General features: G+C 72.8%; 86 protein-coding genes (2 of these 86 cut by a window edge). 38 read left to right on the top strand and 48 right to left on the bottom strand.

Annotated elements, in window-relative coordinates:
- The 3 genes from WME85_RS18060 to WME85_RS18050 form a co-directional block, all read right to left on the bottom strand.
- On the bottom strand, positions 1 to 1,374 hold the 5' portion of the coding sequence (locus tag WME85_RS18060; RefSeq protein WP_437839811.1) for a tetratricopeptide repeat protein. It extends 138 nt beyond the left edge of the window; 1,374 of the gene's 1,512 nt are visible here — the first part of the coding sequence; it begins with the start codon at positions 1,372 to 1,374; its stop codon lies off the left edge, out of view.
- A 132-nt stretch (positions 1,375 to 1,506) separates the two neighbouring features.
- A complete protein-coding gene (locus WME85_RS18055; protein WP_437839809.1) occupies positions 1,507 to 3,690 on the bottom strand; it encodes a serine/threonine protein kinase in 2,184 nt (727 codons plus the stop codon).
- Between the two features lie 44 nt (positions 3,691 to 3,734).
- Positions 3,735 to 4,607, bottom strand: a complete 873-nt coding sequence (locus WME85_RS18050) for a hypothetical protein (protein ID WP_437839807.1) — start codon at positions 4,605 to 4,607, stop codon at positions 3,735 to 3,737.
- Here WME85_RS18050 and WME85_RS18045 point away from each other — a divergent pair.
- Complete coding sequence (locus WME85_RS18045; protein WP_437839805.1) at positions 4,543 to 5,763, top strand: lipin/Ned1/Smp2 family protein; 1,221 nt, start codon at positions 4,543 to 4,545, stop codon at positions 5,761 to 5,763. The two genes, WME85_RS18050 and WME85_RS18045, sit on opposite strands and share 65 nt — an antisense overlap.
- A 21-nt stretch (positions 5,764 to 5,784) precedes the next feature.
- On the opposite strand, the gene WME85_RS18040 is transcribed toward WME85_RS18045, so the two are convergent.
- Positions 5,785 to 6,603, bottom strand: coding sequence for a lysophospholipid acyltransferase family protein (locus WME85_RS18040; RefSeq protein ID WP_437839803.1), 819 nt, complete (start codon positions 6,601 to 6,603; stop codon positions 5,785 to 5,787).
- 72 nt (positions 6,604 to 6,675) lie between these two features.
- Positions 6,676 to 7,737 carry a hypothetical protein gene (locus WME85_RS18035; RefSeq protein ID WP_437839802.1) on the bottom strand — a complete coding sequence of 354 codons (1,062 nt, stop codon included), beginning with the start codon at positions 7,735 to 7,737 and terminating at the stop codon, positions 6,676 to 6,678.
- A 185-nt stretch (positions 7,738 to 7,922) separates the two neighbouring features.
- On the opposite strand from WME85_RS18035, the gene WME85_RS18030 reads away from it, so the two are divergent.
- Positions 7,923 to 8,360, top strand: a complete 438-nt coding sequence (locus WME85_RS18030; RefSeq protein ID WP_437839800.1) for an acyl-CoA thioesterase — start codon at positions 7,923 to 7,925, stop codon at positions 8,358 to 8,360.
- Between the two features lie 68 nt (positions 8,361 to 8,428).
- On the opposite strand, the gene WME85_RS18025 is transcribed toward WME85_RS18030, so the two are convergent.
- The 9 genes from WME85_RS18025 to WME85_RS17985 form a co-directional block, all read right to left on the bottom strand.
- Entirely contained in the window at positions 8,429 to 9,988 is a 1,560-nt protein-coding gene (locus WME85_RS18025) for an AMP-binding protein (RefSeq protein WP_437839799.1), read from the bottom strand.
- Positions 9,976 to 11,061 (bottom strand): mandelate racemase/muconate lactonizing enzyme family protein, encoded by a 1,086-nt coding sequence (locus WME85_RS18020; protein ID WP_437839798.1) that lies wholly within the window; start codon positions 11,059 to 11,061, stop codon positions 9,976 to 9,978. The genes WME85_RS18025 and WME85_RS18020 overlap by 13 nt, the downstream gene beginning before the upstream one ends.
- A 5-nt stretch (positions 11,062 to 11,066) precedes the next feature.
- Positions 11,067 to 12,002: a 1,4-dihydroxy-2-naphthoate polyprenyltransferase gene (locus tag WME85_RS18015; protein WP_437310572.1), complete on the bottom strand. Its 936-nt coding sequence runs from the start codon at positions 12,000 to 12,002 to the stop codon at positions 11,067 to 11,069.
- Between the two features lie 180 nt (positions 12,003 to 12,182).
- Entirely contained in the window at positions 12,183 to 14,024 is a 1,842-nt protein-coding gene (menD, locus tag WME85_RS18010) for a 2-succinyl-5-enolpyruvyl-6-hydroxy-3-cyclohexene-1-carboxylic-acid synthase (protein ID WP_437839797.1), read from the bottom strand.
- Positions 14,025 to 14,057: 33 nt separating this feature from the next.
- Positions 14,058 to 14,789 (bottom strand): bifunctional demethylmenaquinone methyltransferase/2-methoxy-6-polyprenyl-1,4-benzoquinol methylase UbiE, encoded by a 732-nt coding sequence (gene ubiE / locus WME85_RS18005; protein WP_437839796.1) that lies wholly within the window; start codon positions 14,787 to 14,789, stop codon positions 14,058 to 14,060.
- Positions 14,786 to 16,063, bottom strand: a complete 1,278-nt coding sequence (locus WME85_RS18000) for a hydroxymethylglutaryl-CoA reductase, degradative (protein ID WP_437839795.1) — start codon at positions 16,061 to 16,063, stop codon at positions 14,786 to 14,788. The genes ubiE and WME85_RS18000 overlap by 4 nt, the downstream gene beginning before the upstream one ends.
- A 101-nt stretch (positions 16,064 to 16,164) precedes the next feature.
- A complete protein-coding gene (locus WME85_RS17995) occupies positions 16,165 to 17,241 on the bottom strand; it encodes a polyprenyl synthetase family protein (RefSeq protein ID WP_437839794.1) in 1,077 nt (358 codons plus the stop codon).
- Positions 17,242 to 17,331: 90 nt separating this feature from the next.
- Positions 17,332 to 17,889: a GbsR/MarR family transcriptional regulator gene (locus WME85_RS17990; protein ID WP_437310567.1), complete on the bottom strand. Its 558-nt coding sequence runs from the start codon at positions 17,887 to 17,889 to the stop codon at positions 17,332 to 17,334.
- A gap of 224 nt (positions 17,890 to 18,113) precedes the next feature.
- Positions 18,114 to 19,862, bottom strand: a complete 1,749-nt coding sequence (locus WME85_RS17985; protein WP_437839792.1) for a phosphoenolpyruvate carboxykinase (GTP) — start codon at positions 19,860 to 19,862, stop codon at positions 18,114 to 18,116.
- 177 nt (positions 19,863 to 20,039) lie between these two features.
- Between WME85_RS17985 and WME85_RS17980 the strand changes: the two genes are divergently transcribed.
- On the top strand, positions 20,040 to 20,897 hold the full coding sequence (locus tag WME85_RS17980; protein WP_437839790.1) for a metallophosphoesterase: 858 nt from the start codon (positions 20,040 to 20,042) through the stop codon (positions 20,895 to 20,897).
- A 63-nt stretch (positions 20,898 to 20,960) separates the two neighbouring features.
- On the opposite strand, the gene WME85_RS17975 is transcribed toward WME85_RS17980, so the two are convergent.
- Positions 20,961 to 22,952 (bottom strand): FTR1 family protein, encoded by a 1,992-nt coding sequence (locus WME85_RS17975; protein WP_437839788.1) that lies wholly within the window; start codon positions 22,950 to 22,952, stop codon positions 20,961 to 20,963.
- 90 nt (positions 22,953 to 23,042) lie between these two features.
- Entirely contained in the window at positions 23,043 to 24,230 is a 1,188-nt protein-coding gene (locus WME85_RS17970; protein WP_437839787.1) for an aminotransferase class V-fold PLP-dependent enzyme, read from the bottom strand.
- A gap of 513 nt (positions 24,231 to 24,743) precedes the next feature.
- Between WME85_RS17970 and WME85_RS17965 the strand changes: the two genes are divergently transcribed.
- Complete coding sequence (locus tag WME85_RS17965; RefSeq protein WP_437839786.1) at positions 24,744 to 28,292, top strand: protein kinase domain-containing protein; 3,549 nt, start codon at positions 24,744 to 24,746, stop codon at positions 28,290 to 28,292.
- 227 nt (positions 28,293 to 28,519) lie between these two features.
- Positions 28,520 to 29,203: a DNA mismatch repair endonuclease MutH gene (gene mutH, locus WME85_RS17960; RefSeq protein WP_437839784.1), complete on the top strand. Its 684-nt coding sequence runs from the start codon at positions 28,520 to 28,522 to the stop codon at positions 29,201 to 29,203.
- A gap of 31 nt (positions 29,204 to 29,234) precedes the next feature.
- Here mutH and WME85_RS17955 read toward each other — a convergent pair whose 3' ends face one another.
- Together WME85_RS17955 and WME85_RS17950 are read right to left on the bottom strand one after the other, a co-directional pair.
- On the bottom strand, positions 29,235 to 30,944 hold the full coding sequence (locus WME85_RS17955; protein ID WP_437839782.1) for a serine/threonine protein kinase: 1,710 nt from the start codon (positions 30,942 to 30,944) through the stop codon (positions 29,235 to 29,237).
- Positions 30,945 to 31,235: 291 nt separating this feature from the next.
- The gene (locus WME85_RS17950) at positions 31,236 to 33,356 is read right to left on the bottom strand and encodes a hypothetical protein (RefSeq protein WP_437839781.1); all 2,121 of its coding nucleotides are present in this window, start codon (positions 33,354 to 33,356) and stop codon (positions 31,236 to 31,238) included.
- A 940-nt stretch (positions 33,357 to 34,296) separates the two neighbouring features.
- Here WME85_RS17950 and WME85_RS17945 point away from each other — a divergent pair.
- From WME85_RS17945 to WME85_RS17935, 3 genes are read left to right on the top strand one after another with little or no spacing between them, the layout of a single operon-like run.
- Positions 34,297 to 35,628 (top strand): HD domain-containing protein, encoded by a 1,332-nt coding sequence (locus tag WME85_RS17945; RefSeq protein WP_437839780.1) that lies wholly within the window; start codon positions 34,297 to 34,299, stop codon positions 35,626 to 35,628.
- Entirely contained in the window at positions 35,628 to 36,383 is a 756-nt protein-coding gene (locus tag WME85_RS17940; protein WP_437839779.1) for a hypothetical protein, read from the top strand. The genes WME85_RS17945 and WME85_RS17940 overlap by 1 nt, the downstream gene beginning before the upstream one ends.
- A complete protein-coding gene (locus tag WME85_RS17935; protein ID WP_437839778.1) occupies positions 36,380 to 37,675 on the top strand; it encodes a DUF4147 domain-containing protein in 1,296 nt (431 codons plus the stop codon). Before WME85_RS17940 ends, WME85_RS17935 begins: the two co-directional genes overlap by 4 nt.
- 49 nt (positions 37,676 to 37,724) lie before the next feature.
- Here the strand turns inward: WME85_RS17935 and WME85_RS17930 are convergent, their stop codons facing one another.
- The 4 genes from WME85_RS17930 to WME85_RS17915 all read right to left on the bottom strand — a co-directional run bounded on the left by WME85_RS17930 (position 37,725) and on the right by WME85_RS17915 (position 40,934).
- Complete coding sequence (locus WME85_RS17930) at positions 37,725 to 38,729, bottom strand: hypothetical protein (RefSeq protein ID WP_437839776.1); 1,005 nt, start codon at positions 38,727 to 38,729, stop codon at positions 37,725 to 37,727.
- Positions 38,730 to 38,920: 191 nt separating this feature from the next.
- On the bottom strand, positions 38,921 to 39,502 hold the full coding sequence (locus WME85_RS17925; RefSeq protein WP_437310554.1) for an ExbD/TolR family protein: 582 nt from the start codon (positions 39,500 to 39,502) through the stop codon (positions 38,921 to 38,923).
- Positions 39,503 to 39,517: 15 nt separating this feature from the next.
- Positions 39,518 to 40,087, bottom strand: coding sequence for an ExbD/TolR family protein (locus tag WME85_RS17920; RefSeq protein ID WP_437759263.1), 570 nt, complete (start codon positions 40,085 to 40,087; stop codon positions 39,518 to 39,520).
- Positions 40,088 to 40,313: 226 nt separating this feature from the next.
- Positions 40,314 to 40,934, bottom strand: a complete 621-nt coding sequence (locus WME85_RS17915; RefSeq protein ID WP_231864858.1) for a MotA/TolQ/ExbB proton channel family protein — start codon at positions 40,932 to 40,934, stop codon at positions 40,314 to 40,316.
- 985 nt (positions 40,935 to 41,919) lie between these two features.
- On the opposite strand from WME85_RS17915, the gene WME85_RS17910 reads away from it, so the two are divergent.
- From WME85_RS17910 to WME85_RS17900, 3 genes are read left to right on the top strand one after another with little or no spacing between them, the layout of a single operon-like run.
- Entirely contained in the window at positions 41,920 to 42,582 is a 663-nt protein-coding gene (locus WME85_RS17910) for a MotA/TolQ/ExbB proton channel family protein (RefSeq protein ID WP_434047396.1), read from the top strand.
- 3 nt (positions 42,583 to 42,585) lie between these two features.
- Positions 42,586 to 43,149: an ExbD/TolR family protein gene (locus WME85_RS17905; protein WP_437839774.1), complete on the top strand. Its 564-nt coding sequence runs from the start codon at positions 42,586 to 42,588 to the stop codon at positions 43,147 to 43,149.
- On the top strand, positions 43,146 to 43,754 hold the full coding sequence (locus WME85_RS17900; protein WP_437310552.1) for an ExbD/TolR family protein: 609 nt from the start codon (positions 43,146 to 43,148) through the stop codon (positions 43,752 to 43,754). The genes WME85_RS17905 and WME85_RS17900 overlap by 4 nt, the downstream gene beginning before the upstream one ends.
- A 263-nt stretch (positions 43,755 to 44,017) precedes the next feature.
- On the opposite strand, the gene WME85_RS17895 is transcribed toward WME85_RS17900, so the two are convergent.
- From WME85_RS17895 to WME85_RS17885, 3 genes are all read right to left on the bottom strand, one after another.
- Positions 44,018 to 47,350 carry an SNF2-related protein gene (locus WME85_RS17895; RefSeq protein WP_437839772.1) on the bottom strand — a complete coding sequence of 1,111 codons (3,333 nt, stop codon included), beginning with the start codon at positions 47,348 to 47,350 and terminating at the stop codon, positions 44,018 to 44,020.
- A gap of 94 nt (positions 47,351 to 47,444) precedes the next feature.
- Positions 47,445 to 49,661, bottom strand: a complete 2,217-nt coding sequence (locus WME85_RS17890; protein WP_437839770.1) for a sodium-translocating pyrophosphatase — start codon at positions 49,659 to 49,661, stop codon at positions 47,445 to 47,447.
- A 163-nt stretch (positions 49,662 to 49,824) separates the two neighbouring features.
- The gene (locus WME85_RS17885) at positions 49,825 to 51,444 is read right to left on the bottom strand and encodes a TolC family protein (protein ID WP_437839768.1); all 1,620 of its coding nucleotides are present in this window, start codon (positions 51,442 to 51,444) and stop codon (positions 49,825 to 49,827) included.
- Positions 51,445 to 51,973: 529 nt separating this feature from the next.
- On the opposite strand from WME85_RS17885, the gene WME85_RS17880 reads away from it, so the two are divergent.
- The 5 genes from WME85_RS17880 to WME85_RS17860 all read left to right on the top strand — a co-directional run bounded on the left by WME85_RS17880 (position 51,974) and on the right by WME85_RS17860 (position 59,281).
- Positions 51,974 to 53,752: a c-type cytochrome gene (locus WME85_RS17880; protein WP_437839767.1), complete on the top strand. Its 1,779-nt coding sequence runs from the start codon at positions 51,974 to 51,976 to the stop codon at positions 53,750 to 53,752.
- 113 nt (positions 53,753 to 53,865) lie between these two features.
- Positions 53,866 to 56,121 (top strand): hypothetical protein, encoded by a 2,256-nt coding sequence (locus WME85_RS17875; RefSeq protein ID WP_437839766.1) that lies wholly within the window; start codon positions 53,866 to 53,868, stop codon positions 56,119 to 56,121.
- 95 nt (positions 56,122 to 56,216) lie between these two features.
- A complete protein-coding gene (locus WME85_RS17870) occupies positions 56,217 to 57,833 on the top strand; it encodes an aldehyde dehydrogenase family protein (RefSeq protein ID WP_437839764.1) in 1,617 nt (538 codons plus the stop codon).
- Between the two features lie 25 nt (positions 57,834 to 57,858).
- Entirely contained in the window at positions 57,859 to 58,635 is a 777-nt protein-coding gene (gene surE / locus WME85_RS17865) for a 5'/3'-nucleotidase SurE (protein ID WP_437839762.1), read from the top strand.
- A 67-nt stretch (positions 58,636 to 58,702) separates the two neighbouring features.
- On the top strand, positions 58,703 to 59,281 hold the full coding sequence (locus WME85_RS17860; protein ID WP_437839761.1) for an adenine phosphoribosyltransferase: 579 nt from the start codon (positions 58,703 to 58,705) through the stop codon (positions 59,279 to 59,281).
- Positions 59,282 to 59,285: 4 nt separating this feature from the next.
- Here the strand turns inward: WME85_RS17860 and WME85_RS17855 are convergent, their stop codons facing one another.
- On the bottom strand, positions 59,286 to 60,491 hold the full coding sequence (locus tag WME85_RS17855; protein ID WP_437839759.1) for a hypothetical protein: 1,206 nt from the start codon (positions 60,489 to 60,491) through the stop codon (positions 59,286 to 59,288).
- A 143-nt stretch (positions 60,492 to 60,634) separates the two neighbouring features.
- On the opposite strand from WME85_RS17855, the gene WME85_RS17850 reads away from it, so the two are divergent.
- Together WME85_RS17850 and WME85_RS17845 are read left to right on the top strand one after the other, a co-directional pair.
- Positions 60,635 to 61,894 (top strand): esterase/lipase family protein, encoded by a 1,260-nt coding sequence (locus WME85_RS17850; RefSeq protein ID WP_437839758.1) that lies wholly within the window; start codon positions 60,635 to 60,637, stop codon positions 61,892 to 61,894.
- On the top strand, positions 61,891 to 62,658 hold the full coding sequence (locus WME85_RS17845) for a uracil-DNA glycosylase (RefSeq protein WP_437839757.1): 768 nt from the start codon (positions 61,891 to 61,893) through the stop codon (positions 62,656 to 62,658). Before WME85_RS17850 ends, WME85_RS17845 begins: the two co-directional genes overlap by 4 nt.
- A 97-nt stretch (positions 62,659 to 62,755) precedes the next feature.
- Here the strand turns inward: WME85_RS17845 and grxD are convergent, their stop codons facing one another.
- Together grxD and WME85_RS17835 are read right to left on the bottom strand one after the other, a co-directional pair.
- Positions 62,756 to 63,070, bottom strand: a complete 315-nt coding sequence (gene grxD, locus WME85_RS17840) for a Grx4 family monothiol glutaredoxin (protein ID WP_437839756.1) — start codon at positions 63,068 to 63,070, stop codon at positions 62,756 to 62,758.
- Positions 63,071 to 63,276: 206 nt separating this feature from the next.
- A complete protein-coding gene (locus tag WME85_RS17835; protein WP_437839755.1) occupies positions 63,277 to 63,633 on the bottom strand; it encodes a hypothetical protein in 357 nt (118 codons plus the stop codon).
- A gap of 112 nt (positions 63,634 to 63,745) precedes the next feature.
- On the opposite strand from WME85_RS17835, the gene WME85_RS17830 reads away from it, so the two are divergent.
- Both WME85_RS17830 and WME85_RS17825 read left to right on the top strand, forming a co-directional pair.
- Positions 63,746 to 64,420 carry a hypothetical protein gene (locus tag WME85_RS17830; RefSeq protein ID WP_436617615.1) on the top strand — a complete coding sequence of 225 codons (675 nt, stop codon included), beginning with the start codon at positions 63,746 to 63,748 and terminating at the stop codon, positions 64,418 to 64,420.
- Between the two features lie 267 nt (positions 64,421 to 64,687).
- Positions 64,688 to 66,271, top strand: coding sequence for a hypothetical protein (locus tag WME85_RS17825; protein ID WP_437839754.1), 1,584 nt, complete (start codon positions 64,688 to 64,690; stop codon positions 66,269 to 66,271).
- Positions 66,272 to 66,301: 30 nt separating this feature from the next.
- Here the strand turns inward: WME85_RS17825 and WME85_RS17820 are convergent, their stop codons facing one another.
- From WME85_RS17820 to WME85_RS17800, 5 genes are all read right to left on the bottom strand, one after another.
- On the bottom strand, positions 66,302 to 69,391 hold the full coding sequence (locus WME85_RS17820; protein WP_437839753.1) for a hypothetical protein: 3,090 nt from the start codon (positions 69,389 to 69,391) through the stop codon (positions 66,302 to 66,304).
- Between the two features lie 162 nt (positions 69,392 to 69,553).
- Positions 69,554 to 70,876, bottom strand: coding sequence for a zinc-ribbon domain-containing protein (locus tag WME85_RS17815; RefSeq protein ID WP_437839751.1), 1,323 nt, complete (start codon positions 70,874 to 70,876; stop codon positions 69,554 to 69,556).
- Between the two features lie 321 nt (positions 70,877 to 71,197).
- On the bottom strand, positions 71,198 to 72,949 hold the full coding sequence (locus WME85_RS17810; protein WP_437839750.1) for a sigma-54-dependent transcriptional regulator: 1,752 nt from the start codon (positions 72,947 to 72,949) through the stop codon (positions 71,198 to 71,200).
- A gap of 296 nt (positions 72,950 to 73,245) precedes the next feature.
- Positions 73,246 to 74,892, bottom strand: coding sequence for a GMC family oxidoreductase N-terminal domain-containing protein (locus WME85_RS17805; protein ID WP_437839749.1), 1,647 nt, complete (start codon positions 74,890 to 74,892; stop codon positions 73,246 to 73,248).
- On the bottom strand, positions 74,889 to 75,467 hold the full coding sequence (locus WME85_RS17800) for a gluconate 2-dehydrogenase subunit 3 family protein (protein ID WP_437839747.1): 579 nt from the start codon (positions 75,465 to 75,467) through the stop codon (positions 74,889 to 74,891). The genes WME85_RS17805 and WME85_RS17800 overlap by 4 nt, the downstream gene beginning before the upstream one ends.
- A gap of 266 nt (positions 75,468 to 75,733) precedes the next feature.
- On the opposite strand from WME85_RS17800, the gene WME85_RS17795 reads away from it, so the two are divergent.
- Entirely contained in the window at positions 75,734 to 76,012 is a 279-nt protein-coding gene (locus WME85_RS17795; protein ID WP_437839746.1) for a hypothetical protein, read from the top strand.
- Positions 76,013 to 76,059: 47 nt separating this feature from the next.
- Here WME85_RS17795 and WME85_RS17790 read toward each other — a convergent pair whose 3' ends face one another.
- The 4 genes from WME85_RS17790 to WME85_RS17775 form a co-directional block, all read right to left on the bottom strand.
- On the bottom strand, positions 76,060 to 78,159 hold the full coding sequence (locus WME85_RS17790) for an ATP-dependent DNA helicase (protein ID WP_437839745.1): 2,100 nt from the start codon (positions 78,157 to 78,159) through the stop codon (positions 76,060 to 76,062).
- 10 nt (positions 78,160 to 78,169) lie between these two features.
- Positions 78,170 to 78,484, bottom strand: a complete 315-nt coding sequence (locus WME85_RS17785) for a hypothetical protein (protein ID WP_437839744.1) — start codon at positions 78,482 to 78,484, stop codon at positions 78,170 to 78,172.
- 239 nt (positions 78,485 to 78,723) lie between these two features.
- Positions 78,724 to 79,071, bottom strand: a complete 348-nt coding sequence (locus WME85_RS17780) for a PilZ domain-containing protein (protein ID WP_437759241.1) — start codon at positions 79,069 to 79,071, stop codon at positions 78,724 to 78,726.
- 89 nt (positions 79,072 to 79,160) lie between these two features.
- Positions 79,161 to 79,670 (bottom strand): hypothetical protein, encoded by a 510-nt coding sequence (locus WME85_RS17775; protein WP_437839742.1) that lies wholly within the window; start codon positions 79,668 to 79,670, stop codon positions 79,161 to 79,163.
- Between the two features lie 129 nt (positions 79,671 to 79,799).
- Between WME85_RS17775 and WME85_RS17770 the strand changes: the two genes are divergently transcribed.
- From WME85_RS17770 to WME85_RS17750, 5 genes are all read left to right on the top strand, one after another.
- Positions 79,800 to 81,623 (top strand): peptidylprolyl isomerase, encoded by a 1,824-nt coding sequence (locus WME85_RS17770; protein ID WP_437839741.1) that lies wholly within the window; start codon positions 79,800 to 79,802, stop codon positions 81,621 to 81,623.
- Complete coding sequence (locus WME85_RS17765) at positions 81,620 to 82,915, top strand: M16 family metallopeptidase (RefSeq protein WP_437839740.1); 1,296 nt, start codon at positions 81,620 to 81,622, stop codon at positions 82,913 to 82,915. Before WME85_RS17770 ends, WME85_RS17765 begins: the two co-directional genes overlap by 4 nt.
- Positions 82,916 to 83,240: 325 nt before the next feature.
- A complete protein-coding gene (locus tag WME85_RS17760; protein WP_437839739.1) occupies positions 83,241 to 84,350 on the top strand; it encodes an ArsR/SmtB family transcription factor in 1,110 nt (369 codons plus the stop codon).
- Positions 84,347 to 85,663 carry an adenosylhomocysteinase gene (gene ahcY / locus WME85_RS17755; protein WP_437839738.1) on the top strand — a complete coding sequence of 439 codons (1,317 nt, stop codon included), beginning with the start codon at positions 84,347 to 84,349 and terminating at the stop codon, positions 85,661 to 85,663. The genes WME85_RS17760 and ahcY overlap by 4 nt, the downstream gene beginning before the upstream one ends.
- Positions 85,664 to 85,709: 46 nt before the next feature.
- Positions 85,710 to 87,782, top strand: coding sequence for a bifunctional aldolase/short-chain dehydrogenase (locus WME85_RS17750; RefSeq protein ID WP_437839737.1), 2,073 nt, complete (start codon positions 85,710 to 85,712; stop codon positions 87,780 to 87,782).
- Between the two features lie 10 nt (positions 87,783 to 87,792).
- On the opposite strand, the gene WME85_RS17745 is transcribed toward WME85_RS17750, so the two are convergent.
- Both WME85_RS17745 and WME85_RS17740 read right to left on the bottom strand, forming a co-directional pair.
- Positions 87,793 to 89,304, bottom strand: coding sequence for an MATE family efflux transporter (locus WME85_RS17745; RefSeq protein ID WP_437839736.1), 1,512 nt, complete (start codon positions 89,302 to 89,304; stop codon positions 87,793 to 87,795).
- 66 nt (positions 89,305 to 89,370) lie between these two features.
- The gene (locus WME85_RS17740; protein WP_437839735.1) at positions 89,371 to 92,268 is read right to left on the bottom strand and encodes a protein kinase domain-containing protein; all 2,898 of its coding nucleotides are present in this window, start codon (positions 92,266 to 92,268) and stop codon (positions 89,371 to 89,373) included.
- Positions 92,269 to 92,583: 315 nt separating this feature from the next.
- On the opposite strand from WME85_RS17740, the gene WME85_RS17735 reads away from it, so the two are divergent.
- Both WME85_RS17735 and WME85_RS17730 read left to right on the top strand, forming a co-directional pair.
- Positions 92,584 to 93,054 (top strand): hypothetical protein, encoded by a 471-nt coding sequence (locus tag WME85_RS17735; protein ID WP_437839734.1) that lies wholly within the window; start codon positions 92,584 to 92,586, stop codon positions 93,052 to 93,054.
- Positions 93,055 to 93,465: 411 nt separating this feature from the next.
- On the top strand, positions 93,466 to 95,508 hold the full coding sequence (locus WME85_RS17730) for a DsbA family protein (protein ID WP_437839733.1): 2,043 nt from the start codon (positions 93,466 to 93,468) through the stop codon (positions 95,506 to 95,508).
- Between the two features lie 284 nt (positions 95,509 to 95,792).
- On the opposite strand, the gene WME85_RS17725 is transcribed toward WME85_RS17730, so the two are convergent.
- Both WME85_RS17725 and WME85_RS17720 read right to left on the bottom strand, forming a co-directional pair.
- On the bottom strand, positions 95,793 to 99,866 hold the full coding sequence (locus tag WME85_RS17725) for a hypothetical protein (RefSeq protein ID WP_437839732.1): 4,074 nt from the start codon (positions 99,864 to 99,866) through the stop codon (positions 95,793 to 95,795).
- Between the two features lie 212 nt (positions 99,867 to 100,078).
- Positions 100,079 to 100,846: a sensor histidine kinase gene (locus tag WME85_RS17720; RefSeq protein WP_437839730.1), complete on the bottom strand. Its 768-nt coding sequence runs from the start codon at positions 100,844 to 100,846 to the stop codon at positions 100,079 to 100,081.
- A gap of 319 nt (positions 100,847 to 101,165) precedes the next feature.
- On the opposite strand from WME85_RS17720, the gene WME85_RS17715 reads away from it, so the two are divergent.
- From WME85_RS17715 to WME85_RS17705, 3 genes are all read left to right on the top strand, one after another.
- The gene (locus WME85_RS17715; RefSeq protein ID WP_437839729.1) at positions 101,166 to 101,639 is read left to right on the top strand and encodes a response regulator; all 474 of its coding nucleotides are present in this window, start codon (positions 101,166 to 101,168) and stop codon (positions 101,637 to 101,639) included.
- 212 nt (positions 101,640 to 101,851) lie between these two features.
- Complete coding sequence (locus WME85_RS17710) at positions 101,852 to 102,295, top strand: response regulator (RefSeq protein ID WP_437310517.1); 444 nt, start codon at positions 101,852 to 101,854, stop codon at positions 102,293 to 102,295.
- A gap of 397 nt (positions 102,296 to 102,692) precedes the next feature.
- The gene (locus WME85_RS17705; protein ID WP_437839727.1) at positions 102,693 to 103,514 is read left to right on the top strand and encodes a sensor histidine kinase; all 822 of its coding nucleotides are present in this window, start codon (positions 102,693 to 102,695) and stop codon (positions 103,512 to 103,514) included.
- Here the strand turns inward: WME85_RS17705 and dapE are convergent.
- Genes dapE through ndk form a run of 4 tightly spaced genes read right to left on the bottom strand, consistent with a single transcriptional unit; the run spans position 103,511 to position 106,835 of the window.
- Positions 103,511 to 104,614, bottom strand: coding sequence for a succinyl-diaminopimelate desuccinylase (gene dapE / locus WME85_RS17700; protein ID WP_437839725.1), 1,104 nt, complete (start codon positions 104,612 to 104,614; stop codon positions 103,511 to 103,513). The two genes, WME85_RS17705 and dapE, sit on opposite strands and share 4 nt — an antisense overlap.
- Positions 104,611 to 105,480, bottom strand: a complete 870-nt coding sequence (locus WME85_RS17695; RefSeq protein WP_437839723.1) for a 2,3,4,5-tetrahydropyridine-2,6-dicarboxylate N-succinyltransferase — start codon at positions 105,478 to 105,480, stop codon at positions 104,611 to 104,613. The genes dapE and WME85_RS17695 overlap by 4 nt, the downstream gene beginning before the upstream one ends.
- A 42-nt stretch (positions 105,481 to 105,522) precedes the next feature.
- On the bottom strand, positions 105,523 to 106,401 hold the full coding sequence (locus WME85_RS17690) for a hypothetical protein (protein ID WP_437310513.1): 879 nt from the start codon (positions 106,399 to 106,401) through the stop codon (positions 105,523 to 105,525).
- Positions 106,401 to 106,835 (bottom strand): nucleoside-diphosphate kinase, encoded by a 435-nt coding sequence (ndk, locus tag WME85_RS17685; protein ID WP_437839721.1) that lies wholly within the window; start codon positions 106,833 to 106,835, stop codon positions 106,401 to 106,403. Before ndk ends, WME85_RS17690 begins: the two co-directional genes overlap by 1 nt.
- A 357-nt stretch (positions 106,836 to 107,192) precedes the next feature.
- Here ndk and WME85_RS17680 point away from each other — a divergent pair, with 357 nt between their 5' ends.
- The 7 genes from WME85_RS17680 (at position 107,193) to phoU (ending at position 114,177) form a co-directional block, all read left to right on the top strand.
- Positions 107,193 to 107,888, top strand: a complete 696-nt coding sequence (locus WME85_RS17680; protein ID WP_437839720.1) for a response regulator — start codon at positions 107,193 to 107,195, stop codon at positions 107,886 to 107,888.
- Between the two features lie 7 nt (positions 107,889 to 107,895).
- Entirely contained in the window at positions 107,896 to 109,383 is a 1,488-nt protein-coding gene (locus WME85_RS17675; RefSeq protein WP_437839719.1) for an ATP-binding protein, read from the top strand.
- A gap of 86 nt (positions 109,384 to 109,469) precedes the next feature.
- Positions 109,470 to 110,579, top strand: coding sequence for a phosphate ABC transporter substrate-binding protein PstS (gene pstS, locus WME85_RS17670; protein ID WP_437839718.1), 1,110 nt, complete (start codon positions 109,470 to 109,472; stop codon positions 110,577 to 110,579).
- A gap of 101 nt (positions 110,580 to 110,680) precedes the next feature.
- The gene (pstC, locus tag WME85_RS17665) at positions 110,681 to 111,643 is read left to right on the top strand and encodes a phosphate ABC transporter permease subunit PstC (RefSeq protein ID WP_437839717.1); all 963 of its coding nucleotides are present in this window, start codon (positions 110,681 to 110,683) and stop codon (positions 111,641 to 111,643) included.
- Positions 111,640 to 112,551 (top strand): phosphate ABC transporter permease PstA, encoded by a 912-nt coding sequence (pstA, locus tag WME85_RS17660; protein ID WP_437310507.1) that lies wholly within the window; start codon positions 111,640 to 111,642, stop codon positions 112,549 to 112,551. Before pstC ends, pstA begins: the two co-directional genes overlap by 4 nt.
- A gap of 22 nt (positions 112,552 to 112,573) precedes the next feature.
- Positions 112,574 to 113,434 carry a phosphate ABC transporter ATP-binding protein PstB gene (gene pstB / locus WME85_RS17655; RefSeq protein ID WP_437839716.1) on the top strand — a complete coding sequence of 287 codons (861 nt, stop codon included), beginning with the start codon at positions 112,574 to 112,576 and terminating at the stop codon, positions 113,432 to 113,434.
- A gap of 17 nt (positions 113,435 to 113,451) precedes the next feature.
- The gene (phoU, locus tag WME85_RS17650) at positions 113,452 to 114,177 is read left to right on the top strand and encodes a phosphate signaling complex protein PhoU (RefSeq protein ID WP_437310505.1); all 726 of its coding nucleotides are present in this window, start codon (positions 113,452 to 113,454) and stop codon (positions 114,175 to 114,177) included.
- Here the strand turns inward: phoU and WME85_RS17645 are convergent.
- The 3 genes from WME85_RS17645 to WME85_RS17635 form a co-directional block, all read right to left on the bottom strand.
- A complete protein-coding gene (locus WME85_RS17645; RefSeq protein ID WP_437839714.1) occupies positions 114,174 to 114,674 on the bottom strand; it encodes a molybdenum cofactor biosynthesis protein MoaE in 501 nt (166 codons plus the stop codon). The two genes, phoU and WME85_RS17645, sit on opposite strands and share 4 nt — an antisense overlap.
- Positions 114,671 to 115,186: a cyclic pyranopterin monophosphate synthase MoaC gene (gene moaC / locus WME85_RS17640; protein WP_437310503.1), complete on the bottom strand. Its 516-nt coding sequence runs from the start codon at positions 115,184 to 115,186 to the stop codon at positions 114,671 to 114,673. The genes WME85_RS17645 and moaC overlap by 4 nt, the downstream gene beginning before the upstream one ends.
- 125 nt (positions 115,187 to 115,311) lie before the next feature.
- Positions 115,312 to 115,343: the end of a GTP 3',8-cyclase MoaA gene (locus WME85_RS17635; protein WP_437839713.1), read on the bottom strand. 1,081 nt of this gene lie beyond the right edge of the window; only the last 32 of its 1,113 coding nucleotides appear in the window; its start codon lies beyond the right edge, outside the window; its stop codon occupies positions 115,312 to 115,314.

Raw genomic sequence — 115,343 nt, 5'->3', positions numbered from 1 at the left:
GTAGGCCTCGGCCTCGTTCCACCGCAGCTTCCAGTCGCGCTTCGCCAGGTCCGAGAGCTTCGCGGCGTCGGCGATGATCTCCGGGTATCGCTGCTGCTTCCCGAGCTCGCTCCAGTACTCGGCCCTGAGGTCGTCGTCCTCGGGCGCGAGCGCGACGGCCGCCGCGAAGCCGGCGAGCGCGTCGTCGATGCGGCCCGCGACGAGCTCGGCGCGGGCGAGCGATCGGCGCGCTCCGGCGCTCTCGGGGTGCGCCGCGGCGAAGGCCGCGAGCGCGGGGATGGCCTCGTTGACCTTCTGGATGTCCGCCGGGTCGCTCGGCCAGAACCGGAGCGAGAGCGCGGTGAGGTCGCCCGGGTCGCGCTCCAGCGCGCTCTCGATCGCGGCGGGCGCCTCCTCGCCGCGGCCTGCCTGGGTGAGGCACTTCGCGAGCTCGACCCAGGCGCCCGACGAGGACGGCGCCTCCTTCACGAACGCCTGGGCCGCGGCGAGCGCCTCGTCGACGCGCCCGAGCGACCGGAGCGCGGCGATCCGCGCGAGCTGCGCGCGCTCGGCCCGCTCGCCGCCCTCGCCCGCGGCGGCGCCAGCGCCCGCGGCCGCAACCGCGCGCTCGGCGGCCGCCAGCGCGACGCCGTGGCGGAGCTCGCGCTCGTGGTACGCGAGCTGCTCGAGGTAGAAAGCGCTGTCGCGCGGCGCCGCGTCCCACTGGCCCGTCAGGTACTCGAGCACCGCGTCGGAGCGCACGTAGACGAGCGAGGCGGCGTCGCGCGGGTTCTCGTAGATGGGCACGAGGACCCCGAGCTGCACCATCGCGTCGAGCGCCGGCTGGCAGTCGGGCTTCGCCTCGAGCGCGAGCACCATCTCGTCGAGCGCGGCGTCCTTCTTCTGCATGGCCAGGTGCACCTGCCCGACCGCCACGTGGTAGTCGGCGTCGCCCTGGAACGTCTTCCGGATCGCCTGGAAGCTCTTCAGCGCCGCGGGGTGATCGCCCATGTTCGCCTGCGCCGAGGCGAGGTTCAGCCGCGCGGCGTGGTCGTCGGGGTCCATGGTGACGATGCGCTTGAGCGCCGAGATGGCCTTCTCGTAATCGCGCTCGCCGAACGCCTTCTGCGCGCGCTCCCAGACCGGCGCCTTGTCGAGGAAGGCCTCGAATTGCGAGACGAGCGCGCTGTTCTGCTTGCGCCAGACGCCGCTCTTGCCGGGCTCGGAGTTCGTGAGGAAATCTTTGATCCACTTGCGGGCAGCGTCGATGCTGAGCCCCTTGTCGGCCAACCCCTCGAACTCGCCCCGAGGCACCGGCATGCGCGCGGGGATCCCCTGCCGGCGCGCCGTGTTCTCGTCGAGGCCGATAAGCACCCAGTCGCCTTGCTCGCTCATGATCAAGGACGGTACCCGCCGTGCCCCGCCGGGATCAAGCGACGTCTCGGCGCGCGGCGCCCGCGCCCGCCCCCATGACGCGCGCGACAGCGGAGCTCGGGCTCCGAGGGCGGCGCGCCGCGCGGCGGCGCTTCAGGAGTAGAGCCAGGCCAGCAGGACGAACGCGGCGAACGCCGCCGCCGCGACGGTGAGGGCGAGCGCGCGCGGCACGCCGAGGAGCATCGGCCGGACGCTGGCCTGGAACGCGATCGACTCCACGGAGCTCGGCGGGCTGTTCGGCATGTCGACGCCGGAGGTGCCGCCCTGGATGATGAGCGGCGCGGCTGCGCCGCCGGCAGCGCAGCTCCTCGCGGGCGCCGCGGTCGCGCTCCGCGGGGCCGCGGAGGCGCCCCGGGCGGCCGGAGCGGGACCTTGCGGGGGCGCGCCGAGGTCCGGGGGACGCGGCGTCGCGGGCGACGCCAGGTGCTCGAGGCCGAGCTGGGTCAGGACGGCCTGCTGCTCGTTGCCCCACGCGACAGGGCCAGCGGCCGTCTCGGGCGCGAGCGTGAGCGGCGCGGACATCGCCTTGTGCATCGCCCGCTCGAGCGCGAGCGCCTCGTCGAGGCGGCGCGACGCGCGCTCCGCGCCGGAGCTCGCGGCGAGGCGCAGCGCCTCGGCGGCCATCGACGAGAGGTGGGCCGCCACCTTGGCCAGCGCCAGCTTGCGCTCCGCGTGCGCGACAGCGAAGCGCGCCTCCTCGCGGAACCGGAGCGCCTCGGTCGTGAGGCGGTCGACCTCCGCGTGGAGCTGCGTCTCGCCCTCCTGCGCGCCCGGCGACGTGGGCGTGGCGCCGTCGTCGCGATCCGCCGAGTACGCGACCGCGGCCGTCGTCGAGCGCGGCGGCTCCGCCTGCGGCGGCTCGCTCGCGGGCTGAAGGCGCGGCTCGGCGTCCTGCGCGGTGATCGAGCCGTACGATGGATGGCTGCGCCGCCGTCCGCCGCTCGAGCTGCCGGACGCGGGATCCCCGCGCCCGCGGCCGGCGCCCCCGACGACGACCGTCTTCTCGTCGGCCCCATCGGACGACAGCGGCCCGCGCCGGCGCAGGACGTCGTCCGCGTCTCGGGCCGTGGTGCTCAGCGGGAGCGGGGACGCCGTGCCGCTGCCGCCTCGCGCGTCGAGATCGGTCGGCTCCTCGTCCTGCGCGCGCGCCGCGCCGCTACCGCGGAGCCGGTCGGAGGCGCCCGCACCCCGGTCCCGCGCGGCGTGCGAGACGTGCGAAACGTGCGAGACGTCGATCGCGGGCCGGCGCGGGATCGCCGTCTGCGCCGACAGCGAGGGGCGCGGCGCCTTGGCGACGTCGGCGAAGCCGCCGGAGACCGCGCGCTCGAACCAGCGCATCTGCCTCATCGCGTTGCGCCGCACGAAGCGGCCGAGCGCCTCCTCGTTCCCCTCGAGGTACCCGTGGCTGCGCAGCCAGCCCTCGAGCCGCGCGAAGATCTCGTCCGCGCTCTGGAAGCGTGACGACGCTTCCTTCTCAAGACAGCGCGTCACGATCGCCACGAGCTCCTTGTCGATCTTCGGCCGGAGCTCCCGCAGGTCGGCCGCCGGCTGCGTCGTCAGGTTCCGGAGGAGCTCGTAGTCGCTCGACGAGGACCACGGGTGCTTGCCCGCGAAGAGCTCGAACAGCACGACGCCGAGCGAGAACAGGTCGGACCGCTTGTCGGCGGGGCCCCCGCGGGCCTGCTCCGGCGCCATGTAGGTCGTCACGCGCCGGCGCGCCCCGACGGCCGTGTTCATCACGCGGAGCGACGACTTGGCGAGCCCGAAGTCGGCTATCTTCACCTCGCCCTGGAAGCCGACGAGCACGTTGCCCGGCGTCAGATCGCGGTGCACCAGGTTGAGCAGCTCGCCGGCTGGCGAGCGCAGCTCGTGCGCCGCGGCGAGCCCACGGCAGAGCGTCGCGCCGATGTGGACGACGAGCCGCTCGGAGAAGACCTCGCCCGTGTCGAAGACGGTCTTCATGAGCCGCGCGAGGCTCACGCCCTGCACGAGCTCGACGGCGAAGTACGACCCCTGCTCGTCGGTGCCCCAGCCGGCGACCTCGACCACGTTCGGGTGCTTGAGCGCCGCTGTCGTGCGCACCTCGTCGAAGAACCGGGTGGAGACCGCCGGATCCTCGGCGTAGTGGGGGTGCAGCCGCTTGACGGCGAGCAGCTCCCCGGGCCGGTGCGGACCTACCGACCTGCAGAGATCAACGCGGGTGGTCGCTCCGGATGCGATCTCGGCGAGGAACTGGAGCGAGAGCGCAGCCGGCGCGGGCGCTGGGAGCCGAGACATGCACGCTGAAGTCTAGCGGGCGACAGCCCCCACCGGAAAGAGCCTCAGACGCCCGCGCGCGCCGCGGCGATCGCGGCGGCGACCCCGGAGGGGGTGGCCTTGAGGTGGACGTCCAGGTGGTCATCCTTGGTCTTCAGCGCACGAACACCGAGCACCGGCGCGCAGATGCGCAGCGCCCGGACGACCGTCGGATTCTGGCCGATCGCTGGAATCTTGAGCAGATCCAGGGTGATCCTGTCGTCTTTGGCGTCGATCAGCGCGGCCGGCCGCTTTGGCATGAACGACACGAAATTGCCCGGCTTGTTCAGGTCGATCGCTCCCGAGTTAATCAGCCCGGCGATCGGCGAGCCCTCGTCGCCCATGACGTGAAGCTTGAGGTCGGCGATCCGGAGGCCGACCTGGATGGCGTCCGCGCGCACGTCGAGCTCCTCGGCGTAGACGGCGAACGACGCCCGGATCGGGGCGCCCATGACCTTCACGGTGAGCGCGAGGCGCAGGCCCGGGGGCGCGGCCTCGATCACGATGTCCTTCGGCGCGCGCTTGCCGCCGCTGAGCTCCCTCGCGAGATAGCGCAGCGCATCGATCGGGACGCCGAAGCGCAGGCCGAGCGCGCCGCGCAGCGCCCTCCCGATCTCCTCGGGGTGAGCCTTGAGGTATTCACCGGCCTGACGGAGCAGCAACTTCGGGCTGGGCTTGGGCATCGTTGGGGCAGCTACGATTGCCCCGAGTCCGACCCGCGCGCAAGGGCCGAGCGCGATCGTCCGCGAGGTCACCGACGATCCGAAGGCGGTTGTTCGATCGGGGGCGACTCGGCCACACTCGGGCGCGATGCAGTTCAAGATTCTCCTTGTCATGGCCACGACTGCGCTCGCGATCGGCTGCGGCTCGGCCGACGCGACGCTCGGCGCGCCGAGCAACGAGCCGACAGGCGGCGGCTCATCGAGCCAGGGCGGCGGCGGCGACGGCGGCTCGACCGGCAGCGACGACGACGACCACAACGGCGGCAGCGGCGGCGACGCTTCGAGCGGCGCGGGCGGCGACGCTTCGAGCGGCGCGGGCGGTGACGCTTCGAGCGGCGCGGGCGGCGACGCTTCGAGCGGCGGCGGGGCGCCCGGCGCCCTCTGCGACCCCCCTCCCGCGTGCGACGCCGCGCCGCCGGATCCGGGCGAGGAGCTCGCGTGGAACCACCCGACGTCGTACCTCATCGCCGGCGCGGGGCGCCCCAGCCACCGCGGGCGCGATCTCTACCTGACCCCCGACGACCCGCAGTGGATCATCGGCAAGTTCGCCTATGGGATCACCGACAAGGACCTGAAGGGCGAGCGGGTCGACGTCTACCTGCTCCGCGGCTGTAGCGGCGCCTGGGAGCGCCTCGGCTCGGCGATGACGACGGAGGACGACGCCGCGCACCGCGAGATCGAGGGCGTCATCGACAGCGGCGGCCGTGTCTTCTTCGAGATCCCCGCAGCGCAGCGGCTCGGTCCGGGCAGGCACCGGGTCCACCTGGTCGTCCGCGGCGATCTGTCGAGCACCGACCTCTTCATCGAGGTCGTCCCCCGGGGCGCCCCGATGTTCGTGAGCGACGTCGACGGGACGCTGACCGGCACGGAGACGGAGGAGTTCACCGCCCTCCTCACCGGCTCGCTGCCCGACGCGCACCCGCGCGCCGCGGCGGCGTTCCATCGGCTCACGTCGAAGGGCTACCGCCCGATGTACCTGACCGCGCGGCCGGAGTGGCTCGTCCAGCGCACGCGCGACTTCCTCGACGCCTACGGCTTCCCGCCTGGCATCGTGCACACCACCCTCGACCTGACCGGCGCGCTCGGCCAGGCCGCCACGGACTACAAGCTCGCGGAGCTGCTGCAGCTCTTCAGCGGCGGCAGGGAGATCGTGCCCGCGTGGGCCTTCGGCAACACCGCGACCGACGCCGCGGCCTACGACAGCGCCGGCGTGATGCCCCTCACCCGGCGCGTGTTCTACCGGTTCGACGACGCGCTGTTCGGCGGCCGGCGCATCGACGACTACGCCGAGCTGCTCACCGAGATCGACGCGCTCCCGAGCCTCTGCGACTGATCTCGAGCGGCGCGGCGGCGCTCAGCCGGGCGCCTGATCCGCCTGGGCGCCGCTCGCCGGCGGCTCCGAGACGGACGCGTCGCTGGCCGGCACCTCCACGCTGCCGCCGATCGACCGGAGGAGGTCGCTCACCGCGGCGTGGGCGCGCTCGCGCAGATCGTTCACGCGCGCGCCCTCGCGGCCGTCGGGGCGTACGGAGAGCGGCGCGCCGACGCGGACGCGGACGCGCCGCATCGTGCCGTCGCCCGTGTCGAGGGCTCCCTTCTTCATGAGCAGGTGCGTGCCGTCGATCGCGACCGGCACCACGGGGACGCCCGCGCGGACGGCGGCATAGAACCCGCCGTTCTTGAACGACCGGAGCACGCCGTCCTCGCTGCGCGTCCCCTCCGGGAACACGAGCAGCGGCTTGCCTTCCCGGAGCACCTGCTCGAACCGCGCGATCGCCTCGACCGCGGCGCGGGAGCCGACCGTGCGATCCACCGGCACGTGACCCGCGAGCTGGAGGTGCCAGCCGAGGAACGGGATCTTCATGAGCGAGCGCTTCGCCGCCCACTTGAAGTCGCCCGGCAGCACCGCGCCGAGGGCCAGGATGTCGAGCAGGCTCTGGTGATTGGAGCAGTAGACGAACACCCCAGGAGGGACGTTCTCGAGGCCGCTCACCTCGATCTCGATATCAAGCGCGCGCGCGCTCGACTGACACCAGCGGCGCATCGCCCAGAGGCTCGCCGAGCGCTGCGGCGTGAGGGGTCCCAGCGTCAGAGATACCGTGCCATAGGCCATGGTTCTGACGGCGAACGGGACCCACTGACGCGTCGCCAGCCATGCGCTCTTGAGATCCATACTACAACGCTTACCACTCTCCATGTGGGGCGAAAACGCGTAGCGTCTTGCGCAGTTGCGCCGCGCGCTGATCTATGAGCCGAGCGGCGGCGTGAGCAGCCCCCAGCCGACCGTGGCGGGCCGCCCGGCGCGCTCGAACTTGACCGTGTACAGGCCTGTCTCTTCGGCGCTCTGCACGACCGCGGGCCGCAGCGTGCCCACCCACTCGGCCCAGACGCTCGCCCCGATCTTGAGCTGCGGCTTGATCGGGAGTGGCCGCAGCGCCGACTCGTCCGCGAGCAGCGCGGCTCCGCCGTAACCGAGGGCGAACCACCGCGCAGAGCTGCTGGGCAGCGACGTCAGGACGGCGCCCGGATCGGCCGGCGGACCGCCGAGCCGCGAGACGAGGAGCACGTGGCGCCAGGTCTCGCCGTCCTTCCACGCGGCGAAGTTGCCGGGGACGAGCCCCTCGGTCTGCACCACGAAGCGCACGCCCTTGAGCAGCGCGAGCGGGGTCCGCGGGTCCATGTCGGTGTAGCGGACCTCCATCTTGTCCTTCACGAAGCGGGTGACGACGGCGTGCTTCATCACGCCGTTCCACTCCGTGAGCACCGGATCGTGGGGACGGAGGCGGGGCGCGTCCGGCACGGGGATGACGTAGCCGGGGTGGACCTTGTACGACGGTCCGCCCCGCCCCTCGATGATGAGGTCATCGCCCTCGAAGCCGACGATGGTCGCCGCGTACAGCACGAGCGTCGATCCGAGCCGGGCCCCGGCGAGCATCCGATCCGAGAAGGTGAACACGCGGCGGCCCGGGTCGAGCTTGACCGGGTGCGCCGGAAGGCCGAGCGGGTTCGACGCGTGCGCCGCGCCGGTCGGCGCCGGGGCCTCCGCGAACGCGGGCCGCGGCAGCGCCGCGAGCGACGCGATGGGCGGGCTCTGGGAGGGCATCGGCGTCGGGGTCGACGTCGGCGCGGAGTCGCACGCGGGAGCGAGGCCGGCTGCCAGGAGGCAAGCGAGCGCCGCGAGCGCGCCGCGAGGGAGCGGCGGCGCGGCCTCGCGGCGTCGCGCCGCGCAGCTGGGGCGGTCCTCCGCGGTGGCGCGGCCCAGCCTGCGGGACCCGGCCCCGAGGCCGCCGGGACATCGGTCAGCCATCGGGGGCGAGCATGGACCGCGGAGCGCGCGGCGGCGAGCAGAAAGGCACACGGCGCCCACGCGGATCAGGGGCCGGCGCTGCCAGCGCCCAGCGCCGGCCGAGCTGGAGCCTGGGCGTGCGGGAGCGGCGGTGCGCCGCTTTCCTCGCGGCGCGCGCGGCCCCGGCTGCGCTAGCCTGCGGCGCGATGAAGCGCGCGTTCAGCGTCGATGAGCTCAAGCAGACCGCGCCGCGCCTCGCCGTGGAGCGCCGCGCCGTGCGCTTCCAGGACGTCGACGCGGCCGGGATCGTCTTCTACCCGCGGGTCCTCGAGTACTTCAGCGACGCGTACATGGTCGCGCTGAAGGAGCGAGGCGTCGATCTCCCCGGCCTCATCGCGGGCGGCGCGATCAAGCTGCCGCTCGTGCACGCCGAGGCCGACTACCTGCTGCCGCTCCGGTTCGGCGACGCCCTCGAGGTCGAGGTGCTCGCGCCGAAGCTCGGCGACACGTCGTTCACGGTCGGCTACCGCGTGTCGACCGCGGGCGGGATCGCGGCGGTCGGGCAGACGGTGCACGTGTGCATCGACGGCGCGCGCTTCACCCCGCGCCCGCTACCGGACGATCTGCGCAGCGCGCTCGGGTAGCCGCGCCGCCGCCGCGCCACGGCCCCGAGCGACGGCCCCGAGCGACGGCCGCCAGGCGGCGGGCCGCGCTAGCGCGCGGGGAACGGCGCGAGCGCGGCCGCGAAGCGCGCCGCCGCGCCGGCGCGATCGAGCTTGCCCGCCGGCGTGACCGGGAGCGCCGCGGCGGCGCAGACGCGCCGCGGGCGCTTGTGCGGGGCGAGGCGCGCCGCGACGGCGGCCGCGAGGTCGTCGAGCAGCGCAGGCGGGAGCGCGGCCCCGCCCGACGCGGCGGGCGCGGCCTGGTCGGGGACGATCGCCGCCGCCACGATCTGGCCCCAGCGCTCGTCCGGCACGCCGAACACCACCGCGCCCGCGACGCCCGCGCACGACGCGAGGGCGTGCTCCACCTCGGCAGGGTAGACGTTCTCGCCACCGGTCACGATGAGGTCGCTCCGGCGCGCCGCGACGTGCAGCCGCCCGGCGGCGTCGAGCGCGCCGAGGTCCCCCGTGCTGAACCATCCGGCGCCGTCGACGAGGAGCTCCGGCGCGCGCTCCGGACCGCGGTAGTAGCCGCGGAACAGCACGGGGCCGCGGATCTCGATGCGGCCCACGCCGTCGCTGCCGGCGCCGTCGACGCGCAGCTCGACGCCGGAGATCGGCGCGCCGGAGCCCGGCTCGCGGGTGCGCGGATCGCGCGGGCGCTGGACGGTGACCTGCGAGCACGCCTCGGTGAGGCCGTAGGTCGTGAGCGCGGGGACGCCGCGGCGCGCGCACTCGTCGAGCGCCCGCTCCGGAGCGCCGGCGCCGCCGACGAGCACCGCGCGGAGCCGGGCGAGGACGTTGTCGCGATCGACCTCGAGGAGCGCGAGCAGCATGGTCGGCACGACGGACAGCAGCGTCGCGCGGTCGCGCACGATCGAGGCGAGCACCGACGCCGGCTCGAAGCGGGGCGCGAGGATGACGGCGCGCCGCGCGAGCAGGCAGCGCGTCACGATCGAGAGGCCCCCGACGTGGCAGAGCGGCATGCAGAGCAGCCAGCGGTCGTCGTCGCGCACGCCGAGGTTGGCCGCGCTCCCCTCCGCCGCAGCGAGGAACGCGCGGCGCGGGAGCACCGCGCCCTTGGGGCGCCCCGTCGTACCCGAGGTGTAGACGATCGCGAGATCGCCGGCGGGGTCCGGCGGCACGACGCCGGCGGCCTCGGCGGCGCGCGGCCCGCTGTCGCCGAGCGCGGCGAGCCCGGACCCGGCCTCGTCGAGCAGCGCGGCGAGCTCGGGCTCGCGCAGCACGAGATCAGGCCGCGCGTCGTCGATCAGGACGCCGGCCTCGCCCGCCGTGAGCCGCGGGTGGATCGGGACGAGCACCGCGCCGACCGCGAGCAGGGCGTGGAGGACGACGACGGTCCCTAGCGCGTTGGGGGCGACGAGCGCCACGCGCGCCCCCTGCCCGACGCCCGCGCGGGCGAGCCGCGCGCACACGGCGGCGACCGCGGGGGCAAGATCGCCGAAGCGAAGAGCGCCGCCGGGGCCGACGCGGAGGCCCGGGACGTCGAGCGAGCGCGGCGCGTCTGCGTCGGCGCCGCCGTGCACGAGCGCCGTCCGCGCCGCGACCGCGGGGTCGCGCGCGGCATGGAGGAGGCTCAGGCCGTCCATCGTCGGACGCCGAGGCCGGGCTGATCGCTCGCCGCGATCAGCCCGCCCGCGCGGAGCTGCGGGATCCGGACCGCGGGCCACGCCTCCAGGCCGGCGTGCGCGTCGAGGCCGCACGCGAGCGGCGGGCGCGGCAACCCGAGCGCGAGCTCGCAGGCGGCGGCGAGCGCGATGGGGCCGTCGAAGAGGTGGGTCACCACGGCGTCGATGCCGCGCGCCTGCGCCCTGCGGCCGAGCTCGTGCGCGCGCAGGAGGCCGAGCATGGCCGGCTTCAGGATGAACGCGGCGCAGCCCTCCGCTTCCAGCAGGCGCTCCGGCATGCCCTCGACGGCGAGCGACTCGTCGGCCGCCCACGGGACGTCGCACGCGCCGAGGTGGTGGAGCAGCTCCGGCGCGACCGGCTGCTCGACGAAGCGCGGGCCGAGCGGCGCGAGCAGACCGAGTCGGCGCGGCGCCTCCTCGAGCGACCACGCGGCGTTCGCGTCGAGCCGGAGCTCGACGGCCGCGTGCTCCCGCCGGAGCGCGCGCAGCGCCTCGAGGTCGCGCGCAAAGCCTTCCTCCCCGCGCGAGCGGAGCTTCACCTTGATCGCGCGGACGCCGCGCGCGGCGAGGGCGCGCGCGCGCTCGAGCATCTCCGGCAGCGCGACCGAGGTCGTGAGCAGCCCGTTGACCCGGACCTCGTCGTGACGCCGGTGCCCGCCGAGGCAGGCCGACACCGGCGCGCCGACGCGCTGGCCGAGCAGATCGAGCAGCGCCGTCTCCAGCGCGAAGCGCGCCGCCGGGAGGCCGCGCAGCCGCGAGGAGAGCGGCGCGAGCGCGCGCAGGATCGCGAACGCCGTCGCCCGCGGCGCCGCGCCCGGCGACGCGGGCACGACGGGCAGGTCGATCGGGCCGAGCGCCCCCGGCAGCTCGGCGAGCGCGCGCCGATCGTCGTCGGCGGCGTCGGGCGAGAAGCCGGGGAGCGGCGTGGCCTCGCCGAGGCCCACGCGCCCCTCGTCGTCGGTGAGCGACAGCACGAGCCCCAGGCGCGCGCCCTCGAGATCGACCTGCTCAAGGCTGGCAGCGACGACGCGCATGAGCCTTACATCCGGGCGGCGAGACCCAGCGAGAAGAGCAGCGAGAACGCGAGCAGCAGCTTCGCCGTCCCGGCGAGGCAGTCGTTGAGCGGCCGGCCGTCGGTCGTCGCCAGCACCCGGAGCAGGCGCACGGCGCGCGGGAAGGTCGCGAGCACGAGGAGCGTCCACCGGCGGCCCTCGCTGACGGCGAGCGCGACGGGCACCGCGTACGCGACCGCGAGGAGCATCGCGTATTCGAGGACGCCGGCCCGCCGGCCGAAGCGGACCGCGAGCGTGCGCTTGCCGGCGACGACGTCGGTGTCGCGATCGCGGACGTTGTTCACGACGAGCACGGCGGTGGCGATGGCACCGACCGGCACGGCCGCCGCCCACGAGAGCGGCGGGACGGAGCCGAGCTGCACGAAGGCCGTCCCGCACACGGCGACGAGGCCGAAGAACACGAACACGAAGATGTCGCCGAGGCCATGGTAGCCGAGCGGGTACGGGCCGCCTGTGTACGCGACGCCGGCGAGGATCGACGTGACGCCGATGACCACGATCGGCCACCCGCCGACGAGCGCGAGGTGCACCCCGAACGGCACCGCGAGCGCGATCGTGACGAGGAGCCCGACGCGCACCTGGCGCGGCGTGAGCAGCCCCGCCTGCACGGCGCGGGTGGGGCCGAGCCGCTCGTGCGTGTCGGCGCCCTTCTCGTGATCGAACACGTCGTTGGCGAAGTTGGTGGCGATCTGGATGAGCATCGCGCCCGCGAGCGCCGACAGCGCCGGGCCGAGCCGCATGCCGCCGAGCGCGTAGGCGACCGCCGTGCCGACCATCACCGGCGCGAGCGCCGCGGTGAGCGTCGCTGGCCGGCACGCGAGGAGCCACGCCCGGAGCGAGCCCGGCCGGACGCCGTCCGCGGCCGCTGCCCCGGCCGGCGGAGATGCCGCCGTCGCGCTCATGATCCCCTCCCCTGCCCGCCGCGGCCGGGCGCGGCGACACGATCGCCCCCGCGCGGCGCGACGCCGTCGCCGGACGCCTCGCGCGTGAGGTCCTCGACTCCGGGACTCCTGTTCGCGTTGACCTGGCTCATGACCGTCGATCCCTCTCTGGAAGCTCGGGGTTCTCGGCGCGCGCGCCGCTCATGAAGGCTGGAGATCGGCCGACGCCTCGGCCGCAGGCGCGCTGCTCGAGGCGGCGATCTCGCGGCGGACATCGGACCAGAGCCGCGCGACGCGGGCGGCGCCGTCGTGGGGCGGCACCACGGCCTCGATCAGCGTGGCGAAAGGCCGCTGGTGCGCGGCGGCGAGGGCGCGGGCGAGCGCCTCGGCGGTGCCCGCGCGCTCGTAGGCGAGCCCGAACATCGCCGCCGCGGGCGCGAAATCGAGGTGCTGCGGCATGGTGAAGGCCCGCTCGAGCAGACCGGCGCCGGTCCTGGCGATGGGCAGGTGCTCGAAGATGCGCCCGCCGTCGTTCTGGACCACCACGACGACGAGCGGCGCGCCACTGTCCACCGCTGCCTTCCCGGCGAGCAGGAGGCCGGTCAGGTCGTGCAGCAGGCTGAGATCGCCGAGCAGCAGCGTGACCGGCCCGGCCGCGGCGGCGCGGGCGCCCGCCGCCGCCGACACGAGCCCGTCGATCCCGCTCGCCCCGCGCTGGTGCAGGACGCGCAGCGCGCGCGCCGACGGCGCGCAGTACGTGTCGAGGTCGCGCACCGGCATGCTGTTGCCGATCGCGAGCAGCGAGCCCTCCGGGCAAGCGCCGGCCACCATCCTGGCGACGGCGCCCTCCGTGAGCTCGTCCCCCGCGCACGCGCGCGCGGACAGCGCCGCGGCGATCTCGCCGGCGCGCGCGAACGATCCAGCCCAGTCCCGCCGCGCGCGCCCGAGGTCCCGCGCCGCCCCGGCGAGACGCCCCGCGAGCGCCTCGCAGACGTCCGCCGGCTCCGCCATCACGAGGGCGGCCGCGGCGTTCGTCGGGTCGTTCCAGCCGTGCGGGGAAACGACGAACCGGCGGCAGCTCGCGTGCTCGGCGATGTAGGTCGCGTACCCGGCCGACGTCGGCGGCGCGCCGAGCTCGAGGAGGAGATCGGGCGCGTTCGCCGCCCGGAACTCGGGCGCGCGGAGGAACGTGTCGAACGAGGCCGGCATCACGACGTCCGCCGCGAGCCCGCCGAAGTAGACCTGGCTCGTGCCCTCGGCGAGCACCGGGAAGCCTGTCGCCCGCGACAGCGCGAGCACCGACCGGCGCGCGCGCGCGTCGTCCTCGCGGCTCGGGGCGGGCCCGCAGACGATGAGCCCCCGCTCTGCCCGCGCGCAGCGCGCGGCGATCTCCTCGAGCGCGCGCGCGTCGACGCCGGCGCGGGCCGACACGACCCGCGGGCCGGCGCGGCGCATCAGCGCCTCCCACTCGGCCTGCCACGGCTCGGGCCCGACCACGTCGACCGGCTCGAGCGGCTTGCGGAAGCGCGCGTTGATGTGGACCGGGCCCGGCGTCGGGGAGAGCGACACAGAGACCGCCTGGGCCGCGATGCGCGCCACGGCCCGCAGCGCGAGCGGCGACGGATCCGGCAGCCCGAGCTCGGCGAAGTGACGGACGTGGTCGCCGAAGAGCTTGTTCTGATCGATGGTCTGCGGGGCCGCTGCGTCGGCGAGCTCCCACGGGCGGTCCGCGGTGACCGCGATGAGGGGCGTGAAGCTCTGGTGCGCCTCGATGATCGCCGGCAGCGCGTGCGCGCCGGCGGTGCCCGAGGTGCAGACGAACACGCTGGGCCGGCCGGTGACGCGCGCCTGCCCGAGGGCGAAGAACGCCGCGGCCCGCTCGTCGATGACCGCGTGGCAGCGCACCTCCTCGCTCTCCATCGCCGCGAGCGCGAGCGGCGTGGAGCGCGAGCCCGGGCAGAGCACCACGTCCCGCACGCCGGCGTGCGCCAGCGCGCGGACGAAGAGCTGAGCCCAGGCGGAGTGGAGGTTCGAGCCGCTCACCGGGATCTCCCGAGCCCTTCGCGCGCGCGCACCTCAGCCTCCCTCGGGCGTCGCGACGAAGAGGCACACGACGCCCATCGTGAGCGGCTCGACGCGCAGCACGCGCAGCCCCGCGCCGCGCATCAGCTCCGCGAACTCGTCCGGCGGGGGGAACCTCGCGATCGAGTCCTGCAGGTACCGGTACTCGTCCCTCCCCGAGATCGCGCCGCCGATGTACGGGACGACCGTGTGGATGTGGAACCGCGCGAGCTTGCTCATGAGGCCCCCGCGCGGCTCGCTGAGCTCGAGGATCGCGACGCGACCCCCGGGCCGCGTGACGCGCGCCATCTCGCGGAGCGCCCGCGCGCGGTCCGGGACGTTGCGGATGCCGAACGCCATCGAGATGCCGTCGACGCTCGCGTCGCCGAGCCGCAGCTGCTCCGCGTCGCCGACCTCCAGCTCGACCCGCCCGGCGAGCCCCGCGGCCTCCACCTTGCGGCGGCCAACGGCGAGCATCCCCTGCGACGGATCGACCCCGATGACCTTCACGTCGTGCGTCCGCGCGATCGCGATCGCGAGATCGGCGGTGCCGGTCGCCAGGTCGAGCACCGTGGCGCCGGGGGTGAGCTCGAGCGAGCGCACCGCGCGCCGGCGCCAGCCCTGATCGAGCCCCATCGAGATGATCCGGTTCAGTAGGTCGTACCGCTCGGCGATCCCGTCGAACATCTCGCCGCTGCCGGCGCGGCGCCCGTCGCGCGGCGCCTCGTCCTGTCCAGGCTGGCTCATGTCCCGCCCTCCGCCTGCTGCACCGCGCGGTGGGCCTCGGCGCGCTCGCCCGCGAACCGCTTGCCGTCGCCGGACGGCGGCGCGGCGGCCTCGCCGCCCCCCGCGCCCGGGGCGGCGGCGAGCGCGCGCTTCCGCTCGTGCAGCCGCATGTGGCCTCGCTGGATGCCCTCGCTCGCGAGCGCGCGCAGCGCCGCCAGGTTCGAGGCGAGCCCGACCGAGGCCAGCACCACGGCGAGCTCGCCCGCGGTCTTCGCGCCGACGAGCTGCAGCGCGGCGCGCACGCCGGCGTGCACCTCGGTCAAGCCGCCCACCGTGCCGACCGCGAGCGGCAGCTCCGCCCGGCCCACGAGCCCGCCGGGCACGCGCTCCCACGTGCTCAGCGGCCGGTACTGGCCGCTCATGGACGCGTACGCGTGCGCGCCCGCCTCGATGGCGCGGAAGTCCTGCCCGAGCGCGACAGCGGCCGCGTCGAGCCCGTTCATGAAGCCCTTGTTGTGGGTGGCCGCCCGGTAGGGATCGAGCTCCGCGAAGCGGCTCGCCCGCGCGACGCCGGTCGCCACGTCCGCGCCGCCGAGCGCGTCGTCGCCGACGGTGGCCGTCACCCGCACCAGGCGGCGGACGGTCAGGTTCGAGAGGATCCGGAGCCCGAGCGTCCCGCCGGCGATGCGCTGCACGAGCGGCGCCACCGCCTCCGCAACCGTGTCGACCAGGTTCGCGCCCATCGCGTCGCCGACCTCGACGTAGAGGTGCACGACGAGCACGCCGAGCTCCGCCGAGAGCACGCGCACCTCGAGGTCGCGGCAGCCGCCCCCGCGCGCCACCATCCGCGGGATCGCCGCGTCGCCGGCCGCGAGCAGGCTCGCGCGCGCCGCCTCCAGCCGGACCGCGGCTTCGTCGGCGTCGGGCACGTCGTCGAGCTGGACCTGGGCGGTCATGATCGGCGGGTCCGCGTCGCCGGAGAAGCCGCCGGACAGGCGGACCATGCGCGCCGCGTTCGACGCGGCGGCGATGACGCTCGGCTCCTCCACCGCCATCGGCACCAGCACGTCGCGCTGGTTCACGCGGAAGTTCAGCGCCAGGCCGAGCGGGAGCGCGTGCGTCGCGATGACGTTCTCGCACATCCGGTCGGCCACCGCCGTCGGCAGCCCGCCCCCGCTCGCGAGGTGCGCGAGCGCTTCCTCGTCGAGCAGACCGAGCGCCTGGATCTCGCGGAGCCGATCCTCGAGGCACCGTTTGTAGAAGCCGCTGATCCGGCTGGACACTTTCTGGCTCATCGGGCGCCTCCGCGCGTCACCCGCGCTCGCTTCATGGGGGCGCGCTCGCCCGTGTCGTCCACGCGCGCCGCGCCCTGCATCACCGAGATCGTCATCGCCGCTCACCGCCTCCGCCGGGGCGTCGACATCGCGACCCCCTCCAGCGCCGCCTTCGCCGGGCTCTCCGGGAGCGGCTCGATGCTCCGCATCGCGTCCCCGCAGAGCCGGGACGCGAGCTCCAGGCAGTCGTCCACGACGTGCTTCTCGACCATGACCTGCGCGATGCGCCGGCCGAGCTCCGGCTCCACCGCCGCCTCCTCCGACGCGCAGTGCGCCTCGAGGGCGGGCGTGAGCTCGCGGTCGCGCTCCATGGCGAGCAGCAGCGGGTACGTCATCTTGCCCTCGCGCAGATCCGTGAGCAGCGCCTTGCCGGTCGCCTCCGGGTCGCCCGCGAAGTCGAGGACGTCGTCGACGAGCTGGAACGCGACCCCGAGGCTCGTGCCGAAGCCCTCGAGCGCCTTGCAGAGCGGCTCGCTCACGCCGCCCGCGCGCGCCCCCGCGAACATCGCCCAGCGGAACAGCGAGGCCGTCTTGCCGTCGACGATCTGGAAGTACTCGCTCGTGCTCGTGCGCACGCGGCCGCGCGACGCGAGCTGGAGCGCCTCCGCGATCACCATCTCCTTCACGACCTGGAGCACGCGCTCGAGCACGTCGGGCATGCCTGTCGCCTGGATCTTGGAGAGCGCGTCGAGCAGGAGGTAGTCACCGCCGAAGATCGACGCGGCGTTGCCGTAGATGACGCGCGCCGCGTCCGCGCCGCGCCGGCGGTCGCCGAGGTCGACCACGTCGTCGTGGAGCAGCGTCGCGTTGTGGACGAGCTCGACCGTCACCGCGAACGTCCGCGCCGCCTCGTTGAAGCCGCCGCCGATGTGGGAGGCCAGCGCGACGCAGATGGGCCGCAGCCGCTTGCCGCTCAGCCCGAGCAGGTGCCGCGCGCTCTTGTGCGCCGGCGTGTCCCCGTCGAGCCCGACCTTCGCCAGCTCGCGCTCGACGTCCTCGAGGTCCCCGTCGAGCAGCCGCCGGAGCTCCGCGAGCCGCGCGGCGAGCGTGTCGAGCCCGCGCCCAGCGCACATGCCTCCGAGGCTCGAGACGACATCGCTCCGCTGGACCGTCCCAGTAAACGTTGTTGTCGCAGTCATCCCATCTCCACCTGGAAGCACGAGCGCACGCTGCGCCCCGCACCGCGCGGGGCCCTCGTGGCGATCGAGCACTCCGAAATCACGCGCCCGCTAGGCCCCTCGCCGGGAGCGCACGGCGCGGATCGGGAACCGGACCAGATCCCCGAACCGCGAGAAGTCCACGGTCCTGCTCTTGATGAACCCGTCGAGCGCCGTCTGCGCGACGATCACGAACGAGAGGAGCCGCTCCACCCGATCGAGGCTGAACCGGGTCGCTTCCGTCGGCGGCAGCCCCTCGAGCAGCGCGGACGCCCGCTCGAGCCGTTCCCTCACGGAGTCGGCGATCAGCCGCTCGCGCTCGGCGAACACCTTGGAGATCATCTTCCAGAAGTCGGTCTCGGCCTCGAAGAACTCCTTCCGCTCGCCCGGTTTCCATACCCGTCGTACTACACCCCACCTCTGGAGTTCTGTCAGCGACATACTCATGGCCCCGGACGAAACCTGGAGCCGCTCGCCGATTTCCGCGGCGGACAGGGCGCCGCCCGCGATGAACAGGACGGTCCAGATCCGCCCGAGCACCCGGCGGAAGCCCCAGTGCTCGATGACGTCGCCGATCGCGTCCGCGGCGAGCAGCTCCGCCTGGTGATGGATGTCACTTGAAGGGCTCATTGAACTTTCAAAATTCTTTGAAGGAACTGTGTGGGCCAACCTCGAGCGGCGTCAAGACATTCCCGACCGCTCTCAGCCAGAAACGGACGAGCGCGGCTGGTCGCCGCCCGGGACGCGTGACGGATCGCGCCAGCGCGGGTCGCGCGGCGGCGGCCGGTCGTCTCGCTATCAGAGGATCCTGGGGATCACCCCGGGCCGGTCGCGCTGCGGCGACCGGCCCGGGCTCACGCCTGGATCCGGGCCGTGAGATCCCGGTTCTGTCGGAGCAGCGCCTCGGGCGTGCGCGAGCCGAACGACCCCAGGAATGCCTCGCGATCGCGCGCTTCCTCCAGCCACGCGTCGCGGTCGACGGCGAAGAGCTCGCGCACCGCCTCGTCGCTCAGGCCGAGGCCGCTCGTATCGAGCTCCCCGTCCGCGGGCATGATCCCGAGCGGCGTATCGCGGCCCGTGGCCGCCCCGCTCACGCGCGCGGCGATCCAGCGGAGCACGCGGAGGTTCTCGCCGAAGCCGGGCCAGAGGAGCTTGCCCGACGCGCCCTGCCGGAACCAGTTCACGTGGAAGATCTTCGGGAACGCCGCGCGGTTCTCGCCGAGCTCGATCCAGTGCCGGAAGTAGTCGCCCATGTTGTATCCGCAGAAGGGGCGCATCGCCATCGGGTCCCGGCGGACGACGCCCACCTTCCCGGTGGCCGCCGCCGTCGTCTCCGAGGCCATCGTCGCGCCGAGGTAGACCCCATGGGCCCAGTCGCGCGCCTCGCAGACGAGCGGCGCTAGCCGCGCGCGCCGGCCGCCGAAGATGATCGCCGAGATCGGCACGCCCGCCGCGGCGTCGAACGCCGGCGAGATGGACGGACACTGGCGAGCCGGCGCGGTGAACCGGCTGTTCGGGTGCGCCGCGGGCTCCTTGCTGTCCGGCGTCCAGCGCTGGCCCCGCCAGTCGGTGAGCACCGGCGGCGCCGGGCCGTCGAGCCCCTCCCACCACGGCGTCCCCTCCGGCGTGAGCGCGACGTTCGTGAAGATCGAGTTCCTCGCCAGCGTCGCCAGGGCGTTCGGGTTCGTCCTCGAGCTCGTCCCGGGGGCCACGCCGAAGAAGCCGGCCTCGGGGTTGATCGCCCAGAGCCGGCCGTCAGGCCCGATCCGCAGCCAGGCGATGTCGTCGCCGACCGTCCACACCTTCCAGCCCGCCTGGGACGCCGGCGGCACGAGCATGGCGAGGTTCGTCTTCCCGCAGGCGCTGGGGAACGCCGCGCAGACGTACGTCACCCGGCCCTCCGGGTCCTCCAGGCCGAGGATGAGCATGTGCTCCGCGAACCACCCTTCGTCGCGCGCCATCGTGCTCGCGATGCGCAGCGCGAAGCACTTCTTCCCGAGCAGCGCGTTGCCCCCGTACCCCGAGCCGATGCTCCAGATGAGCCGCTCCTCGGGGAAATGGCAGACGAAGCGGCGCTCCGGGCTCAGATCCCCGAGCGAGTGCAGCCCCCTGCAGTAGTCCTCGGAGCTGCCCAGCGCGTCGAGCGCGACCCGTCCCATGCGGGTCATGATCCGCATGTTCGCCACGACATAGGGACTATCGGTGATCTCGACTCCCACCTTCGCCGACGGCGATCCGACGGGGCCCATCAGGTAGGGAACGACGAACATGGTCCGCCCCTCCATCGCCCCGTCGAACAGCCGCCCGACCCGCTGCGAGGCCTCAGCCGACGACATCCAGTTGTTCGTCGGGCCCGTCTCCGCTTCATCGCGCGTGCAGATGAACGTGAGGTGCTCAGTCCGGGCAACGTCGGTCGGGTCGCTCCGGTGAAGATAGCAGTTGGGGTACTTCTCCTCGTCGAGCGCGATGAGCGTGCCGTCGCTCAGCATTCCCTGGATCAGCGCCTGGTTCTCCGCTTCGGAGCCGTCACAGAAGACGACCCGATCGGGCCGCGTCTGCCGCGCGACCTCGTCGACCCACGCTGAAAGTTTCCGCTCTTGCATACAGCTGTCGAGCCTAGCCCGGGCCAGAAGGCCCGCCAAGGGACAGTGCTGCTGTAGAAATGCAACAAACCTGGACGATCTGGCGGACTGCAAAGGAGTCAGCAGCCCGGAGGCGGCGGCTGTGGGCTGGCTCAGTTCTCGCGAGGCGGAGCAGGGGCGTTCGGCTATGCTGGAGACGTGCAGCGTGTCGTCGACCTCCCTGAACGGGGCAGACTGATCGTCGCCACCGACTTTCAGGGCAATGTCGCGGATTTCGAGCAGATCGCCGAGGTCTTCGAGCAGGCGGCGGCCGGTCGTGACGGCGCGGTGCTCGTGATCACGGGCGACCTGGTCCACGGCCCGGAGCTCGACGAGAGCGAATGGCCCGATTACCTGGGTTCGTTCTACCGGGGCGACTCCGTGACCTTGTTGAAAAAGGCGAGGAGCCTCGCGGATCGGCACCCTGGCAGGGTGCATTACCTGCTCGGCAACCACGAGCACGCGCACGTGGGCGGCCCCGTGGTGGCGAAGTTCTTCCCGGACGAGGCGCAGCGGCTCGAGGAGCTGCTCGGTCCGGAGGAAACGCTGGCGATGCGGAGCTGGTTCCGCGGGTGGCCGTTCGTCGCGGTCGCGCACGCGGCCCGGATGGTCATGCTCCACGCCGCGCCGCACGCGCGCATCCAGAGCCGAGAGGATCTGGACCGGCTCCCGCTCGACGGGTTCCTCGACGTGCCGCTCACGGAGATGAGCCTGCAGGGGACGCTCGGCGCGCTGCTCTGGGCGCGGACCACCTCGAGCGAGCGCGCCCATGCCTTCCTGCGCGCGCTCGACCCGGACGCTTGCGTGGCCGTCTACGGGCACGACGTCGCGCGCGCGGGGTACGCGACCGAGCGCGAGCCGCTGCTCTGCCTCTCGACGAGCTTCGGCTGCTACGACGGCGACAAGCTCTACCTGGAGTGGGATCTCGCCGAGCCCGCGGAGAGCGCGTCCGACGTCGCGTGGCGCGGGCTCCGGCCGCTGTATCCCGAGGCGCCGCGCGTTCACAGCGGGCCCTGAGCGCGTGGCGCGAGCGTCGCCGCGGCGGATCGCTCGGCGGCGACGCTCACTCCTCTCGGGCGCTCACGCAGCAGAGCCGGGCGCGATCTGGGCGGGCGGCGCGGGGGGCTTCGGCGCCGCGTTCGTCTCGCGGCGCTGCGCGAGGATGCCGACGAGCGCGAGGATCACGAGGAGGAGCTGGGCGGCCAGCGTCTCCGCGGTCGGGAAGATGCCGAGGGCGGGCACGCCGCGGAAGGGCAGCGCGTGGACAGGCACCTTGCCGGCCATCTGGAGCGCGGCGACGCCCTGCCCCGCGAAGATGACCGCGAGCGTGTAGAGGAGGTAGCTGGAGATGCGGAAGAAGACCTGCGGGGGAGCGAACCTGCCCGCGCGCGTGTAGGCCGCGACGACCGCCACGAGCACCACCGCGCCCGCCGCGGCCCCGACGAGCGCCGCGGTCGCGGAGGCGTTCGAGGCGAGCAGGGCCTGGTAGAAAAGCACCGTCTCGAACGCCTCACGGTACGCCGCGAGCAGCGAGACGGCGAAGAGCGAGAGCGCCGCGCGGCGCGGCGAGATCTGCTCCTTCAGGAACTTCATCCAGCGGGCCACCTCGCGCTTCGCGAGCAGCGAATAGCTCACGTAGAACAGCACCGCCGTCGCGAGGAGCGCCGTCACCCCCTCGATGAGCTCGCGCTGCGCCCCCGAGATCGCGATGACGCGGGCGGAGGCGATCCACGTGAGGACGCCGAGCCCGAGCGCCGTGATCCAGCCGAAGTGCACGAAGCGTCGCCGGTCCGCGAGCCCCGCCTGGGCGGCGATGCCGAGGAGCGCGGCGATGAGGAGCGCTGCCTCGACCCCCTCGCGCAGGATGATGCCGGCGCTCGAGAGGGCGGTTGACGCGAAGCCCTTCGGCGCCGAGGTGGGCGAGAGGAGCGACTCGGCGCGGCCCACGTCGCGCAGCAGCGCGTCCATCGCGGCGCCGAGCTCGGCGGGGGACGCGCCTCGCTCGAGGTCGCCGCGGAGCTCCATGCTGCGGGCCTCGAGCGCGGCGGCGAGCGAGGCGTCGGCGGCGCGGAGCGGGGCCTCGATCGGCTCGATCCCCTCGAGGTACGCGTCGATGAGGTGCCCGCGGGCCGCGTCGCGATCGCCCCGCGCGATCGCCTGGCGCGCGCGCTCGAGCTTCACGCGGACGAGGCCGAGCGGGGTGCGGGCGGCCCGATCCTCGTAGGGGGCGCGGAGGCGCAGATCGGCGAGCACCCCGGCCTCGGCGCCGGCCTGGACGCCGGCGCTCCGGAGCTCGGTGCGCAGGTCGGCGTCCGTGCGCGCCGAGAGCTCGGCGAGCGTGTAGGCCGGCGCGGCGCCGGCCGGCGCCGGCGCGACGCCCGCGTGCCGCAGGCCCGTGACGAAGAAGGCGAGATCCCAGCGGTCGCCGTCGGAGAGGAACGTGAACGGGACCATCGCCGTCCCGTCGACGCCGAAGCGGATCGTGCTCACGACGCGGTACGGAGCGATCGCCTCGCCGCGCTCGGGGTCGTGGAAGTTCACTGGGCGGGGCGTGAACGTCGCGGCGCGCGCGGTGTCCGCGCGCCCTGTCTCGCCGTGGCACGTCGCGCAGTGCTCCCGGTAGAGGCTCTTGCCCCGCTCGGCGTTCGGCGCGGCGCGCGGCGCCTCCTCGATCTGGAAGGCGCCGATGAGCTCGGCCCGCAGGCCCGTGATCAGGGCGGACACGTCCGCCGGCGGCGCCTTCTGATCGAGCAGCTCGCGGAGCTTCGCGAGGCGAGCCGGGAGATCGACCTGACGATCCGGCGGGATCGCCGGCTGGAGGCGCGCCGCGATCTTCGCGCCGTCCGCGGCCAGCGAGAGCTGCTCGGCGTACTCGTCAGGCACCGTGACGATCCCGTTCGCGACGGAGCCCCCGTAATCGGCGCCGATGTACCCGAGGATGTGCACGAGGCGCTGCGCCTCGATCTCGGGCGGGTCGCCCTGATCCGCGCGGGCGATCGGAGCGCTCAGCAGCACGGCAGCCAGGCAGAGGAGCGCGAGTATCCGCTGGCTGCGCGTGAAGTTGATAGTCATATTCAGAAATTACGTGCACTGGATGCGGGGATCAAGGCGAAGGGCGGCGCCAGGGTGTTGGATCACGAGCGACCCGCCCGGCGGTGCGCGCTAGCGATCGAGCTCTTCGAGGAGGGCCGCGACCCCCTGGTCGATCTCGGCGTCGTCGAGGTAGGGCGCCGGGCCGAGCCGGAGCACGTCGCGCCGCGCGTCGACGAGCACGCGCCTGGCCCGGAGGCGCTGCACGACGTCGCCCGCGCGAGCGGAGCGGACGGCGACGAAGCCGCCGCGCCGCTCGGGCTCGCGCGGCGAGACGACGTCGGCGCCGCGCCCGGCGGCGTCGAGGCGGTCGAGGATGCGCCCGGTCTGCCGGAGCGAGATCGCGCGCAGCCGCGGGACGGTGAGGCCGAAGCGATCCCAGTGACCGAGCACCGCGGCGGCGCGGTAGAGCGCGGAGGGGTCGAACGTGGAGCCCGCGAAGCGCGCGCCCCCGGGCGCGTACGCGACGCCGCCGCGGCTGTCCGCGAGCGAGCCGAAGTCGGCGAACCACCCGGTGAAGGCCGGGCGCAGCTCGCAGCCGCGCGGGACGCGCATCCAGCAGATCCCCTCGCCCATCGCCGCGTACTTGTAGCCACCGGCGACCGCGAAGACGTGAGGCGACGCGCCGCCCCAGGCGATCGGGACGACGTTGAAGGCGTGGTAGGCGTCCACGAGCGGGACGGCGCCGATCTCGACCGCGTGCGCGACGATCTCCTCGAGCCGCGGCACCACCGTCGCGCTCTCGAAGAGCACGGCCGAGACTGCGAGCATCGAGGTGCCGGGCTGGAGCGCGGCGAGCAGCCGATCGGCGAGCGCGGCGCGCGGCTCGACGCTCACCCACTCGACCTCGACGCCGTCCTCGGCGAGGCGCGCGAGCTGGCGCCTGAGCGAGTGGAACTCGCCCTGGGTGGTGACGATCCGCAGCCGCTCGCGCCGGGGCAACGCCGTGATCAGCCGGTAGACGAGCTCGTGCGTGTTCTGGCCGAAGGCGATGGAGTCGCCGCGCTCGAAGCCCATCCGCTCCAGGATCGCCTCGCCGACCGCCGAGAGCATGGGCAGCACCGCGGCGTCCCACTTGTCGTCGACGAGGCGCGCGGCGTCGTCGAAGCACGCGACCAGCGCGTCGCGCGCCGCATCGGGCCAGGCCTGGTGCGAATGGCCCGTGAGCAGGATGGGCGGCCGCGCGTCCCCCGCGGGCGCAAGGAAGCGCGAGTACGCCGCGCGGAACGCGTCGAGGTCGAACGAGAAGCCCTGTTCCACGTCTCCTTGCATTCCAGCTCTTCGGTTGCAGCGCCGCGCGGCGTACGCGCGAGGCGGCGGGGGCGCCGAGGCGCTCCCGCTTAACCCACTTCCAGGTTCACTTCCACCCGATCGAGGCGTGAGATTCCGCGCGAGAGGTGCGCGGATTGCGTCCTCGGCGAGCGCTCAGCGCGACCGGAGCGCTCCGCCGCGCGCCGGCGGCCCAGGCGGCCGGACGCGAGAGCGGCGAGCGCGCCGGGGGCGCCGATCACGCCTGAGCGCGCCTGGAATCGACCGGCAACGGCGTTGCCCCCTCGGCCCTGTCCACAGCGTGGTCACCGGGCGAGGCCAGATCGCGCTCGTGGGAGGCGCGCCCCCGGCGCTTCCGATCATCGTAGGGGGAGGTAGCTCTCCCGGTGCCGGGCGGAGCGGCGCGAGCGGCGGACGGAGGTGGGAGGTTCCATGACGCGCGAGGATTGCTGCGGCGTGGGCGGTGGGCCAGCGCGCCGTCGCGCTAGACTGCGCAACCTGCCGATGCGACCGCGCGCGGAATACCTCGAAGGGCTCGTCGACCTCACGTCCCACGACGACCCGAACGTCCGGCGCGCGCTGTTCCGGCAGACCGTCGCGTCGATCGCCCTCATCGATGCGCTCGACGGCTCGACCCCGCTCGACTCGCTCAGCCCGGATGGACTGCTGCGGAGCGTCCAGACGGCGATGGCCGACGGGCTGCTCGACGACCTGAGCTGGCTCGCGCCGGCCGCCGCGAGCGTGGCGCTCTACGAGATCGCCGGAGCGCTCCCGCACGGGCCCGAGCGGCGCGAGCTCGGCCGGCGCGTGCTCGGCCAGCTCTACGCCGGCAACGCGGCGACGTTCGTCGCCCTCGCCACGCGCATGGCCGCCGGCTCGGCCCGCGGCCTCTCCGGGGCGGGGATCCGCGCGCGCGTCATGCTCTCGCTCTGGCTCCCCGCCGGCGCCGACATCCCTGTCGATCCGCTCGCGCTCCTGCTCGCGTCGCGGCGCGAGCTGTCGCGCGACTGGATCGCGGCGCCCTCGACCGGCTCGCTCCCCGATCGGCGCCTCGCCGCGCGCCTCCTCGAGCGCGCCGCCCGCGAGGCGACCCGCAGGGCCATGCAAGGAGACGACCTGCCGCTCCGGCTCTTCCGCAACGTCAGCGAGGGGCGCCGGCGCGATCTCGACCGCAGCGCCGACGGCATCGCGCTCGCGTGGCAGACGCTCCTCGCCGACCGCGAGCCGCTCGTCTGGCGCCACGTCGCCGCGGCGCGAGGCCTGCTCGCGGGGGTGCTGCCCGACTTCGCCGACGAGGTCCGCGCGCTGCTGGCCGAGGATCTCTCGCCCACCGAGTGGCGGCGCGGCGCTGCGTCGCTCGCCGCCAGCGTCGCCGTCGATCCGGACGGCGCGCTCGGCCGCGCCGTCGAGCTCTTGCGGAGCCCGCTGCTCGCGGCGGACCCGGGCATCGCCACGGCGATGACGTGGGGGCTGCCCGTCGCGGCCGACGCGGAGCCCGAGGCCGCCGACGCGCTGCTCGACGAGATCGCGCGCGCGTCGCCGATGTCGACGGCCGAGGCGATCGTCGAGCTGCGGCGCGAGCTCCGCGGCGCGACGAGCCGCGGCGAGCCGCTCGGCGCCCGCGCGGCGGCGCGGTGCGCGCGCGCGCTCGAGGAGGCGCTCGAGGCGCCGCCGAGCGCGCACCTGCGCGACGACGGCCTCGCGGCGCTCGCGCGCGTCGTCCACCGGGACCTCTCGATGGATGGCGCCGGCGTCGCGCTCCTGCGCGGCGCGCTCGACGGCGCCGTCGCCGCGTTCGTCGAGACCGGCCCGCGCGAGGCTCACGGCCGCGCGCTCGAGGCGTACGCGCTGGCGGCCGAGGTCGTGGGCGCGCTCGAGGAGATCGAGCTCTCCGAGCTCGACGACGCGCAGAGCACCGCCGCGCGGAGGGCGGCGGTGGGGCTCGTGCGCGAGGTCGACGCGGAGCTGCTCGGCTCCGGGTTGCTGAAGAGCCTGCTGCTCCTGAACCGCCGGCCGAGCGAGGACTCGACCGGGGTCGCCTCCCTGGACGATCTCGACGAGCGGCTCGCCCGCTGGCTGCTCCGCGCGGAAGGGTCCGCCGCGCGGGTGAGCGGGCCGCCCCAGCACGCGACCGTGCACCAGCGCAACCTCCGCGCGCTCATCCACCTGATCGACGGCGAGAGCACCGATTTCGGCGGCGAGCCCGAGCTCAAGGCGCGCGTCCTCGCCCGCTGGACCGGCGCCATCAGCGTGCTCCTCGACCGGCTGCGCGCCGACCGCGGCTCGTCGCTCCGCCGCGCCATCGCCGCGTCCGTCGCCCGCGGCCTCGACGCGCTCGTGCGCGAGGGGGCGGCCGACGCGGCCGACATCTTCCTGCACGCGGCGATGCGCGGCGGCGACCCCGATGACCTGGAGGTGCTCGGCCAGGCCAGCATGCACCCGGACGTCGCCCAGCTGCTGCGCGCCTACGCGCGGTTCGCGCGCGGCGGACGCGACGGCGGCGCGCGCGGCGGGCGGGCGCCGGACAGCGACGCCGCGGTGTCGGTCCGGTCGACGCGGCAGGGGTCCCTGGACGCGGAGCTCGCCGAGGCCGAGCGCGCGCGGGCGACGCTCGAGCGCATCGCCGCGCTCGACGCGCTCGTCGCGGCGCTGCCCGCGGGCGCGTCGCAGCGCACCGAGATCGTGCGCGGCGCGCTCGCACGCCTCGCGCGCGCGCTCGGGGCGGTGAACACGGCCGGCGCGCTCAGCGCGCTGACCGCGGCGGGCGACGGCGACGCCAGCGGCTCGCCGCTCAGCGCCCTCGAGGAAGCCCTGGCGCGGCTCGCGCAGCTGACCGCCGGCGCCCGCCGGCGCTGCGGGGAGCACCCCGCCTCCGCGCCCGCCGGCGCGACCGAGCCGCTGCGCGTCGCCATCGAGGTAGCGCTTCAGGAGGAGGACGCCGAGCCGAGCGTCGCCGCGCCGGTCGAGGCGCTCGTCTCGGCCGTGCGCGCGAGCATCCCGGCCGCGCTCGCCGATGTGGTCGCCCTCGTCGTCCCGCGCGCCATGCGGCTCCCCGTCCGGCGCTCGAGCGCGCCGGGCAGCGCCGCCCTGCCCGAGCAGCCGCTGCCCGCGTGGCTGCCGGGCCGGCGCACGCTCGGCGGCTTCTACGTGCACCGGCAGCTCGGCGGCGGCTCGCTGGGGACGGTGTTCGTCGTCACCCGCACCGAGGAGCGGCACGATCCAGCGGCGGAGCGCTTCGCGCTCAAGGTGCCGGAGTACGATCACACAGCGGCCCGGAGCGTCTCGGAGGCCGACTTCCTCCGCCTGTTCCGGGAGGAGGCGGGCGCGCTCCTCTCGCTGCCCGATCACCCGAACATCGCCCGCTTCGTCACGTTCGACGCGGGGGCGCGCCCCAAGCCGATCCTCGTGATGGAGCTCATCGAGGGCATCCGCTGCGACAAGCTGCTCGACGCTCGAGGCCTCACCTCGCGCACCGCGGTGGCGCTGCTCGACGGCATCCTCGCCGGGCTCGAAGCGATGCACGCCGTCGGCGTCGGGCACCTGGACATCAAGCCCACCAACGTGATCCTGCGCGGCGGGCGCGAGCCCGTGCTCGTCGACTTCGGCCTGGCGGGCCGCCACATCCGCCCCGGCTGCGCCACCGGCTGCTACGGCGCCCCGGAGATCTGGGGCGTCGTTCCGCCCGGGGTCACCGCCACCCCGCTCACGGCCGACATCTACAGCTTCGGCTGCCTCGCCTACGAGATCCTCACCGGCAGGACGCTGTTCGACGCGCCCACCGAGGTCGCGCTCATCACGGCGCACGTCACGCACGACGGGCTCCCCGCACCCGTCAAGCGCCTCGCCGACGATCCGAGGACCGCCGATATCGCGGCGTTCATGTACGCCTGTCTGCGACACAGTCCGCGGGACCGGGCGACGGCTTCCTCGCTGCGCGAGATGCTGCTCCGCATCACCGGCCAGCTCGCCGATCTGAGATGGCCACTCGACGACGGACGGGCTGTGCGGCACCACGGCGTTGCACCGCGGAAAAATCGTACAGGAAATTCCTGACCCGATTTTCCTCTGAATTCTCTCGGCTCAAGTCGGGATTTAAGCAGTAGGCTATTTCTTGGCGGCGCGTTCGGGGGGGCCGCGTATCAGGCCGCCATGGCCTCCGGGTCAGCGCTGCTCGATTCCCATCGACGTCCCGGCGCACCCCGGCGGCCAACCTATCTCGAGCGCGCTGGACGCGGCTGAGCGCTGGAGTCGCGCCGGGCGATGTTCTAAGGGCGGCGTCGTTGAGCTCCGCGCCGGAACCGCCTCACGACGAAGCCGAGCTCCGCTCCAGGGCGGACGCGCTGACGGGCATGACGCTCGCCGATCTCGCGCGCTCGCTCCAGCGCGCGGTGCCCCGGGGCGGCGTGCGCACCAAGGGGGCGGCCGGCGCGCTCGTCGAGCGCGCCCTCGGCGCGTCGGCCGGCTCGACGTCGAGGCCCGACTTCCCCCACCTCGGGATCGAGCTCAAGACGATCCCCGTCGACGTGGCCGGAGCGCCGCAGGAGTCGACGTTCGTCTGCTCGATCTCGCTGTCGGACGCCGATCGCGCGGAGTGGGAGACGTCGCGCGCTCGCGCGAAGCTCGCGCGCGTGCTCTGGGTCCCGATCGTCGCCGCCCCGGGCCGCCCGAGCGAGGAGCGGCGGCTCGGCGCCCCGCGGCTCTGGCGGCCGACGGAGGCGCAGGAGCGCGTCCTGCGCGCCGATTTCGAGGACCTCATGGGGCTCATCGGCATCGGCGCCGTGGAGGCGCTCACCGCGCACGCGGGGCGCTGGCTCCAGGTGCGACCGAAGGCCGCGAGCGGGCGCTCGCGGACGCTCGCGTTCGGGCGCGACGGGGAGCTCATCGCCGCGATGCCGCGCGGCTTCTACCTGCGCCCCAGCTTCACCGGCGCCATCCTCGGCGACCCGGCCGCGGTGCCGGCGTGATCGGGCGGCGGGCGCGCGGCCTCACCGCGCGTCACTTGCAGGGGACGACCTTCTTGGTGCCGTCCGGCATCGTCGCGAAGCACGTCTCCATCGAGAGATCGCTGTTCACCGTCGCGGCCGGCGCGACGGTGCGCGGCGGATCCGGATCGTCGCCGGAGGCCGCCCCTGTCCCCCCCGTCTGGCGTCCGCGCCCTCGCCCGCGGGGCGGCTTGCTCGGCCCGGCGCTCGCCGCCGCCGTCCCCGCTGCAGCCGACCCGGCCCCGCCGTCCGCCGCCGGCTCGCTCGAGCTGACGCCCGCGTCGGCAGCGCCCGAATCCGCTGCGCCCGCGTCCGCCGCGGTCGCCACCGCGGCCTCCGGATCGCCCGCGGGCACGACCTTCGGGGTCGCCACCGCGGTGTCCGGCGCCTGGGTCGGCGCCGCCTGGTCGACGGGAACCGCTGGTTCGCTCGACGACGACGCGACCGGCGGCGCCGTCGCCTCGCCTTCCCCGATGGCGAACCGGCTGCGCTGGAACTGGAGCGCGCCCCACGCGCCCACGGCGACGGCGACGGCCCCCACGGCCACGTAGAGCAGCGAGCGCCCGCGGCGCGGGGCCTCCTCCGCCGGCGGCGCGGAGCCCGCGGTGCGCGCGCCCTTGTCGCTCACCGACGGGCCGCCGCTGCTCGTGCGCGACGCGCGGGACATGGTCCTCGACATGGCCGCGCGCGAGGCCGCCGGCGGCAGGTCGAGCTCCGCGGCGTGCAGGCGGAGGATCCCCGCGATGGTCGTGCGCGTGCCCGGCGCGGCGTACGGCGCGAGCGCCTGCACGAACTCCGCGATCGACTGGTAGCGATCCTCGGGCTCGCGCGCGATCGACTTCTCGATCACCTCGACGAGGCCCTCGGGCACCTCGGGGCGGAGGTCCTGGAGCGGCTCGGGCGGCGACGTGTAGATCTTCGCGCACAGCTCCGGGAAGCTGTCGGCGACGTACGGCGGCCTGCCGCCGATGATCTCGAAGAGGCACACGCCGAGCGCATAGATGTCCGTGCGGGGATCGACGCTCTTCGAGGAGCGCATCTGCTCGGGCGACATATAAAGCGCCGAGCCGAGGATCGTGGTCGTCTGCGTGAGCGAGACGTTGCCCGTGTCGCCGGTGAGGATCTTCGAGACGCCGAAGTCGAGCACCTTGATGAGCGGAGCGCCGTCGGGGCGCTTCGTCAGGAACAGGTTCGCCGGCTTCAGATCGCGGTGGACGATCCCGAGCGCGTGCGCCTCCGCGAGCGCCTCGCACGCCTGGACGATGTGATCGATGCACTCGCCGATCGCGAGCGTGCCCGCCTCGGCGGCGTGGCACGCGAGGTCCTCGCCGTCGAGCAGCTCCATGACCATGTACGGCTCGCCGCTCTCCAGGGCGGCGACGTCGAGCACGCGAACGACGTGGTGCGTCTGCAGCTTGGCGACGGTGCGCGCCTCGCGCATGAAACGCTCCGCCGCCTCGGTGTACGACATGAACTCCGGCAGCAGAAACTTGATCGCGACGCGCGTATCGAGATCGAGGTGCAGCGCCTCCACCACGAGGCCCATGCCCCCACGGCCGATCGTGCGCTCGACGCGGTACTTGCGCGCAATGACGGTGCCAGGCGCGATCGTGTAGACGTTGTCAGCCCTGGGTTCCCCCGCGCCGAGCGGAAACGCAGCCGTCTCCGGGCCGACCGATTCTTCTCCTTCGGTCGAGTCCGGCTCACCAGAGGAGCGCGCCATCGAGCTTAGGTATACACGTCGCGCTTCTCCGAAGCGATTCCCCTCACGTCGCAGGAATGCAAAGTGCTGCGAAAAAACAGCGCCTGGGTGGGATGAAGGCGCGGGAGAGGCGCAAGCGAGCTCCACTTGAAGCCCGCCCGCGCTCATGGTGCACTGACGGCGCAGCGCCTGCGCGATCGGCCAGGACCGCATTAGGCCGCCTCGCTCCTCGGGAGAGGCCCAGACGCCGGCCTCGCGCCCTCGCGGCGCCGGTCCGCGCTCACGTTCGCGCGGCGCCGGATGAAAGCGGGCTCAGCGGGTGCGCGCTGGCGGGGTCCTGGAGCGGCGCATGTTCGCCGTCGAGGAGGTCCGGTGCGGCCCCTCGGTGCCGTGCGCCGGAGTCTGCTGCCGCGTCGCCTTGAGGTTGCCGACGTCGGCCTCGATCTCGACGCCGAGCGCGCGACAGCGCCGGATGAGGCGCTCCAGGTCGACCCCCGCCTCGATCAGCAAGCCCGAGGGGGGCGACGGGTCGACGAACATCTCGGCGGCCGGCCTCCGGGTGCGGAGCAGCTCGCGGATCTCGGGATCCTCGATCCAGAGGAAGCCGGACGCGCCGACGAAGCTCGCCTTGCCGATCACGACGCTCGCCTGGATCAACATGCGCGAGATCGTGTCCGGCAGCGGCGCGACCGCCTCGATGCGCGCGCGCAGGGCGTCGCTGTCGAGGCCCACCGACAGCGCGCGCGCGATCGACGGCGGCGTGAGCAGGAGATCGACCTGATCGCCGACGCGGCCGATCTCGGCGAACGCCGAGAGCCCGAGGACGGCCGAGACCTTGGCGGCCGTGCCGACGCGCAGCGCGTGGGCCTCCACGAACTTGCTCTTGCCGTTGTCCGAGCTCGGCGCAGAGCCCGCGAGCAGCGCCCGCCCGCGCGGCGTCAGCCGGAGCGCCAGATCTGCGCTGGCCGCGTCCTCGGCCCCACCGAGATCGATGATCCCGAGCGCCGGCAGCGACTCCAGCGCGATCCGCCGCGTGATCTCGGGGATCTCCGGCGCCTCGACCGTGGCGCGCTCGGCCCAGCGGCGGACCAGCCGCTCGACGCCGGCGATCCGCTCGTCGGCCGCGAGGTAGCCCTGCAGCGACTGCCAGGGGACCCAGCGGCCCTCGCCGAGATCGTGCAGCGCGTCGAGCACCATCTCGCGCAGCGCGCTGATCGGGCTCGCGTCGCGGTTGTCCGACGCGACGCGGAGCACCTCCCGCTCGGCGCGCGCCTCGTCCCACGCGCCGCCGCGGCGCCACGTCGTGAACAGGAGCGGCGTCAGGTCCTGCACCTGGAGCGAGCCGGGCGGCGTGGCCGGCGAGGCGGCCGAGGCGTCCCAGAGCCCGACGGCGCGCGACAGCGCGGCGACGAGCGCGACGCTCTCGACGTCGCGCCCGAAGCGCTGCGCGAGCCGGACGAGCAGCGACCGCGGCGTCCCGACGCCGGGGCGCACGTCGCTGCCCGGCTCGCGCACGCAGTACGCGAGCGCCAGCGAGAGCATCCCCGGATCGGAGGCGAAGCGAGCGCGCCGCGGCGCGTGGTCCTCCTCGATGACGAACGAGCGGATCTGCTCGCGCCGCTTCTCGCGCATCCGGCGGCGATCCGCGCCGACGATGGCGGCCACCTCGGTCGGCACGACGTGCCGGTTCGGGTGGATGGGGATGAGGAAGGCGCGGCGCTCGAGCGCGAAGCCCGCCCCGCGGCGGCTCGCCGTCACCCCGCTCGCGCTGCGGAGGCGCATCGGCTCCCGCTCCAGATCGAGCAGCTCCTGCGTGTCGACCTCACCGCCAACGGACTCGATGGCCTCGAGCAGACGGCGCTCGACGGGCGCCAGGCGATCGATCTCCTCTCGCAGCTTCTCCGGATCGCTCAGCGTCTCCCACGCGACCTCGAGCGACAGCGCGATGGGCGGCGTGGCCGGGCGGCCGAGGTAATGCGTCGCGATCGCGCTCATCGTCTCGAAGGGCGCCTGCGCGAGCAGCGCCCGGATCGCCCGCGGATCCTCGCTCTCCCAGCTCTTCAGCTGGACGAGGAACGCCGCCGGGAGCACGAGCTCGATGCCCTCGTCCGTCTTGCGCGCGTAGACGACGCCGCGGGCGATGAGCGGCTCGAGCCCGGCCGGGAGCGAGGGGACAACGAGCACGCCGCCCGCCTCGGCGATGCGGTGGAGCAGCTCGCGGCTGGCCGTCGGGAGCCGCGACGGGTCGCGCACGTCGGGGAGGCCGACCAGCGCGCGCGCCGCCTGAGACGGGGCGTCGATGCGCTTCGCCGCGTCGATGCGGATCCCCATCCGCGTGATGAGGCCCTTGAGCTCCGACTCGGGAAGGGCACGGAGGATGGCGTCGAGCCGCCTCGGCGACTCGTCGAGCTCAGCCTCGTCACTGCTCGCCATGCCTCCGGATTCGCGCGTCACCCGACCTAGCTCCTCATCTGCAGGATGCCCCCGCCCCGACTGTCGTCCGTTGGTCATGGTCATGTTCTCGAACTATCTCCCGGATATCCAATGACCCACGTGAACCAGCGGAATAGCCAGCCTCCTAACGTACACCAGGATGCTCGTCCAGCTTCAAGAAATCGAGCACTTTCCTCCTCCGTTCTCATTTTCGTTCACGACCATCGCGACGCTTCACCCGCACCTCGCCCTGCACCTCGCTGTCTCGACGTGTCTTCATTGCGCCACTCGCGTTGCTCGCAGCGCGCTCCGCGCGTGCTTTCGTGCGTGCGCCTCGCGGCGCGCGCCGCGAGGCACGATCTGCACACGACGCGCAGGCGCTCGCACGCGCTCGCACGCGCTCGCCGTGCACCCGCGTGGCTCGCCTGCGTCGGCACGTTCGCGGTGATGCGGCGCGGGACCCGCGCATGACGCGTCGCCCAGCGCCGGTTGTCCGACGCGCTGGACGACGCCCTGGGAGACACATCTTTGCGTTCAGCGTTCGACATTTCCCACGCGACGTTCACCGCGGGACTCCGCTCCGGCGCGCCTGCTCCCGCGGCGGGGCTCCCGTCGCGCGCCGCGGTCGCGGCGCTGCCGTATCGCCCGCTCGTCGTCCTCGCCGGCAGGTGGCGACGGGGCGCCAGAATGCTCACGAGGGCAGCTCCGCGACGAGCCGCGCTTGCCTTCCCGTGCGCTCGCGTGGGAACGTCGCACACCTCCTCGTTTTCCCGTCCTTGACTCCTCGCCCCTGTTCGAGGCGCACCATGCTGTGCACTACACCGCACGCCCGAAGCGTCGATCCATCCACCACGCATGCGCGCGCGCAGCTCGATTTGATCAGGCGACTCCTGAGTGACCCGGCGCCCGCCGGGCCCATGAAGTCGCGCGGAGACCTGTTTTGATCCTGCGCGACCCGGTCCACGGCCTCATCGAGTTCGAGAGCGGCGAGGCGGCGATAGTTCCACGCCTGCTCGGCGCCCGCGAGGTGCAGAGGCTGCGGCGGATCCGTCAGCTCGGGCTGACGTCGCTCGCCTTCCCGGGCGCCGAGCACACCCGCTTCGCGCACGCGCTCGGCGCCGCGCACGTGATGCGCCTCCTGATCGCGAGGCTCCGTCAGATCGACCGCGACCTCCCGTTCTGGCAGAGAGTCACCAGCGACCGCGCGCGCGACGCGATCGCCGCAGCGTTCCTGCACGATCTCGGCCACGGCCCGCTCTCGCACCTCTTCGAGGAAGCGATGCCGGGCGCGATCCACCACGAGCGCTGGACCGAGCGCATCCTGCTCGACCCCTCCTCGGACGTGCACCAAGTGCTCGTACGACAGGACCCCTACCTGCCCCAGCGGGTCGCCGATCTCATCGGCGGACGACACGAGCTGCCTTACCTCGCCAAGGCGGTGAGCGGGACCTTCGACGTCGATCGCTGCGACTACCTGCTGCGCGACGCGCACGCGACCGGCGTCCGCTACGGCGAGTACGACCTGCCATGGCTGCTGCGCAGCCTCCGGTTCAGCGACGTCCAGGTGGAGCTGCCCGGCGGCGGCGCCGCGTCTGCCCCGCCTGCGCCCTCGCTCGCCATCGACGGGACCAAGGGGATGAGCGCGATCGAGTCGTTCTTGCTCGCGCGCTACTTCATGTTCCAGCAGGTCTATTTTCACAAGACGACGCGGAGCGCGGAGTGGATGATCGGCGCCATCCTCCGGCGCGTCGTGGCCCGGCTGGCCGCTGGAGACCGCATCCCCGAGGTGCCCGCCGCCGTCGCCGCGATGGCCTGCGGCGAGATGCCCACGCTCGGGCAGTACATGGAGCTCGACGATCAGGTCCTGCTCGGGGCGATCCATGCGTGGGAGGCGGCGCCCGATCCCGTGCTGGCCGATCTCGCCCGCCGCCTGCGCGTGCGCTCGCTCTTCAAGGCGCTCGAGCTGTTCCCCGAGCCCGGAGAGGGGCTCGTCGAGCGAGACGCGCGTCGCGCGGAAGCGCTGGACAGGGTGCGCGGGATCGCGCAAAGCGCGGGACTCGACCCGGATGTGTACGTCGGCGTCGATGTCGCCGAGGACACGCCCTACGCCGAGGACGAGTCGCTCCTGGTCGTCTATCCGAGAGGACGACCGCGGCGCCCCGCCGAGGTGTCCTTCTTGCTGGACCGGCTGCGCAACGAGACCATGACCCGCACCCGGATCCTCTTCGCGCCCGAGCTGCGGGACGCGGTGCGGGAGGCGCTGATTCGCTGATGACCACCTGGAACAAGGCACCCCGGGGCTCGTTCGAGCCCGCGCGCGAGCGCCGTGCCCGCGGCGCCGCGCTCGCAGGCGCCGCGGCGCTCGCCGCGCTCGCCGCGCTCGCGGTGACGTCGACGGCGCGCGCGGAGAACGACGGCGCCTACGGCCGTCTCGACGGCGATCTCGAGCTGCGCGCCGGCGCAGGCGCCTCGTTCGCGGCGGGCGGCCCGGCGCTCTGCGCGCGCGGCGCCGCGGTCTACCTCGAGACCGCCGGGCTGTACGCGCACTACACCGACGCGCTCGGCGCGGACGGCTCGCCCGTCGCGCGCTCGATCGCGGGCGGCGTCTTCCTCCAGCCGCTCTTCCTCGCCCGGTACGCGAAGGATCTGGAGCACGGCCCGCCGTGGCTCGACCTCTTCATCGACTCCGTCGCGCTCGGCGTCGGCTCTTTCTGGGAGGCGCCGCCTGGCGCCGGGATCGCGCCGGAGCCGGGGCTGGAGCTCGCGCTGTCGCTCGACGTGCCCCTCCTGGGGCGCGCCACGGGCCCGTTCCTCGGCCTGCGGGGTGCGCTCCGCTGGCGCGGGCCGGAGCTCGCGGGCGCCGAGGGCCTGCGCGACGCGCAGCGGGCGCTCCTGTCGGTCACGCTGAGCTGGCACCACGTCCTCCGGGTGCACCTCGTCGACGCGGGCGACCGCTCCTTCGCCCGAGGCCGCGCCCCCGCGCAGGTGGCGGCGAGCGGCAGCGCGGCGGGCGCGACGGGCCCGTGAGCGCAGCGCTCGACGGGCTGCGCGCGGCGCTCGTCACGGCGCTCCGCGACGGGCTCGCGGAGCTCGATCCTGCAAGGCTCGTCGAGCGCGCGCTCGACGCCGAGGCCGTGGCGCCCGGCGGCCGCGTGTTCGTCGTCGCGGCGGGCAAGGCGGCGCTCGGGATGGCGAGGGGCGCGCTCCGCAGCTGGGGGGACAGGGTCACCGGAGGGCTCGCCGTCACCGTCGCCACGCCCGCGGTCCCCGCCCGCGATCAGCCGAGCGCGCCGGCAAACCCAGAGGAGGCCGCGCTGCGCCCGCTGCGCGTGATGCGCGCGGCGCACCCGATCCCGGACGCGCGCAGCGTCGAGGCGGCCGAGGCCGCGCTCGCCGTCGCCGCAGCGCTCGGGCCCGGCGACCTCCTGCTCGCGCTCATCTCCGGCGGCGCCTCCGCCCTCCTCGCGGCGCCGCCTGCGGGCGTGTCCCTCGCGGAGAAGCAGGCCCTCGTGGCCGCACTTCTCGAGGGGGGCGCCCCGATCCAGGAGGTCAACCTCGTCCGGCGCCACCTGTCGCGGATGAAGGGCGGGCGGCTCGCGGCGGCGGCGGCCCCCGCGCGCGTGCTGACGCTGCTCATGAGCGACGTCGTGCGCGGGCTCCCCCACGACATCAGCTCGGGCCCCACCGTCCCCGATCCGACGCGCGTGGAGGAGGCGCTCGCAGCGCTCGAGCGCTGGGCGCCGCGGCTCTCGCGGCTCGCGCCCGCGCTCAGCGAGTCGCTGAAGCCGTCGGACGCACAGCTCCTGGAAGCGCGCATGCTCGCGGATCCGGACCGGCTCGCCGAGCGCGTGGCGGCCGCCCTCGCTGCCCGGACAGGGCTCCGGGCCGTCGCCGCCCCTGCCGAGGAAGGCGACGCGCGCGCGATCGTGGAGCGCCGCCTCGCGCTCGCGCGCCGCCTCGCCCCGGGTGAAGCGGCGGTGATCCCGTGCGAGCCGACGCTCTCGCTGCCGGCCCAGCGCGGCGCTGGCGGCCGCGCGGGCTGGATTGCGCTCGCCGCCCTGCGCGGCTTGCCGCCGGACGTCGCGCTCCTCTGCGCGGCGTCCGACGGCGCCGACGGCAGCTCCGGCGGCGCGGGCGCCGTGGTCGCCAGCGCGGCAGCGGCCGCCATGGAAGACCGCGCGATCGACGCGGCGCTCGCGCGCTTCGACGACGCCGCCGTTCACCGCGCCCTCGGCACGCGCGTCGAGATGGGGCCGACCGGTCACAACCTCACGGACCTGCACATCGTCGCGCGGGACTTCACGCGCAGCGTGCGCTGACATCGCGGAGCGCTGCCCCGCGACGCTCACGCCGCGCCGCTGCGCGTCCTCACTGCGGCTCGGCGACGGCCGCGGTCGTGTCGCCCATCGCCTCGCGGACGGAGAGCGCCAGCGCGCAGCTGTTCGCCTGGCGCTGCCGCGCCTCGAGCACACCCCCTTCGACCGAGGGCGTTCCGCCGATGAGGTTGCCGCTGGCTTCCCGGCGCACCCGCAGGATGGGCTTGCCGTCCGACAGCCGCCAGACACCGACCCGCGCCATGTGCGGCATCCCGAGCAGCGCCTCGGTGGTCGTCGCGCCCTCGACGGGCTCGTCGAGCACGAGCAGGTAGTACTGCGCCCGCGTGAGGAGCTCCGCCGCGAGCGGCACGTCGTCCCGCATCGTGTCGTCGAAGCTGGACTCCAGGAGTCGCAGGCGGAGCTCGCTCGAGGCGTCCTGCGCGTCGCGCACCCACTCGTCCGAGAGGACGTGCATCGTCCGGTAGGCGACGCGCAGGTTGAACGGCTGCGCGGGTCGGGAGCAGCGCTCGGCCTCGTTGCAGTACTCGCCAGCGGGGCAATCCCGCGTGCGCTTGCACTCCGCGCCCGCCAGCGGGTTCGGGTTCGGCACCCGCAACAGGCACGCGGTGAACGCGTCGCGGAGCGACTGCTGCGCGTTCTTCCGGACGGCCTCGACGCTCGTCGCCTCGTCCACCCGGAGCCGCAGGTAAATCCCCGCAAGCTCACGGAAATTCCACGCCTTGAGCGCCTCGCGATCCACGAGCTCTGGCCCGGCGCCCCGCGCCAGCTCGAGGGTCCAGCCCTCCACGCGCTCGCGCATCGGGATCCAGCGCGGGCCGAGCTCCACCGCGACGGCGCGCTGGCGCGCCATCAGCTTCTGGCGAGCGCTCTCGATCTGCCCCTGGGACCACTTCCAGTGCAGGATGAACGAGACCGCGAGGAGGAGCGCCGTGTAACCCCAGAACTTCGCCGGGGGCCAGCGCATCTTGGTGCGCGCCTCCCGCGCCTTGTAGACCGACGACAAGCCGCGTTCGCGGGGCGGCTGTTCAGAGGACATAGGAGAGGCTCCACGCAGGAGGCACCGGCCGAGCACGCCGGCAGGGCAGCCTCCTCCGCGCGAGCCGCGCGGAGCGGAAGGTTGCGCCGATCGCGCCGCCGGAGCCACCACGTTCGATGGTGACCGGGGCCGCCAGGCACCGCCCAGCGCGCCCCATCCTTACTCTGCTCGATTAGGTCAAGAAGCGAGGGTCAATTCGACTTCGGGAGCTTGCTGACCATGAAGCTGACGTTCGGGTAACCGGCGAACGCCGCGGTCTGGAACACGCTCTTCACGACCAGCGCGGGCACGTTCTGATCCACCTGGAGGATGCACACGCCCGGGAACGGCTTGTTCGGCTGCACCTGCTTCCACAGCTCGCGCTTGTTCTTGAGCAGGTTGAAGAGCTCGTCGATCTTCTGCATGCGCCCGAGCTCCTCGATCGCGCGGGTCGACCCGGCCAGGGCGCCGTCGACGAGGATCTGGTTGCCGTTCACGGCGACCATCGGCGCGTCGATGACGTCTTCGACGTTCTCCGCCTTCGGGAGCTTGACGTTCTTGTCGACGGCGATCTCGCCCGACGCCGAGAAGGACATCAGGAGGAAGATCACGGTCACGACGAGGAAGTCGATGAAGCTCACGAGGTTGAGCCCCGCGTTCGGGCTGCGGGCGCCGTGCCCGGACACCTTGTTCCACACGAACCGCAGCGGGACGCCCTTCATCAGCCGGCGGCCCGGCTGGTGGATCACGTGAGCGTGGGGGTTCTTGTGATGCTTCGGGTTGAACCTATCCATGTGCGCGCTCCTGCCTCACCGGACCGAGAACGTCATGTTGAACACGGGGACCTGCTTGTTCCCGTCGGGCAGCCGCATCTCGCGCTTCGGCGCGTAGAGCGCGTCGAGCACCGCGACGATCTCCTTGAACGGCGTGCGGTTGTCCGTGTGGAGGATGGCCTGGTCGAGCTTCTTGTCGCTCGGGTCGCGGTGGCCGCCGTGGGTCTTCCACTCCTCCTCGATCCGCTTCGCGAGCTCGGGGTAACGGATGATCTTCGAGGACGGGTCGCCGATCTCGACGGGCGACTTGTTCACCTTGACCTCGTTGACCACCGTCGCGCCCTGCTTCCACACGAGCCCGAACTCGCTCTCGCCGATGTGAAGGTTCAGCACCTTCTCCGGCGTCTGCGGCGTGAGCTCCTTGTTCGGATCCGGAGGGCCAGGGACCTGGGCGTCCGCGTTCATGCGCGAATTGGTGACCCAGACCGCCGTGATCAACAGGAATGCAATCGTGACCATCAGCAGGTCGATGAACGGGATCATGTTGATATCGCTGTTCGTCGACCGCTTCTTGCCACCACCGTCGCCGACGTCTACGCCGCCCATATTGCCTTCCCAACGTGAGCCTGAGCTCACCTATCCAAGTTGTTCCGGGGAACGCCCTGCCCGCAGCTCGCGGTGGGGCACCATGCTGGGTCTGACTTCGTCGTTCTTCCGAAGTTCCCGGGGCCCCGGCGGCGCGAGCCGCCGTCCGGGGCTTCGAGGCGAGAGAGCGGGCCCAGGTGGAAGCGCTCGCGAGGGGCGCTCGACGACCTGGGCCCGCCGAGGACCATCAGGCCGCCGCCTGACCTACCGCTGCGACATTCACCTTCTGGCGGTTCGCGACGACGAGGTTGAGGATCTGCACCGATGCCTCGTTGATGTCGTCCTCGATGTGCTGCGTCTTGCCGTTCAGCACGGCGAAGCCGATGAGGCCGATGATGGCCACGCCGAGGCCGAAGGCGGTGCAGTTCATGGCCTCGGAGATGCCGAGGGCGAGCACGCGAGCCTTCTGGCTCGGGTCGACCGACTCGCCGGCGACGGAGCCGAAGGACTTGATGAGGCCCGTCACGGTCCCGAGCAGGCCGGAGAGCATCGCGAGGTTCGCGAGCAGCGCGAGGTACGAGGTGCGCGCCGAGATCTTCGGCAGCTCGCGGAGAGCCGCCTCATCCATGGCCGCCTGGACCTCCTCGTCGGGGCGGTTCACCTTGACGAGGCCGGCCTGGACGATGCGCGCGAGCGGGGCGTTCGCCGCGGAACACATCTTCACAGCCTTGGCGACGTCGCCCGCCAGGATGCACTTCTGCATGGTGGCGAGGAAGACGTCCTTGTTGATCGACGAGCCGAACAGGTAGAGGGCGCGCTCGACAATGATGCCGATCGTGAGGATCGACCAGAACAGGATGGGCCACATACCCCACCCACCCTCTTTGAAAGCTTCATACGCTCCGTGCATTGCTTCTGTCCTCCAGTTCGCCTCGCGTCCCCGGGATGAGGTTTCGCGCAACTCGATCGGTTCCCTTTGTCAGACTCGTGTTGCCGAGGGGCGGCAGTCTTTCGCTCACACGTAACAACGGATGAGAGGCCTTTTTCGCTTGGCGGCGCTGGCCGTGGACGGCGTGCTCCTGTCGCTCTCTGGCGAGATGCCACGGGACGCTAACCGAGCGGCGCTGACCTCTGCAAGAGTCCTGATCGTCTCTCCTGGTGCCGGCGCCCCGGCGCCGCCCCAGCTCTCTCACCTGTCGTCCAAGACTGACTTCACGTCGTCACGCCAGGGCCGCTTCGTGACCCCAGGCGCGGCTCCCCCCCGTTTACCGCAAGGCGCGCCGCCTTCTCGTGGGCAAGATACGCCGCTGCGCCCGGGGGACTCGCGCATCTTCGCGATTGAGACCCGGCGCCGTCAAGAGAGATTTGGCCACACCTGAGCGCTCTGATGCGGGCAAAACTTTACAACAATCGCAGGGTTATGACACGATCCGGCGCGAGCCGAGCGGGCGGGCCGGCAGCAGAGCCCGCGGGCCTCGGGGGACGCGGCGCCGCGGTCAGGGGGGCGGACACGACAGCGCACCGCGGCAGTGCGAGCAGCGTCACCCGACCACGAGCGCTCGGGCTCGGCAGGCGAGCGGACGCGAGGGCGGTCGAGCACGACGGCGTGGCCGGGGGGATCGGCCCGGTTCAGGGCGCTCCGTACGCGCTCGGCCGCGGACGGCGAGGGCTCGCCGCGGAGCGCACGCCAATTTTTGCCGGGATTTTCGCGGATCCTGGCCTCTCGCCGCAGGTCCCTGCCGCATCGCCGAGCTTGCACACGGGATCGGGCGGCAGTTATAGTCGCCGCGCCTAGAGATTGTCGGGCTTCTGACGACGCTGAGAAAGGGACTGCGAGGATGCGTCATCTGCTGATGTTGGCGGCCGAGGGTGGTGGCGAAGGTGGGATGTGGGAGGCCATCAAGCACAATCCGACCTTCCTGATCGCGAACCTGGTCGTCTCGGCGGTCGTGGTGACGATCATCATCGAGCGAACCGCGTTCCAGCTGGGACGCTACCGCGTGAACTCCAAGGAGTTCTTCGCGCAGGTCAAAAAGCTGGTGGCGGCCGGCAACATCGACCGCGCCATCAAGCTCTGCGACGCCAGCGATTACCCCATCCTGCAGCTCGTCAAGGCCGGCCTCACCCACGCGAACAAGGGCGCCGACGAGATCGACGCCGCCCTCAGCGAGAAGCTGTCGGAGCTCAAGCCCGCCGTGGAGAAGCGCATCGGCGCGCTCTGGTCGCTCGCGAACATCGCGACGCTCATCGGCCTCATCGGCACGGTCTCCGGCCTCATCAACACGTTCGCGTCCATCGCCGCCCAGGGCCTCTCGCAGGCCGACAAGCAGCGGATGCTCTCGAACGGCATCGCGGAGGCCATGTACAACACGGCGTTCGGCCTCGCGATCGCCGTCGTGTGCATGATCGCGCACGTCCTGCTCCACACCCGCTCCAAGAACATCCAGCACGATCTTGAGGCGACCACGGAGCGCGTCTTCAACCTGCTCACGATCAGCAGCAAGCCTGGCTACTAGCCCATGGCGGCCCCGCAAGACGTCCCGCTCAGCTCGGCGCAGCGATCCAAGATCCGGCGCCTCTCGCAGCCCAAGGATCCCGAAGCCGGGGAGGAGGCCGGCGAGCTCAATGTCGTTCCGTACCTCGACATCATCACGAACATCCTCATCTTCGTGCTCGCCAGCGTCTCGGTGACATTCGTGTCGTCGATCGACACGACGCCGCCGTCGATCGGCGGGGGCAAGGTGCGCAGCGAGCTCTCCAGCAAGGCGCTGAACCTCTCCGCGTTCATCACCAGCCAGGGGATCTCGCTGAAGACGTCGAGCGGCAACATCGCGACGGGCTGCCAGGACGTGGGCAGCGGCGTCACGGTGCCGAAGGCGAACGACAGCTATGACTATCCCGCCCTCACGGCGTGCGCGAAGCGCCTCAAGAACGCCCGCCCCGAGTTCAACGAGGAGACGCAGGTGACGATCACGGCGAACCCGGGCATCGACTACAAGACGATCATCGACGTGATGGACGCGCTGAGGAGCGTCGACGGGGAGGTGCTGTTCCCGGAGGTCCACTTCGGAGTGGCCCGATGAGCGCCGATCCGCCCCGTACGCCGCAGCCGAAGGCGAGCATCGTCCGCTACAAGGCGGCCCTCAGGAAGGCGATCCGCCGGAATCGGCGGGAGCCCGAGATCGACTTCCTGAACATCACCGCGATGCTCGACCTGATGACTATCATCCTCGTCTTCTTGCTGAAGAGCGTGGGATCGTCGGCGGCATCCATCCCGCAGTCCAAGGACCTCACCCTGCCGAAGTCGGTGATGCAGGCCGAGCCCTCGCAGGAGGGCGTGGTCGTCATCGTCTCGAAGTCGCAGATCCTGGTGGGCGAGGATCCGACCCCGATCGTCGTGCTGCCCAACCGCGAGCAGCTCGCCCAGTCCGGCGTCGACGCGAAGTACAAGCGCAGCGGGCCCAACGACCTCTACATCGTGCCGCTCGCGAACGCGCTCTCTCACGCGCGCGAGACGGACAAGGCCATCCGCGCGGCGAAGGGGCTCGACCCGTCGTCGTCCGAGGCGATCATCGTGGCCGACGCGACAACGCCGTACCGCCTGCTGATCGAGGTCCTGTTCACCCTCGGGCAGAGCGAGTTCGGCAAGTACCACCTCATGGTCCTGAGCGGCGGCACCAAGCAGTAGCCGCCTCCCCGCCTGGCGGCGACAAAAAGCACACGCCGCCCCCTCCCCTGCCCTGCGTCATGGGCCACCGACGGTGGCCGCCCACATGACCCTACGCCGCACCGGGCTCCGCGCACCGGAGCCCCTCGCCGCTCGGCGCGCGTTGTGGCGTGGCGTGCGCTGCGGCGCGGTGCGCGCTGCGACACAGTGCGCGCTGCTCAGCTGGATCAGCGTGGAGGTCCGACGACGGCGCGCTCCCCCCCGGCGCGCCTGTCGGCCGTCTCTCAGTCCACCGCGAACAGCTCTTCCAGGTCGGCCTTGGTGAGCTTCTTGGCGCCGCCGGCGTCCTCGCTGAGGACAGAGGCGACGAGCTGACGCTTCTTGTCCTTGAGCAGCAGGATCTTCTCCTCGATCGTGCCGGCGGCGATGAGCCGGTAAGCGGTGACCACCTTCGTCTGCCCGATGCGGTGGGCGCGGTCGGTGGCCTGCTGCTCGACGGCGGGGTTCCACCACGGATCGAAGTGGATCACCGTATCGGCCGCCGTCAGGTTCAGGCCGGTGCCGCCCGCCTTGAGGCTGATGAGGAAGACCGGCACGCTCGGATCGCTCTGGAAGCGCTCGACGCGCTCCGCCCGGTCCTTCGTGGAGCCGTCGAGGTACTCGTAGGTGACGCCGTCCTCCTTCATCGCCTTCTCGATGAGCCTCAGCATCATCACGAACTGGCTGAAGACGAGGACCTTGTGCCCGCCCTCGACCGCGTTCGAGATGAGCTCGCGCACCGCGACGAGCTTGCCCGAGTCGTCGTCGCCGAACTCGCGCGGCAGGCCGAGCAGCCGCGGATCGCAGGCCGCCTGCCGGAGGCGGGTGAGGCCGGCGAGGATCTGCAGCTGGCTCTTCGCGAGCCCGACGCGCTCGACCTCGCCGAGGACCTGCGCCCGCACCTCGCGCGCGACCTGCATGTAGAGCGCCCGCTGCTCGCCGGTGAGATCGCAGATCTGGTCCATCTCGATCTTCTCCGGCAGGTCCTTGGCGACCTCCTGCTTCGTGCGCCGCAGGATGAACGGATGGATCACGGCGCGGAGCCGCTGCGCGGTCTTGTAGTCGCCCGCCTCGATCGGCCGCGAGAAGCGGGCCTCGAACTTGTCGAGCGAGCCGAGCAAGCCCGGCGAGACGAAGTCGAAGATCGACCAGATCTCCGACAGCCGGTTCTCGATGGGCGTGCCGGTGAGGGCGAGCCGGCGCTTCGCGCGGAGCCGCTTGGCCGCGGCGGCGGTGGCGCTCATCGGGTTCTTGATGTGCTGCGCCTCGTCGAGGATGGCGTAGCTCAGGTCGAGCTGCGCGAGGAAGTCCTCGTCGCGACGGAGGAGCGCGTAGCTCGTGATGACCACCTCGGCGGCCTTCACCTCGTCGATCTGGTCCTTGCGGTCGGCGCCGTGCCAGAGGGCGACCGAGAGCGAGGGAGAGAACCGGGCGAGCTCGCGCTCCCAGTTCGTCACGACGCTCGTCGGGGCGACGATCAGCGCGCGCATGTGCTTCTCCTCCTGCTTGACGGCGAGCAGGAGGGCGATCGTCTGGACCGTCTTGCCGAGGCCCATGTCGTCGGCGAGCACGCCGCCCGAGCCGATGTCATGGATGAACTTCAGCCATGACAGGCCGGCCTCCTGGTAGGGACGCAGCGTCGCCTTCAGGTTCCGGGGCCGCTTGGTGCTGCCGATGTCGTCGATGTTGCTGAGCTTGTGGAAGAGCTCGCGCGCGGAGGCGGTCACGTTCGAGCCGCTCGCGTGCTGGAGCAGCTCGTGCACCCGCCCGGCCTGGGCCAGCGGCAGCCGGCCGTTCTTGCCCGCGGTCGTCATCAGCTCGACCTCGCGATCGAGCATCGCGCGGACGGCATCGGGGTCGAACGCGGCGAACGAGCCATCCTCGAGGCGGACGTAGCGCTTGCCCTCGGCGAGACAGCGGCGCAGCTCGTCGCGATCGACGCCGACGCCCTCGCTCTCGAAGCTGACCTTGACGTTCAGCCAGTCCATCCCCGAGGTGACCTTCGCGAACATGCCGATCGGCTTGCTGCGCACCTGCGTGTCGACGAGATCCTCCGGGACGAAGAGGTCCCAGTCGTCGGGGAGCTCGGCGAGGCCCTCGGTCCAGAAGGTGAGCGCGTGGTCGCCGTTCGCGATGAAGCCCTGGCCGGTCTCGTCGGACCTGAGCCCGAGGGCGAGCAGCTTGCCCGCCGCCTCCTGCTGCGCGGCGATGTCCACGCGGATACAGCGGGCGCGCTTCATCCCCTCCTCGGGCGGCTGCACGAGGATCGGGGGAGAGATGCCGTCGGCGCGCACGGCGACCTCCGCGTCGCCGTACGCGGCGAACAGCGTGACGCGCGCCTCGATCAGCGAGCCGCCCGCGCGCATGCGGAACGTGGGCACGAGGTCGACGACCTCGGCGATCTGGTTCAGATCGGGCAGCTCCGCGCCTACCTCGAGCGCGATCTTGGGCAGCCCCTGCATGATGATGCGGGGCAGCTCGCTCATCGGCTCGCCGATGGTCGGCGAGCGGAGCAGGCGGCGCATCGCCGCGGGGGAGACGCGCTTGTCGATGCGGCGCGCGATCCCCTCCTGCGTGTCGATGTGCCAGCCCGGCCAGCCCTCGAACCACCCGCCCTGAAGGAGAGAGAAGCGGCGCTTGTCGTTCCCGCGCTCGAAGCTCGCCTTCACGATGATGGTGTCGCCGCCGACGGTCTCGAGATCGAAGCGCGGCCGCAGGCTGTCCTCGCCGAAGCGCAGCTGCATCAGCGCCGGCTCGAGGAGCACGCGCTGGCCTTCCAGCAGCGGGAGCAGCTCGGCCACGTCCTCGCCGCGGATGTCGACGGCAGGGTGGCGCGGGTTGCCGCTCTCGAACCGGGCGAGCAGCCGGAGCGCGTCGCGATCGGGCGTCGGGTAGAGCGCCTGCCAGGCGAGCGCCGCGGAGGGCAGCACCGGGACGCGCGCCTCGGCGTCGAGCACGGTGACGGTCAGCGCCCCCTGCCGAACGTGGAGGCGGAACTCGACGCGACGGGCGCCGGTGACCCCCTCGGGCGGGAGCCAGGCGCCGATGCCGGTCTGCTTGGCCGTGGCGTCCAGGACCGGCGCCGTGAAGGCGGCGACGGCGGAGCCCGGCGGCCCGTGGGTCCCGACGACGGTGGGGACAGGAACCGGCGGCGTGATCGCCAGCCGCCCGCGGCGGTCACGACGGCGCACGCGCTTCAGGGCGTCACCGCCGGCGTGGGCGGTCTGCGGGACGAGGGCCGGGATCGGCGGCTCGCGCCGGGGCTGCGCGCCGCGAGCCTGGTCGCGGATGCTGATGAGCAGCGCCGCGACGTGCTTGCAATGCTGTCCGGCCTTCTGGAATGCCGGGCAGGAGCACTGGGACTGGATGCCATCGGGCGAGAGCTCCACCTTGACGGGATACGGCTCGGAGTCGGCAGCGCGGACGGTGCCGCTCGCCATCGTCTCGTTGATGGAGATGTCCTCGACGACACGGCGGCGGAAGTACTCCAGCCCGCGGAGGAAGGTGCGGGCGCCAAGGAGCCTTCGCAGGCCACGATCGCTGAGGGTTGAGAGTGCGTCGGAGATCGGAGGCGGCACGTCGTGGGCTCGGGATACAGGTGCGGCGGCAATTCGCCGGGAGGGGTCGGGTGGACGGGACCGCTGGCGGATCCCGCTGGATGAAGAACCGGCATCAGATGAAGAACGGCAAGAACACGATGGTCACGGCGGGAAGCATCTTGATGAGCACATGGATCGCGGGACCGGCCACATCCTTGAGGGGATCGCCGATCGTGTCGCCAACGACGGCGGCGCCGTAGGTGGGGTTGTCCGCTCGCGCCCCGGTCTCGTCGACAAGGTAGCGCCCGCCGTGCGCGCCGGTCGCGATGTACTGCCTCGCATTGTCCCAGATCGCCCCGGTATTCCCCAAGAAGAGCGACCCGAGGACGCCTGCGACCGTCCCGGCCATGATCAGGGCCGCGACTGAATCCGCCGCGGCCAGAGGATTATCTTCCGTCCTTGCAAAGCGCAAGGCAAGTCCCACGACGACGGGCACCGCCGCCGACACCAGGGCTGGCGCGATCATGTGGCGTAGCGCGGCCTGCGAGACCATCTCGACGCAGGGCTCGTGGTCGCCGACGAAGCCCGGCGGGCGAGCTCGTGCCTGGCGCCGCACCTCGTCGAGGACGCGGCGGCCGGCCTGGAGCACGTTGCGGATACAGCGGCCCGCCAGCCAGAAGACAAGGAGAATCCCGACCAGCGCGCCGAGGTAGACCTCGGGGTGGTCGAGGCGCACGACCATGGAAGCCGCCTCGCCGCTGCCCGGCGCGCTCAACGTCAGCGCGCGCCGGCGGGACTCGTCGAGGTAGCCGGCGACCAGGAGCAGCGAGGCGAGCGCTGCCACCCCGGCCGTGTACGCCTTCGTGAGCGCCTTCGTCGTGTTGCCGACCGCGTCCAGCACGAGGGTGCGGCCTCGCACGTCCGGCCGCTCGCGGGCGACCGTCACGGCGACGATGCCGCCGGCGTTGTCCACGATGGGGCCGAACGCGTCCATCGCCAGGACGTACCCGGCGGTGCCCAGCATTCCCATGGTGGCCACCGCGGTGCCGAACAGGCCTCCCCCGGCGAGCCCGGAGCGGGCGCCGAGCAGGTAGGAGCCGAAGGTCGCGCCGACGACGACCAGGAGCGGGAGCACCGAGCTCTCCAGGCCGATGGCGAGCCCGCGCAGCACCGCCATCGCGGAGCCGCTGCGCGCCGCCTCGGCGAGCTCGCGCACCGGGCGATGCCGCTGCTCGGTGTAGTACTGCGTGACGTGCAGCACGCACACGCCCGTCACGATGCCGATGACGCCGCACGCGAAGAAGACGAACCAGTGGGCGCCGAGCAGCCACTTGGCGGCCCCGGCGATCCCGACGGCGTGCAGGATGGCCGTGACATAGAGCCCGCGGACGAGGGCGTTGAAGGCGTCCTCCCGGTCGTCGGTCTTGACGACCATCACGCCGAAGAGCGTCGCGATGAGGCCGAAGGCGCGGCTGACCAGCGGGAAGAGCACGACCGCGAGGGCGCTCGGGAGCCCGGCGTTGTTGCGGAAGAGCATGGCGCCGACCACCATGGCGCCCGCGTTCTCCGTGACGGTCGAGGCGAACACGCCGGCCGCGCGCCCGGCGCAGTCGCCGACCATGTCGCCCGCCAGGTCGACGATCGTGGCGGGGTTCTGCAGGTCGTCCTCGTCGAGCCCGACCTCCGCGCCCGCGAGGTCCGCGCCGACGTCGGCCGCCTTGGAGAACGTGCCGCCGCCGAGCTGCGCCATCAGGGCCGCGAAGGAGGCGCCGAGGGGGTAGCCGGCGATGACCCAGGGGATGGTCGGCGCGAGCGCGAGCGCCTCGGCCGGCTCGGCCCCGAAGCCGCCCCGGAACGCGAGGACCGCGGCGAACAGGCCACCGAGGCCGAGAAGGCTCGCGCTCGCGACGAAGAGCCCTGAAACGGCCCCGCCGCGGAGCGCGATCTGGAGGGCGAGATCGAGCGAGCGGCGGGCGCCGCTCGCCGCGCGAACGCTGGTGCGCGGCGCGATCCACGTCGCGACCCGGCCCGTCGCGACGGCGCTTGCCGCCCCGACCGCGAACGAGAGCGTGAGCCACACCCCGAGCTCCAGCGCCGGCACCGGGTTGTTCTCCCCCGCGCGCCGGAGGAGGCCGTACGCGAGGAAGATGGCGCCCCCGAGCATCGCGGAGACCGCGGCGATCACGCTGCTCTGGCGGCGAAAATACGCCTCGGCGACCCCCTGGACGAGCGCGGCCACGCGCTGCATCTCAGGCTCGACCGCGGGTCGCGCGACGACCCAGCGAGCGAGGTAGGCCGCAAAGGCGAGCCCGATCAGGCCGCCGCTGAGGATGAGCGCAAGCTCCGTCATGACGGGCGGACCGGGCGCGCACCATGGACGCGCTGCCTCGGCCGGTGAGGATGGTGCGGGCGATGCCCGCGGGAGCGCCGCAGGAACCCGCGCTGCAGCGGCGCACGCCTTCCCTACTCCGGCCAGCAGGGCCGCGCAAGCGAAGAAGACGCGCGCGGCCCGCTCATTTCACGTTGTTCGCATCGCGCCCGATCGCGTGGTCGAGCCGGGTCTTCGCGACGAGCGTCCCCACGCGCGCGTTGAGCTGCTGCAGCCGCGCGCGCGTGACCTCGGTCTCCGCGTCCACCACGTCGACGCTCGTGGCCCGTCCCGCCCGGAACAGCTCGGACCGGACGCGCATCGACTCTGCGGCCGCCGCGAGCTGGCGCTCGGCGGACTCGATGCTGCTCGCTGACTTGCTCAGCTCCGCGTAGGCGGACGCCACCTCGAGCCGGAGGCCGTCGCGCAGCGCAGCCTTCTGCTCGGCGACCTGCGTGGTGCGGGCGTTCGCCTCGGCCGACGCAGCCGCGGTGGTGAAGACGTCGTTGAGCACCCAGGAGGCGCGGACGCCCGCGGCCCAGGTCAGGTCGAACTGCTCCCGCGTGGGGAAGATGCGCTGGTTCGGGTTCGCGTAGGTGAGATCGGCGAACGCGTCGACGCGCGGGAAGTAGCCGGCCCGCGTGACCGCCTCGGCCTTCTCGAGGGAGTACTGCGTCTCGTCGAGGGCGCGGATCTCGAGACGCCGCTGGAGCGCCTCCTGGAACAGCGCCGGGAGCGCCTCGGCCGGCGGCTTCGCAGGCGCGCCGCCCATCACGTCGATGCCGAGGGAGAGCGGCCGGTCCTGCGCGGCGCCGAGCGCGATCCGGATCTGGTCGTCCGCGACGAGGAGCGCGGCCTGGGCCTCATTGAGCAGCTGCTCGGCGCTGGCCACCTGGGCCTCCAGGCGGAGCACGTCGGCCCGCGAGAGCAGCCCCACCTCGAAGATGCGGCGCGCGTCCTCGACGTGGGCCCTGGCCTGGGCCACGGCCTCACCTGCGACGACGACCTGCCCCTTCACGCGGACCCAGTTGAAGAACGCGATCTTCGCGTCGGCCGCAGCCTGCAGTGTCTCGGCCTGGAGCTCGAGCTTCTTCGCGCTCTCGGCGTGGGACGCGGCGGCGTATCCCTGAGAGATGCGGAGCACGTAATCCGAGATGGGCAGGGCGAGGTTCGCCGTGAGCGAGTAGCTGTTGAGCGGGCTCGAGAAGGACAGCGCGGTCGCCTGGACCGGCACGCCGCCGCTGTCGACGACACACTGGGCGGCCCCGCCGCCCAGGCACGGGCCGACCCGGATCGGCCCCTGATTGAGCGCTCCGACGATGCCCCCGCCGCCGAGCCCTGCGCTCTCGACCTCGGAGAGGCGCGTGTAGGTCGCCGTCGCCGTCACCCGTGGGAAGAAGTTGACCATCGCCTGGTCGACCCTGGCTGACGCCGCGCGGAGCTCGGCCTGCTTGACGCGCAGCGACGCGCGCGTCCGCAGCGTGGCCTTCGCGACCTCCTCCGGCGTCAGCCCCCCAGGCTGCGGCGCGAGCGCGGTGGCGAGCGGATCTGCCTTCGGCGCCGCCGGCTGGGCTGCAGCGGGAGGGGCCGGCGCGGGCTGCGGCAAGCCGGCGGCGGGAGGGGCCGGCGCGGGCGGCGGGGCGACCGGCGGCTGCGCGACGGGCTGCGCCGCCGCCGGCGAGGCGATGAGCCCGAGGGCGAGCAGCCCGGCGAGCGTCGAAGCCAGCGAGATGCTGCGTCGAGACGAGGGTGCGGTGCTTTTCATGACCGGTCGGTCACTTATGGGCGGCGTAAGCACCCGTCAAGTCACAGGCGATCATCCGCATCGTCCTCGGCGATCGCTCGGCTCACCGTCTCGCGAGCGTGACCGGCAGCATGCGCGCTCCACGGCGGCGCGCCTCACCGCTGGCGCGCAAGGGTCCATGACCGCGCCGGGCAGCGTCCGTGAACACGCCGGGCAGCGTCCGTGACCACGCCGGGCGCCAGGCAGCGACCGTGACCGCGTTGGGCTCTGGCGTGTTCGTCATGCCGTGCCGCAGTGGGCCATGACAGCCGGGACATCTGCGCCGGCGCGCGGGAGGTGAATCGCCGTCTGCTGCACCGTCCCGTGCACCGCTCGTACCCACGAAGCGCGTTGTGGACGGCAGCAATTCGTCGCTCGCTCCACGGCAACGCGTATTGCAGCGCTCCATCGGATAGCCGAACATCCAATGAAGTGGCCGCCATCTTGCTTGGCGGCGGACCGGAGGCCCCTCATGCATAGACTGCTTGCATCGCGCCGCAGCTTGTCCCCGATGCTCGCCATCCTGGCGACCGCATCATCCTTTGCCGCCTGCGCTCCGTGGGAGCTCGCAGAGGACGATCCCCCCCAGGTCGATGATCCCGGGAGCGTCTCGATCGCGGCAGAGCCGCCGCCAGCGATCAGCGGCGGGACGCTCGCCGTGAGCAAGAGCGCAGTCAGGGCGGTGGCCTCGGATCCGGATCGCGATCGGGTGTGGGTCGTCGATCTCGAGGCGCAGAAGCTGACCGCGGAGATCGTCCTGGAGAAGGGCGACGAGCCGGGCCGGGTCGTCGAGGATGACGCGGGGCGGTTCCACGTCGCGCTCCGCCGCGGCGGCGCGATCGTCACGATCGACGCGGGCAGCGGCAAGATCGTCGACCGGCGCGCGGCGTGCCCGGCCCCGAGGGGCATCGCCTACGATGCCACGACAGACGCGCTCCACGTCGCCTGCCTCGGCGGCGAGCTCGTGACGCTGCCGGCCGGCCCCGGGGCGGCGACGCGCGCATTGCGGCTCGAGCGCGACCTGCGCGACGTCGTCGTGGATGGCGATCGGCTCCTGGTCAGCAAGTTCCGCTCGGCGCAGCTGCTCACCGTCGACGGGGACGGCAGCGTCGTGGCGCGCCAGTCGGCGCCGCAGTTCGACCTGTTCGGGCAGCAGTTCTCCCCGGTCGTCGCCTGGCGGACGCTCAAGCTGCCGACGGGGGGCGTCGCGATGGTGCACCAGCGGGCCCTGGTCGCGCCCGTCGAGATCGTCGAGGGCGGCTACAGCTCCGGCGGCTGCGACGGGAGCATCGTGCACAGCACGGTGTCGGAGCTCGGGACGCCGGCGTCCGAGGGCCAGACGAGAGTCTCCGCTGCCATCCCGTCCGCGACCCTCCCCGTCGATCTGGCGATCTCGAACGACGGCGCGTCCTACGCGGTCGTCGCGGCCGGCACGAGCGAGGTCCTCGTGACCAGCCGTGTGAGCCTGTCCCGGGACGTAGGGTTCGAATTCAATGGCGAGGATCCCTGCGATCAGACGTCCCAGCGGATCGCGGTGGACGGCGAGCCCACCGCCGTCGCGTTCGCCGGCAGCGCCATGATCGTGCAGACCCGCGAGCCGGCGACCCTCCAGGTGGTCGCGCTCGACGGCTCCAGGCCCCGCACCATCACGCTCCCCGGGGAGAGCCGGAAGGACACCGGCCACGAGATGTTCCACAAGAACGCGTCAGGCCCGATGGCGTGCGCGTCGTGCCATCCGGAAGGCGGCGAGGACGGCCACACCTGGGTCTTCAACCCCATCGGGCCGCGGCGCACCCAGTTCGTGAGCGGCGGGATCCTCAACACCGCGCCGTTCCACTGGGACGGCGACATGTCCGGCATCGAGGCGATCATGGGCGAGGTGTTCGAGCGGCGCATGGGCGGCATGCACCAGGGCCCCCGGCGGGTGAAGATCTTCGCCCGGTGGATCGACAGCCTCCCCGCGCCGCCGGTGTCGTCGGCCCCGAGCGCCGACGCCGTGGCGCGCGGCGAAGCCCTCTTCCACGACAAGACCGTGGACTGCGCGAGCTGCCACGCGGGCGCCCAGCTCACGAACAACGAGTCGTTCAACGTCGGCACGGGCAAGGCCTTCCAGGTGCCGTCGCTGGTCCGGATCGGCGCCCGCGCGCCGTTCATGCACGACGGGTGCGCGGCGACGCTGAAGGACCGGTTCGTCAACCTCATCTGCGGCGGCGGCGACAGGCACGGCAAGACGTCCCACCTGTCGGACGAGCAGATCGACGACCTGGTCGCCTACCTCGAGACCCTCTGACGCCCCTCCCGCCGGCTCCCGGGGCGGGATTTCCGCCGGGGAGCCCGCCCCGATCGCGCCCCCCTCACCGCGAATGATGTAACGAGCGCCGAGCCGCGATATGCTGGCGCGGCGTGAACGTCGCAGAACAAGTCGCCACCCTCGAAGCGCTCCTCCAGCGGGTGCAGCGGAACGCCGCTGCGCCTCGAACCCGGACGCAGCTCCCGGTCTCGGCCGAGCTCGTCCCGCACCGCGGTGAAGTGCCCGGCGCCATCGCCAACGACATCGCAGGCGCGGCCTCGCCGGACGGCAGGCTGAGCCCGGCGGAGACGTCGCTGGCAGGCGAAGCGCGGACCGCAGCGGCGGCCGGCGCGGTCGCGCCGCGCGCCCTCGATCCGGTCCTGGACGACGTCGGCGGAATCGACGGCGCGAGTCCAGCCGGCGATGCGCGCCAGGTCGCCGCGTCGCCGGGCGCTCAGGCGCCGAAGCAGCCGGCTGCGGCGGCCAGAGCACCGCAGCAGCCTCAGCCTGCCGCGAAGGCGCCGCAGCAGCCGCAGCCTGCGAAGACGCCGCAGCAACCTCCGGTGAAGACGCCCGCGGCGGCCGCGTCCGTCGCGACCGGGGCCAAGGCGCCGGCCGGCAAGCCCGCCGCCGGAACGCCGGCGCGCACCCCGGCGCCCTCGGCCGGCTCACCCGAGAGGCCCGCGGCCGCGAGGCCCGCAGCGTCGCTCGACCTGCCGCGGGCCGAAGCCCGCGACGCTGGCCCCCCCGCCGGCGCGCAGGAGACCTACCGTCCGCCCGCGGAGCCCGAGATCAAGCCGAGAGAGGCGGCCAGACCCGCGGCGGCCAAGGTCACGGCGCCGGTCGCCAGGTCAGCCGGCCAGGGCAGGGACGCGCTCTCCGGGGGCCCGGCGATACCGCCGGCCCGCGGCTCCAGCCCGCGCGCAGAAGGCAAGCCGTTCTTCCCTCACGAGGACGCCACGGCGAGGCCGAAGGTGGCCGAGAGCGACAGCGAGCTCTCGTTCGCAGGGCTCCTCCCCGACGAGCCGGAGCCCGCGCAGAGGCCGGGTGCAGCGCTGAAGCTCCCTGCCGATCGCAGGCCGGCGCCGGAAGCTGCAGAGCGCAGGTCGTTGCCCGACCGCGCCGAGGCGCCCGCCGCGGCGCGCGCCACGACCACGCCGGTCACGAAGGAAGAGATCTTCGAGGAGGCGGCCACGGCGCGCGTGATGGTCGCCACCGGCGAACCGCTCACCCCCAAGGCACCGGCGGAGGCGGCCGCCGCGGCGCGGCGCGCGATCGGGGAGACGCCCGTCGAGCGCGAGCTCAGCCGCGAGATGGTCGACGACGAGCCGACCGTGATCCGCGGCATGCTCGAGGACGAGCCGACCGTGATCCGCTCGCGGCCCGAGGGCCTGGAAGACGAGGAGACCGCGGTCCGCTCCGCGCGCTCCGAGGCCCAGGCGATCGCGCGCTCGGTCCAGGATCAGGAGACCGTCGAGGCGCCGCCCGGGGTGCTGCCCAGGGAGGCGAGCGAGGAAGCCGAGCGCAGGGCCAGGCCGAAGCCCGCCGACCGCGACCTGCTCCCGAAGGTCATCACCAAGGATCCGCCCCTTCCGGCGGAGCGAGCGCCGAAGCAGTCCGAGGTCGCGACGACGCGGCCGCCCGCCGAGGCCAACGTCGTCACCGAGCTCCCGCCGCCGCGCCCTCGCTCTCGCGTGGGCATCGCCCTCGCGGTCGTGGCGCTCCTTGTGGCGGGCGGGGCCGTGGCGCACCGGCTCGGGCTGTTCGGCTCCGAGCCGGCGCCCCTCCCCAACGTCGCCCCCGACGCCGTCCCGGGAGCAACCCAGGGGGTCACGGCCCAGCCCACGGCCGCGCAGCCTGCCGAGACGGCGCCGACACCTCCTCCGGCGCCCGTCGAGACCGCGACCGCAGCGCCGTCGGCCGTCGAGACGGCGGTGCCGGCCGAGACCGCAGCGCCCGCTGCGAGCGCTGCGCCTGCCGCGGGCAGCGCGGAGGACCTGCCGTCGAACCGTGGCCATCTGCTGGTCAAGTCGTCCGAGCAGGCCTCGGTGTACGTGAACGGCTCGCTCGCCGGGGCCACGGGAGAGACGCTCGATGTTCCTTGCGGGACGCGTTACGTGCGGCTCGGCAAGCTGACGACCGAGAAGACGTCGACCCCCACGTGGCTCTCCGCCGGCCAGGCCGTGATCGTGGGCTGCCGCAAGAAGACCGAGGTGTCGATCGACGCCACGGCCGCGAGCCCGGCGCCCGAGCGGCCCGCGAAGCGGAAAGCCAGCCCCTCTGGCACCCCCGCCCCTGACCAAGAGGGCGCCGCGCCGGCGCCCGCCGGGGGAGACGCGCCTTCCGCTCCCGCTGACCCCGCCCAGTAGCAGCCCAACTCCGCGCTGATCTGTTCGAAGCCGCCTTTCGGGCGGCCGTACGCTGCTGCCGGGGGCCAGGAGCGCGGTGCTAGGCTGCGCGCTTCATGGAATCCAACACGACTGCCCTCCCCCACGCGGAAGGCACGGCGGCGGATGAAGCAGCGGCCGCGCCGGCGCGCGGCAGGGCGGCGGGCGCTGGGCCCTTCCCGGCGCGCGGCCCAGCAGGGGGCGAGCTCCCGGACGACGTCGAGGAGACAGCGCCCAGCGCCGTCGGGGAGCTCGTCGCCCGAGCTCGGACGGCGCAGAGCGCCTGGGCCGAGGTCCCGGTCCGGGAGCGGGCGGAGGTCATCGCGAGGGTCAAGAAGCGCCTGCTCGCGCGGGCCGAAGAGATCGCGGCGCTCGTGCACCTCGAGTGCGGCAAGCCGATCGAGGAGGCCGCCCTGGCCGAGGTGCTGCCGAACGCCGATCTCATCGACTACTGGACCCTGTCGATCGAGGAGCTGCTCGACGCGTCTCCCGTGGATCTCGATCCCCTCGCCTACCCCGGCAAGGTCGGGCGGATCCAGAGGGCCCCGCGCGGCGTCGTCGCGCTCATCACGCCGTGGAACTACCCGGTTGCGATCCCGCTGCGCACGATCGTGCCGGCGCTGCTCGCGGGCAACGCCGTGGTCTTCAAGCCGAGCGAGGTCACGCCGCGCGCCGGAGCGCTCGTGGCCTCGCTGTTCGACGGGCTGCTCCCCGACGGCGTCCTCGCCGTCGCGCAGGGCGGCAGCGACGTCGGCGCCGCGCTGATCGAGGCCGGCGTCGATCTCGTCGTCTTCACCGGCAGCGTCGCCACCGGCAAGGAGATCGCGGTCGCCTGCGCCGAGCGCCTCATCCCGACGTCCCTCGAGCTCGGCGGGAAGGACAGCGCGATCGTGCTCGGCGACTGCGACCTGGAGCGCGCCGCGCGCGGCGTCGTCTGGGGGGCCTTCACGAACGCCGGACAGAACTGCGCCTCGATCGAGCGCGTCTACGTCGAGCGAGCGATCGCGGACCGCTTCATCGAGCGCGTCGTCGCCCTCACCGGGCAGCTCCGTGCCGGCGTCGACGTCGGGGTGATGACGACCGCACGGCAGGCGCAGGTCGTGCGGCGGCAGCTCGCGGCGGCGGTCGAGGGAGGGGCGGAGATCCTCGCCGGTGGCGCGCCGGAGCAGGGCTCGCTCGCCTTCCCGCCGACGGTCGTCAGGGTGGAGCGCGAGGACACGCCGCTGCTCCGGGAGGAGACCTTCGGCCCCATCCTCCCTGTTCTCGTGGTGAACGACGCCGAGGAGGCGGTCGCGCGCACCAACGCGTCGCGCTTCGCGCTCACGACCAGCCTCTGGACCCGCGGCCAGGAGCGAGCTCATGCGCTCGCGCGACGGCTGCGCTCGGGGGTGGTGACGATCAACAACCACGGCTTCACGGGCGCGCTCCCGGCCGCCCCGTGGACGGGGACGGGCGACAGCGGCTCCGGCGTCACGAGCAGCCCGCACGCGCTCGCGGAGCTGACGCGGCCCCGCTTCGTCCTGGAAGATCGCAGCAGGGCGAAGAGCGAGCTGTGGTGGTACCCTTATACTCCAGCGCTCCGGACCATCGCCTTCGCGATGGCGCGGGTGCGAGGCGGCGCCGGATGGTTCGGTCGCGCCAGCGCCCTGGTCGAGCTCGCCGCGGCGTTCGTGAAGCGCCTGCTCGGTCGCTGATCCGGAGCCCCCGTCGAGCCAACGCATGCGCCCCTTGATCCTCCTGTCCAACGACGACGGTTACTCGGCCCCAGGTCTGATCGCGGTGCGAGACGAGCTCGCGCGGCACGCCGAGGTCGTCGTGTGCGCCCCCGCGGTCAACCAGAGCGCGACGAGCCACTCCCTGAGCCTGCATCGCGTCCTCCGGCTGCTGGAAGCTGCGCCCGGCGTGTTCGCGGTCGACGGGACGCCCGCCGACTGCATCTATGTGGCCCTTCACGCCGGCACGCGCGTGCTCCCGCGCCGCCCTGATCTGGTCGTGTCCGGCATGAACCACGGGCTCAACCTGGGCTCCGACATCTTCTACTCGGGGACGGTGGCCGCCGCGCGCGAAGGAGCGATGCGCGGCATCCCGTCGATCGCGCTCTCCGCCGACGCAGGCGCGTCGCGCGAGGCCGCCGCGGCCCTCGGCGTGAAGCTCGCGCTCGCGCTGCACCGCGCCGCCGGGCAGGCAGCTCGCCGGCCTGCGCCGCTGCTCAACGTCAACATCCCCGCGGGCAGCAGCTGGCCCGTGCGCGCCACGCGCATCGGCGCGCGCCTGTACACCGAAGAGGTGATCTTCCGCCAGGATCCGCGCGGGCACGAGTACCTCTGGATCGGCGGCGCAGGCGTGCGCCACGACCTCGTCCCCGGCTCGGATACCGAGGCCTACGACGAGGGGGCCGTCAGCGTCACCCCCCTGACGCTCGACCTGTTCGCAGCGCAGCACGAGGGCATCGCGAGCGGCATCGCCGCGGAGCTCAACGACGGCCGCACGCCCTGACGGCGGTCACGCGGCGGCGCCCAGCGCCGCTTTCCGGCACGCGGGCGCTCGCCTAGGCTCGGCGCGCATGTTCAACCACGACGACCTGCCCTCGGAGCACGCGCTCCGTTACCTCAAGGCCCACCTCCGCAACGTCCCGGATTTTCCGAAGCCGGGCATCCTCTTCAAGGACATCACGCCGCTCCTCGCGGACCCGCGGGCGCTCCACATCACGCTGGATCTCCTGGCCCAGCGTTACATCGGCGAGCACGTCGACGTCGTGGTCGGCGTCGAGTCGCGGGGCTTCATCTTCGGGGGCGCGCTGTCGGCCCGGCTCAACGCGGGCTTCGTGCCCGTGCGCAAGCCCGGCAAGCTCCCGGCCGCGACCGATCGCGTGGCGTACGCGCTCGAGTACGGCACGGCGGAGCTCGAGATGCACAAGGGCTCCCTCAAGCCGGGAGCCAGGGTCCTCGTGGTGGACGATCTGCTCGCGACCGGCGGCACGGCGGCGGCTGCGGCGGAGCTTGCGCGCAAACAGGGCGGCGAGATCGCCGGCTTTGCCTTCGTCGTCGAGCTCGACTTCCTCGGCGGCCGGGCGCTCCTCGAGGCGCGCGCTGGAGGCGCGGCGCGCGTCTACTCGATCGTGCGCTTCGCCGCGGGCGAATGACCGTTCAGTCCTGTCCGACGCCGACCTGCAGCTTGCGCGCGACGATGCGGCTCGCGCTCGTCGCGCGGGTCGGCCCGCCGACAGGGAACGTAATCACGACGGAGCCCGCCCCGCCCCTGGCGATGCCGCCGCCGTGCGCCCCCACGAGCTTGCCAAGGCCCGCGAGATCGAGCGAGGCGCCGGCGTTGCGGAGCCCGTCGATCGGCCCCGTTCTTCCGAGCGCCGTCAGCGCCCCGCGATCCACCGCCGCCAGCTCGGCGAAGAGGCCGGAGGAGTAGACGAGCGCCGCCGCCGCCGCCGCCGGATCCGAGCCGCGGAACCAGGCGCCCGCGTCGTGGTAGGGCAGGTGCGCGCAGCGCGCGTACAGCGCGCCGAGCTCAGCGCCGGCCCCATCGGCCATCCGGTCGGCGAGGGCGACGAAGCGCGCGCGGAGCGCGGGATCGAAATACGCGCGCGCGTATCCGCCGGAGAACCGCGCGGTGATCGCGCGCCATGACGGCGAGCGCCCTGCCTCCTCCGGGTCGAACCCGGGGACGATCTCGACGAGCCCGTCGGTCACCGCGGCGAGCTCGGCGTCCGCGCCCGCCGTCAGCTTGCCCTGCGCGATGAGCGCGCCCAGGCCCACGGACTCGGCCATCGGGGGCTCTTGCGCCGCGGCAGCCTGCGCGGCGCCGGCGCCGCGCGGCATCGCCAGCCAGAGCTCGGCGACCCAGCCCGCGAGCTCGAACGGCCCCATCGATGCGCCGGAGTAGATTCGCTTGCGCGCCGCCTCGCAGGTGCGCGCGTTCCGCGCCGCGTCCTCGCCGGCGGTCGTCTCCGGCGCGGGCGGCAGGGCAGCCGGCGTCTCCCGCGAGCGCAGCATGCGCGCCGCGACGAGCACGACGACGATCACGAGCGCGACCGCGCCGATGGGGATCACGATGTGCCGCGTCGGCCGCGCCGACACGCTCGAAGCGGGCGGCGCGAGCGAGCCCACCGCGCGGTGCGCCTGCGCGAGCCGTCGCGCGATGTCGGACGCCTTGCGCGTGCGCAGGTCCTGCGGCAGGAGCGGCCACTGCTCCACCAGCTGCTCCAGGTCGATGGCGACCGGCGCTCCGCGCCCGTGCAGCGCGATCTGCCGCCCCTGGACGCTCACCGATCCCGATGTCCCAAACAGGCCGAGGGCCTCCTGTACAGCCGCTTCGATCTCCCGCGCGCTGAGGTCGTCCACGATCGCAGGGTAACCGGAATTGCGGTCGACCTGCCCCCGCTTCTTCGCGCCTGCGCCCGGAGCTCCTCGGCGCAAGCGTGGGAGGCGCCCGGGGAGCGCGGGAAATGCCACGCCCGGGCGATGAAAATGGCACATTCCTGCGCGTGCAGAAGACGCGCGTCTACCTATCGCCCGGCATGTTCGGCTTCGCCACCCTCGCCTCTCTCGAGTACTTCGAGCATTTCATCCGCGCCATCGAGGAGCGCTTCCGCGACCGCGGCCGCGCCGTCGAGATCCGCGTCTGCGAGGTGCACCCGACCGCGTCCATCCTCCGCCGGGCCGCGAAGCTCGCCCGCCTCGTGGACGAGAGCGCCGGGGACGACGGCGGCCCGATCCACATCATCGGCCACTCGACGGGGGGCCTCGACGCCCGCCTCGTCGCCTCGCCCACGGTGCGCCTCCCCGGCAACGCTCACTGCCGGCTCGGCTGGACGAGCCGGTTGCGGTCGGTCACCACGATCAACACGCCCCACTTCGGCACGCCGCTCGCCGCCTTCTTCGCCACGGTGAGCGGCCAGCGCCTTCTCTACGCGGTCACGGCGCTCACGGTGGCGGGCCTCAAGCTCGGCGCGCCGCCGCTCGCCGCTGCCTCCGCGCTCGTCGCCGCGTTCGGCCGCGCGCAGCTCGGCTTCCTCGAGATCGAGCTCATCGACCGCGCCATCGAGAGCTTCATCCGCGTGCTCGACGACGCCTCGAGCCGCGAGCTGCGCGCCTGGCTGAAGCTCTTGCGCGACGACCAGGGCGCCATCGTTCAGCTGATGCCCGAGGCGATGGATCTGCTCCACGCCGGCCTGCAGGACCGCGCGGGTCTCCGTTACCAGAGCGTCGCGACGTACGCGCCGCGCAACGCCGTCCGCGACTGGGTGTCGGCGCTCCGCTCGCCGTGGGGGGCGATGTCGGCGGCGATCTTCACGGCGCTCTCGAACATCACCGCCCGCCTGAACGAGCACTACCCCTGTCGCTCCCATGACGGCTCGATCGAGCAGAAGCTCGCGCGCGTGCTCGGCGAGCTGCCGCCGCCGGACGCCAACGACGGCGTTGTCCCGCTCGCGTCGCAGGTCTGGGGAGAGCTCATCTGGGCCGGCAAGGCCGACCACCTGGACATCGTCGGCCACTTCCCGGGCAAGGGTGGCCACATCGACTGGCTGGCGAGCGGAGCGCGCTTCAACCGCCTGCGCTTCGACGCGGTGCTCGATCGCATCGTGACCGGGATGGTGGCCGGCGAGCAGAGCAGCGTGGCAGAGCAGGCGGCGCCGCCGCGCCCGGTCATCGAGACGCTCGCGCCGGAGCGCGGCGACGTCGAGCAAGCTGCCGCCGCGGCGAGCGCGATCGGAGCGCCCCCGGCCGGAGAGCCCGCGGCATGAGCGGCGGCGGCGGCGACGCGGCGCGCGCGCTCGAGCAGATCGCGGCAGAGCTCGTCGAGTGCCGGCGCTGCCCTCGCCTCGTGGCGTGGCGCGAGGACATCGCGCGCGAGAAACGGCGCGCCTACCGGGACCAGACCTACTGGGGCCGCCCGGTGCCAGGCTTCGGCGATCCGGATGCGCCGCTCGTGATCGTCGGGCTGGCCCCGGCGGCGCACGGCGCGAACCGCACCGGCCGGATGTTCACGGGCGATCGTTCGGGCGACTTCCTCTATGCGGCGCTCTTTCGAGCCGGGCTCGCCTCGCAGCCGACGAGCACGTCGCGCGACGACGGGCTCTCGCTGCGGGGCGTGTTCATCACCGCTCCGTGCCGCTGCGCTCCCCCGGACAACAAGCCCGAGGGCGCCGAGCTCGCCGCGTGCCGCAGCTGGCTCGAGCGAGAGCTCGACGTCCTGCGCCGCGCCCGCGTTTACCTCGCGCTCGGCAAGATCGGCTATGACGCGGTCGGCGCGCTCGCTCGCCCCCAGCGCGCGTCCGCCGCCGAGATGCGCGCGCAGCGCCGCGCAGAGGACGCCCCTCGCCTGCCGCAGTTCGCGCACGGCGTCGAGGCGACGATCCCCGATCCGCGCGGCGGAGCTGGCGAGGCGCGGCTCTTCGGCAGCTACCACGTCAGCCAGCAGAACACCCAGACCGGGCGGCTCACCGGCGAGATGTTCGACGAGGTCCTGCGCCGCGCCATGAGCGCAGCAGGGCTGCGCGCCGTCTGAGGACTCGCGTTGCCTGGAGCCCACGAGGACCAGCGGAGGTCCTCGCCCGCTCGCGCGCGCCCGGCTCGACCCGCTCGCGGCGGTCGTCGGGCAGCGCCTAGTCCTGCTTCGACAGGAGCTTCTGCAGATCGCCCGACTGGAACATCTCCATCAGGATGTCGGAGCCGCCGACGAACTTCCCGTCCACGTAGACCTGCGGGATCGTCGGCCACTGCGAGTAGTCCTTGATCCCCTGCCGCAGCGAGGGGTCGGCCAGCACGTTGACATCCTTGAACTCCACGCCGCACTTCTTGAGGATGTCGACGGCGCGCGCCGAGAATCCGCATTGCGGGAAGGTCTTGGTGCCCTTCATGAAGAGGACGACGCGGTTGCTCTCGACGGTATCCTTGATCGCCTGGTGGATGTCGCTCATGGCTCGTTCCTGATCTCCCGCCGCGAGCGGGATCGTCCATCTTTCAATGTACACAGAAGCCGCGCGGGATCGCCGGACCACACGCCAAGCTGGCCGGCGGCGAGCTCGCGATGGCCCGGCGCTCGGCTCGCCCTGCGGATCACGTGACCGCCGCGCTCCGGGCGCGAAGTTCTGAGCACGCTTTCTGGTGTCGACCATCGCCCGCGTCAACTGGTCGAGAGCGCCGCGGGCACTCGATGCAGGGGCAGCGCACCTGTGACCGTGAGCGGCGCTGCCGCAGGCACGCCCTCTTCTTCGGCGCGACACGGGCGGATTTGCCGCGACCAGGTCGGCGCGGTGCCGGCGCAGCGCCCCTCGGCGCGCGACAGGCGGCCGCGACCTTGAAGGCCCGCGGCGCTCGACGCGTCGCGATGCTCGTTTCCGTGAAGCTGTCGAACGCTGCTCGATGGCGCGCTCGAAGCGCCGTGGCCTCCCAGGAGCAGCGCCACTTTCGCGCGTTTTCGCGCCTCGGACCCCGGGCGCCTCAGCGTCTGGCTTCGCGCCGGCAAGTCGTTGTAGAACACGTCCCCACCTCAGCCGTCTTACCGACCGTGACCGCGGCCGTGAGCCGCCGCGGGTGTGGCGAGCGTCCAGATATCGCGGCCTCATCCCGCCCAACCCTGTAAGGAGCCTCGTATGCGCGTGTACGTCCTCATCCCTGCGGCACTGCTCGGCCTCGCGGCCCTCGGCTGCGGAGGCAGCGACCCGGAGCCGAACAACCCGTCGCAGATGCAGAACCAGTACGGGGCGTCAACCCAGTACCCGCCTGGACAGTACCCCCCGGGGCAGTACGGTCAGCCCGCCCCGGCCGGGCAGTACGGCCAGCCCGCCCCGGCGGGGCAGTACCCGGCGCCTGCCGGCACGACCCCCACCACGACGACCACGCCCGCCGCGGGCTCGACCGGCGGGCAGGCTGCGCCGATCGCGCCCACGATGGTCGCCGCGGCGACCCCTGTGCTCACCGCCATGGCGGCGTCCGAGGTCCAGGGCATGCAAGCCGAAGGCGGGGCCTTCGCCGGGCAGTTCCAGGACGGCCAGACGCTCGAGCAGCCGTTCAACATCCAGCCGGGCAAGTGTTACTCGGTCATCGGCGTGGGCGTCGGGCTCCAGGAGCTCGACATTCAGCTCGTTGCCCACACGCCGCCGATGCCGCCCGTGGTGCTCGCCCAGGACAGCACCACCGGTCCGAACGCCACGCTCGGCGGCAAGGGGCAGTGCTTCAAGAACCCGCTCCCGATCGGCGGTCCCGCGAAGGCGGTCCTGCGTGCGCGCGGCAGCGGGATGGCCGTCGGCCAGATCTACGTGAAGTAGTCGCCTCCCGCGGCGCCGCCTCCCCGGGCAGTCGCAAGCCCACGCGGCGCCGCGACCCGCGCCTCACGGCCCCGATGCACCGGGGCCGCACGGCGCTGCTCGCGAGCTCCCTCGGGTGTGAGCGCGCGAGCAGGCTCGTCTCTGCGTGAGCCCGATTGCCCAGTACGCTGCTCTCAGCAGCATGGCTGACCGGCGGCTCACCAGGAGCGCCGTGATGCGCTCGGCCCGCGCCTTCTCGCCGGGGAGGACGCAAGGTACACTTCAGGCGTGTACTTGCCTTGGAAGCGCTGGGCGCCGCGGGTCGCCATGGTCGGGCTGGCGTCCTGCTCTTTTCACCTATCCGACGGGGCGGCGGAGCAGGCCGGGGGCCCGCCGGAGGCCCCCCGTCCGGTGACGCTGGCGTTCGAAGAGGAAGCGACGCTACAGCTCGTTCCGGGGGAGCTGCACACGGTCTGGGTCAGCGGTAAACCGCCGGCGCCCTACGAGGTGAGCTTCACCCTGCTCGGCGACGCCGCGGGCGCGTGGGTCGACCGCACCACGGTCGTCGCGGACGAGAACGGCAGGGCCTCGGTCCAGCTCCAGGCCTCGAAGCTGGGGAGCACGTTCCGGCTCCGCGCCGCCACGAAGGATGGCCCAGCCGCCGAGCTCGGCGTGTCGGTGAGCGCCGAGGGCTTCGGCACGCTGCGCGTCATCCCGGTGTACCAGGGCCAGGGCATGCGCCTCGCGAAGGAGTGGACCGCGAGCGTCGTCGCGGGGGCCACCTGCGAGGAGATCGCAACGGCAGCCCCCGAGGCGCCCGAGGGCGCGCTCGTGGCGCACAGCGGCCCGGACGAGCCGGTGGTGGTCGACGGCGCCCCTGTGGGGCCGAGCCTCACCGTCGCGCTCCACAGCGGTCGGATCATGTGGGGCTGCACGGTCGAGCGGGAGCTGCTGGCCGGCTCCTCGCGCGACGTGAGGGTCGCGGTCAAGGATCTGCCGATCAACCTGGCGGCGACGAGCCTCAACACGAAGCTGACGATCGCGTCCGCAGAGGGTCTGGACGCGATGCTGGAAGCGGCGACCGAGCAGCTCGTCGATGCGTTCCTGCCCGCCGGCGCCGAGGCCGAGGCCCTGCTCGACGCGATGCAGAGCGCCGCGCCCCAGGACGAGGCGCCCGCGTTCGCAGCGCGGCGGCTCGAGGCTGGATGGGACGCAGCAGCGCAGGGGCACCTCGCCGCGCTCTCGTCCCCCCTGCGCGACAGGTGCCATGGATGGGCTCGCGCCGGGCTGGCGGCGGCGCCGCTCACGACGATCGATGGCATCCTGAGCGGCGCGAGCGACACACCGGGGCACGCGCGCTTCGAGGTGAGCTGGCTCGGCAGCGTCACGGCCGAGAACGCGGGCATACCGCCAGGTCGTCTCATGTCATGGACAGCGGATCCCGGCGACGTGCTCCGGCTCGCCGGGGCCCTGCCCTGGGTGCCGAGCCGTTACATCGGCGACGCCGCGGGGCTCGGGGCTGCCGCGGAAATGGCGGTCGAGTCCGTACCTTCAGCGCTCGCCGCCGCCGCGGACTGCCCGAGGCTTGGCGAATTGCTCGCCGGCTACTCCGGCTGCCCGAGCGACTGCATGGCGACGCTGTGCGCAGCCGGGCTCAAGAGCCGCTGGCGCGCTGGCCTGGAGGTGTCGAAGACGGCCGGGATGGCGGGCGAGATCGTCGTGAACGCCTCGGGACGGGCCCGGGTCAACAGCGCCGCGGCGCCGATCGACTGGATGGGAGACTGGCTCGGGACCATTCGCTACGGGGACGGCGCGGAAGCGAGCGTCGAGGGACAGGTGGACGCGGCTTCCACGGACGTCATCGCCAACTAGGATCGCGCGTGCGCGTTGACCGCCGGCGCGTCACCTGGCGGCGTCCTTCGGCTCGCAGCGCAGCCGCCACCTCCGACCCGTCGCCCGCTCGGTCGCGGCGAGCGGGATCGCGCTGGCTGCATCATCGAGCTGCCTCTCGGGCACCTTCGAGAAGGTGCCTTGCAGCCTCACCGACATCGCGTCGACGCAGGCGACGCCCGGATCCAGGCGAAGCCGGAACTCGGCGCCGTCGACGGACGGATAGCTGCCGCCGAGGTCGAAGCTCGGCGAACCCTCCAGGCCGGTGTCCAGCAGCCAGCCGTCCTGCCCCGGATGACAGCGGTCGAGCGGCGTGTCCACGAGGTCCTTGCGACCGAGCGGCACCGCCTCCCCGAGCGCGCCGGTGTCGCGGTCGACCGGGAGCACGTGCCAGGAACCGGCGCGCACGCCTGGATCCGGGGCCGTCGAGATGAGCAGGCCGACCCCGCCGCCCAGCGCGCGCCGGACCAGGCGCGGCGGATCGACGCCATAGCTGGTGCGGGCGGGGCGGTAGTAGGTCGCCAGCTGCCGCGCGATCCCGAGATCGGCGCGCCACAGGGTCACCGTCTCGTACGAGCCGCCTGGCGTCACGAAGAACCAGGTCTCGCCGAGCCGGACGGCGCCGTGCGGAAACGGCCGGAGAAAGTTGCCGGAGCGGCCGGCGCCGTCGCGCAGCGGGAGGACCGGCAGGCCCTCGGAGACCGCGAACAAGCTGCACCCGGCGCCCCGGCACACATGGGTGAGCGCTGCCCGCCCGCCGGGGTCGAGGTACCCGCCCCAGGACGCAGACCCGTAGGAGACGACCCCGAGCGCCTCGGCGGCGGACGCCTCGTCGGACCAGGGCGAGGCGCTGACCGCGCTGGAGCGCACCCCGCCATCCGGATCGAAGCGGTCATCGAAGCGGATGAGCCAGCGCCCGGCGCGCGCCCAGTCAGCGCCCCGCTTGCCCCATGCGTACGCGCGCACGGTCACGACGTCGTACGGAGCCCCGTTATCCAGGCCGATCTCGTCCGCGCCGAGCGCGGGCGGCAGCGTGTTGCGGAAAGGAGCCCACGCGGAGCTCGCCGTCTCCTTGGGCTGCTGCGGGCGCACGGCCGGCGGCGCTGGACGCGCCGGGGGCGCCGCAGACGGCCTGTCCGGCAACGGCGGGGTCGTGGAGCCGAGCGCCTCGCAGCGCATCGCGATCGGGCTCCCGGCGCGCAGCGGCGTCTGGAGGGACGGCGGCGGCTTCGCCTCGGCGAGATCGTCCGGCAGCGCCGTCTTGCCCCAGCCGACCCGTATCCAACCCTTGAAGACGCAGCCGACAGGTCCGCACGCGCGGGTCCGGGGCGCCGCTGTGTCGTCGTCCCGCTCGGGCAGCTCGATCGAGCGCCACGTCATGCCGCCGTCCGTCGACTCGGCGGCGTGCTCGCCCTCTCCGAGCGAGAGCGCGAAGCGCCCGGACAGGAGCGCGCCCGTGCCGTCCTGGCGCGGCGCGCCGGCGGTCACGCTACCGCTCTTCACGTCGATCCGGACGCCCACGATCGGACCGCCCGCTTCTACCCAGCCGCCGAGGACGCCGGGTTCGCGCTCCTCGAGTCCCTCGAGCCACATGCCGCGCTGCAGATCGCGAACGGTGCTGCGGGGCTTGCCCGGAAGGACCAGCGGGACGCTGGTGACGTCGCTCCCCTTGATCAGCGTGAGCTGCCCCGAGGTGCCGGCGCGGGGCGGCGAGAGGACGGCGAGGCGACCGTCGGAGAGCGCGACGACGCGCTCGACGCCGACATCTCCCGCGGACGCACGGACGCGGACCTCGCGGGTGGACCCGTCGACAGCGACGATGCAGTAAGCGCGGCCGGCCGGCGCGTCGCCGTCGTCCCCGCAGGCGCCGCGGATCACCAGCGCGCCGTTGCCGCTCGCGGACACGAAGCGCGGCCCGTCGAAGCGCAGGAGCCGACGCATGCCGAGCGGCGGCTGGAAGGCGTAGAGCGTCGTCGCCCCGTCGCGCTCGCCGCAGACGAAGCCGAACGACGCGCCCACGCGGATCGCGTGGCAGGCCGCCTCGCGCTCCGGGTACGCGTCGGGCGCGACGTCGACGACGGCGCCGTCGCGCAGCGCGACGCGCGCCAGCGCGCCGCCGCGAGCCACCACCGCGGTCGTGCTCGAGTCGGGCCACCCGTCCTCGACCACGGCGCGCAGCGGGCGCCTCCCGAGCGGCCCCTGGGCCCGCGACGGCGCCTCCTGTACGTCGTCGGGCGCATCCAGGGTGCGGTACGTCACGGCCCCGCGGGCATCGACCGCGTAGAACCCGTTCGCCGTCATCACCGCAGGGTCGCCGCCGATGACGGCGAGGGAGGTCGGCCGCGCGTCCACCTCCACCTCACGCCATGTCGCGCCGGCGTCGAAGGTGACGAGCAGCCCGCGCAGATCGGCTTCGACGACGGCGCGCCAGCCATCGGCGAACGCGAGCTGGCCGTACGCGCTCGCCGCTGGGAGCGGGCCGAGCGGCATCGCCGCGCCGGTCTGCGCGTCGATCGCGAAGAGCCGGTGGCTGTGCGAGAGCCTGGCGTAGAGGCGATCGAACCCCGCCGTGATCTCGTTCGCCTCCGACGGCAGCTGGACGAGCGGCTCGAGCGGAGCAAGCCAGCCCTGAGCCCGCCAGAGCTGCGCGCTCCCGCGGTTCGAGGCGTAGAAGAGGTAACCGCCGCCGAGCCGCGTCGGGAGCTTCAGCGCGGTGACCGGACCCGACGGCAACAGCTCGACGGCGCGCTCGAGCGACCCATCGTCGTGCGCGATGACCCGCATGCGATCGATGAGCACCCGCCTGGACCCCGCCTCGCTGGCCACCACGCCGCGCTCTCCGACGAGATCCGGCAGCAGCAGCGATGGCGTCACCATGGTCACGAGCGCCCCCGCCGTGGAGCGCCCGCCCGGAGCCGCGGGCGCCGCCGGCGCGACGCCGCCGCGATCGCGCGCTGCCTGCGCCCCCGACGGCGCTGCCGGCGCCCGTCCGCCGCACCCTGCGGCGCCCGCGCCGAGGAGCAGCGTCATCGCGAGGAGCCGCGGGGCGCCCGGCGTCCACCGAGAGAGCGGCGCGTGCGGCCGCCGGTCGGGCTCGCTCATGACGGAGGATGCTAGCGCGCCCCCCTGGGCGCCGCACCGTCCTTGCTGCTGCTCGCTCCACAGAGGCAGCGGCGGCCGGCACCAGGCGCGGCCGCGGAGCGCACGGCCCATGGATGGGGATCTCGGTTCACCGCGCGGGCGTGGACGACAGCCCTCGCGCGTTCACTTGCCCTTCGCGGAGCACTGCATCGCGCACATCAGATCGCCAGCCGCGCACCCGCAGCCGCCCTTCTTGGGCGCCGGGGAAGCCGGGGCGGCCGGGGACGCGGCAGCAGGCTGCGCCTTGCCCGTGCCGCCGCCGCTGGCCGGGCGCGAAGTCCGCCCCGTAGAGCGGGCCGCGGGGGCAGCGCTCGGCGCCGCGGACGCGACCGGCTCCGCCGAGGCCGTCGCCGAGGCGGTGGCCGCCGCCGTCGCGGTCGGCGGCGGCTCGGGCTCAGGCGGCGTCGTCGTGGCGGGGGCCGCCGTCGTGGTCGTGTTCTCGGCAGCGGCGGGCGCCGGCGTCTCGCCGCCGCCCTTCATCAGGAAGAAGACGCCCGCGATCGCGATGCCCGCGATCGCGATGCCGGCGCCGATGATGATCGGAGCGCGGTTCTTGGGAGGAGCGTCGATGTTCGTCGGCGGCGCGACGGACGGCGCGCGCGCCGTGGTCACGATCGGCGCGCTGAGCTGGAAGAGGCCGCCATCGTTGGCCACGATGCTCGCGACGGGCGACGGCGCCCTGACGCCGGCCCCCGAGGCGAGGGCCTTCAGATCGATGAGGCCGGAGTCCTCCGAGGCGGTGACGGGCGGCCGCGCAGGAGCAGGCGCGGCCTTCGCCGTGAGGGCGCTCAGCGAGAACAGCATCGAGTTCTCGTCGCGCTGGCCAGGGGCGGCGCCGCTCTTGAAGAGCGGAGCGCTCGTGGCCACGTCGTCGGAGCTGGGCCGATGTGCCTCGGGTCCCGCGCTCCCACCGAAGAGGTCCTGCGTCGGCCGCGCCGGGTCGCGGCGCACCGCCGCGGCGCGAGGAGCGGACGCCGCGACCGCCTCGATGCCGGGCGCGGTCTGCCCCACGGCCGCACCCGCGCTGGGCACCGACTGCGACGGCACGGGCGCGGGCTCCTGCGCGGCCATCGAGACCGGCGCGCTGCCCGCGTGCAGCGCCGCGACGATCGTGTCGACCTGGCCGACCGGCTGCCAGTCGGCCATCCCGTCCGCCCAGATGTACGTCTCGGCGTTGATCACCCCCGCCTGATAGCTGGCGACGATCTCGGCCAGCGTCATCGAGCGTTGATCGCCATCCGCCACGTTGACCAGGTACGTGGTCCCGTCGTTCGGAACGCTCGTGCCGGAGACCGGATCGGCGACCCCGCCGTTGGTCGTCACGCCCGAGCTGTTCACGAGGATCGTGGCGCCGCACTTGCGGCACTTGATCTTGACGGTTCTGCCTTGGACCTTCTCGTCCGAGACGGTGTATTTCGACTGACAGGACTGGCAGGTGATCTTCATTGGGGCTGGCCCGCAGGGGGGTAATGCCGGCGAGGCGTCGCGTAAAGTTTACCTTGATACCGCGCCGGTGGCCCGCTCTCTGACGTGCCAGTCGCGCGTCTGATCTCGCAGCTCCGCTTTACGATAGCCGAGGTCTTCGGCCCTGCGTAAAGCACAAAGGGACGGAGCCGCAGATGAGACCCCTGTCGGGGCGCGTCATACGAGCGCGCAGGCCGGCGCCCGGGGTGCGACCGGCCTGCGCGCCGGCCGCGCCGGTCCGCCCGGGAGCTGGGGGGCAGGTCACATCCCGCGACGGACGCTGAGGCGCTCGGGCCCGCCCGCTCAGGCGTCGCCGCGCGCGGAGCCGAGCTCGTCCAGGTTGGGCTCGTCGGTCACGACCGGCACATCGTCGACCGGGTCGTGGGGCTCGGCGCTCTCGCTCGGCCCCTGGGCCTCGTGGCTCCCCACGTGCTCCCCGTACGCCTGCAGCTTCGAGTACAGGCCGCGGCGGCTGATCCCGAGCACGCGGGCCGCCCGCTGCTTGTTTCCGCGCACGGCCTCGAGGGTCAGAAGGATGAGCTTGCGCTCCGCGTCGGCCAGGCGCGTGCCGACCGGGAGGCGCAGCACGAGCGGGTGCTCCGCCGCCTCGCCGGCGTCCCGCGGCGGCTCCGCCTCGTGCATGCCTCCCTCCCCCTGCGGCCGCCGCGGCAGCGAGGCTGGGCCGACGGAGGGCGGCGCTGGCTGCGCGACGGCGACGTGGGACGGCGCCGGGTCGGAGGGGACCGCCATGTCGGCGGAGTGGACGATCGGCACCGACATCGGCTCGGGGGGCTCGGGCGGGACCACCGGCGCCGCGGTCCGCTGAGAAGGGACGCTGTCGTAGACACGCCGGCCGGACCGCCGCTCGATCCGGCCCTGCCCGAGCTGGACGTCGTTCGCCGAGACCAGCTCGCTCGACGCGAAGAGCGCCGTCTGCTCGATGACGTTGCGCAGCTCGCGGACGTTGCCCGGCCAGTCGTGCTCCGTCAGCCGCTCGACGGCGGCGTCCGTGAGGCGGCGAGCCGGCGTGCCGTAGCGCTTGGCGAACTTGAGCAGGAAGCGCTCCGCGATCGGCAGGATGTCATCCCTCCGCTCGCGCAGCGGCGGCAGCGTCACCGTGAACACGTTGAGCCGGTAGTAGAGATCCTCGCGAAAGACGCAGTCGTCGACGAGGTCGAGCAGATCCTTGTTCGTGGCGGCGACGACGCGCACGTCGGCCTCGATCTCCTTGCGGCCGCCGACGCGGGTGAACCGGTACGTCTCGAGCACGCGCAGCAGGCTGACCTGCACGGCGGCGTCCATCGTGCCCACCTCGTCGAGGAAGACGGTGCCGCCGGCCGCCGCCTCGAACTTGCCCTCCGCGGCCGCGAAGGCGCCGGTGAACGAGCCCTTCTCGTGGCCGAAGAGCTCGCTGCCGATGAGCTCGCGCGGGATCGCGCCCGTGTGCACCGGCACGAATGGGCCGGCGCGGCGGCGGCTCCGGTTGTGGATGGCGCGCGCGACGAGCTCCTTGCCGGTGCCGCTCTCGCCGACGATCAGCACGGGCGCCATCGTCGCGGCGACGCGCTCGATGCGGGTGAAGACCTCCCGCATCCGCGCCGAGCCGCCGATCATCCCCTCGAACGCGAGCTGACCGTGCAGGGGATCGTCGTCCTCGCCCTCGACGACCTCGCGGGCCGGGCCGTCCAGCAGCAGCTGGCGCACGAGCAGCACGAGCCGCGCCGGATCGAGCGGCTTCTGGAGGTAGTCCGCCGCCCCCAGCTTGAGCGCGTCGACGGCGCTCGTGATCGACGCGGCGCCCGTGACCATGACCACGGCGGGCGGCGGCGTCTTCGGCTCGGGCCCCTCGAGCTCGCCCGGGGCGAGCCGGCGCATGAGGTCGACCCCCGTCATGCCTGGCAGGTTGAGGTCCGTGACGAGCACGTCAGCCGGCGTCCGCTGATGAATCTCGAGCGCTTGCTCGCCGCTCGAGGCGACGACGACGTCGAGCCCTTCGTGGCGCAGCACCGCCTCGAGAATGGCGGCCTGGTCGGGCTCGTCCTCGACCAGCAGCACCCGGCCGTGGTGGCCGTGGCTCCGATGTGGCGAGCGCGCTTGTCCACGCGGCATTGCAGCTGAAACGGCGTTCGGTCCCAAAGCTTCCCTCCCAGCTCGGCGGACGGACGGCTCGGCCCCGTGCGATGTGAAACGTGCCGCTAAATCTGTACCCCGTGGGGGCCTCACATCAACTCGGGAGTTGCCTCCTTATCGGTGCAAGGCCCCCCTCACATGCCGCCGTGACATGCCGTCCATGCGCAACGGATGCGACGCCCCCGATCGCTGACCCCTGTGGTGACACGCCAGCGCGCGCATCACCAGCGCTCGATGATGCCGCATGCGATGCGATCGGCCAGCGCCATGCACGTAAGCATCGGATTCACGGCGGGACTTCCAGGAAAGATGCTCGTGTCGGCGACGTAAACGTTGTCGAGGTCGTGGCAGCGCCCCTCTTCGTCGACGACGCCATCCTGAGGCCTGCGCGCCATGCGCGCCGAGCCGAAAGCGTGGTTCGCCGCGGTGACCGTGTCGCGTCCGTCGAGCCGCTTGCTCTTCAGGATCTCGGCCTGTTCCGGCGACGTCAGCTCGTCGGGGACCCCGTGCAACCCGGGCAGGATCGATGCAGCCCCCGCCGCCCAGCAGATGTCCGACAGGATGCCCAGGCCGCGCTGGATCTTCTCGACGTCGCGCGGCGCGTAGTCGAACCGCACATCGGGATCCCAGCCACCGCGCCTGGGACGGACCGTCCCCCGCGACTGCTCGGCCGCGATGATCACATCGAAGGGCGCCATCCGATGGTACGTCCGGAGGTGACGCTGGTAGTCGTGCCCGAAGCCGGGGAACCGCGCGGCAAGCACGGCGGGGGGCGACCAGAGGACCTCGAGCTTGATGCCCTGATCGAGGAAGTGGAGCGAGTGGTAGCCCTGGGTGGCGCCCTCCCACGGATCGATGGGATCAGGGAAGACCGCCATGATCGCGAGCCCCGGGTGGAGCTGGAGCTCGTTCCCGACGTAACCGCTGGAGTTGGCGGCGCCGCTGCGGAACAGGATCAACGGGGTCGCCATGCAGCCCGCCGCGAGCACGACGAGCTTCGCCCGGATCTCGACGGGCGCGCCCTCGCGCCACGTGAACGGCTCGATGGCGCGGCCGCGCATCCCGACGGCCCGCTTTCCGGAGAGGAGCAGGTGCTCGGCGCGAACGCTGGTGAACACGCGCGCGCCCGCCCGGATCGCGGCGGGGACGTACGAGATGTCGGTCGACATCTTCGCGCGGTTGCGGCACCCCGTGAAGCACTCGCCCGAGCCGCGGCAGCCGCGCACGTTGCGGTGGGTCGGCTCGCTCGACAGGCCCAGCGCGTCGCAGCCTCGCTTGAAGCGCAGGTTGCGCTCGCCCTGCACCTCCGTCGGCGTGGGCGAGACCCCGAGCAGGCGCTCGACGCGCTCGTAGTGGGGCGACAGCGCGTCCAGGGTGATCGACGCGGTCCCGGTCCGGTCCGCCCACTTGTCGAACACCCAGGCGGGCGAGCGCGCGCAGATCGCCGAGTTGACGACCGAGCCGCCCCCGAGCGCGATCGCCTGCATGGTCGGGATGAGCATGCGCCCGCGGGAGGCCCGCATCCCGCCCTCGCGCAGCGTGCGCGCCATCGACTCGCCCGCCTCCTGCCGGAAATCCTCCACCCCGAACGGCGGGCCTTCCTCCACGAGGATGACGTCGCGCCCCGCCTCGGCGAGCTCCTTCGCGACGACCGAGCCGCCCGGCCCCGACCCGACCACGAGCACCTCGCAGGACGCCCGCACCTCGTCGCCGTAGTCGGCGAACACCTTCACGTGGGGGCGCGGCTCGCTCGGCGCGAGCGGCTCGACCGCGGCCCTCGACCGGAGCGCGGCCATGGAGAGCGAGCGCCGCTCGACGCGCTCGGGGCTCGCGGGCGGATGCGACCCCTCCAGGCCGGAGAGCTTCATGCCGTCACCCCCGGCGCGAGCGACGGGGGCTTCACGACGACCGCCGCGCCCGCGGAGGCGCGCCGCTCGAACGGCGTCGCGCAACAGGCGACGCCGATCGCGCCGGCGACCTTCTCGTTCGCGAGGTAGCCCATCGAGAGCAGCGTCCGGAGCGACAGGAACGTCACCCGCCGGAGGTAGATACAGCTCTGCGCCATCGACGCGAGCACCGCGACGCGATCGGCCTCCGGGAGGCGCGTGAAGCGCGCGCGGCGCGGCCCGAAGACCCACGGCGAGAGCTCGACGAAGTGGAGCAGCAGCCGCATGTACGGCCGGAGAGGCCGCGGCGTGCGCGCGACATGGTGATCCATGTACTCGACCAGCCCTGCCTCGGTGCCGGAGAGCGGGATCGGGCCGCCGGCGGGGAACAGCGCGTCAGCGCACGCAGCCACGATGGCCCGCTCCCTCGCGGAGAGCGCGCGGGAGGGCGCCCCGGAGGCCGGAGCCCTGCGCGCGAGGCCGAGCGCGGCGAAGGCGAGCGCCGCGAGGACAACCACGAGACAGATCAAGGGCAGGTGCGCAACGAGGTCGCTCATCACTCGACTCCTTCCTTGTCGGCGCGGGCCCGGGCGGCGCTCCGCTTGGCCGCCCTCGCTTCCACGACACGGTTCATCTCGCCCGAAGCCGTCGCCATGACTGCCTTGACAGCGTAGTCCGACGAGCGGAGTGCGCAATTTCGTTCGCACTGCGTCGGGGTGTTCGCACACCATCCTGTCCTGATTTACGCAGCTCGAGGTTACGGCTGTGACAATCGCGGGATGGTCGGCGACCGATGAGCGATGAGCCCAGAAGCGCCGTGGAGATGAGCGAAGAGGCAGGCCCGGACGAGTCGATGGAAGAAGAGGAGTCGGCGGACGAGGATCGCCCCACATCCCCGGCGCGCGACCTCCGATCCTGGCTCCCCGGCGCTCCCCTCCCCGCTCGGCTTCAGATCGCGCTCGGGCTGGTCGCGCCGATGCTGATCACGATCGTGGCGGCGCTCCGCGCCTCGAGCTTCACGATCGACGACGCCTACATCTCGTTCCGGTGCGCGGAGAACCTCGCGCGCGGCAACGGGCTCGTTCAGAAGTCGTACCCCTGACGGCCACCCCGCCGCGCGCTCAGCTCACCGCGCGCTCGCCCAGCGCCTCACGGCGGCTCGTCGCTCCGCAGCGGCGCTTCTCCTGACGGCTCCGCCGTCGCAGTGGCCCAGAACGCGCGCACGTCCTCGATGCGCTCCGTCCGGCGCGCGTCGGGCAGGCTGTCGAGCAGCACGCGGCCGTAGCCGCGCGTGCGGACCCTGCGGTCCAGGATCGCGACGATGCCGCGGTCGGTGCGCGTGCGGATCAGCCGGCCAAAGCCCTGCTTCAGGGTGATCGCGGCCTGCGGGACGCTGTAGGCGATGAACGGGTTGCCGCCGTCCTGCTCGATCGACGCGCACCGGGCCGCGACGACCGGATCGGTCGGCACCGCGAACGGCAGCTTCTCGATGATGACGAGGCGCAGCGCCTCGCCGGGGACGTCGACCCCCTCCCAGAAGCTCATCGTCGCGACGAGCACGGCGTGCCGCTCGGCGCGGAAGCGGCGGAGCAACGCGCCCTTCGGCGCGTCCCCCTGCACGAGCAGCGGGAGCTGCTGCCGCGGCGCGCCCCCGACCGGCCGCGACGGATGGCCGGGCGCGCGGGCGAGCCGGATGCGCAAGGCCGCGGCGAGCGCCTTCATGGCGCGGATCGACGTGCAGAGGACGAAGGCGCCGCCGCCGGTGATGCCGATGAGCTCGTCCATGCGATCGGCCGCGCGCTCGACGAACGCCGCGTCGGTCGCCTCGGGGAGGTCGCGCGGCGTGTAGAGCAGCGCGGTGTTCGGGTAGTCGAAGGGAGACGGGACCTCGAGCTCGTCGACCGGGACCGCCACGTCCTCGTCGAGGCCCATCCGAGAGCGGAGGAAGCTGAACCCGGACCCGGAGGAGCCGCCGGTGGTGAGCGTGGCGCTCGTCAGCACCACGGCGCCGATCCGATCGAAGACGTGCTCGCGCAGCATGTCGCCGAGATCGACCGGCGACGCGCCGAACGAGACGGAGCGGCCGCGCACCTCGACCCACGTGACCTGGTTGGTGGCCGGATCGACGATCCGCTCGGCGTCGTCCCGCAGCTGCGCGGCGCGGTTGCCGACGAGCTGCACCGCCTCGTTGATCGCGTTCGCGCTCGCGTACCCCGCGAGCGCCTCGAGGTGGTTGTCGAGGCGATGGTAGGCGCCGAGCAGCTCGCCCGACCAGGCGTCCCTGGCGAGCGGGACCCGGGCCTCGCCGCGATCCGCGCTGCCAGCGGCGCCGCCGAGCGAGGCGAGCCGATCGAAGAGGGCGTCCGAGGACTCGCGCACCACGGCCGTGATCGCCGTCCCCTCGCCTCGCCCGAGGATGCGATCGGCGAGGCCGGACGAGATGAAGGCCCGGTCGGCGTCGCGGAGCATCGAGTCGACCCGCGCGCGCGAGACGCGGACGCCGAAGAAGCTCGTCGCGATGTCCTCGAGCTGGTGCGCCTCGTCGAAGATGACCGCGTCGTACGGCGGCAGCGCGCCGGCGCCGGCGAAGCCGCGGCGCGCCCCGGCGATCTTCAGCGCGAGGTCCGCGAAGAAGAGGTGGTGGTTGACGATGAGCAGCCGCGCCGACTCGCTGTCGCGCTTCATCCGCGTGACGAAGCACTCGTCGAAGTAGTCGCACGAGGCCCCGAGCCGCGTCTCGCTGGACGACGCCACCTCGCGCCAGACCGGATCCCCCTCGGCGAGGTAGGCGAGCTCCGCGACGTCGCCCATCTCGGTCTCCTGCGCCCACGCCTCCAGGAGCGGCAGCGAGCGCCCCGCGGTCCCGGCGCCCGCGCCGGGGCTCTGGCGGAGCTCGTTGAAGCGACGAAGGCAGAGGTAGTTGCCGAGCCCCTTCACCAGCGCCGCGCGCGGATCGAGCCGGAGGTGCTCCGCCACGAGCGGCAGGTCCTTCGTGTAGATCTGGTCCTCGAGCGCCTTCGTCGCGGTCGACACGACGACCTTGCGGCCGCTCAGGATCGCGGGGACCAGGTAGGCGAGCGTCTTGCCGGTCCCGGTGCCCGCCTCGCAGAGGAGGATGCGGTCCTCGGCGATCGCGCGCTCGACGGCGCTCGCCATCGCGACCTGCCCCTCGCGGTCCTCGTACCCCTGGAGCCCGCGCGCGAACGGGCCGTCGGGGCCGAGCAGGCTCGCGGCTCGGTCGAAAGGCATCGTCTACCGCTTACCGCGGCAGGGCAGTCTTCTCCAGCGAGAGGGCGAACCCCACCTCGCTGACGGCGAGCTCGAGCGACGCCACCGGCTTCTCGAACTTGACCTCGCACCATGTATCCAGGGTCCGCTCGCCATCGCCCGGGTCGCGGACGTCGCGGAGGGCGGCCTCGCCCTCGGTGTAGCCTCGCGCCACGGCGGGCTCGGCCAGACCGCGCGCCCGCTCGAAGAGCTGCTCGTCCGCCGCGCCAGGGAAGTCGTTGCGCTGGGCGCGCACGACAAACCCGACCCGCAGCGGCTCGGCGCCCACGACGATTCCCGAATCCATGAGCAGGTTCTCCCTCACCCGCTCCGCGACGTGCACAGCGTCGCCACGGGTGCGGTAAACCTCGAATCCAGCCTGGAGCAGGGCTTTCTTTATCTCCGCGGGTGTCGGCATCTTCCGCTGGTTCCCGGCTACCCCCATGCCAGCAGGAACATCCATCGCAAAATTGCGGGCCGCTCGTCAAGCTGACAGCGCTGACATGGGCGTGTGGCGCTTTGGCGCGCCGGCGCGTTTGTGCTCGCTCACGAGCTCGACCGTGACGGGCCCGGGCTCCCGTCGTTCCCGTCGTCCAGGAAACAAACGCCCACGATGGATCCGTCCGGCTCGTCCTGGACCCAGGTGATCCGGCCCGGGCGCGGGGCTCTGCCGTCGAGCCACACCGTTAGCTCCGTACCGGGATCGAGTGAATTTTCTATCACCACCCGAAGCCCGCCCACGCTGACGTTCAGCGTCCAGCCGGACACCGCGCGATCCCCGGTTTCGAGGCGAACGCGCTCGCTGAGCTCGCGGCGCGGGCTTCTGCGGCGGTTCGCCAGGAGCTGAGGCGGAATCTGGAGCGACGGAGGAGTGAGGGTTCTGCGTCGAATCACGAAAGAAAATTACAAGCACACTCCGTGCCCGGGGGACGGCTTGCGGGCGTCTGGCTGGGGATTCAGCGGGGACGGGAACGACGGGCCGCTCAGTGAGCGTCGGCGTGGTCGGGCTGGTGGCCGGAGCCGTCGTTCGGCTCCTCGAAGACGGAGACCGGCTCGAGCAGCGCCAGCTGGTCGCGCTTGATGCCCACGCCCTTGTCGGAGAAGAAGAGGTCGTTCTCCTGCAGCCGCGAGCGCACGCGCGCGATGAACAGGATAGGCATGCCCGCCTGCGTATAACCGAGCTGCACCAGCGTGCCCTTCGGCCAGTTGCCCCCGTCGAACGTGAGCTCCTTGCGGAGCGTGTAGAACCCCTCGGCGGGGAGGCGCTGCAGCGAGTCCGCCCACGTCGTGCCCCGGAACGCGACGGCGGGGCCATGGAAGTGCCAGCGGTTGTGGACGTTGTGATCGGGCGTCGTGACCGTCGGCAGACCGTTGTCCGAGTGGTTGTGGAAGGAGACGAGGATGCCGGCAGGCACCTTGTCCTCGTGTCCGGGGAGCGCCTTCGTCGTCAGGTAGAGGCCGCAATCAGGGAGGTGTGACTTCGAGCTTGCCATGGCATGAGCCCCTAGCCCCGCTCTCGACCGCCGTAAAGACACGCCGTCGACGCCGTGCTATGCCGCGCCAGGCCAAGGCGAGAGGCTGCTCGAGGAGCGAGCAGCGCGCGCCCCGGGAGCGAGCCCTTCGTGAACAGACTGAGCCAAATCTTCGGCGCCGCCATCGTCATCGCGATCGCCGTCGTCTTCATCGTCCAGTTTCGCCCGAACACCGGCCCCGTGCAGTCGGCCGCGAGCACGTGCGTCGTCGAGGTCCGAGGCAGCTGTATCTCCTCCGTCGAGTTCAACGCCTCGCGGAACCTGCTCGCGATGCGCACCGTCGACGAGAACCGCCTGCGGGCGATGGGGTACCGGCGGCTCACGGCGGAGGGTCTCTACGAGCGGTGGCTGCTCAACGAGGACGCGAAGCGCCTCGGCATCAGCGTCTCGGACGACGAGCTCACGGCCGAGCTCGTGGCCGGCAGGGTGCGTGTCTCGCTCCCGGCGGACAAGATCCGTCAGGTCGGTTACGCCCTCAACCTGCGAGAGGACCTGATTCGCTACCTGGACGTCCGCAACCGCCAGACCAAGAAGTTCGATAGCAAGCAGTACGAGAAGCAAATCCGGAACATCACGAAGATGAGCCCGACGGACTTCCGCGAGTACCAGCGGAAGGAGCTCATCGCCGCGCGGATGCGCGACTTCATCCGCGCGCGGGTCCGCGTCGGCGAGAACGAGGCGTTCGAGCAGTTCTCGCGGGAGAAGTCCACCCGCACGCTCAGCTACGTGCGCTTCGATCGGCGCTTCTACAGCGACCTCATCGTGGACACCTCGGAGAAGGCGATCCAGGCCTGGGCCGACGCCAACAAGGAAGAGCTCGACAAGACCTGGGAGGGGCGCAAGGCGCAGTATCTGCCCGAGTGCCGGGTCGCGCGAGATCTCGCGGTCGAGGTGAGGCCCGACGAGGCCGAGCAGGGCCCGGAGGCGGGCAAGGCCGCCGCGAAGGCGCGGATCGAGCAGGCCGTCCAGCGCCTCAAGAAGGGCGAGAGCTTCGCCGACGTGGCGCGCAGCGCGAGCGACGATCCGAGCGCGGCGCGCGGCGGCGAGCTCGGCTGCGTGACCAAGGGCCGGCTCAGCAAGCCTGTCGAGGACAAGCTCTTCGAGATGAAGGCGGGCGAGGTGTCGGACCTCATCGAGACCGAGGAGGGCTTCCACGTGATCAAGCTCGAGCAGATCGCGAAGGACGCCGAGGCCGAGCGGATCGGCCGCCTGGAGGCGGCGCGCGACCTCTACGTGGCCCACGAGTCGGAGCGGCTCGCGGCCGAGGCCGCGAAGCAGGTGCTCGCCGCCGCGGCCGGCGGCAAGTCGCTGGAGGACGCGCTCGCGGCCTACATGGCGCAGCTCACGCCCGCGAAGAGCGCGACGGCCGCGGCGCCGGGCGCCGCCTCGACGGCCGCGAAGCCGGCCGACAAGGCCGCGAAGAAGGACGGCGCCAAGGACGAGGGCGCGGACGCCAAGAAGGACGGCCAGGCCGAGCCGGGCGAGGCGCGGGCGCCCTACACGATCGCGACCCACCCGAACCGGCCGACGGTCGAGGCGAGCCTCCCGTTCAACGTCTCGGGCTCGCCGATCTCGGACGCGAAGGACAGCACGGAGCCCGCGCGCATCGCCTTCCAGCTCGACAAGCCGGGCGACCTGCCCAAGGACGTCGTGGCGCTGGAGAACGGCTATGCCGTGATCCAGCTCAAGGAGAAGACCTCCGCGAGCCAGGAGCAATGGGACAAGGACCGCGAGTTCTACACCTCGGCGATGCGGGCCGCGAAGCAGAACGACGCGCTCGTCGGGTACATGCGGCGGCTGAAGTCGACCATCGGCAGCGAGGTGAAGTACGACCAGAACCTCCTCAAGGAGTCCAAGCCGGCCGAGGACGGCTCCGGCGCGCCGGAGCTGCCGCTCGAAGACGAGGGGGAATGACGTCGCTCCCGCTGCGTGACGCTCGGGACATCGTCCTCTCGAACGGCCTCAAGGTCGTGCTCGTCCCGCAACCGCACGTGCACCGGGCGGTCGCCTCGCTCTACCTGCGCGTCGGCTCGCGGTTCGAGACCCAGCAGAACAACGGGATCTCTCATTTCCTCGAGCACATGGTGTTCCGGGGGACGCCGACGCTGCCGACGGCGCACGCGCAGGCGCTCGCCTTCGAGCGCCTCGGGGGGACGCTCTACGCGGCGACCCACGTGGACCACGGCGTGATGAGCATCTCGGTGCCCCCGGCGAACCTGGATCCGGTGCTCGCCCTGCTCGGCGAGGTCGCCACGTCGCCTCGCTTCACCGCGATCGAGGTCGAGCGCGGCATCGTGCGCGAGGAGATCCTCGAGGACCTCGACGACGAGGGGCGCGACATCGACGCGGACAACAACGCCCGCGCGCTCATGTACGAGCGGCACCCGCTCGGCTTCACCATCACCGGCGGCATCGACGCGCTCGACCGCTTCGACGAGCCGACGCTGCGCGCGCACCACGCCCGCCACTACACGGCGGCGAACGCGGTGCTCTGCGTGGCGGGGCGGTTCGATCCCGAGGCGTGCGCGCGGGTCGCCGAGCGGCACTTCGGCGCGCTGCCGCGCGGCGAGCAGGTGCCCGCCACGCCGCCGCCGAACGGGCAGAAGAAGCCGCGGTTCCGCTTCATCGAGAACCAGTCGAGCCAGACCGAGCTGCGGGTGGCGTTCCGCGGCGTGAGCGAGCGCGACCCGCGCGAGCCCGCGGTGGAGATGCTGCTCCGCGTCCTCGACGACGGCATGTCGACGCGGCTGTACGAGCGGATCTGCGACCGGCTGGGCCTCTGCTACGACGTGTCGGGGATGTTCGAGGCGTACGAGGACGATGGCGTCGTCGACATCGCCGCGGGCGTGCAGCACGACCGCGCGACCGTGGTGGTGCGGGAGCTCTTCGCGCTGCTCCGCGAGCTCGCCGAGACCGGGCCGCGCGAGGACGAGCTCGCCAAGGCGCGGGACCGCCACCTCTGGTCGGTGGAGGCGATGCTCGACGATCCCGAGGCGACCGCGGGCTTCTACGGGCTCTCCGCGCTCGCGGACATCGCCCGCACCCCGGAGGCGCGGCACGAGGAGCTCGCCCGCGTCACGGTCGCGGACGTGCGCGACGCCGCGCGCGCGCTGTTCCGGCCGGAGCGCCTCACCGTGGTCGCCGTGGGCCTGCTCCGCTCTTCCGAAGAGACGAAGCTCGAGAAGGCCGTGCGCTCGTTCGGCTGAGCCACCGTCCACTGCGGGCCGCGGTGCGTGGGCGCCGCGACACAGACGAGATCAAAAACAGGGCGGAAAGGGCCCGGCCGCGCTCGGCCGTGCAGGGAGTTCCTCCCATGGCTGCCGGTGTCCGCTCGCGCGGGAGCGCAGCGCGCGAGGGCCCGAGCCCCCTCTCGCCACCTTCGCCCGTACCGGCCCCGGGGCATGGCTCCCCTTGCCGGTGGTTCCTCACCCCCCCTCCCGGAAGGCGCAGACCACGCCGCCATTGTGTGGCGTGAGCAGGGTCACAGATATTCGATTTGCATCTATGTGCATCGACGCATATACAGCATTCGTGGTCACGGTTGCGGAGGTCCCGGCCCAGCCTGTGGAGGCGATCGCGCGGTGCGAGCTGTACCGGCTGCTGGCCGATCCGGTGCGGGTGCGGCTGCTCGGCCTGGCTGCGTCGGAAGAGCTCGCCGTCGGCGAGCTGGCCGAGCTGCTGCGCGAGGGGCAGCCGAAGATCTCGCGCCACGCGGCCGCCCTCCGCGAGGCAGGCATCGTGCTCGCGCGGCGCCAGGGCACGTGGACGCTCCTCCGCCTCGACCCGCGCGCCACGACCGACCCCGTTGTCGACGACGCCGTGCGCGCTGGTCAGCGCGCGTGCGCCGCGGACGGGACGCTCGCGCGCATCGAGGAGGTGCTCGCCGCGCGCGACGCCGAGACCCGCGAGTTCTTCGCGCGCGGCGGGCGCCCGTTGCGCCCGGGGCCGCCTTCCGAGCTCGCCGCGTACCTCGCCGCGCTCGCGCCGCTCCTGCCCCACCGCCGGCTGGCGGTCGACGCGGGCACGGGCGATGGGGCGCTGCTCGAGGTGCTGTCCCCCGTCTTCGACCGCGTGGTCGCGCTCGATCGCGCGAGCGCCCAGCTGCAGCTCGCAGGGGAGCGCATGCGGCGGCGCAGCCTCGAGAACGTCGAGCTCGTGTGCGGCGAGATCGACGGGCCCGAGGTGATCCGGGCCGTGGCCCGCGCGCTCGGCGGCGAGCCGCCGGCGGCCGGCGAGGCCCTCTCGGGGGGCGCCGACGTGGTCTTCGCGGCCCGCGTGCTGCACCACGCGCCGCAGCCGGCGAAGGCGATGCGCGCGCTCGTCGACCTCGCGCGGCCTGCCGCGCCCGGCCACGCGGACGACGCCCTGCCCGCCCGCGGCGGCGCGGTGTGCGTGCTCGACTACGAGGCGCACCACGATCAGACGCTGCGGGAGCAGGAGGCGGACATCTGGCTCGGCTTCTCGCCGGCCGACCTCCGCCGCCTCGCCGAGGAGGCGGGGCTCGTCGGCGTCGAGATCCGACGGCTGCCGTCCGCCTGGCAGGGCGAAGGTCCGGATCGACACCTGGTTTGGCAGCTGCTCGTCGGCTGGCGCGGCGCGCGCTCGAGCGCATTCACCGAAAAAGGCAAAGGGACACCATGACTGCTGAGAAGAAGCTCTCCTACAAGGTCGCCGACATCACCCTTGCAGACTGGGGTCGCAAGGAGATCCGCATCGCCGAGAAGGAAATGCCCGGCCTGATGGCGCTCCGGGCCGAGTACGGCCCGACGCAGCCGCTCAAGGGCGCGCGCGTCGCCGGCTGCCTCCACATGACGATCCAGACCGCGGTGCTGATCGAGACGCTGGTGGCCCTCGGCGCCGAGGTCACCTGGACGAGCTGCAACATCTACTCGACGCAGGACCACGCGGCGGCGGCGATCGCGGCGGCAGGCGTCCCGGTCTTCGCCTGGAAGGGCGAGACCCTCGAGGAGTACGACTGGTGCATCGAGCAGCAGCTCTACGCCTTCAAGGGCGGCAAGGGGCCGAACATGATCCTCGATGACGGCGGCGATCTCACGATCATCGCCCACGAGAAGCACCCGGAGCTCTTCACCGGCAACGACCCGATCCGCGGGCTGTCGGAGGAGACGACGACGGGCGTGCACCGGCTCTACGAGATGCACCGCGCCGGCAAGCTGAAGGTGCCGGCGATCAACGTCAACGACTCGGTGACGAAGAGCAAGTTCGACAACCTCTACGGCTGCCGCGAGTCGCTGGGCGACGGGATCAAGCGCGCCACGGACGTGATGTTCGCCGGCAAGGTCGCGGTTGTGTGCGGCTACGGCGATGTCGGCAAGGGGTGCGCGCAGTCGCTGCGCGGCCTCGGGGCGCGCGTGATCATCACCGAGATCGACCCGATCTGCGCGCTCCAGGCGGCCATGGAGGGCTACGAGGTGAAGCGCCTCGAGACCGTCGCGCCGGTCGGCGACATCTTCGTCACGGCGACCGGCTGCGAGGACGTCGTCCGGGCCGAGCACATGATCGCGATGAAGGACGAGGCGATCCTCTGCAACATCGGCCACTTCGACTCCGAGATCCAGATCGCGTGGCTCGAGAAGAACCCCGAGATCAAGGAGGAGAACATCAAGCCGCAGGTCGATCACTTCATCTTCCCGGACGGCAAGCGGCTGATCGTCCTCGCGCGCGGCCGGCTCGTGAACCTCGGTTGCGCCACCGGCCACCCGTCGTTCGTGATGTCGACCTCGTTCTCCAACCAGGTCCTCGCCCAGATCGCCCTGTGGACGGAGAAATACACGGTCGGCGTTCACCTCCTGCCGAAGCGGCTCGACGAGAAGGTCGCCGCGCTCCACCTGCCGAAGCTCGGGGTCGAGCTGACGCAGCTGACGCAGGAGCAGGCGAAGTACCTCGGCGTCCCCGCCGAGGGCCCGTTCAAGGCCGAGAACTACCGCTACTGAGCGGCGGGCTTCCGGCGCCCCCGTCCCTGGGGTAGGCGGCCGGTCGATGGATTCTCGCCACAGCAACGACGAAGCCCAGCGCTACCTCGACACCTACGCCGCCGCCTGCGGCGAGGATCTCGCCCTCCGCGTCTACACATCCCGCCTGCTCGGCGCCGACCCGTCGCTCGTCCTCCACGGCGGGGGAAACACGAGCGTCAAGAGCACGGCCGTCGACCTGCTCGGCGATCGCGTCGACGTGCTCTTCATCAAGGGCAGCGGCTGGGATCTCGCGACCATCGAGCCGCGCGGCTTCCCGGCGTGCCGCCTCGCGCCGCTCCAGCGCGCGTGCGCGCTCGAGCGGATGACCGACGAGCAGATGGTCGCGCTGCTGCGCGGCCAGATGCTGGACCCGGCGAGCCCCACGCCGTCGGTCGAGGCGCTGCTGCACGCGATCATCCCCGCGAAATTCGTCGATCACACGCACGCCGACGCCGTGCTGTCGGTCATCGACACGGGCGGCTCGGCCGAGGTCATCGAGGCGATCTACGGGAACCAGGTGCTCTTCGTGCCGTACGTGATGCCGGGCTTCCTGCTCGCGCGCCGCGTCGCCGAGCTCGTCCGGGAGCGCCTCGAGCGAGGAGCGCTCCCGTCCTTGATGATCCTCGACAAGCACGGCGTCTTCACGTGGGGAGACACCGCCGAGGAGAGCTACACGCGCATGATCGACGCCGTGACGCGCGCCGAGCGCCACGTCGTCCAGCGCAGCGCGATCGTCTCGCACCCCACGGTCGCGGCGCCGGACCCGGACATCCGCGCCGCCATCGGCCCGGTCGTCCGCGGCGCGCTCGCCCGCGCCTCGGGCCGCCCGTGGGTCAGCACGCTCCGCACCAGCCTGGAGCTGATCGCGTTCTGCGAGCGCGACGACCTCGCCCGCGTCTCGCAGATCGGCTGCGCGACCCCGGACCACGTCATCCGCACCAAGGCGCGGCCGCTCGTGGTCGACGGCCACGACGTCAACGACACGGCGCGCTTCCGCGCGGCCGTCGAGCAGGCCATCGCGAGGTACGTGGCCGAGTACCACGAGTACTTCCGCCGCTCCTGCGCCGCGCGGGGCGTCACGCGCGACGAGCTCGATCCGTTCCCGCGGGTGCTGCTGTTCCCAGGGGTGGGCGCGCTGTGCGTCGGCGGCTCGCGCGCCGAGGCCGACATCGTGGCGGACGTCTACGAGCACACCGTCTCCGTGATCGAGGCCGCCGAGGCGCTCGGGGGGTACCAGCCGGTCCCGGAGCTCGACCTCTTCGACATGGAGTACTGGAGCCTCGAGCAGGCGAAGCTGAAGCTCGGGGCGAGCCATCGAGGCCCGCTGGATCGGCGGATCGCGCTGATCACGGGCGCCGCCTCGGGGATCGGCCACGCGACGGCGGCGGCGTTCCTCGCGGCGGGGGCGCACGTGGCGCTGGTCGATCGCGACGAGGAGCCGCTCGAGAAGGCCGTAGCCGAGCTCGGTGGTCGGCACCGCGGCCGCTGCGTCAAGGTCGCCTGCGACGTGCGCAGCGAGGCGAGCGTGAACCGGGCGTTCGCGCAGGTCGCGGCGCACTTCGGCGGCGTCGACATCGTCGTCTCGAACGCCGGGCGCGCGTTCTCGGGCTCCATCCACACGTCGGAGGGGCACGAGGCCCTGTGCGCGTCGCTCGAGCTGAACCTGCTCGGCCACCAGAACGTCGCCCGGGCGGCGGCGCGGGTGCTGCTCGCCCAGGACTCGGGCGGCGCGCTCCTGTTCAACGCGTCGAAGAGCGCGTTCAACCAGGGGCCCGACTTCGGCCCCTACGCCGTCGCCAAGGCGGCGCTCGTGGCGCTCATGCGCCAGTACGCCGTCGACCTCGGCCCCAAGGGCATCCGGGCCAACGCCGTGAACGCCGACCGCATCCGCACCGCGCTGTTCGACGCCGGCCTGCTGGAGTCCCGCGCCCGCGCCCGCAACGTCTCGATCGACGACTACTTCCGGGACAACCTGCTCCGGCGCGAGACCACCGCGACCGACGTGGCGCAGGGCTTCCTCTACCTCGCGACCGCCGAGGCCACGACGGGCTGCGTCGTGACCGTCGACGGCGGGAACGCCGCCGCGTTCCCCCGGTGAGCGGGCCGGGTCAGAGCCCCTGCGCGCTCGGACCGCCGCCCTCGCCGAGCGCGGCCTGGTCGGGCTGCCCCTGGGCGTCGAGCCGGATCTTCTTCCAGTCGCCCGAGCGGAACTTCCACACCATGGCCGCGGCGAGCAGGACCACGTAGGTGACGCCGGCCGTCCAGATGCCCATCAGGCCGAAGCCGAGCGTGATGCCGAGCAGCCACGCGAGCGGGACGAGGCAGGTGAAGTGCAGGATGAGCTCCACCACCATCACGAACAGCGTGTTGCCCGCGCCGAAGAGCGCCTGCGTGAGGATCATGCCGACCGCGACGAGCGGCGTGCAGATGCCCATCACCTGGAGCGGCCGGAGCGCCGCGGCCTGGACGAGCTCGCTGCTGCTGGCGAACGCGAGGATCTGCGGGGCGAAGACCGCCTCGAGCAGGCCGACGACCCCGAAGATCGCGAGCCCCAGCCGGACGCTGACCCAGCCGAAGCGGGCGGCCTTGTCGCCGTCCTTCTCGCCGAGCGACTGCGCCACCAGCGTCGCCGTCGACGTGCCGAAGGCCAGGCAGGCCGTGAACGTGAGCTTCAGGATCCCGACGATCACGGTCGTCGCCGCGCCGTAGACGGGCTCGGCGCGGCCGCCCGGGCAGAGCGGCGAGATCACGCCCGCCGGCGCGACCTGGTCGAGCTTGCTCGCGATCGCGTAGAACAGGCCGAAGCCCGTCATGATCGCGATGGTCGCGACGGCGCTCGGGATCGACAGCTTGAGGATGGACCAGGTGAGCGGGGCCGAGAGCTTGCTCGCGGCGAACGGGCGGTAGGCGCGCCGGTACTGCGGCAGGAGCGCGTACCCGAGCATGATCGCGAGGCCGACGTAGGTCGAGATGAAGCCCGCCATGCCCGCGCCGGCGATGCCGTACTTCGGGATGCCGAGCGACGCGTTGCCGAAGATGAGCAGGACGCAGAGCACGATGTTCAGCGCGTTCATCGCGAGCGCCGAGACGAGGTGGATGTGCGTCTTGCCGATCCCGTCGAAGAACGCTTTCAGCGCGAACGTCGCCGCCATCGACGTCACCCCGAGCAGGCGCCAGCCGAGGTAGTCGAGCGCCGCCTGGCGCGCGTCCGGCACCTTGATGATGACCGACAGGATGTAGGGCATCGTCAGGTAGCCGATCGCGGAGAAAACGACGCCGGCGACGAGCGCGAAGAACAGGGCGTTTGCGAGGACCGCGCCCGCGTCCTCGGGGCGCTTCTCGGCGAAGCGACGCGCGGTGAACGCCTGCGTGCCGACCGAGATCGCGCTGAGCGAACCGCCGAACAGCCAGAGGACGATCAGCGACGGCAGGAGCGCCGCGTGCGCGTTCGACGACTCCGGGCACGGCAGGTGCGCGAAGAAGACGATGTCGACCTCGTTGACGATGCTCTGGGTGAGCATCGCCGCCACGGTCGGCAGCGCGAGCCGCAGGATGGCGCGGTGCGGTGGGCCCGATGTAACGGCGTTCGAACCCGGCGCGGACAGGGCGATTTGAGCCATCGCAGGCTGCGCGGTATACAACGCCGCCGCGGGCGCGCGAGAGAAATGCGCCGCGTGGAGCGCAGCTTACTCGGCCTTGGCGACCCGGGACCGCCGCTTGTGACGGCGCCGCTTCGCTTCGCTGCGATCCTCGTGCCCGCCCTTCTCTCCCGTGTCAGCCTCGCCACGCGCAGGTGACGGAGCGGGCGCGGCGGACTCGCGCGCCGGTGACGAGGACGATCGCTCGCGCGCCTTCGTCTCGCGCTTCGCGACCTCGCGAGAGCTCCGGTCGGACGCGTCGCGCGCCGGAGGCTTCTCGGTCGTCTTCGGAGCTGAAGTGCGCGCGGCCACGACCGGGCGCGCAGAGGCCTCGCCCCTGGCGGGCTGCTTCGCTGCCTCGCTCTTCGCGGCGCCCGCCGCCGCAGTTGGGGCGACCGGCGCGCGCAGCGCGACCGCCTCGGGCGCGACCGCGAGGGCCGAAGGCGCGTCGGCCCCCTGCCCCGGCGCGCTGGCCACGGGCACGCCGGGGGCCGCGGGGGCGCCCGGCGCCGGCGCGGCCGCCGCGGCGAGCGCCGCAGCTGCCGCGACTGCCGACGGCGGCTCCGCGGCCGTCGCCGGCGCCTCTGCGGCCGTCGCTGGCACGCCGGGCGCAGCTGCCGGCGCCCCGGGCGCAGCGGACTGAGCGGCGTCGCCAGGCGCAGCGGACTGAGCTGCGTCGCCAGGCGCAGCGGACTGAGCGGCGTCGCCAGGCGCAGCGGACTGAGCCGCGCCGCCTGACGGCGAGGCCGCCTCGCCCGCGACGTCGCGCAGCGCGACGCTCGCGGGGACGCCGGCCGCGAGCTCGCGCCCCTTGCCCACGACGAGCACGCCCGCGAGCGTCATCACCGCGGCCACCGCGGCGAACCCGACCGCGCGGCGGCGAGCGCGCGTGCGCGCGGGCGTCGCCAGCGCCTTCAGGGCGGCCTCGCGCATCTCGGCGGCGCTCTGGAAGCGGACGCTCGGGTGACGGGCCAGCGCGCGCATCACCAGCTCGTCGACGAACGACGGGATCTGCCGGGCCGGCGCGCGCTCGCGGAGGCGCTCGGGGCTGCCCTTGATCTTCGCGTCGAGCAGCGCGACGAGGCTCGGCTCGACGAACGGCAGGCGCCCGGTGAGCATCTCGTAGAGGACGCAGCCGAGCGCGTAGAGATCGGCGCGCCCGTCGATGCGCCCGGACGCCGCCTGCTCGGGGGCCATGTACTCGGGCGTCCCCACGATGGCGATCGCAGCCCGGGCGGGGCCTTCCCCCGCGCCGGTCGCGTCCGCGACGCCGTCGGCCTCGCCGCGATCCTCGGAGAGGCACTTCGCGAGCCCGAAATCGAGCAGCTTCAGCCCGGCCTCGCTCACGGAGGACGAGCCCGCGGCGCCGCTCGGACGCGTCAGGAACAGGTTCTCGGGCTTGACGTCGCGGTGCACGAGGCCCTCTGCGTGCGCGAGCTCGAGCGCGCGCAGCACCTTGACGGCCATCGCGAGCGCGTCGCGCCAGTCGATCGCGGCTCCGCGGGCGAGCACGGCGTCGAGCGTCTCGCCCTCGAGCAGGTCCATGCCGCAGAAGAGGCGGCCATCCGCGGCCATGCCGAAGTCGTGGACCTTCACGAGGTGCTCGTGCGAGAGGCGCGACAGCACGCGCGCCTCGCGGCGAAAGCGGTTCGCGACGACATCGGTCGCGGAGTGCTCGGCGGAGACGACCTTGAGCGCCACGCGGCGCCCCAGATCGACGTGCTCCGCCTCGTAGACGGTGCTGCTCGCGCCCGCCCCGATCTCGCGCAGCAGCCGGTACCGCGTGCCCGGCAGCATGCCCTCGTCCCCGCGCTCGGCGGAGGCCATCGCCTCGGCGCGGGGGCTCACCGGCGTCACGGCGGTGGCGCGGTGCGCCTTGGCGGCCGCGACGAGGCTCGCGAACTCGCTGCGCGAGCGCCCCGGCTCGCCCGGGAAGAGCCGCTGCATCAGGTGCGCCGCGCGCGCCCGCACGCCGCGCTCGCCGCCCGGCAGGGCGACCGCCGCCCCGAGGAGCGCGGCGAGATCGCGCGCGGCGGCGCGGCTCGACGGGTACCGCGCCTCCCTGTCGAACGCCGTGAGCCGCGCGATCGCGGCGTCGAGCGACGGCGGAGCCCCGAGCCCCACGGCGATGGGCGGCGGGTCGTTCTGGTTGCGCGCGACCGCGGCCATGTGCGTCTGCGCGTCGCCCTGGAGGAAGCGACGCCCCGCGCACAGCTCCCAGAGCATGATCCCGAGCGCGTACAGGTCGACCCGCGCGTCGCCCGGGTCCCCGTTGGCGACCTCCGGCGCGACGTAGCCCGGCTTCGCGAAGACGACGCCCGCGACCGTATGGCAGCGCCGGTTCTGCCCGCGGGCGGTGCCGAAATCGATGATCTTCACGTCGCCGGAGAACCCGAGCATCACGTTCTGAGGCGACAGGTCGCGGTGCACGATGGCGAGCGCGGCGCCCGACGGGTCCCGGCGCTCGTGCACGTGCGCGAGCGCCTCGGCGATCATCGTCGCGATCGCGACCGCCTCCGCCCAGTCGAAGCGGTGCCCGAGCTGCACCGCCCGGGCCCGGACCTCGCCGAGGCTCCGGCCCTCGACGTGCTCGACCACCGCGTACGGCTCGCCGGTCGCCGGATCGACGTCCGCCTCGATCACCTGCGCGACGCCGGAGTGCTGGAGCTGCGCCTGCACGCGCGCCTCGTCCAGGAAGCGGGCGATGTAGCTCGGGTCGGAGGCGTGCTCGCGGCGGATGATCTTCACGACGACCGGGCGCTCCGCTCCCTCGAGGCCGGTCGTGGAGGCGAGGAACACCTCGCCCATGCCCCCCCGGGCGATGCGCCGCAGGAGCACGTAGCGGCCGAGCGGCCGGGGAACATCGTCGGCGGCGAAGCCGCTCTTGGTGGGCTCGTGCGAGGGCGGAAGAACCGGGCGAGGCACGGTCGCAGAGGAGTTCGCCATGGAGCGAACCTACCGGATGTAGGACAAGGTGGGCCAAATTCGGGTGGGTGGTCCGCTCCGCCACGCAGAGACCGCGCGATTTCGTGGGCTAGCCCGGTCCGTCGCGCCATTTCGACACAGGGGCTCTCCAGATTATCCACAGGGTTATCCCCACCCTGTCGACAAGTCGCGTCCCGGGCGCGTTTCGCGACCGACGGCCAAGATCCGTCCGGAGAGGTCCCGGATCGCCGCGATCTCCAGCAAACAGGGGCCATTGCTCTTGCGGCGGGCCTCAGCTACTTCTTGCGTCGGATGTCGCGGCACGCTGTCCAGCGCATGATGACCTTGCTGACGTTCGCGTTGGCGCTGGTCCTCCCGCTGCGCGCGCGGGCCGCGATCGTTCCGATCTGCGACGACGACCGGATGACGATCGTCGCTCGGGCGGATGAGCCGTCGTGCACCGTCCTGACCAGCGTCGATGACGCGACGGGTGAGACGAGGGACGCGCCCATCTGCGACCCCCGCGGCGCGTCCTCGGTCGCGCCGCCCCGCACCCTGCCGGTCGCCGACGATCGGATCGACGCGGCCCCCGGGTGCGAGGGGAGCGATCCCTGGCCGACGGTCGGACCGAGCTCGCATCATCCCGTTCCTGTGAACGAGCTCGCCAGCGCGCCGCAACAGGCGCTGCTCCTCTCGGAGTTCGTCTTCCCTGCCCCCTGCGCGCCCGTGGCGCTGTTCTCGTTCATGGCGCTGCCCGGGGGACCGCGCGCCGGCGTCGAGCAGGTCGTCTATCACCCGCCTCGATGAGGCGAGCTCGCCGGCAGGCTGCAGTCGACCGCGCTGCGCGGCCTCTCGGAGGCCGCGGATCAAGGCGCGAGCTCAGCGCTGCCGCGAGATCCGGAGCGTTGCCGGTCTGACCCGAGCCCGCCAGGCGCTCGTCCGGGACCATGTCGTGAAGGCGCGCCCCCTCTAGGGCGACGCGCCCCTCGCGGCCTGACCCGGGCGCAGCCGCCGGCATGACGGGCCGAGGGCGGTACCGGCGCTCTGCCGGGGGCTGTCGCCGCGCGCGGCGGCGCCTCCTTCGGCCCGGGGTGGCACGCCGCCCCGGGAGTTCACGATTGGCCGTCTTGTCGCGGGCGCTCCACCTGGTGTCGCGCCCGCGTTGAAGGAGGGGCCCGCCTGGCGGAGCTCCACCAACGTTGAGAGAGGAAATCATTCATGAACAAGGGAACAGCCATCGTCGGCTTTCTTCTCTGCTTCATCGCAGGGATGGGGCTGATGTGGAGCATCGATCGGAGCGCGGGCTCGCGCGGGCATGAGGTCGCGACGTTCGTCGACGACGGGCAGCCGTGGAGCGACGAGGACGCGGCGATCCCCGTGTCGTCGAAGGACCCGCTGTGGGGCGCGCGCACGGCGCCCGTGACGATGGTCGTCTTCAGCGACTTCGAGTGTCCGTTCTGCAGCAGGGTCGAGACGACGATCAACCAGCTCAAGGAGAAGTACGGCCCCGACAAGCTGCGGATCGTCTGGAAGAACAACCCCCTCCCCTTCCACAAGAACGCGCGCCCGGCGGCGCTCGCGGCAGAGACCGTGTTCCGCCTCGGCGGGTCGAAGGCGTTCTGGAAGTTCCACGAGCTCGCCTTCCAGAACCAGAAGAGCCTCACGCCCGAGAACTTCGAGCGGTGGGCCGGTGAGGCCGGCGTCGACAAGGCGAAGTTCAAGGCGGCGTACGACCGCCAGGAGTACATGGCCAAGATCGACGCCGACATGGCGGTCGGCAAGACGTCCGGGGTCACCGGCACGCCTGCCTCGATCATCAACGGCGTGTTCCTGAGCGGCGCTCAGCCGATCGACAAGTTCACCTCCGTCATCGACGAGCAGCTCAAGGCCGCGCAGGCGGCGGTCGCCTCGGGCACCAAGCCCGACAAGGTGTACGCCAAGCTCGCCGCGGAGAACAAGGCGAAGGCGCCGCCCAAGAAGGACGCCGAGCGCCCGCAAGAGGACGACAAGACCGTCTGGAAGGTGCCCGTCGGCGACGCGCCCGCCAAGGGCCCGGCCACCGCGCTGGTCACCATCGTCGAGTGGTCCGACTTCCAGTGCCCCTTCTGCAGCAAGGTCGTCCCGACCATCGACGAGCTCGTCAAGACCTACGGGGACAAGATCCGGTTCGTCTGGAAGAACAACCCGCTGCCGTTCCACCAGCGCGCCGAGCCCGCGGCCGAGCTCGCCATGGAGGCCCGCGCGCAGAAGGGCGACAAGGGCTTCTGGGATGCGTACGACCTGCTCTGGAAGAACCAGCAGAAGCTCAACGACGAGGACCTGCTCGGCTACGCCAAGGAGCTCGGGCTCGACGTCGAGAAGGTGAAGGCCGCGATCGCCACGAAGAAGCACAACGCGTCCATCTCCGCCGATCAGGAGCTCGCGGACGACCTGCAGGCGTCCGGGACCCCGCACTTCTTCATCAACGGCCGCCGGCTCGTCGGCGCGCAGCCGGTCGACAAGTTCAAGACGATCATCGACGAGGAGATCAAGAAGTCCGAGGGGCTGCTCGCCAAGGGCGTCGCCGCGAAGGACCTCTACGCCGAGATCATCAAGGACGGCAAGGAGCCGCCGCCGCCCGAGCGCAAGGAGGCCTCCCCGCCGGCGCCGAACAGCCCGTGGAAGGGCGGCGAGAAGGCGAAGGTCGTGATGCAGGTCTTCTCGGACTTCGAGTGCCCGTTCTGCAAGCGCGTCGAGGACACGGTCTCGCAGATCTCGAAGACCTACGGCGACAAGCTGAAGATCGTGTGGCGCCACCGGCCGCTGCCGATGCACAAGAACGCGCCGCTCGCGTCCGAGGCCGCGCAGGAGGCCTACGCGCAGAAGGGCAACGCCGGCTTCTGGGCGTACCACGAGGTGCTCTTCAAGAACCAGGGGCAGCCCGAGGGCCTCTCGCGCGCGTCGCTCGAGAAGTACGCCGAGGAGCAGGGCCTCGACATGACGAAGTTCAAGAAGGCGCTCGACACGAACACCCACAAGGCGTTCGTCGACGCCGAGAGCGCCGTCGCCGACAAGGCGGGCATCAGCGGGACGCCGGCCTTCATCGTGAACGGCTACTTCATCAGCGGCGCGCAGCCGTTCTCGAAGTTCAAGAAGCTCATCGACAAGGCCATGAAGGAGGCCGGTGAGACCGCGCCGGCCGCGGCGAGGGTCGACGCCCCCAAGAAGCCGGCCGGCGCCGTGCAGCCCGCCGCCGCCCCCGCCGCTCCCGCCCCGAAGTGAGCCGCCGCCGCGCGGTCTGACTTCCCGCCCCCCCACACCAGCCCGCCCGAAGGGCGGCTCCCGTGAACCGGATGAGCCGCCCACCCTCTGCTCGACGCGGGGTCCGGTGGACCCCTGTCCTCGCGATTGCTCTCCTGTGGCAGGACTGCGGGGCGCTGCCTCGCGCCCGCGCCGCAAAGCCGGAGAGCGCTGCCTCGCGCCCACGGCCGCGGCGCCGGCCCCCGCGTCGCGCGGCCAGCGTCAGCCCGTGGTGCGGCCAGCGTCAGCCCGTGGTGCGGCCAGCGTCAGCCCGTGGTGCGGAACCGCGAGCGCCCCTCGGAGGTCCACCACGCGCGGTAGCGCTCCTGGGCGGCCTCCCGCTCCTGCCGCGGGAGATCCTCGTAGTAGCCGAAGTACTCCTTGGTGATGCCCTTCAGCTCATCGATCGCGGCGCGGCGGATCGCGGGCTTCTCGTGCGTGAGCGCGTCGATGATCCACTCGATGCGATGGCGATCGGCGTTCCTTGACCACCACGTAGTCCACCTGCGCGCGTCCCGGCCGTGATCGTCCCGCGTGATGACGACCAGCGCCCGCGCCGCGGCGTCGACGATCGCCTCGTGAGGATCGGTGAGGGCGCTCAGGAGCGCAGGCACGACCGAGCCGGAGCGGATGTCGGCCATCGTGTCGATGGCGGTCAACCGCCGCGCCGGCGCTTCCTCCCGGTCGCGCGCGATATGATCGAGCCCCTGCAGGATCGGACCGCCGGCGGGCGGCGACGCGATCAGCTGGGTGGCCGACCGGACGGCGATCCGCCGGACGGCGATGTTGTCGTCGAAGAGCCGGGGAAGCAGCGCGTTGGCGGCTTCCGGGTACGGAAGCTCGCCGAGCACGTGCGTGGCCCAGAAGCGCACCTCCGGATCGGGCGAGGCGCTCCGCACGGTCATGAAGGGCAGCGCCGGGCGCCGGATCGCCACGATCAGCTCGAGCAGCGGTCCGCACTGCGAGGCGGGGGGCGCGGCGGCGACGCCGGCAGCTCCGTCCGGACCGGCCAGCTGCTCGCGGAAGCGCTGTCGCTCGACCCGGAGCGGGCCTGGAAAGCGCGCGGCGACGACCGAGACCGCCGTATCGCCGTGGCGCACGAGCTCGGCGGACGCCCGCGCGCCCGCCTCGCCGCCCGCGAGGACGTGCTGCAGGAGCGAGGTGTACTCGGCGCGCAGATCGCCGGCGCCGGCCGGCGAGGGCGAGACCGCGGCGCGCCGCTCGGACGGGGGCCTCGCGTACGGGGCGGGGCTCTCGACGGCGGCGGGGGTGCGGCGGCGCCAGGAGGAGCGCCCCACGGCCGGCGCCGGTCCGAGATCACGGTGCTCCTCACCGCCGGGCGTGATCGAGCTGTCGAGCATCCACGGAGGCCGTGAGTACCGCCTCGTCCGCCCCTCCTCGGGCTCGCTGAGATCGAGATCCTCCGCGGGCGCGGGCGCCGCGGGGATCTCGAGATCGGGGATCTCGTCGATGGCGGCCGGCGGCGTTGGCCCCGTGATCGCCGGCATCATCGGCTCGGTGACCGCCGGCATCATCGGCGCCGTGACCGCCGTGCCCGACACCACGTCCACGCCCGCCTCGAGGCCCAGCCGGAACTGCGGCTCGATCCCCAGGGGCGGAGCGTGCGGCATCGGGGCGGGCGGGATGGTCGAGCTGAACGCCATCGCGTGGGCGGCGCCCTCGTCCGGCTGCACGGGCTCGGCCTCCACGCCGGTGCCGCGGAGCCCGAAGGCCCGCGCGACAGCGTCGATCCCCGAGCCGCCGTCCTCCGTGGACCAGCCGCCTTGCGGCCGCCGCGCGTGCGGCTCGACGTCCGCGCTGTCGGCGCGCCGAGGCTCTCCCGCGACGAGGTCCGCCTGCGCTGCAGGCGACGCGGTCCCAGCGTCAACGGCGGGCGTGCCGTGCGCCTCCGCGCGGACCATGTGGCTCAGCTCCATCAGCGCGGCCCGGGTGCGCAGGGAGAGCGGCCCCTCCGCCGCGTGCTCGTCGCCCGTCGCGGCGGCCCCAGGCGGCGGCGCCGCAGCGTGCGGCGGCGGCGCGGCGGCCCCAGGCGACGGCGCCGCAGCGTGCGGCGGCGGCGCGGCGGCCCCAGGCGACGGCGCCGCAGCGTGCGGCGGCGGCGCGGCGGATTGGTGGGGTGATGCCGCGGCTTCTTGAGGCAACGAGCTGTCGCGCTGCTGGGCTGCGCCGCCCCGGTTCAGCTTCTTCCGCAGGATGAGCCGCTCCAGCACCGTCGCCGCGAGCCCGGCGAGCGCGATGAGGTCTCCGATGCTGGAGAGCTCGACCGACGAGGCGCCGTCGTCGCCGTAGACGAGCGCGACGACGCGGCCGCGCACGACCACCGGGACGACCGCGACCGCGGCCGCGTGGACCGCCCTGCCGAGCTCACGCTGAAGCTCGACGTCGGGGGCGCTGCCAGCGAGCACGGTGACGAGCGGCGCGCGGAGCCCGCGCGCCCTGGCGAGGACGCACGGGCGATCGAGGGGCACCGCGATCTTCGCGACACGCTCGCGGTCGGCGCCTGGCCCTGCGGCGTTGCGGCCTTCGGCGCGCTCGCCGTGGACGGTGAACAGGACCGTGTACTCGAAGTACTGCTGCGCGAAGTCGAAGAGGACCGCGAGCACCGCCTCGCTCGCGTCGACGGCGGCGAGCTCCTGTTCGGCCATGGGCAGCGTGAACGGGCCCTTGCGTCGCTGCGCAGCCGGCGCGGACCGGCCCGCTGCGCGCATCGCGCCATTCACCGCCGGTGCGCTCGACGAACGCTCGCGCCGCTCCGCGACAGGCGCGGGCGCTGCGGGCGCCAGCGCAACCGGCGCGGGCGCAGCCGGCGCGGAGGCCGCAGGAGCGGCCACAGCGAGCGCCGGCCCCACGGGTGCAGGCGCAACCGGCGCGGGCGCTTCAGCTGCAGCTCCGCTTGGCTGGTGCTGCGACGCGGCGGCCTGCGGCAGTGTGTCCTGCTGGACGCGGTGCACGGCTGATGCCCGCTTCAGCCAGCCGGTCAGCAGGTGATTGCCAACCGGCTGCGGATGCGCGCCGGACGGCACCGGCGCAGACGGCGCTGACGCCTTCATGGGCGGCGCCGGCGCTTCCACCGGCGCCTCCATCACCGTCACGAGCGGCACCTCGTGCACGGCTCCCGACGCGGCGAACGGCGCCAGGCGCGGCGCGAGCTCCTCGGACCGCGGCGTCGGCTCCGGCGGCTCGATCGCGGGCTCTCCGTCCGTCGCCGCCGCCTGGCCTGGATGCGCGACCTCCTCGTGCGGCCCCTCCGCGGCGGTCGATTGCCTGGGTGGAGCGGCGGGACCTCGGCCGCGCTGCGGCGCGAGCTCGGCGAGGCGCGAAGCGAGCGCCTCGACCCGCGGCGTATGCGCCTCGAGGTTGCGGAGCGACGACAGATCGAGCGGATACTGGGCGACGACGGTCGGCTCGTCGTCCAGCTCGTGAAGCGGCGGCTTCCTCGGCGTGGGCACGGCCTCATTGAGCGCGACCTCCGCGACGACCGTGTCCTCGTCGTAGATCGAGGTCAGCGCCTCCACGGTCGGAGCGTCATCGATGCTGGGCCGCCTCGGCGCCCGCGTCTCGACCGCCTCCTCGTGCTCCTCGTCGCCCGCGGGCGACGACGCGCCGATGTCCCGAGGCGAGGTTGCGTCGATGCCCGCTGGCGAAACGGCATCGCCCCCGACCGGCGGGGCCGCTTCGACCGTCGCCGGCGGAGCGGCCTCGACCTCGCCGGGCGCGGTCGTGTCGTCTCCCGCGGCTCCTGCGGTCGATGCGGCCCCGGCACCGGCGGGTGAGGTCGGCAGCGGCGACGCGGCCGGCGGGGGCGCTGCAGCGGCCGCGGGGCCGGGCTCGGCCGCTTCCGCGGGGCTCGGCTCGGCGCGCGCGTCGAGCTGCTTCACGAGCCGCGACAGGCGCCGCTCGAGAGCGAGCCCGTAGTGCTCCGCGAGCGCCTGACGGATGCGCACCAGCGGCGCCGCGAGCTGCCGCAGGTTGACCCCCAGCGCGACGCTCAGCTTCTCGACCGCGGCCGGCGCGAGGGGCTCAGCGGTGGCGATGACCAGCGTCGCCTCGGGCTGCGGGGCGCCGGTCGCCGCGGCGCCGAGATCCGTGCGCACGTCGAGCGGGAACACGCGGTGCTCCACCGCGAGGTCCACCGGGATGGTCCGGAGCACCTCGGGCGACGCGGGCCGCAGCCGGCCGACGGCCGGCGGGAGCCCGACGCTCTCCGCGAGCAGCGCCGTGAGCTCGCGCTCGCGCACGGCGCCCAGCTCCAGGACGTTCGTGGCGAGATCGCCGCCATGAAGCACTTGGCGAGCGATCGCATCCTCGACCACTCGCATCGAGGTAACCCCATGCTGCACGAGGAGAGAGCTCAGCGTCGGCATCGAGGCGCATTCATCCGTGTGCGGTGGAAGATGGAGCACGATCGCGACGTGCGACCCAGTCCATCCTAGACGAAGTCTTCATCGGACACGATCCACGCGTTGAGGCCCCGGAGGACCACATCCGTCCGTCATCGCCGCTCCGCATGGAAGCGACCTTCCATTTCAGGTCAGACAAGCCCGGGGTGGGCGTCCCCTCCAGCGCCGCCGAGGGTGCACGTGAAGCACAGCCCGCTCGCGGAGAGGCCGGCGTCCGACGCCGCCGAGCCGGCGTCCCGGCGCTCGGACGAGGGTTCCACGGTCAGCCCGCCCCCGTGCGCGTCGAGGATGCCGTGCGCGATCGCGAGCCCCAGGCCGAGCCGCTCTCGCCGGCGCGGCGCGACAGGGTCGGCGGGGATCGCCGCCCGCTCCCCGAACGGCTCGAGCAAGCGGGCGAGCGGCTCCGGCGGGACCGGGCCCGCCTCGTCGATGACGGTCACCACCGGCCCACCGCCGGCGCTGGAGACGCGGATCCGAACCGGCCGATCGCGCGAGCGCAGGACGGCGAAGCCGAGCACGTACTCGAGCGCCACCCTGAGCAGCTCCGGATCCCCCTCCAGGGTGGTGCCCCCGTCAGGCTCGCCCTCGAAGGCGATGCGCACCCCACGAGCGGCCGCCGCGCCCTCGAGGTGCACGGCCGCGCGACGGACGAGCTCGACCGCGTCGCACCGGGCGATCGTCATCGGACGGCTCGCGTCCGCGCGAAGCCAGATGGAATTGTCGAACTCGTCGAGCAGCCGCTTCAGCCGCTCGCCTGCGCCGCGCACGCGCTCCAGCATGTCGCGCGGCGCTGCCCCGAGATCTTTCTGGTAGCGCAAAAGATAGTGGACGCCCGCGAGCATGGTCGCCAGCTCGCCCCGGAGATCGTGGCCCACACGCGCGAAGAACTCGTCATTCATCCACATAGACGCCTGCTCCGAATATGCAGCAGCGCGGACCTTGAGCATCAGACGAGCAAGCCAACTGTCGTCGGGATCACCCCGAAACAGCGGTCGCCGGCCGGTGAGGACAAACGGCGCAGAGGGTCCATCTGCGCTGGACAGTTGATGGTTGCGGATAAGCGACCTGGGCACAAGGTGTACTCGGGGTGCAGGTTCCACCTCCACCAGCGCGGGGGACCTTTCCAGAAACGCCAGCGGGGAGCCGTTGCCCTCCCTGCCGCACATCCAGGCCCGAGCACCCCGGGAGCGCTGTCAGCCGAGCCGCGAGCGGGGGAGCATGTCCGAGGCAGAGCGCAGAGAGTTCACCGAGCACCGCGAGGTGCAAGGGGACGAGGACAGCCTGGTGATCGAGAAGCGGCGCCGGGTGCTCATCGTGGATGATGATCCCGATTTCCTCGTCATGGCGGAGGCGGCGCTCGCCGCGCACGGCTTCCTGGTGGAGCGGGCGGCGGGCGGCCTGCGCGGGGTGTTCCTCGCCACGCAGGACGTGCCAGATGTGATCCTGTGCGACCTGCGCATGCCCGGCATCGACGGCTTCGTCGTCGCCGAGGCGCTGCGCGCCGATCCGGCGACCCAGCACGTCGCCATCTTCGCGTGCACCGGCCGGCGCGATCTCGAGGCCCGCGCCGCGCTCAACGCCTCGGCCTTCGACGGCGTGCTCGTGAAGCCCGTCGACTGGGACAGCGCCGCACGTCTGCTCCACGAGATCGTCGGACTCCGCCGGCCCTACGGACCTACCCAGGGTGAGTAAGGAGGGACCTGAGACCCCCTCAGGGCAAGTGCAGGCGCGTCCCTGCGCGGGAGGGGAAATGCCCGGCGTCAGGCCGGCAATAAGGTATACAAACCTGGCGTGACCCGAGCGGATCGCCCCCCTGGATGGATTGCGTCGACGCCGGCCGGACGATGTCGGCGTCGCTCGCAGCCGATCGGCCGGCGTGCTGAGGAATGGAAAGGTTCACTGGGATGGAAGTGAAGTGTGACGACGACGCGTTCTCGCCGCTCGTCCTGGTCGTGGATGACTTCCAGGACAACCGGGAGATGTTCGCGGAATACCTGTCCTTCTCCGGCTTCCGCGTCGCCGAGGCGGCGACCGGGCGGGAGGCGCTCGACCGCGCCTTCGAGCTGATCCCGGACCTCATCCTGATGGATCTGTCGCTGCCGGAGATCGACGGCTGGGAGGCCACGCGCCACCTCAAGAGCGACCCGCGCACGAAGCGGATCCCCATCGTCGCGCTCACCGGTCACACCCTCGCAGGGCACTCGCGCGAGGCGAAGGACGCGGGCTGCGACGCGTTCCTCACGAAGCCTTGTCTGCCGGACACGCTCGTGCTCGAGATTCGCCGTCTCCTGTCGCGCAGCGAAGGCGATCCGCGAGGGGCGCCGTCGCAGCCAGAGAGAACGACCTGACGCATCGCGGGAACGCAACACGGACGACCGGCGACATCAGCGCGGCGCACACGATCTGACGAGATCAGCGACGCTCACGCCGCGAGCGGGGCCCGCGAGACCGCGAAACACGCAGAGGCGCTCCCGGATCGCCTCGACTTGACTGCGGCACCACCTGACTATTCCCACCACATCCTTTCTGGCTAACTGATCGCCTGAGAGACAAGAGGGAACAAGGATGGCGGGGGTGACCAGAAAAAAAGCTGGAAAGAACGCGACAGAGGGCGCGGACTCAGCGCACGGACGCACCCTGCGCGGACGCCCCTCGGCGGTGCCCCTGCGCGCGCCGAAGCGGGGCTCGACGTCCGCCGCGGGGAGCGGGCCTCGCTCCGCAGGACCGGCTACCCTGCGAGCCAGGGTGCCCAGGCGATCGAAGGCGGACGCGGAGCGGCTCGCTCCGCGGAGCGATGCGGCCGAGCGCGAGCGGCTCGAGGCGCAATGCCAGCGGCTGGAGCTCCGCGCCGAGGCGGCCGAGCGGATGCTCCGCGAGACGGTGTCCACCATCTCGCACGACCTCAGGAATTCGCTGAGCGTCATCGTGGTGAGCGCTCGCATGCTGATGCGATCGGTCCCTCAGGAGGGATCGGGGCGCAGGCAGCTCGAGGCGATCACCCGCGCGGCGGACGAGATCAACCAGCTCGCGCAAGACCTGGTCGATGCCATGAGCATCGAGAGCGGCTCGCTGAAGATCGGCAAGGGCGCGCACGAGGTCGAGCCCATCCTCGACAGGGCGATCGAGCTCGTCGGGCCGACGGTCGCGCTGAAGCCGCTCGAGATCACGAAGGAGCTGCCGCACGACGTGCCCCCCATCGCGTGCGACCGGGATCGCATCGTCCAGGTGCTCGCGACCCTGCTCGGCAACGCCATCCGCTTCACCCCCAAGGGCGGACGCATCACGGTGCGCGCGGAGGTCTCGGGCACGGACGCGCGGTTCTCGATCTCCGACACCGGCCCGGGCATCGCGTCGGAGATGCAGCCGCTGCTCTTCGCCCGCCACGCGCCCGCTCGCCGCCCCCTGGGACAGGGGATGGGGCTCGCGGCGTTCGTCACGAAGGGCATCGTGGAGGCGCACGGCGGCGCGATCTGGGTCGAGAGCTCGCCCGGCCAGGGCAGCACGTTCTTCTTCACCATCCCCGCGGCCGGGCTCTCGGTGCGCGCCCCCGAGACGGAGCGCGCCTAGCTCCGCCGGAGCGCCGAGAGCCAGCGGCGGAGGATGGCGCGCCCCTCCGACAGCTTCTGCAGCGACGCCCACTCGTTGCGCTGGTGCGCCTGGGCGTTCTCGCCGGGGCCGAAGTTCACGGCGGGCACGCCGAGCTCCGCGAAGCGGGCCACGTCAGTCCACGCCTGCTTCGGCTCCACCGCGGCGACGCCGGCCTCGCGCAGCGCCACCACGAGCGGGTGCGACGCGTGCGGCGGCGCCGAGGGGCTCAGGTCGCGCCAGGCGATCTCGGCGCGGCCGGCGACGAGCGCCTCGATCGTCCGCTGCGCCTCCTGGATCGACGTGTCGGGCGGGAAGCGATGGTTCAGGTTCATCGTGAACTCGTCGGGCACGACGTTCCGCCCGCGCCCCCCCTGCGCCATCGTCGCCGTGGTCACGGCCCGGTAGGTGAACCCGTCGATCTCGACCTCGCGCGGCGCGAGCGCGGCGAGCTCGACGAGGAGCGGGCCGGCCTTGTAGATGGCGTTCTCGCCCTGCCACGGGCGCGCGCTGTGCGCCGTGCGCCCGCGGAACGTCAGCCCCGCGTGGAGCGAGCCGCTCGCGCCGAGGCTCAGCTTGTTGTCGCTCGGCTCGAGGCACACCGCGAGATCGAGCGCGCGGAGCTCCGGCTCGCGCTCGATCACCAGTGCGAGCTCGTTCTCCAGGTAAGGCCCTTCCTCCCGCGCGTAGAACACGAGCGTCAGATCGACCCCGGCGATGTCCTCCCGCTCACCCTCCGCGAGGTCGAGCATCAGCGCGAGGCCGGACTTCATGTCGCTCGCGCCGGGGCCGTAGAGGCGATCCCCCTCGATCCGCGGCGGCCCGTCGTGCGAGGTGCGGACGACGTCGAGGTGCCCGGCCAGCGCGATCTTCGGGCCGCCCGTGCCCTGCGTCACCTGCGCCACCAGCGAGTCGCCGTGGCGGCGCACCGGCGCGGCGAGCCGAGCCCGCCCGAGCCGCTCCGCGACCTCCGCGCAGAGCGCCTGCTCTTCCCCCGTGGGCGAAGGGACAGAGCACAGCCAGAGCAGCGTGTCCGCGAGGCCTGCCTCGGCCGCCGCGCCCCGGTCGCGCTGGACGCTCACACCGGCACCGCGAAGTCGCGCAGCGCCGCGTTCAGCGACACCTTGCGGTCGGTCGCCTCGCTGCGCTTGCCGATGATGAGCGCGCAGGGGATCGAGAACTCCCCTGCGGGGAAGCGCTTCGGCCGCGTGCCCGGGATCACGACGCTGCGCGCCGGCACCCGGCCGCGGTGCTCGACGACCTCGGGCCCCGTGACGTCGAGGATCGCCGTCGACGCGGTGAGCACCACGCCGGCGCCGAGCACCGCCTCCTCCTCGACCACGACGCCCTCGACCACGATCACGCGGGAGCCCACGAAGACGCCGTCCTCGATGATCACCGGCCGCGCGCCCGGGGGCTCGAGCACCCCGCCGATGCCGACGCCCCCGGCGAGGTGGACCCCGCGCCCGATCTGCGCGCAGCTGCCGACCGTCGCCCACGTGTCGACCATCGACCCCGAGCCGACCCACGCGCCGATGTTCACGTAGCCGGGCATGACGATCGCGCCCTGCTCGAGGAACGCGCCGTACCGCACCGTCCCCGGCGGGACGACGCGCACGCCCGCCTTGTCGAGCCCTCGCTTGAGCGGGATCTTGTCGTGGAACTCGAAGGGGCCGACCTCCATCAAGCTCATGCCGCGGAGCGCGAAGTAGAGCAGGATCGCCTCCTTGATCCACGCGTGCGTCACCCACCGGTGCGCGGCGCCCTCGCCCGCCGCGCCCTCGCCGCCCGCTTGCGGGGCGTGGTCGCGCTCGGCGACGCGGAGCTCGCCTTGATCGAGGCGCTCGATCGTGCGGAGGACCGCGGCCTCGTGCGCGGGCGAGCGCAGGAGCTCGCGGTCGCGGAAAGCCGCCTCAACAAGGGACCTCAAGGATTCGTCGGTGGCCATGGCGCCGCCTTTAGCACGGCCGCGCCACCACCGGCACCGGCCTCAGAACGTCATCGTGACGACGCGGCCGCCGGCGCCTTCAACGAGCTCGATGCGCGCGCGGCGCGCGACGACGCGGGCCACGGCGACGGCGCGCTCGCCGCCGTCGCGCACCACCACGTCGAGCGCGACCGCCGGCGCCGCCTCGCGCGGGCTCCGCTCCGCGATCCGCACGGTCGAGCGCCCGTCCGGCAGGCGAGACACGGCGAGGTGAGGGCTCGCGACGCCGGCGGCGCTGACCATGCCGACGGCGAGCTCCATGAGCCCGCTCACGGCGCGCACGTCGCCCTCCACCTCGTTGGCGCGGCCGTCCGAAGACACGACCGAGATGCCGACGACCGGCCGCCCCTCGGCCGCCGTGGCGCTCCAGTTGCGGAGCACGTCGATGAGATCGAGCGGCGTCGGCCGCAGCTCGAGCGTCGCCATCACGAGCTCGGACAGGCGCAGCGCGCCGCTCAGCTCCCGGGCCGTCCTGCGGACCGACGCCTCGAGCGCGAGCCGCTGCCGCGCGTCGATGCCGCGCTCGGCGCCGCCGCGCTCCCCGCGGCCGCGGACCGGGGCGCGCCCGGGCGCGGCGCCGGCCGCGGCGCGCGACAGCTCGTCCGTGAGGCGCGCGACCTCGACGCCCGCGTGGCCGAGCACGGCGCACGCGGCGTCGGCCGCCGCGGCGTCGCCCGTCTCGACGAAGCCGTCGCGGACCGCCGCGGAGAGGCTGTCGAGGGCAGAGACGAGCGCCGCGCACCCCTCGCACACCTCCGGCAGCGCGAGGGCGACCCCGCGCGGCCCGACGCGCCGTGATCCGAGCAGGTGCGCGAAGCTCTCGATGCCTGCAGCGCCGTCCCGCGCCGCGCCGAGCGCAGCCGCGAGCCGCTCGCCGAGCATCAGTTCGTCGCGCTCGGAGCGACCTCGTAACCTGCGAAGAAGTAGGCGATCTCGCGCGCCGCCGTCGCCGTCTTGTCGGAGCCGTGGACCGCGTTCTCGCCCACGTTCGCCCCGTACAGCTTGCGGATCGTCCCCTCCGCCGCCTTCGCCGGATCGGTCGCGCCGATGACCTCGCGGTACTTGGCGACCGCGTCCTCGCGCTCGAGGGCCATCACCAGGATGGGGCTGCGCGACATGAACGTCACGAGCTCGTCGAAGAAGCCGCGCCCCTTGTGCTCGGCGTAGAAGCCTTCGGCCTCCGCGCGGGTCAGGTGGATGCGCTTCATCGCTTTGACCGTGAAGCCCTCCTTCTCCAGGCGGGCGATGATCGCTCCGGCCGAGTTCTTTTCCACCGCGTCAGGCTTGATGATTGAGAGAGTTCGCTCGAGGGCCATGGGCGGCCCAGTTAGGCGAAAACTCTGAGATTTGCAAGCGCCACGCGCGCCCGCGCGGTGCCGCACAGCGCGCTGCGCGCGCGGCGCGCTGTGCGGCACCGCGCGCCACGAGCGCCGCCGCGCGATCTCGTCGTTCCCGTCCGCCTGCGGCCGCGGCCGTCCCGGCTGCGCCCGCGCTGCGCTGCGGCACCTCCGCGTCACCTCGGGTCGGCCTGTCCGCCGGCCCGCGCGCCTCTCTGCGCTTTCCTCGACCTCTCTCTTCACCTCCTGCTCACCGCCCTTCCGTCTCGTGGAGACGACGCGCGACACGCGAGATCGCCATCAAGCTGTCACAATGCGCTGCTACATCCATCGGCCATGCCGAGCCACGTGCTCATCGTCGAGGACGAGCGCGACCTTCAGCGCGTCCTCACGTACAACTTTCGTCAAGCTGGGTTCGATGTGGTCTCCGCCGGGAGCGGAGAGACAGCGCTCCGCGCGGTCAAGGAGGAGCGGTTCGATCTCGTCCTCCTCGACCTGATGCTCCCGGACATGTCGGGAACCGAGATCTGCCGCCGCCTCAAGCAGAACCCGCAGACCTCAGCGGTCCCCGTCATCATGGTCACGGCCAAGGGGGAAGAGATCGACCGGATCGTCGGCTTCGAGCTCGGGGCCGACGACTACGTCGTCAAGCCGTTCAGCGTGCGAGAGCTCATCCTGCGCGCCCGGGCGATCCTGAAGCGGTCCGAGAGCCCCACGTCGGCCCCGGAGAAGTTCGACTTCGGGATCCTGCGGGTCGATCGGGCCGCGCACCGGGCCTGGGTGCAGGAAAACGAGATCGCGCTGACGGCGCTCGAGTTCCGCCTGCTCATGATGCTCCACGACCGCCGCGGCCGGGTGCTCTCGCGCGATCTCCTGCTCGACGAGGTGTGGGGGTCGCACGTCGACGTCACCGCGCGCAACGTCGACACGCACGTGAAGCGGGTCCGCGAGAAGCTCGGGGCGGCGGGCGACTACATCGAGACAGTGCGCGGGGTCGGCTACCGGTTCCGCGCCGAGCCCGAGGTCGCGTAGGGCCCTCATGCGCGCGCTGAGGCGGCTCGGCATCGGCGCGAAGCTCGTGGTGGCGACGGTGTTCGTCCTGCTCGTGGCGGGCGTCCCGGTCGAGCGCCTCGCCGCGCGCGACATGGAGGCGGCGCTGCTCGCGGAGCACAGCCCGCGCGCCGCCGTCGACGCGGCCGTCTGGCGCTCGCGGCGCGCCATGCTGATCGGCATGGGCGCCGTGATCGTCGTCGCCATCTCGGTCGGCGCCGCCACCACCTTCTTCATCACGCGCCCCATCCGGAGGCTGACCCGCTTCGCGCTCGCGATGTCCGAGGGCGACCTGTCGACGCGCGCGCCCCTGCGCGGCTCGGGCGAGCTCCGTCAGCTCGCGCGCGCGCTGAACCACCTCACGAGCGAGCTGTCCCGCTCCATCGCCGACGTCCGGACCGAGCGCGACCTGCTCGCGGGCATCCTCGACGGCATGAGCGAGGGCGTGCTCGTGCTCGATCGCGACGGGCGGATCGTCCTCGCCAACCGGGCGCTGCGCGCGATGGCCCCGCTCGGCGACGACGCGCTCGGCCGCTCGGTCATCGAGGCGATCCGGAACGCGCGGCTCACCGAGGCGATCCAGCTCGCCGGCAAGCGCGACGAGCCTGTCGACGTCGAGGTGGAGCTCGGCCGGACGCTGCCGAGGCGGCTGCTCGTGCGGGTGTCGCGCCGGAAGAGCCCGGCGGGGCTCGGGCCCGACGCGCGCGACGCGCGCGGCCTGGATCACGACGGCGCCTCGGCCGAGCCGGGGCTCATCGCGGTGTTCCACGACGTCACCGATCTCCGCCGGCTGGAGACGATCCGGACCGACTTCGTCGCCAACGTGTCCCACGAGCTGCGGACGCCGGTCACCGCCATCAGCACCGCCGCCGAGACGCTCCAGCTCGGAGCGCTCCAGGACCCCGACGAGGCCGCCGAGTTCGTCGACGTGATCGATCGGCACGCGAAGCGCCTCCGCCACCTCGTCGACGACCTGCTCGACCTCTCGAAGATCGAGGCGAAGAACTTCCGCCTCGCGCTGGCGGAGCTCGATATAGCCCCCGCGATCGAGCACGTGACGCACCTGCTCGGCGAGGCGGCGCGCCGCCGCCGGGTCACGGTGACCGTCGACGCCGCCGCCCTCCCGCCCGCGCGGTGCGACCGCCGCGCGCTCGAGCAGGTGCTCATGAACCTGCTCGACAACGCCATCAAGTACGCGGGCGAGGGCGCCCACGTCACCGTCAAGGCGCGCTCGCTCGACCAGCAGGTGACGATCGCCGTCGCCGACGACGGGCCCGGTATCCCGCCCCACCACCTGGGCCGCATCTTCGAGCGGTTCTACCGCGTGGACGCCGGCCGCTCGCGCGACCTCGGCGGCACGGGGCTCGGCCTCGCCATCGTGAAGCACCTGGTCGAGCTGATGAACGGTTCGATCGAGGTCGAGAGCGCCATCGGCCGCGGCACCCAGTTCACCGTCCGCCTCTCGCGCGCGGCGTGAGCCCGCAGAGTCAGGAAAAACCGGTACTCACCGTTCCACCCTGCTGTCACGCGGCTGTCACAGAACTCGATTACGCCTGATGTTGCATGGCTCGAATTCTGCTCACCCTGGCGATGTTCCTCCTGGCCGCTGGATGCGGCCGCTCCGATGCCCCCCAGGACACCGGCTCGCTGCCCGGCGCGAACAAAAACGCCGCGCCGCAGCCGACCGCTGACGGGGAAGTCACCCTGACGGGCGCGGGCGCGACGTTCCCGTACCCTCTTTATACCAAGTGGATCGCTGAGTTCCAGAAAGCCAACACCAAGGTCAAGATCAACTACCAGTCCATCGGCTCCGGGGGCGGCATCCGGCAGATCACCGAGCGGACCGTCGATTTCGGCGCCACCGACGCCCCGATGACCGAGGAGCAGCTCGGAAAGGCGGCAGGCATCCTGCACCTGCCGACCTGCCTTGGCGCGGTCGTGCTGACCTACAACCTCGAGGGCGTCCCGTCGGGCCTGAAGCTCACGCAGGAGGCGGCCGCGAACATCTTCCTCGGCAAGATCAAGAAGTGGAACGACCCGGCGATCCAGAAGGAGAACCCGGACGTGAAGCTCCCCGAGAAGGAGATCGCGACGGTCCACCGCTCGGACGGCAGCGGGACCACCAAGATCTTCGTCGACTACCTGAGCGCGGTCAGCCCGGAGTGGAAGAGCGGGCCCGGGGCCGGGACCAGCGTCAACTGGCCGGGGGGCCTCGGCGCCAAGGGCAACGACGGCGTCGCCGCCCTCATCTCCAGCACGCCCGCCGCGATCGGCTACATCGAGCTCGCGTACGCGATGCAGAACAAGCTCACGTTCGCGTCGCTCAGGAACAAGAGCGGCAAGTTCGTCGCCCCGTCGCTCGAGAGCACGACGGCCGCAGGCGCCGGCGCCGCCGCCAAGATGCCGGACGATCTCCGGATCTCGCTCGTGGACGCCGAGGGGGAGGACGCGTATCCCATCGCCGGCTTCACCTACATCCTCGCGTACCAGGAGCAGAAGGATCTCGCGAAGGGGAAGGTGCTCGCCAGCTTCATGAAGTGGGCGATGCGAGACGGCCAGAAGTTCACCAACGACCTCCACTATGCGCCCCTGCCCGCGGCCGTCGTGGAGAAGGTCAACGCGAAGCTCGCCGCGCTGGCGGGCCCGGACGGCAAGCCCCTGCTCGCCCCATAGCAACCCTGAAGGAAGGCCCGCCAGCGGCGGCAGCGGCGGTCTCCGCCGTGCGCCGCCGCCGCGGTGCGTGCAGGTAGGTCATGAGCACGGTAGAAGTTCCGATGCAACAAGCTGCCTCGCCGGCGCAAGGGGTCGACCCGGCGCGCGGGACGCGCGGCGCGGACCGAGCGTTCCGCGCGATCCTGACGGTGTTCGGCCTGACGGTGCTCGCGGTGCCCGCGCTGATGGTGCTGGAGCTCATCCGGTCATCGCGGCTCGCGATGGACAAGTTCGGCCTCGGGTTCCTCACCGGGAGCGTGTGGGACCCGGCGCGCGAGCAGTTCGGCGCGCTCCCGTTCATCTACGGCACCGTCGTCACCTCGCTGATCGCCATCGTGCTCGCGGTCCCCGTCTCGCTGGGCCTCGCGATCTTCATGTCGGACCTGGCGCCCCACCGGATCCGCAAGCCGCTCAGCTTCATGGTCGAGCTGCTCGCGGCCATCCCGAGCGTCGTCTACGGGTTCTGGGGCATCGCCGTGCTCCGCCCCTGGCTCAGGGACACCATCGAGCCGGTCCTGATCAAATACTTCGGGTTCCTGCCCCTCTTCGAGGGCCCGCCGCTCGGCTTCGGCATGTTCGCCGCGGGTGTCATCCTCGCGATCATGATCGTGCCCACGATCACCTCGGTGTCCCGCGAGGTGATGCAGGCGGTCCCCCAGCTGCACCGCGAGGCGGCGGTCGGCCTCGGCGCGTCGGCCTGGGACGCCATCCGCTACGCGGTCCTGCCGTCCGCGCGCTCGGGCATCATCGGGGCCATCATCCTCGGGCTGAACCGGGCGCTCGGCGAGACCATGGCGGTCACCATGATGATCGGCAACGTCCCCAAGGTGAGCGCCTCGGTCTTCCACCCCGGGTACTCGATGGCGAGCGTCATCGCGAATGAGTTCGTCGAGGCGACCAGCGACATGTACGTGTCGGCGCTGTCGAAGATCGCGCTGCTCCTCTTCGGGGTGGCCCTTCTCCTCAACCTCTTCGCCCGGTGGCTCGTGAGCTCGACGAAGAGCAAGCTGGAGCAACGCGCATGAGCAGCGAGACCCCTCCCCCCTTCGCGAGGCCCTCCGGCGCCCCCCGGCGCACGCTGCTCGCGCCCGCCCCGGGCGAAAGCCTGCGCCGCGCCCGCGGATACTTCTTCGAAGGGCTCTGCGTCGCGAGCGCCGTCGTCGTCCTGATCCCGCTCTTTCTGATCTTCCTCTACGTCGTCAGCAAGGGCGTCAGCGGGCTGTCCCTCGACTTCTTCACCCAGCTCCCGAAGCCGGTCGGCGACGCGCGGAGCGGCATGGGCAACGCGGTCGTCGGCACGCTCATCCTGATCGCCATCGGCTCCGGAATCGGGCTGCCGACAGGCATCCTCGCCGGCATCTACCTGGCGGAGATCGGGCGGGGCAAGCTCGCGAGCGCGATCCGGTTCATCGCGGACGTGCTCGGCGGCGTCCCGTCGATCACCATCGGCGTGTTCGTCTACGCGCTCGTCGTTGTCACGATGAAGCGGTTCTCCGCGCTCGCCGGCGGCATCGCGCTGGCGATCGTGATGCTCCCGACGGTGACCCGCACGACGGAGGAGCTGCTCAAGCTCGTGCCACCGCACCTCCGCGAGGCGTCGCTCGCCCTCGGCGTCCCGGAGTGGCGCACGAGCCTCTTCGTCGTGCTCCGGACGGCCTCTCCCGGCATCGGCACCGGCGTGATGCTCGCCGTGGCGCGCATCGCCGGCGAGACCGCGCCGGTGCTCCTCACCGCGCTGGGCTCGCAGTACTGGAGCTTCGCCATCGACCGTCCCATCGCCTCGCTGCCCGTGCAGATCTGGCGCAACGCGACATCGCCCTACCCCCAGTGGCAGCAGGAGGCGTGGACCGGCGCGCTCGTGCTGATCGCCATCGTGTTCTTCCTGAATCTGCTCGCCCGGATCGCCACGTCTCGCAGCATCAAGGCGCGTTAGTCAAGGCGCGTTAAAGGACTCGATGAGCTCGTTCAACTCACTGCGCAATCCACAGACCGGGGAACGTCGCCGTGGGCTCGACCCGGACGGCGCCGACCGCCGCTCGGTCGAGTCAGAGACCGACGAGCCGCCCGCGAAGATCAGCGTCACCCGGCTGAACGCTTATTTCAATAAATTCCACGCGATCCACGACATCACGTTGAACATCCCGGACGGCCATGTCACCGCGGTCATCGGCCCGTCCGGGTGCGGCAAGTCGACGTTCCTGCGCTGCCTCAACCGGATGCACGAGCAGGTGCCTGGGGCCACGGCGAAGGGCTCCGTCATGATCGATGGCGTGAACATCTACGACAAGGCCGTGGACCCGGTGCGGCTGCGCCGCCGGGTCGGCATGGTGTTCCAGAAGCCCAACCCGTTTCCCACCATGTCCATCCGCGAGAACGTCCTGGCCGGCCACAAGCTGAACGGCATCTCGGTGAAGGACCCCACCGGACTCGTCGAGAAGTGCCTGCGCCACGTCGCGCTCTGGGACGAGGTGAAGGACAAGCTCGACCAGTCCGGCCTCTCGCTCTCCGGCGGCCAGCAGCAGCGGCTCTGCATCGCGCGCGTGCTCGCGGTCGAGCCAGAGGTCATCCTGCTCGACGAGCCGTGCTCAGCGCTCGATCCCATCGCGACCGCGCGGATCGAGGAGCTCATCGACGAGCTGAAGCAGCGATATACTTGCGTGCTCGTCACGCACAACATGCAGCAGGCCGCGCGGTGCTCTGACTACACGGCTTTCTTCTACATGGGGGATCTGGTGGAGTTCGACAGAACACAGACAATCTTCACCAACCCCAAGGAAAGTAAGACCGAAGATTACGTCACCGGTAAGTTCGGCTGAGGGGAATGGGGAGATTCATGCCGACGTCGCACACGAGCAAGGTCTACGAGCACGAGCTACGCACGCTGCGAGAGAAGCTGCTGCTGATGGGCAGCCTGGTCGAGGAGATGATCCAGAAGGGCTCGACCGCGCTCGCGACGCGCGACACGGGCCTCGCCAAGGCGACCATCCGGCTCGACCGGCGGATCAACAGCCTGGAATGCGAGGTCGACGAGCTCTGTATGCGCATCCTCGCGACGCGCCAGCCGGTCGCGTCCGACCTGCGCTTCGTCACCACGGCGCTCAAGATCGTCACCGACCTGGAGCGGATCGGCGATCTCGTGGTGAACGTGTGCGAGCGGGTGCAGGAGCTCAACGAGGAGCCGCCGCTCGCGCCGGCGTCGGAGCTGCAGGGGCTCTCGGACGAGGCGATCGAGGTGGTGCACGAGGCGCTCGACGCGCTGGTCGCCCGCGACTGCGAGCGCGCGAAGCAGCTGCTCACGCGCGACGACGTGATCGACGAGCACTACGCCCGCATCTTCCAGGAGGTGCTCCTGACGATGAGCCGCGATCCGAGCACCGTGTTCCGGGCCACGCGGATCCAGTCGATCGCGAAGTACCTGGAGCGCATCGCCGATCACGCGATGAACATCGCCGAGTCGGTCGTCTTCCTCGTGAAGGGGACGGACATCCGGCACAACAACCGCCTGAAGGAGAACGACCCGCTCTCCACGCCGCCGCCGCCCGGCCTGCGGCTGCGCTAGGCGCCGGCGCTGCCCGGGGGCGCCGCACCGCCGTGCCCGTGCGCGTGGCCATGGTGCTCGTCGGGCCCGTGCTCGCCGCCGCAGCGGGCGTCCTCCCAGCCGACCCAGTAGGGGCCGTCCGGGCCGTGCTCGCGCTTCCAGATCGGCAGGCGCGCCTTGATGCGGTCGATGAGCAGGCGGCACGCGCGGAAGGCCTCGCCCCGGTGCGGCGCGCTCGCGGCGCAGGCCACGGCAGCGTCGCCGATGTGGAGCACGCCGACCCGGTGCGTCGCGGCGACGCGCACGCCGGGGATCTCCGCGGCGAGCTCCGCGAGGATCCGCTCGAGCTCGGCCTCGGCCATCGTCCCGTAGGCCTCGTACTCGAGCAGCGTGACCGACCGGCCGTCGTTCACGTCGCGGACCACGCCGAGGAACGTGGCGATGCCGCCCGCGCCGGGGTGCGACACGGCGGCGATGAGCTCGTCGAGGCCGAGCGGCTCGGTGCGGATCCGGCTCACGGCGCGCTCCTCTGGAAATGGCCGGAGCGGCCTCCGCTCTTCTCGAGGAGCTTGATCTCCGAGATCACCATCTCCCGATCGATCCCCTTGAGCATGTCGTAGATCGTCAAGCACGCGGCGCTCACCGCCACCATCGCCTCCATCTCGACCCCGGTGCGATCGAGCGCCTCCGCCGCGGCGGTCACCCGGATCGCCGCGGAGGGCTCGTCCACGTCGAGCTCGACCGCGACGTGCGTGAGCGCGATCCCGTGGCAGAGCGGGATGAGCTCGGGCGTGCGCTTCGCCGCCATGATCCCCGCGATCCGCGCGGCGGCCAGCACGTCGCCCTTCGGCGCGTCGTGGCGCGCGACCCGGGCGATCGTCTCGGGGCGCATCAGCACGGCGCCCGACGCGACGGCGCGGCGGTGCGTGACCGGCTTGCCTTCGACAGGCACCATGCGGGCCTCGCCGCTCGGGGAGAGGTGGGTCGAGAGCGCTTGGCCCTCGCCGGGGCGATCAGGGGTTCGCGACATCCCCGGGAATCTGACACGGCAGCCCGCGGGACCGGAAGCCGAACCGTGTCCCGGGGCGGCGCCGGTCCGTTACCGCGTGAGGCGCCGCCTCAGCCACCGCGTGAGGCGCCGCCTCAGCCGCCGCCTCAGCCGCCGATCGCGCGGATCGACACCGAGG

The organism is Sorangium sp. So ce1153, from assembly GCF_051521595.1.
Lineage (GTDB): Bacteria > Myxococcota_A > Polyangia > Polyangiales > Polyangiaceae > Sorangium.
Note: the sequence above shows the minus strand (reverse complement) of the source record. Positions and strands in the feature narration are given on the sequence as shown.

Excerpts from the sequence above, each read along its gene's own strand:
- WME85_RS17750 (WP_437839737.1), top strand. The coding sequence starts at position 85,710 with ATGGATTCTCGCCACAGCAACGACGAAGCCCAGCGCTACCTCGACACC.
- ubiE (WP_437839796.1), bottom strand. The coding sequence starts at position 14,789 with ATGAGCCAGCCTGGACAGGACGAGGCGCCGCGCGACGGGCGCCGCGCC.
- ahcY (WP_437839738.1), top strand. The coding sequence starts at position 84,347 with ATGACTGCTGAGAAGAAGCTCTCCTACAAGGTCGCCGACATCACCCTT.
- pstS (WP_437839718.1), top strand. The coding sequence starts at position 109,470 with ATGGCTCGAATTCTGCTCACCCTGGCGATGTTCCTCCTGGCCGCTGGA.
- WME85_RS18000 (WP_437839795.1), bottom strand. The coding sequence starts at position 16,063 with ATGAGCCAGAAAGTGTCCAGCCGGATCAGCGGCTTCTACAAACGGTGC.
- WME85_RS17900 (WP_437310552.1), top strand. The coding sequence starts at position 43,146 with ATGAGCGCCGATCCGCCCCGTACGCCGCAGCCGAAGGCGAGCATCGTC.
- WME85_RS18025 (WP_437839799.1), bottom strand. The coding sequence starts at position 9,988 with ATGGACGGCCTGAGCCTCCTCCATGCCGCGCGCGACCCCGCGGTCGCG.
- WME85_RS17910 (WP_434047396.1), top strand. The coding sequence starts at position 41,920 with ATGTTGGCGGCCGAGGGTGGTGGCGAAGGTGGGATGTGGGAGGCCATC.
- phoU (WP_437310505.1), top strand. The coding sequence starts at position 113,452 with ATGCCGACGTCGCACACGAGCAAGGTCTACGAGCACGAGCTACGCACG.
- WME85_RS17915 (WP_231864858.1), bottom strand. The coding sequence starts at position 40,934 with ATGTGGCCCATCCTGTTCTGGTCGATCCTCACGATCGGCATCATTGTC.
- WME85_RS17675 (WP_437839719.1), top strand. The coding sequence starts at position 107,896 with ATGCGCGCGCTGAGGCGGCTCGGCATCGGCGCGAAGCTCGTGGTGGCG.
- WME85_RS17785 (WP_437839744.1), bottom strand. The coding sequence starts at position 78,484 with ATGGATTCGGGAATCGTCGTGGGCGCCGAGCCGCTGCGGGTCGGGTTT.
- WME85_RS17950 (WP_437839781.1), bottom strand. The coding sequence starts at position 33,356 with ATGGCGAGCAGTGACGAGGCTGAGCTCGACGAGTCGCCGAGGCGGCTC.
- moaC (WP_437310503.1), bottom strand. The coding sequence starts at position 115,186 with ATGTCGCGAACCCCTGATCGCCCCGGCGAGGGCCAAGCGCTCTCGACC.
- WME85_RS17975 (WP_437839788.1), bottom strand. The coding sequence starts at position 22,952 with ATGACTATCAACTTCACGCGCAGCCAGCGGATACTCGCGCTCCTCTGC.
- WME85_RS17885 (WP_437839768.1), bottom strand. The coding sequence starts at position 51,444 with ATGAAAAGCACCGCACCCTCGTCTCGACGCAGCATCTCGCTGGCTTCG.
- WME85_RS17890 (WP_437839770.1), bottom strand. The coding sequence starts at position 49,661 with ATGACGGAGCTTGCGCTCATCCTCAGCGGCGGCCTGATCGGGCTCGCC.
- WME85_RS17735 (WP_437839734.1), top strand. The coding sequence starts at position 92,584 with ATGATGACCTTGCTGACGTTCGCGTTGGCGCTGGTCCTCCCGCTGCGC.
- WME85_RS17815 (WP_437839751.1), bottom strand. The coding sequence starts at position 70,876 with ATGAAGATCACCTGCCAGTCCTGTCAGTCGAAATACACCGTCTCGGAC.
- WME85_RS17930 (WP_437839776.1), bottom strand. The coding sequence starts at position 38,729 with ATGTCCTCTGAACAGCCGCCCCGCGAACGCGGCTTGTCGTCGGTCTAC.
- WME85_RS17795 (WP_437839746.1), top strand. The coding sequence starts at position 75,734 with ATGAGCGAAGAGGCAGGCCCGGACGAGTCGATGGAAGAAGAGGAGTCG.
- WME85_RS17745 (WP_437839736.1), bottom strand. The coding sequence starts at position 89,304 with ATGGCTCAAATCGCCCTGTCCGCGCCGGGTTCGAACGCCGTTACATCG.
- WME85_RS17990 (WP_437310567.1), bottom strand. The coding sequence starts at position 17,889 with ATGAGCCCTTCAAGTGACATCCATCACCAGGCGGAGCTGCTCGCCGCG.
- WME85_RS17955 (WP_437839782.1), bottom strand. The coding sequence starts at position 30,944 with ATGGCGCGCTCCTCTGGTGAGCCGGACTCGACCGAAGGAGAAGAATCG.
- ndk (WP_437839721.1), bottom strand. The coding sequence starts at position 106,835 with ATGGCCCTCGAGCGAACTCTCTCAATCATCAAGCCTGACGCGGTGGAA.
- WME85_RS17720 (WP_437839730.1), bottom strand. The coding sequence starts at position 100,846 with ATGAATGACGAGTTCTTCGCGCGTGTGGGCCACGATCTCCGGGGCGAG.
- WME85_RS17920 (WP_437759263.1), bottom strand. The coding sequence starts at position 40,087 with ATGGGCGGCGTAGACGTCGGCGACGGTGGTGGCAAGAAGCGGTCGACG.
- WME85_RS17695 (WP_437839723.1), bottom strand. The coding sequence starts at position 105,480 with ATGGCCACCGACGAATCCTTGAGGTCCCTTGTTGAGGCGGCTTTCCGC.
- WME85_RS17820 (WP_437839753.1), bottom strand. The coding sequence starts at position 69,391 with ATGAGCGAGCCCGACCGGCGGCCGCACGCGCCGCTCTCTCGGTGGACG.
- WME85_RS17690 (WP_437310513.1), bottom strand. The coding sequence starts at position 106,401 with ATGCTCGGCGAGCGGCTCGCGGCTGCGCTCGGCGCGGCGCGGGACGGC.
- pstA (WP_437310507.1), top strand. The coding sequence starts at position 111,640 with ATGAGCAGCGAGACCCCTCCCCCCTTCGCGAGGCCCTCCGGCGCCCCC.
- WME85_RS18015 (WP_437310572.1), bottom strand. The coding sequence starts at position 12,002 with ATGAGCGCGACGGCGGCATCTCCGCCGGCCGGGGCAGCGGCCGCGGAC.
- WME85_RS17830 (WP_436617615.1), top strand. The coding sequence starts at position 63,746 with ATGCGCGTGTACGTCCTCATCCCTGCGGCACTGCTCGGCCTCGCGGCC.
- WME85_RS17905 (WP_437839774.1), top strand. The coding sequence starts at position 42,586 with ATGGCGGCCCCGCAAGACGTCCCGCTCAGCTCGGCGCAGCGATCCAAG.
- WME85_RS17765 (WP_437839740.1), top strand. The coding sequence starts at position 81,620 with ATGACGTCGCTCCCGCTGCGTGACGCTCGGGACATCGTCCTCTCGAAC.
- WME85_RS17715 (WP_437839729.1), top strand. The coding sequence starts at position 101,166 with ATGTCCGAGGCAGAGCGCAGAGAGTTCACCGAGCACCGCGAGGTGCAA.
- WME85_RS17965 (WP_437839786.1), top strand. The coding sequence starts at position 24,744 with ATGCGACCGCGCGCGGAATACCTCGAAGGGCTCGTCGACCTCACGTCC.
- WME85_RS18055 (WP_437839809.1), bottom strand. The coding sequence starts at position 3,690 with ATGTCTCGGCTCCCAGCGCCCGCGCCGGCTGCGCTCTCGCTCCAGTTC.
- WME85_RS17870 (WP_437839764.1), top strand. The coding sequence starts at position 56,217 with ATGGAATCCAACACGACTGCCCTCCCCCACGCGGAAGGCACGGCGGCG.
- WME85_RS17800 (WP_437839747.1), bottom strand. The coding sequence starts at position 75,467 with ATGAGCGACCTCGTTGCGCACCTGCCCTTGATCTGTCTCGTGGTTGTC.
- WME85_RS17925 (WP_437310554.1), bottom strand. The coding sequence starts at position 39,502 with ATGGATAGGTTCAACCCGAAGCATCACAAGAACCCCCACGCTCACGTG.
- WME85_RS17730 (WP_437839733.1), top strand. The coding sequence starts at position 93,466 with ATGAACAAGGGAACAGCCATCGTCGGCTTTCTTCTCTGCTTCATCGCA.
- WME85_RS18035 (WP_437839802.1), bottom strand. The coding sequence starts at position 7,737 with ATGGCTGACCGATGTCCCGGCGGCCTCGGGGCCGGGTCCCGCAGGCTG.
- WME85_RS18020 (WP_437839798.1), bottom strand. The coding sequence starts at position 11,061 with ATGCGCGTCGTCGCTGCCAGCCTTGAGCAGGTCGATCTCGAGGGCGCG.
- WME85_RS17790 (WP_437839745.1), bottom strand. The coding sequence starts at position 78,159 with ATGCCTTTCGACCGAGCCGCGAGCCTGCTCGGCCCCGACGGCCCGTTC.
- WME85_RS17740 (WP_437839735.1), bottom strand. The coding sequence starts at position 92,268 with ATGGCGAACTCCTCTGCGACCGTGCCTCGCCCGGTTCTTCCGCCCTCG.
- pstB (WP_437839716.1), top strand. The coding sequence starts at position 112,574 with ATGAGCTCGTTCAACTCACTGCGCAATCCACAGACCGGGGAACGTCGC.
- WME85_RS17710 (WP_437310517.1), top strand. The coding sequence starts at position 101,852 with ATGGAAGTGAAGTGTGACGACGACGCGTTCTCGCCGCTCGTCCTGGTC.
- WME85_RS18030 (WP_437839800.1), top strand. The coding sequence starts at position 7,923 with ATGAAGCGCGCGTTCAGCGTCGATGAGCTCAAGCAGACCGCGCCGCGC.
- pstC (WP_437839717.1), top strand. The coding sequence starts at position 110,681 with ATGCAACAAGCTGCCTCGCCGGCGCAAGGGGTCGACCCGGCGCGCGGG.
- WME85_RS17805 (WP_437839749.1), bottom strand. The coding sequence starts at position 74,892 with ATGAAGCTCTCCGGCCTGGAGGGGTCGCATCCGCCCGCGAGCCCCGAG.
- WME85_RS17995 (WP_437839794.1), bottom strand. The coding sequence starts at position 17,241 with ATGACTGCGACAACAACGTTTACTGGGACGGTCCAGCGGAGCGATGTC.
- WME85_RS17680 (WP_437839720.1), top strand. The coding sequence starts at position 107,193 with ATGCCGAGCCACGTGCTCATCGTCGAGGACGAGCGCGACCTTCAGCGC.
- WME85_RS17725 (WP_437839732.1), bottom strand. The coding sequence starts at position 99,866 with ATGCGAGTGGTCGAGGATGCGATCGCTCGCCAAGTGCTTCATGGCGGC.
- WME85_RS18045 (WP_437839805.1), top strand. The coding sequence starts at position 4,543 with ATGGCCACGACTGCGCTCGCGATCGGCTGCGGCTCGGCCGACGCGACG.
- WME85_RS18040 (WP_437839803.1), bottom strand. The coding sequence starts at position 6,603 with ATGGATCTCAAGAGCGCATGGCTGGCGACGCGTCAGTGGGTCCCGTTC.
- grxD (WP_437839756.1), bottom strand. The coding sequence starts at position 63,070 with ATGAGCGACATCCACCAGGCGATCAAGGATACCGTCGAGAGCAACCGC.
- WME85_RS17985 (WP_437839792.1), bottom strand. The coding sequence starts at position 19,862 with ATGCAAGAGCGGAAACTTTCAGCGTGGGTCGACGAGGTCGCGCGGCAG.
- WME85_RS17880 (WP_437839767.1), top strand. The coding sequence starts at position 51,974 with ATGCTCGCCATCCTGGCGACCGCATCATCCTTTGCCGCCTGCGCTCCG.
- WME85_RS17940 (WP_437839779.1), top strand. The coding sequence starts at position 35,628 with ATGACCACCTGGAACAAGGCACCCCGGGGCTCGTTCGAGCCCGCGCGC.
- WME85_RS17845 (WP_437839757.1), top strand. The coding sequence starts at position 61,891 with ATGAGCGGCGGCGGCGGCGACGCGGCGCGCGCGCTCGAGCAGATCGCG.
- WME85_RS17775 (WP_437839742.1), bottom strand. The coding sequence starts at position 79,670 with ATGGCAAGCTCGAAGTCACACCTCCCTGATTGCGGCCTCTACCTGACG.
- WME85_RS17860 (WP_437839761.1), top strand. The coding sequence starts at position 58,703 with ATGTTCAACCACGACGACCTGCCCTCGGAGCACGCGCTCCGTTACCTC.
- surE (WP_437839762.1), top strand. The coding sequence starts at position 57,859 with ATGCGCCCCTTGATCCTCCTGTCCAACGACGACGGTTACTCGGCCCCA.